The sequence below is a fragment of the [Clostridium] symbiosum genome, from assembly GCA_036419695.1.
GTDB classification, from domain to species: Bacteria; Bacillota; Clostridia; order Lachnospirales; family Lachnospiraceae; genus Otoolea; species Otoolea symbiosa_A.
This window is the reverse complement of record CP143946.1, coordinates 3,806,174-3,921,516: the sequence shown is the minus strand read 5'-3', so window position 1 is coordinate 3,921,516 and position 115,343 is coordinate 3,806,174. Positions and strand designations below refer to the sequence as shown.

Annotated in this window: 103 protein-coding genes, 2 pseudogenes and 2 riboswitches (2 of these 107 running past the window's edge); of the genes and pseudogenes, 88 read left to right on the top strand and 17 right to left on the bottom strand. The window is 47.6% G+C overall.

Annotated features, from left to right (window positions below):
* Positions 1-286, top strand: the 3' end of a protein-coding gene (locus tag V3C10_17705; GenBank protein WVP61127.1) for a virulence RhuM family protein. Its footprint begins 767 nt before the window's first position; only the last 286 of its 1,053 coding nucleotides appear in the window; its start codon lies beyond the left edge, outside the window; its stop codon occupies positions 284-286.
* A gap of 684 nt (positions 287-970) precedes the next feature.
* Here the strand turns inward: V3C10_17705 and V3C10_17700 are convergent.
* The 3 genes from V3C10_17700 to V3C10_17690 form a co-directional block, all read right to left on the bottom strand.
* Positions 971-1,312, bottom strand: a complete 342-nt coding sequence (locus V3C10_17700; GenBank protein ID WVP61126.1) for a thioredoxin family protein — start codon at positions 1,310-1,312, stop codon at positions 971-973.
* A 50-nt stretch (positions 1,313-1,362) separates the two neighbouring features.
* Positions 1,363-2,391 (bottom strand): permease, encoded by a 1,029-nt coding sequence (locus V3C10_17695; GenBank protein ID WVP61125.1) that lies wholly within the window; start codon positions 2,389-2,391, stop codon positions 1,363-1,365.
* Positions 2,392-2,460: 69 nt separating this feature from the next.
* Complete coding sequence (locus V3C10_17690) at positions 2,461-2,772, bottom strand: metalloregulator ArsR/SmtB family transcription factor (protein ID WVP61124.1); 312 nt, start codon at positions 2,770-2,772, stop codon at positions 2,461-2,463.
* 305 nt (positions 2,773-3,077) lie between these two features.
* Here V3C10_17690 and V3C10_17685 point away from each other — a divergent pair, with 305 nt between their 5' ends.
* From V3C10_17685 to V3C10_17660, 6 genes and pseudogenes are all read left to right on the top strand, one after another.
* On the top strand, positions 3,078-3,335 hold the full coding sequence (locus tag V3C10_17685; GenBank protein WVP61123.1) for a DNA-binding response regulator: 258 nt from the start codon (positions 3,078-3,080) through the stop codon (positions 3,333-3,335).
* 16 nt (positions 3,336-3,351) lie between these two features.
* Complete coding sequence (locus V3C10_17680) at positions 3,352-4,686, top strand: HAMP domain-containing sensor histidine kinase (GenBank protein WVP61122.1); 1,335 nt, start codon at positions 3,352-3,354, stop codon at positions 4,684-4,686.
* Positions 4,683-5,258: a VTT domain-containing protein gene (locus V3C10_17675; GenBank protein WVP61121.1), complete on the top strand. Its 576-nt coding sequence runs from the start codon at positions 4,683-4,685 to the stop codon at positions 5,256-5,258. The genes V3C10_17680 and V3C10_17675 overlap by 4 nt, the downstream gene beginning before the upstream one ends.
* A gap of 15 nt (positions 5,259-5,273) precedes the next feature.
* Positions 5,274-5,882: a CDP-alcohol phosphatidyltransferase family protein gene (locus tag V3C10_17670; GenBank protein WVP61120.1), complete on the top strand. Its 609-nt coding sequence runs from the start codon at positions 5,274-5,276 to the stop codon at positions 5,880-5,882.
* 6 nt (positions 5,883-5,888) lie between these two features.
* The gene (locus V3C10_17665) at positions 5,889-6,710 is read left to right on the top strand and encodes a phosphatidylserine decarboxylase (protein ID WVP61119.1); all 822 of its coding nucleotides are present in this window, start codon (positions 5,889-5,891) and stop codon (positions 6,708-6,710) included.
* 20 nt (positions 6,711-6,730) lie between these two features.
* Positions 6,731-8,065, top strand: a pseudogene (locus V3C10_17660) (FtsX-like permease family protein).
* On the opposite strand, the gene V3C10_17655 reads toward V3C10_17660, so the two are convergent.
* Together V3C10_17655 and V3C10_17650 are read right to left on the bottom strand one after the other, a co-directional pair.
* Positions 7,995-9,398 (bottom strand): HAMP domain-containing sensor histidine kinase, encoded by a 1,404-nt coding sequence (locus tag V3C10_17655; GenBank protein WVP61118.1) that lies wholly within the window; start codon positions 9,396-9,398, stop codon positions 7,995-7,997. The pseudogene V3C10_17660 and the gene V3C10_17655 sit on opposite strands and share 71 nt — an antisense overlap.
* Entirely contained in the window at positions 9,391-10,095 is a 705-nt protein-coding gene (locus V3C10_17650) for a response regulator transcription factor (protein WVP61117.1), read from the bottom strand. Before V3C10_17650 ends, V3C10_17655 begins: the two co-directional genes overlap by 8 nt.
* A 198-nt stretch (positions 10,096-10,293) precedes the next feature.
* Between V3C10_17650 and V3C10_17645 the strand changes: the two genes are divergently transcribed.
* The 11 genes from V3C10_17645 (at position 10,294) to V3C10_17595 (ending at position 19,796) form a co-directional block, all read left to right on the top strand.
* Positions 10,294-10,911 carry a cytidylate kinase-like family protein gene (locus V3C10_17645; protein ID WVP61116.1) on the top strand — a complete coding sequence of 206 codons (618 nt, stop codon included), beginning with the start codon at positions 10,294-10,296 and terminating at the stop codon, positions 10,909-10,911.
* A gap of 30 nt (positions 10,912-10,941) precedes the next feature.
* Positions 10,942-11,397: a MarR family transcriptional regulator gene (locus V3C10_17640; protein ID WVP61115.1), complete on the top strand. Its 456-nt coding sequence runs from the start codon at positions 10,942-10,944 to the stop codon at positions 11,395-11,397.
* Positions 11,398-11,632: 235 nt separating this feature from the next.
* Entirely contained in the window at positions 11,633-12,967 is a 1,335-nt protein-coding gene (locus V3C10_17635; GenBank protein ID WVP61114.1) for an MATE family efflux transporter, read from the top strand.
* A 34-nt stretch (positions 12,968-13,001) separates the two neighbouring features.
* Entirely contained in the window at positions 13,002-13,601 is a 600-nt protein-coding gene (locus tag V3C10_17630; protein WVP61113.1) for a TetR/AcrR family transcriptional regulator, read from the top strand.
* Entirely contained in the window at positions 13,598-14,077 is a 480-nt protein-coding gene (locus tag V3C10_17625) for an ABC transporter transmembrane domain-containing protein (GenBank protein ID WVP61112.1), read from the top strand. The genes V3C10_17630 and V3C10_17625 overlap by 4 nt, the downstream gene beginning before the upstream one ends.
* Positions 14,078-14,082: 5 nt before the next feature.
* Positions 14,083-15,324 (top strand): ABC transporter ATP-binding protein, encoded by a 1,242-nt coding sequence (locus V3C10_17620; GenBank protein ID WVP61111.1) that lies wholly within the window; start codon positions 14,083-14,085, stop codon positions 15,322-15,324.
* Positions 15,321-16,562 carry an ABC transporter ATP-binding protein gene (locus tag V3C10_17615; protein ID WVP61110.1) on the top strand — a complete coding sequence of 414 codons (1,242 nt, stop codon included), beginning with the start codon at positions 15,321-15,323 and terminating at the stop codon, positions 16,560-16,562. The genes V3C10_17620 and V3C10_17615 overlap by 4 nt, the downstream gene beginning before the upstream one ends.
* Positions 16,563-16,582: 20 nt before the next feature.
* Positions 16,583-17,122 (top strand): ATP-binding cassette domain-containing protein, encoded by a 540-nt coding sequence (locus V3C10_17610; protein ID WVP61109.1) that lies wholly within the window; start codon positions 16,583-16,585, stop codon positions 17,120-17,122.
* Positions 17,123-17,491: 369 nt separating this feature from the next.
* Positions 17,492-17,947 carry a helix-turn-helix domain-containing protein gene (locus V3C10_17605; protein ID WVP61108.1) on the top strand — a complete coding sequence of 152 codons (456 nt, stop codon included), beginning with the start codon at positions 17,492-17,494 and terminating at the stop codon, positions 17,945-17,947.
* Complete coding sequence (locus V3C10_17600) at positions 17,944-18,867, top strand: DUF1848 domain-containing protein (protein ID WVP61107.1); 924 nt, start codon at positions 17,944-17,946, stop codon at positions 18,865-18,867. The genes V3C10_17605 and V3C10_17600 overlap by 4 nt, the downstream gene beginning before the upstream one ends.
* Before the next feature lie 212 nt (positions 18,868-19,079).
* Complete coding sequence (locus tag V3C10_17595) at positions 19,080-19,796, top strand: radical SAM protein (GenBank protein WVP61106.1); 717 nt, start codon at positions 19,080-19,082, stop codon at positions 19,794-19,796.
* Between the two features lie 212 nt (positions 19,797-20,008).
* Here V3C10_17595 and V3C10_17590 read toward each other — a convergent pair whose 3' ends face one another.
* The gene (locus V3C10_17590) at positions 20,009-21,406 is read right to left on the bottom strand and encodes a GntR family transcriptional regulator (protein WVP61105.1); all 1,398 of its coding nucleotides are present in this window, start codon (positions 21,404-21,406) and stop codon (positions 20,009-20,011) included.
* A 180-nt stretch (positions 21,407-21,586) separates the two neighbouring features.
* Between V3C10_17590 and V3C10_17585 the strand changes: the two genes are divergently transcribed.
* The 29 genes from V3C10_17585 (at position 21,587) to V3C10_17445 (ending at position 61,375) form a co-directional block, all read left to right on the top strand.
* Positions 21,587-23,293, top strand: coding sequence for a methyl-accepting chemotaxis protein (locus V3C10_17585; GenBank protein ID WVP61104.1), 1,707 nt, complete (start codon positions 21,587-21,589; stop codon positions 23,291-23,293).
* A 52-nt stretch (positions 23,294-23,345) separates the two neighbouring features.
* A complete protein-coding gene (locus V3C10_17580; protein WVP61103.1) occupies positions 23,346-25,952 on the top strand; it encodes a response regulator in 2,607 nt (868 codons plus the stop codon).
* A 255-nt stretch (positions 25,953-26,207) separates the two neighbouring features.
* Positions 26,208-29,135, top strand: a complete 2,928-nt coding sequence (locus V3C10_17575; GenBank protein WVP61102.1) for a response regulator — start codon at positions 26,208-26,210, stop codon at positions 29,133-29,135.
* Entirely contained in the window at positions 29,108-30,406 is a 1,299-nt protein-coding gene (locus tag V3C10_17570; protein ID WVP61101.1) for an ABC transporter substrate-binding protein, read from the top strand. The genes V3C10_17575 and V3C10_17570 overlap by 28 nt, the downstream gene beginning before the upstream one ends.
* The gene (locus V3C10_17565) at positions 30,384-30,707 is read left to right on the top strand and encodes a hypothetical protein (GenBank protein ID WVP61100.1); all 324 of its coding nucleotides are present in this window, start codon (positions 30,384-30,386) and stop codon (positions 30,705-30,707) included. Before V3C10_17570 ends, V3C10_17565 begins: the two co-directional genes overlap by 23 nt.
* On the top strand, positions 30,697-35,649 hold the full coding sequence (locus tag V3C10_17560; protein WVP61099.1) for a diguanylate cyclase: 4,953 nt from the start codon (positions 30,697-30,699) through the stop codon (positions 35,647-35,649). The genes V3C10_17565 and V3C10_17560 overlap by 11 nt, the downstream gene beginning before the upstream one ends.
* Before the next feature lie 235 nt (positions 35,650-35,884).
* Positions 35,885-36,022, top strand: a complete 138-nt coding sequence (locus V3C10_17555) for a hypothetical protein (protein WVP61098.1) — start codon at positions 35,885-35,887, stop codon at positions 36,020-36,022.
* Between the two features lie 219 nt (positions 36,023-36,241).
* On the top strand, positions 36,242-36,538 hold the full coding sequence (locus tag V3C10_17550; GenBank protein ID WVP61097.1) for a DUF3781 domain-containing protein: 297 nt from the start codon (positions 36,242-36,244) through the stop codon (positions 36,536-36,538).
* Between the two features lie 540 nt (positions 36,539-37,078).
* A complete protein-coding gene (locus V3C10_17545) occupies positions 37,079-38,737 on the top strand; it encodes a GGDEF and EAL domain-containing protein (protein ID WVP61096.1) in 1,659 nt (552 codons plus the stop codon).
* 29 nt (positions 38,738-38,766) lie between these two features.
* Positions 38,767-40,356 (top strand): diguanylate cyclase, encoded by a 1,590-nt coding sequence (locus V3C10_17540; GenBank protein WVP61095.1) that lies wholly within the window; start codon positions 38,767-38,769, stop codon positions 40,354-40,356.
* 76 nt (positions 40,357-40,432) lie between these two features.
* Complete coding sequence (locus V3C10_17535; protein ID WVP61094.1) at positions 40,433-40,843, top strand: hypothetical protein; 411 nt, start codon at positions 40,433-40,435, stop codon at positions 40,841-40,843.
* Between the two features lie 431 nt (positions 40,844-41,274).
* Positions 41,275-42,030, top strand: coding sequence for a methyltransferase domain-containing protein (locus tag V3C10_17530; protein WVP61093.1), 756 nt, complete (start codon positions 41,275-41,277; stop codon positions 42,028-42,030).
* A gap of 97 nt (positions 42,031-42,127) precedes the next feature.
* Positions 42,128-43,609, top strand: coding sequence for a xylulokinase (gene xylB, locus V3C10_17525; protein ID WVP61092.1), 1,482 nt, complete (start codon positions 42,128-42,130; stop codon positions 43,607-43,609).
* A 547-nt stretch (positions 43,610-44,156) separates the two neighbouring features.
* Positions 44,157-44,365, top strand: a riboswitch (cobalamin riboswitch).
* A 268-nt stretch (positions 44,366-44,633) separates the two neighbouring features.
* The gene (locus tag V3C10_17520) at positions 44,634-45,659 is read left to right on the top strand and encodes a sirohydrochlorin cobaltochelatase (GenBank protein WVP61091.1); all 1,026 of its coding nucleotides are present in this window, start codon (positions 44,634-44,636) and stop codon (positions 45,657-45,659) included.
* An 89-nt stretch (positions 45,660-45,748) separates the two neighbouring features.
* Positions 45,749-46,603 (top strand): hypothetical protein, encoded by an 855-nt coding sequence (locus V3C10_17515; GenBank protein WVP61090.1) that lies wholly within the window; start codon positions 45,749-45,751, stop codon positions 46,601-46,603.
* Positions 46,600-47,793: an ABC transporter substrate-binding protein gene (locus V3C10_17510; GenBank protein ID WVP61089.1), complete on the top strand. Its 1,194-nt coding sequence runs from the start codon at positions 46,600-46,602 to the stop codon at positions 47,791-47,793. Before V3C10_17515 ends, V3C10_17510 begins: the two co-directional genes overlap by 4 nt.
* Before the next feature lie 39 nt (positions 47,794-47,832).
* Positions 47,833-48,846: an iron ABC transporter permease gene (locus V3C10_17505; protein WVP61088.1), complete on the top strand. Its 1,014-nt coding sequence runs from the start codon at positions 47,833-47,835 to the stop codon at positions 48,844-48,846.
* 12 nt (positions 48,847-48,858) lie between these two features.
* Positions 48,859-49,962, top strand: a complete 1,104-nt coding sequence (locus V3C10_17500) for an ABC transporter ATP-binding protein (protein WVP61087.1) — start codon at positions 48,859-48,861, stop codon at positions 49,960-49,962.
* A 517-nt stretch (positions 49,963-50,479) separates the two neighbouring features.
* Positions 50,480-51,013 (top strand): flavodoxin family protein, encoded by a 534-nt coding sequence (locus V3C10_17495; GenBank protein ID WVP61086.1) that lies wholly within the window; start codon positions 50,480-50,482, stop codon positions 51,011-51,013.
* Between the two features lie 432 nt (positions 51,014-51,445).
* Positions 51,446-53,059 carry a hypothetical protein gene (locus V3C10_17490; GenBank protein WVP61085.1) on the top strand — a complete coding sequence of 538 codons (1,614 nt, stop codon included), beginning with the start codon at positions 51,446-51,448 and terminating at the stop codon, positions 53,057-53,059.
* A 166-nt stretch (positions 53,060-53,225) separates the two neighbouring features.
* A complete protein-coding gene (gene hflK / locus V3C10_17485; protein ID WVP61084.1) occupies positions 53,226-54,368 on the top strand; it encodes an FtsH protease activity modulator HflK in 1,143 nt (380 codons plus the stop codon).
* Between the two features lie 12 nt (positions 54,369-54,380).
* Entirely contained in the window at positions 54,381-55,253 is an 873-nt protein-coding gene (locus V3C10_17480; GenBank protein WVP61083.1) for a protease modulator HflC, read from the top strand.
* A gap of 95 nt (positions 55,254-55,348) precedes the next feature.
* Positions 55,349-55,552 (top strand): tautomerase family protein, encoded by a 204-nt coding sequence (locus V3C10_17475; protein ID WVP61082.1) that lies wholly within the window; start codon positions 55,349-55,351, stop codon positions 55,550-55,552.
* Positions 55,553-55,984: 432 nt separating this feature from the next.
* Positions 55,985-57,289, top strand: coding sequence for an MATE family efflux transporter (locus V3C10_17470; GenBank protein ID WVP64651.1), 1,305 nt, complete (start codon positions 55,985-55,987; stop codon positions 57,287-57,289).
* Positions 57,290-57,376: 87 nt separating this feature from the next.
* Positions 57,377-58,165 (top strand): YoaK family protein, encoded by a 789-nt coding sequence (locus V3C10_17465; protein WVP61081.1) that lies wholly within the window; start codon positions 57,377-57,379, stop codon positions 58,163-58,165.
* A gap of 25 nt (positions 58,166-58,190) precedes the next feature.
* Complete coding sequence (locus V3C10_17460) at positions 58,191-59,129, top strand: PQQ-like beta-propeller repeat protein (protein ID WVP61080.1); 939 nt, start codon at positions 58,191-58,193, stop codon at positions 59,127-59,129.
* Positions 59,130-59,271: 142 nt separating this feature from the next.
* Complete coding sequence (locus V3C10_17455; GenBank protein ID WVP61079.1) at positions 59,272-60,105, top strand: prepilin-type N-terminal cleavage/methylation domain-containing protein; 834 nt, start codon at positions 59,272-59,274, stop codon at positions 60,103-60,105.
* Between the two features lie 29 nt (positions 60,106-60,134).
* Positions 60,135-60,887: a TraX family protein gene (locus V3C10_17450; protein ID WVP61078.1), complete on the top strand. Its 753-nt coding sequence runs from the start codon at positions 60,135-60,137 to the stop codon at positions 60,885-60,887.
* Between the two features lie 32 nt (positions 60,888-60,919).
* Complete coding sequence (locus tag V3C10_17445) at positions 60,920-61,375, top strand: GNAT family N-acetyltransferase (protein ID WVP61077.1); 456 nt, start codon at positions 60,920-60,922, stop codon at positions 61,373-61,375.
* 158 nt (positions 61,376-61,533) lie between these two features.
* Here the strand turns inward: V3C10_17445 and V3C10_17440 are convergent.
* Positions 61,534-61,671, bottom strand: a pseudogene (locus V3C10_17440) (DapH/DapD/GlmU-related protein).
* 57 nt (positions 61,672-61,728) lie between these two features.
* Positions 61,729-62,478 (bottom strand): hypothetical protein, encoded by a 750-nt coding sequence (locus V3C10_17435; protein ID WVP61076.1) that lies wholly within the window; start codon positions 62,476-62,478, stop codon positions 61,729-61,731.
* Positions 62,479-63,074: 596 nt separating this feature from the next.
* Here V3C10_17435 and V3C10_17430 point away from each other — a divergent pair.
* The 4 genes from V3C10_17430 to V3C10_17415 all read left to right on the top strand — a co-directional run bounded on the left by V3C10_17430 (position 63,075) and on the right by V3C10_17415 (position 69,268).
* Positions 63,075-64,109, top strand: a complete 1,035-nt coding sequence (locus tag V3C10_17430; GenBank protein ID WVP61075.1) for a polysaccharide deacetylase family protein — start codon at positions 63,075-63,077, stop codon at positions 64,107-64,109.
* Positions 64,110-64,288: 179 nt separating this feature from the next.
* Positions 64,289-65,626 carry a triacylglycerol lipase gene (locus V3C10_17425; GenBank protein WVP61074.1) on the top strand — a complete coding sequence of 446 codons (1,338 nt, stop codon included), beginning with the start codon at positions 64,289-64,291 and terminating at the stop codon, positions 65,624-65,626.
* 56 nt (positions 65,627-65,682) lie between these two features.
* Complete coding sequence (locus tag V3C10_17420; protein WVP61073.1) at positions 65,683-66,642, top strand: nucleoside hydrolase; 960 nt, start codon at positions 65,683-65,685, stop codon at positions 66,640-66,642.
* A 112-nt stretch (positions 66,643-66,754) separates the two neighbouring features.
* The gene (locus V3C10_17415; GenBank protein WVP61072.1) at positions 66,755-69,268 is read left to right on the top strand and encodes an FAD-dependent oxidoreductase; all 2,514 of its coding nucleotides are present in this window, start codon (positions 66,755-66,757) and stop codon (positions 69,266-69,268) included.
* A gap of 140 nt (positions 69,269-69,408) precedes the next feature.
* Here V3C10_17415 and V3C10_17410 read toward each other — a convergent pair whose 3' ends face one another.
* The 3 genes from V3C10_17410 to V3C10_17400 all read right to left on the bottom strand — a co-directional run bounded on the left by V3C10_17410 (position 69,409) and on the right by V3C10_17400 (position 72,230).
* A complete protein-coding gene (locus V3C10_17410; GenBank protein ID WVP61071.1) occupies positions 69,409-69,639 on the bottom strand; it encodes an HPr family phosphocarrier protein in 231 nt (76 codons plus the stop codon).
* Positions 69,640-70,801: 1,162 nt separating this feature from the next.
* Positions 70,802-71,182, bottom strand: a complete 381-nt coding sequence (locus tag V3C10_17405) for a NusG domain II-containing protein (protein ID WVP61070.1) — start codon at positions 71,180-71,182, stop codon at positions 70,802-70,804.
* Positions 71,183-71,201: 19 nt separating this feature from the next.
* The gene (locus tag V3C10_17400) at positions 71,202-72,230 is read right to left on the bottom strand and encodes an FAD:protein FMN transferase (protein ID WVP64650.1); all 1,029 of its coding nucleotides are present in this window, start codon (positions 72,228-72,230) and stop codon (positions 71,202-71,204) included.
* 324 nt (positions 72,231-72,554) lie between these two features.
* Here V3C10_17400 and V3C10_17395 point away from each other — a divergent pair, with 324 nt between their 5' ends.
* The 3 genes from V3C10_17395 (at position 72,555) to V3C10_17385 (ending at position 75,545) form a co-directional block, all read left to right on the top strand.
* Positions 72,555-73,082 (top strand): Gx transporter family protein, encoded by a 528-nt coding sequence (locus tag V3C10_17395; protein ID WVP61069.1) that lies wholly within the window; start codon positions 72,555-72,557, stop codon positions 73,080-73,082.
* Between the two features lie 116 nt (positions 73,083-73,198).
* Positions 73,199-74,710, top strand: coding sequence for a UDP-glucose--hexose-1-phosphate uridylyltransferase (gene galT, locus V3C10_17390; protein WVP61068.1), 1,512 nt, complete (start codon positions 73,199-73,201; stop codon positions 74,708-74,710).
* 7 nt (positions 74,711-74,717) lie between these two features.
* The gene (locus tag V3C10_17385; GenBank protein ID WVP61067.1) at positions 74,718-75,545 is read left to right on the top strand and encodes a GTP pyrophosphokinase; all 828 of its coding nucleotides are present in this window, start codon (positions 74,718-74,720) and stop codon (positions 75,543-75,545) included.
* A gap of 96 nt (positions 75,546-75,641) precedes the next feature.
* On the opposite strand, the gene V3C10_17380 is transcribed toward V3C10_17385, so the two are convergent.
* The gene (locus V3C10_17380) at positions 75,642-76,670 is read right to left on the bottom strand and encodes a PTS sugar transporter subunit IIC (GenBank protein ID WVP61066.1); all 1,029 of its coding nucleotides are present in this window, start codon (positions 76,668-76,670) and stop codon (positions 75,642-75,644) included.
* Positions 76,671-76,954: 284 nt separating this feature from the next.
* On the opposite strand from V3C10_17380, the gene V3C10_17375 reads away from it, so the two are divergent.
* From V3C10_17375 to V3C10_17335, 9 genes are all read left to right on the top strand, one after another.
* Positions 76,955-77,398 (top strand): hypothetical protein, encoded by a 444-nt coding sequence (locus V3C10_17375; GenBank protein WVP61065.1) that lies wholly within the window; start codon positions 76,955-76,957, stop codon positions 77,396-77,398.
* A gap of 68 nt (positions 77,399-77,466) precedes the next feature.
* Positions 77,467-78,147: a vitamin B12 dependent-methionine synthase activation domain-containing protein gene (locus V3C10_17370; GenBank protein ID WVP61064.1), complete on the top strand. Its 681-nt coding sequence runs from the start codon at positions 77,467-77,469 to the stop codon at positions 78,145-78,147.
* 3 nt (positions 78,148-78,150) lie between these two features.
* The gene (locus V3C10_17365) at positions 78,151-80,628 is read left to right on the top strand and encodes a homocysteine S-methyltransferase family protein (protein ID WVP61063.1); all 2,478 of its coding nucleotides are present in this window, start codon (positions 78,151-78,153) and stop codon (positions 80,626-80,628) included.
* 111 nt (positions 80,629-80,739) lie between these two features.
* The gene (locus V3C10_17360) at positions 80,740-81,594 is read left to right on the top strand and encodes a MurR/RpiR family transcriptional regulator (GenBank protein ID WVP61062.1); all 855 of its coding nucleotides are present in this window, start codon (positions 80,740-80,742) and stop codon (positions 81,592-81,594) included.
* 168 nt (positions 81,595-81,762) lie between these two features.
* Positions 81,763-82,026 (top strand): HPr family phosphocarrier protein, encoded by a 264-nt coding sequence (locus tag V3C10_17355; protein ID WVP61061.1) that lies wholly within the window; start codon positions 81,763-81,765, stop codon positions 82,024-82,026.
* Between the two features lie 93 nt (positions 82,027-82,119).
* The gene (locus tag V3C10_17350) at positions 82,120-82,554 is read left to right on the top strand and encodes an acyl-CoA thioesterase (protein ID WVP61060.1); all 435 of its coding nucleotides are present in this window, start codon (positions 82,120-82,122) and stop codon (positions 82,552-82,554) included.
* Between the two features lie 3 nt (positions 82,555-82,557).
* The gene (locus tag V3C10_17345; protein ID WVP61059.1) at positions 82,558-83,097 is read left to right on the top strand and encodes a phosphatase PAP2 family protein; all 540 of its coding nucleotides are present in this window, start codon (positions 82,558-82,560) and stop codon (positions 83,095-83,097) included.
* Positions 83,098-83,108: 11 nt separating this feature from the next.
* A riboswitch (THF riboswitch) is annotated at positions 83,109-83,207 on the top strand.
* A 60-nt stretch (positions 83,208-83,267) separates the two neighbouring features.
* Entirely contained in the window at positions 83,268-83,843 is a 576-nt protein-coding gene (locus V3C10_17340) for a folate family ECF transporter S component (GenBank protein ID WVP61058.1), read from the top strand.
* A gap of 327 nt (positions 83,844-84,170) precedes the next feature.
* On the top strand, positions 84,171-84,998 hold the full coding sequence (locus V3C10_17335; protein ID WVP61057.1) for an Mrp/NBP35 family ATP-binding protein: 828 nt from the start codon (positions 84,171-84,173) through the stop codon (positions 84,996-84,998).
* A 105-nt stretch (positions 84,999-85,103) separates the two neighbouring features.
* Here V3C10_17335 and V3C10_17330 read toward each other — a convergent pair whose 3' ends face one another.
* Entirely contained in the window at positions 85,104-85,949 is an 846-nt protein-coding gene (locus V3C10_17330; protein WVP61056.1) for a D-amino acid aminotransferase, read from the bottom strand.
* 211 nt (positions 85,950-86,160) lie between these two features.
* Between V3C10_17330 and V3C10_17325 the strand changes: the two genes are divergently transcribed.
* Positions 86,161-86,874, top strand: a complete 714-nt coding sequence (locus tag V3C10_17325) for a GTP pyrophosphokinase family protein (protein WVP61055.1) — start codon at positions 86,161-86,163, stop codon at positions 86,872-86,874.
* 40 nt (positions 86,875-86,914) lie between these two features.
* On the opposite strand, the gene V3C10_17320 is transcribed toward V3C10_17325, so the two are convergent.
* On the bottom strand, positions 86,915-87,697 hold the full coding sequence (locus tag V3C10_17320) for a GNAT family N-acetyltransferase (protein WVP61054.1): 783 nt from the start codon (positions 87,695-87,697) through the stop codon (positions 86,915-86,917).
* A 251-nt stretch (positions 87,698-87,948) separates the two neighbouring features.
* Here V3C10_17320 and V3C10_17315 point away from each other — a divergent pair, with 251 nt between their 5' ends.
* From V3C10_17315 to V3C10_17235, 17 genes are all read left to right on the top strand, one after another.
* Entirely contained in the window at positions 87,949-88,314 is a 366-nt protein-coding gene (locus V3C10_17315) for a CidA/LrgA family protein (GenBank protein ID WVP61053.1), read from the top strand.
* 5 nt (positions 88,315-88,319) lie between these two features.
* Positions 88,320-89,012, top strand: a complete 693-nt coding sequence (locus V3C10_17310) for an LrgB family protein (protein WVP61052.1) — start codon at positions 88,320-88,322, stop codon at positions 89,010-89,012.
* 94 nt (positions 89,013-89,106) lie between these two features.
* Positions 89,107-89,868 (top strand): nitroreductase family protein, encoded by a 762-nt coding sequence (locus tag V3C10_17305; protein ID WVP61051.1) that lies wholly within the window; start codon positions 89,107-89,109, stop codon positions 89,866-89,868.
* A gap of 704 nt (positions 89,869-90,572) precedes the next feature.
* On the top strand, positions 90,573-91,490 hold the full coding sequence (gene pyrF, locus V3C10_17300; GenBank protein ID WVP61050.1) for an orotidine-5'-phosphate decarboxylase: 918 nt from the start codon (positions 90,573-90,575) through the stop codon (positions 91,488-91,490).
* A gap of 9 nt (positions 91,491-91,499) precedes the next feature.
* Complete coding sequence (locus tag V3C10_17295; protein ID WVP61049.1) at positions 91,500-92,264, top strand: dihydroorotate dehydrogenase electron transfer subunit; 765 nt, start codon at positions 91,500-91,502, stop codon at positions 92,262-92,264.
* The gene (locus V3C10_17290; protein ID WVP61048.1) at positions 92,264-93,166 is read left to right on the top strand and encodes a dihydroorotate dehydrogenase; all 903 of its coding nucleotides are present in this window, start codon (positions 92,264-92,266) and stop codon (positions 93,164-93,166) included. The genes V3C10_17295 and V3C10_17290 overlap by 1 nt, the downstream gene beginning before the upstream one ends.
* Before the next feature lie 116 nt (positions 93,167-93,282).
* Complete coding sequence (locus V3C10_17285) at positions 93,283-94,404, top strand: IS110 family transposase (GenBank protein WVP61047.1); 1,122 nt, start codon at positions 93,283-93,285, stop codon at positions 94,402-94,404.
* Between the two features lie 1,503 nt (positions 94,405-95,907).
* On the top strand, positions 95,908-96,750 hold the full coding sequence (locus tag V3C10_17280; protein ID WVP61046.1) for an Rpn family recombination-promoting nuclease/putative transposase: 843 nt from the start codon (positions 95,908-95,910) through the stop codon (positions 96,748-96,750).
* A gap of 252 nt (positions 96,751-97,002) precedes the next feature.
* Complete coding sequence (pyrE, locus tag V3C10_17275) at positions 97,003-97,677, top strand: orotate phosphoribosyltransferase (protein WVP61045.1); 675 nt, start codon at positions 97,003-97,005, stop codon at positions 97,675-97,677.
* A gap of 55 nt (positions 97,678-97,732) precedes the next feature.
* Positions 97,733-97,882, top strand: a complete 150-nt coding sequence (locus V3C10_17270; GenBank protein WVP61044.1) for a hypothetical protein — start codon at positions 97,733-97,735, stop codon at positions 97,880-97,882.
* 377 nt (positions 97,883-98,259) lie between these two features.
* Positions 98,260-98,727: a VanZ family protein gene (locus V3C10_17265; GenBank protein WVP61043.1), complete on the top strand. Its 468-nt coding sequence runs from the start codon at positions 98,260-98,262 to the stop codon at positions 98,725-98,727.
* A complete protein-coding gene (locus V3C10_17260; protein ID WVP61042.1) occupies positions 98,708-99,034 on the top strand; it encodes a hypothetical protein in 327 nt (108 codons plus the stop codon). The genes V3C10_17265 and V3C10_17260 overlap by 20 nt, the downstream gene beginning before the upstream one ends.
* Positions 99,035-99,039: 5 nt before the next feature.
* Positions 99,040-101,109, top strand: a complete 2,070-nt coding sequence (locus V3C10_17255; GenBank protein ID WVP61041.1) for an aminopeptidase — start codon at positions 99,040-99,042, stop codon at positions 101,107-101,109.
* Between the two features lie 53 nt (positions 101,110-101,162).
* Complete coding sequence (locus tag V3C10_17250) at positions 101,163-102,452, top strand: D-alanyl-D-alanine carboxypeptidase family protein (protein ID WVP61040.1); 1,290 nt, start codon at positions 101,163-101,165, stop codon at positions 102,450-102,452.
* A gap of 283 nt (positions 102,453-102,735) precedes the next feature.
* Positions 102,736-103,323 carry a hydrolase gene (locus V3C10_17245; protein WVP61039.1) on the top strand — a complete coding sequence of 196 codons (588 nt, stop codon included), beginning with the start codon at positions 102,736-102,738 and terminating at the stop codon, positions 103,321-103,323.
* A complete protein-coding gene (locus V3C10_17240; protein WVP61038.1) occupies positions 103,320-104,243 on the top strand; it encodes a CorA family divalent cation transporter in 924 nt (307 codons plus the stop codon). Before V3C10_17245 ends, V3C10_17240 begins: the two co-directional genes overlap by 4 nt.
* 40 nt (positions 104,244-104,283) lie before the next feature.
* Complete coding sequence (locus V3C10_17235) at positions 104,284-105,303, top strand: glycosyltransferase family 2 protein (GenBank protein WVP61037.1); 1,020 nt, start codon at positions 104,284-104,286, stop codon at positions 105,301-105,303.
* Between the two features lie 144 nt (positions 105,304-105,447).
* On the opposite strand, the gene V3C10_17230 is transcribed toward V3C10_17235, so the two are convergent.
* The 3 genes from V3C10_17230 to V3C10_17220 all read right to left on the bottom strand — a co-directional run bounded on the left by V3C10_17230 (position 105,448) and on the right by V3C10_17220 (position 107,942).
* Positions 105,448-106,095 (bottom strand): phosphatase PAP2 family protein, encoded by a 648-nt coding sequence (locus V3C10_17230; GenBank protein ID WVP61036.1) that lies wholly within the window; start codon positions 106,093-106,095, stop codon positions 105,448-105,450.
* Between the two features lie 618 nt (positions 106,096-106,713).
* On the bottom strand, positions 106,714-106,923 hold the full coding sequence (locus V3C10_17225) for a hypothetical protein (GenBank protein ID WVP61035.1): 210 nt from the start codon (positions 106,921-106,923) through the stop codon (positions 106,714-106,716).
* The gene (locus V3C10_17220; GenBank protein ID WVP61034.1) at positions 106,920-107,942 is read right to left on the bottom strand and encodes a LysR family transcriptional regulator; all 1,023 of its coding nucleotides are present in this window, start codon (positions 107,940-107,942) and stop codon (positions 106,920-106,922) included. The genes V3C10_17225 and V3C10_17220 overlap by 4 nt, the downstream gene beginning before the upstream one ends.
* 256 nt (positions 107,943-108,198) lie before the next feature.
* Between V3C10_17220 and V3C10_17215 the strand changes: the two genes are divergently transcribed.
* The 7 genes from V3C10_17215 to V3C10_17185 form a co-directional block, all read left to right on the top strand.
* Positions 108,199-109,590: a Na+/H+ antiporter NhaC family protein gene (locus tag V3C10_17215; GenBank protein WVP61033.1), complete on the top strand. Its 1,392-nt coding sequence runs from the start codon at positions 108,199-108,201 to the stop codon at positions 109,588-109,590.
* Between the two features lie 61 nt (positions 109,591-109,651).
* On the top strand, positions 109,652-110,791 hold the full coding sequence (locus tag V3C10_17210) for an amidohydrolase family protein (GenBank protein WVP61032.1): 1,140 nt from the start codon (positions 109,652-109,654) through the stop codon (positions 110,789-110,791).
* Between the two features lie 261 nt (positions 110,792-111,052).
* Complete coding sequence (locus V3C10_17205) at positions 111,053-111,514, top strand: sodium/glutamate symporter (protein WVP61031.1); 462 nt, start codon at positions 111,053-111,055, stop codon at positions 111,512-111,514.
* 62 nt (positions 111,515-111,576) lie between these two features.
* The gene (locus V3C10_17200) at positions 111,577-111,840 is read left to right on the top strand and encodes a hypothetical protein (protein ID WVP61030.1); all 264 of its coding nucleotides are present in this window, start codon (positions 111,577-111,579) and stop codon (positions 111,838-111,840) included.
* Positions 111,841-111,974: 134 nt separating this feature from the next.
* Positions 111,975-112,988: a 4-hydroxy-2-oxovalerate aldolase gene (locus V3C10_17195; protein ID WVP61029.1), complete on the top strand. Its 1,014-nt coding sequence runs from the start codon at positions 111,975-111,977 to the stop codon at positions 112,986-112,988.
* Between the two features lie 22 nt (positions 112,989-113,010).
* Positions 113,011-113,997, top strand: a complete 987-nt coding sequence (locus V3C10_17190; GenBank protein ID WVP61028.1) for a 2-hydroxyacid dehydrogenase — start codon at positions 113,011-113,013, stop codon at positions 113,995-113,997.
* 365 nt (positions 113,998-114,362) lie between these two features.
* Positions 114,363-115,343: the beginning of a hypothetical protein gene (locus V3C10_17185; GenBank protein WVP61027.1), read on the top strand. Its footprint extends 1,911 nt past the window's final position; only the first 981 of its 2,892 coding nucleotides appear in the window; the start codon lies at positions 114,363-114,365; its stop codon lies beyond the right edge, outside the window.

The window sequence follows — 115,343 nt, the reverse complement described above, 5'->3', positions numbered from 1 at the left end:
CTATTTACAGAGAATCGTTTCACTGTATCTAGACTATGCGGAGTTACAGGCGGAACGAAGAATACCAATGAGTATGGAGGACTGGGCAAAGCGCCTTGATGGTTTTCTGGAGTTTAACGGGAATGAACTGCTGATGGGACCGGGAAAAGTCAGTGCAGAACAGGCAAAGCTTCATGCAGAGACTGAGTTTGAAAAATATCGTATTGTTCAGGATCGGTTATTTATGTCAGACTATGATAAGTATTTACTGGAATTAGAACATCAAGCGGAGCAAAGTGAGGCATAAAGATGATTATATTGTTTCCGCTTGGGGAGAATTGCGCCCTTCTGCCATTATTATTATCCACTCAACAAATGTCGAAACCATTGTGCTTTTGTCCAAACATATTGCCCTCTAACGCATTAAAGGAAATCTAAAACTGTATGAATTGGAGCCCCGTAAGCAATAGTAGAATCTTTGGGACAGAAGGAATTCCGTAAATTAGATAATTAAATATATGAATGAAAGAGGCAGAGCTATATGTTGTGTAAAGTCCTGGTGGACAGCGACATGGGCTTTGCTTCTCTTATAGAAAACCGGCACGAAGTGATTTAGCATAGGAACTCACGAAAGATCCCTACAATTTTGATTTTATAACACTGACCAGGAACTATAAAGAAAAAGAATTAAAAGATGCATAGATGGTCTAAAAGACTGTGGGCAGGCAGCTATGTTCATTTTAACATTTGAGCATAGCTGCTTTTTTATGCCCGAAACCAGAAAACTATAATTCAAGGAAGGACTGAGAAGCATGAGTGTAGGATTTTTAAGAGGTACACCAATCGCAGATTTGGAAATGGGGATGCAGTGTGTTCCGGAATTTGGATCACGCAGAGGCGGCATTATCCGGAGTCAGTATCCAGCCAATTATCAAACGGGCAAATGCAATTACCGGCCTCATCGCTGGCTGTTTTCTGTAAGTATTTTAAATTATTCCTGCGTTTTTTGGAGGAGTTCAATTACCTCATCCCGCTTTAAAACCTTGCCATAGGAAACAACCTTACCATTTACTACGAGTGCGGGGGTGGACATTACCCCGTAGGCAGCAATCTGAGCGAAGTCTGTGATATGCTCGATGTCGGCAGCCATACCAAGTTCGCCAAGGGCTTCTTTTACAGCGGCCTCTAATTGATTACACTTTGCACAGCCGGAGCCAAGAACTTTAATCGTTGCACCGCAGTTTTTGGCAATTTCCGTCTGCCTCATCGTTCCGGAATTGCAGTTTCCTCCGCCGCCACCAGTTTTTTCTTTCTTTTTTGTAAACAGTCCCATTCGTTAATTCCTCCATTCATTTTAGTTAGTTTATGATAAATTGTTTTTTCTTATATTAATAGGAATTGGAATGCATTAAACAGATAACCAACCAGGATGATTCCAATGGTGCAAATGGTGATAAAGGTAACCAGCAGTTTCGGTTTTACAGCTTTACGAAGCATAATCATCGATGGTAATGAGAGCGTGGTAACTGCCATCATAAAGCTGAGAATTGTACCGAGTTGTGCACCTTTAGAAAGCAGCGCCTCAGCAACCGGAATTGTGCCAAAGATATCTGCATACATGGGAACACCCACCAGTGTAGCTAAAATGACACCAAAGGGATTATTGCTGCCAAGAACTGCTTCAATCCAGTGTTCTGGTATCCAATTGTGGATTAGAGCACCAATACCAACACCGACTAAAATGTAAGGAAATACTTTTTTAAAGGTAGAAAGCACCTGCTCCTTCGCGTATGTCATGCGCTCTTTTACTGTAAGCGTAGGGGCATCAATATCTACACCGCCGGCGCTGCGGATAAATTCCTCTACATATTGTTCCATGTGCAGTTTTTCAATCAATGTACCGCCAATTACGGCAATTACTAAGCCGACTATCACATAAATAATGGCAACTTTTGCGCCAAAGATGCTCATGAGTAGTACCAGGCTGCCAAGGTCAACCATAGGAGAGGAAATCAAAAAGGAGAATGTCACTCCAAGGGGCAACCCTGCACTGGTAAAGCCAATGAACAGTGGAATAGAAGAGCAGGAACAAAATGGAGTTACAGTTCCGAGTAATGCAGAGACAATGTTTGCTCCTATTCCATGAAAACGTCCTAATATTTTTTTGCTGCGTTCTGGAGGAAAATAACTCTGTATATAAGATATCCCCCAAATTAAAAAGCACAGCAATACCGTGATTTTTATCACATCATAAAGAAAAAACTGTACACTTCCGCCCAGCCGGCCGGAAATATTTAAACCGATGGCAGAGAGAAAATCCCCGATCAGGTTGTTCAACCATTTCATGCCGAGTATCTGATCTTGGAAAAATAGCCATATTGCCTGAAAAGTCTGCAAGAGAAATACCTCCATTCATATTCATTCATATCAAAAAAAGTTGATGTATTGTCCGAAAGAAAAACCATCTCTCTGATGGCTTTTCTAAAATCCGTCTCTAACTGGTATTTTTGCAACATAGGGAGTCGTGAGCTGCACCAGGAGTTCCGCAGCATATTTGCTTCCTGATTCACTTAAACGATAATGTGTCCATTTGCCTTCCTGCCTACTTTCCACCACACCGGATTCGCATAGAATCTTCATGTGGTAGGATAAGGAAGATTGGCCAATATCCATTTGCTCAATTAATACGCAGGCACATTTTTCACCGCTGCGAAGCAACTCTAAAATGGCAAGCCGCTTTTCATCGCAGAACGCTTTAAATACTTTGGCGTTTTTCTCATGAGTAGTTTCCAACTTTTGCCACCTCAAATCAACTTTTTTTGATATGTTATAGTATATGCTTCAAATCAACTTTTGTCAATATGAAAGGAAATAATTTTGAATGAAACCGGAATCCGTTTTCACTATGGTTATCGTTTAAAAACAGCAAATACTGCAAGTATTCTTTTCTGTTTTGGGTGGAATTGTTGGTGTATATTCAGGTTTTAGAATTGTTCAGAGATAGCATAACAGCCGAATCTGCTTTCATAAATTTTCAGATTTGATTCAGAAACTATTCAGAATAATAGGATAAAGTGAGGCTGGGAGGAGGTAGAACGATGGAGTCGGTAAAAATATTACTGATAGAGGATGATCCCGATATAAGGGAGGGCGTCAGGGTATTACTGGAGAGTGAGGGATACCGGATCGTGGAGGCGGAAAACATCTATGAGAGTGTATGGCAGGAACCATTTTTTTACGGTTCCAGCAATACCGTAATGGTCCATATTCGGAAATTGAGAATGAAGATAGAAAAAAATCCACAGAGACCGGAACATATCAGTACGGTGTGGGGAAAGGGGTATCGTTTTGATTAAAAAGGCGTGGCAAAAAATGTGGAATGTAATCCAGGGATGTTTAGGGAGCCTGACAGGACAGCTCGTTGTATTGATATTACTTAGTACACTTATTTCAGTCTCCTTTTTTGGCATTGCAAAGGTGACGATTGAGGCTGGGTTAGATATCTACTTTGCCAAATCTTCTTATTCAGAAAGAAAAGAAAAAGACTGTGTCCGGCAATTCCAGGAGTTTGTCGCCAGAAATAATCTTACGCCTCTTGATGAAACAAATATATCGGAATGGGTGAAAGAACAGAGAGTGGTATACCTGGAAATTTATCGGAATAACCGTTGGTTATATGATTCTTTTTCTTCTGCAGATGCAAATGATTATGGAGAAAGGACAGCCTTTTCAGGTTATGAGGGAAGAGATTATAATATTACCTTTGCAGATGGAGACGCGGTTGTGCGGCTGTTTGGGATATTTGAGTACCAATATTATGTATATGCAATGATAGCGGAAATCCTGTCTGCTTTCCTGGTATTCCTCATAGTTTTTGTCTATGGGGTCAAAAAAGGGATCCACTATATACAGAAAATTCAATCAGAAATTTGCGTAATGGAAGGTGGATGCCTGGATCGGAGGGTAACCATATCCGGTGATAATGAATTAGCACAGTTGGCTCAGGGGTTGGAGAAAATGCGTCTGTCCCTGAAACAGGCAATGGAAGAAGAACGAAAATTACGCGAGGCGAACCAGTGGTTGGTGACAGGAATTGCACATGATCTGCGCACGCCGCTGACCTCATTAACCGTTTATGTGGAAATCCTGCAGACGGATATTTGCAGAGATGATAAGGCCAGACGATATTATCTGGATAAAGTTATGAAGAAGGCAGTCCTGATCAAAGAGTTATCCAACCGGCTGTTTGAGAGCTGCCAGATGGAAACAGAAAATAAAATGAAAGGAATGGATGCCCCGCAACGCCTGCAGAATATTTTTGAGGATTATTTGTCCGAAATGACGGCATTACTTGAGAGCCAGGGGTTCGGAGTTGAGGCGGAGCTGGAGTGGAAATTGGCCAGCATCTCTGTGAGAATGGACTATATTGCAAGAATTATAGATAATTTGAGTTCCAATCTGATAAAGTATGCGGATCCGAAGGAACTTATCTGGCTGCGCACCGTATATGAGGAAGAGTGGGCCGGAATTGAGATATGCAATCGGATAAAGGAGCAGGCAGGGCATGTGGAGAGTACGAAAGTGGGGTTGGAAAATTTAAAATGTATGATGAAGGGCATGGGAGGATCCTGTCTGATTAACGAGACAGGAGAACAATTTCATGTAAAACTGTTATTTTTAGTCCGGGATAGAGGTGAAGTTTTTTGACAAAGAATAAAGGATACAAATACAGCATGTGGCTGGGACTTACAGCGATTTTATTTTGCGCGGCCTTTATGGTGAAAGCGGGGATTGACGGGCAGTTTCATTCGGTGGAAACCCTGCAGAAATACATACAGGGCTTTGGAATAATCGCACCTTTGATTTTAATTGTAATCCAGGCATTCCAGGTGGTGGTTCCCATATTGCCCGGCTTTCTGGGTTGTGTTGTGGGCAGTGCCATGTTTGGGGCGGCGGGCGGATTCTGGTGCAATTATATCGGAATCAGCATTGGTTCCCTGATAGCATTTCTTTTAGCCAGACGATTTGGAGCACCATTGGTCGAATCAATCTTTCCAAAAGAAAAGTACAGGGGTTGGATTATGCGGGTTCAGGAGGCGAAAAGCTATACATTGATCCTCTTCCTTTGCATTCTTTTGCCCCTGGCTCCAGATGATTTTCTTTGTTACTTTTCGGGACTTATGAAACTGTCATTTAAGAAATTTCTATGGATTATCCTACTGGGAAAACCATGGTGTATTCTGTTCTACAGTATTTTATTTGGAACAACCAGAGGGTGAAAGGATGATGAAATTATGCTGGGATTTTATAATTATACGGTTATATTGACTTATGCCGGGATGCTGACGGCATTCTCCGGGATAGTGGCAACGTGCAACAGCAGAGAAAGGATGTCCCTAATCTGCCTTGTGATTGCAGGGCTCTGCGACATGTTCGATGGGGCGGTTGCCAGAACCAGGGAACGGACACCGGCAGAAAAGCGGTTTGGGATTCAAATCGACTCTCTAAGTGATTTAATCAGCTTCGGAGTGCTTCCTGGAATGATTCTCTATTGTGGCAATCAGGATATATGGAGTATCATTATTGCTTCCTTTTATGTATTATGTGCATTAATCCGTCTTGCTTTTTTTAATGTGATGGAAGAAGAACGCCAGGAACAGACCAACGAATCCAGAACATACTATTTGGGGCTGCCGGTCACATCATCGGCAATTATTTTGCCGGTGGCGTATGCGCTGCAAGCGTATAGCGGAGGAAGTGGAGGCATGACAGGAAGGCTCAGCCTTCTTGTTATGTCAATTCTGTTTCTGCTTCCTGTTAAGGTCAGAAAACCTCAGTCATTAGGAAAAACCTGTCTTGCTATCCTTGGGGTGGCTGGATTTTTATTGTTGGCAGGGGAGTGATATGAGATGAACAAGGAGAGCATTGCAATACGGTTTCTCTACCGCACACTGCCTGGACGCATAATTCTAAAGGGGTTAACATTGCCATGGGTTTCAAGGGCAGCTGGTAAATTTTTGGAAAGCCCGTATTCACGGTGGATGATTTCAGGATTTGTGAGAAGGAATAAAATTCCTATGGAGGAATATAAGAGAAAAAATTATTTGTCTTTTAATGATTTTTTTATTCGGAAACTACGATCCGGCAGACGTCAAATAGATGTGACGAACAGGCACCTGATCAGCCCATGTGATGGGTTATTAACAATATATAAGATAAATGAGTCCGGCAGTATCTGCCTTAAACACAGCAGTTATAAAGTGAAGGAGTTATTGGGTGATATACACCTGGCTAATCATTTTAAAGATGGATTTTGCATGGTGTTCCGGCTCCGCCCTTCTGATTACCACCATTATTGTTATGTTGATCATGGAACCATTACAGAGCGAAGAAAAATAAAGGGAATCCTCCACTGCATTCGTCCCATAGCCAGTGAACGATATCCTGTCTATATACAGAACAGTAGAGAATACACCGTAATGGATTCAGTGAACTTTGGAAGAATGGTTCAGATGGAAGTAGGGGCATTGCTGGTGGGACGAATTCAAAATAGAAATCCGGGATGTTATGTAAAACGAGGCCAGGAAAAAGGGTACTTTGAATTTGGTGGATCCACAATCGTACTTTTGGTAGAAGAAGGCCGCATTAATCCGGATTCTCTGAAATGGGCGATTTCCATGACAGGGGAAGCGGAGGTTCGGCTGGGAGAGAAAATTGCGATGGCGGATTAGTATGTAAGGAGCGACTCAGAATGAGGATTATTGACTTATTTACCATGAGTATTAACAATCTGAGACAAAGGCGGCTGCGTACCTTTTTAACGGTTTTAGGAGTTGTGATCGGGACAGCCGCCATTGTTGTTATGGTTTCCCTGGGAATCGGGCTGAAAGAACAGAACCGTGAGTTGATTGAGTCATCGGGGAGTTTGACCAGGATACAGGTTTCAGAGATGTATGGCCAGTCTGACAGAAAAAAACCGAAACATCTTACCATTGAGACGGTAAAGGAATTTTTGAAAATTAAAAACGTAGTAACTGTTTATCCGTTTCTACAGCTGCAGGTTATACTGCGGCAGGGACTGTACGAAGCTGTCGGTATACAGTTAGAAGGCGCGCCCAGAGAGTACCTGGATAAAATACCGGTCAGGGGAAAACCGGCAGGCAGGACGGATAAAAACGAACTGCGTTTAATTTATGGAAGTGATGTAATCAGAGATTTTTCCAACCGAAAGACAGGAAAAGATTTTTTTGATACCAATCAGCTTCCGGACGTGGATTTAGAGAAGGAGCCCATGTTCGTTACCTTTGATATGGATGCCTACTTTGACGCCCGGGCAGACAACACGAAAAAGCCGCCTAAAAAATATCTGCTCAAATCGAATGGAATTGTGGATGAGACGAGAAGTAGAAACATGAATTATGCATATTCCGTGTATGCAGATATAGAAAATCTGCAGGCACATCTAAAGCGGATATTTAGGAAAAAGGCAATTCCGGGGCAGCCCACAACGAAGAGAGGAAAACCGCTTCCCTATTTTGTCTATGATACCATAGAGGTCAATGTGGACGATGTGAAACACGTAAAAGAGGTACAGACTCTGCTTAAGAAATCGGGATATCAGGCTGTCAGCAATATCTAGTGGCTGGAACAGTCGGAAAAGCAGTCGGGGATGATACAGGCTGTTTTGGGTGGAATTGGGGCAGTCTCTTTATTTGTGGCCGCCATTGGAATTGCCAATACCATGATGATGTCCATTTATGAGCGCACGAAAGAAATCGGCGTTCTGAAGGTTCTGGGATGTGATATGGGCGCAATACGGAATATGTTTCTCATAGAATCTGCTTTTATAGGATTGCTCGGCGGTTTCACCGGAGTTATGCTAAGTTACGGGGCATCTTACTCGATAAACCATTTTCTGAAACTGGAGGCAGCTGGAATCGGGATGGGAGGAACTATCCCACGCATTCCGGGATGGCTGTCGCTGGCCGCCATTGCCTTTTCCGTGATGGTGGGGGTTACTGCCGGCTTTTTTCCTGCATTGAGGGCGATGAAGCTGAGTCCGCTGGCTGCGATTCGGAATGATTGAGAGAAGGGCAAGGGAATAGAATCCTTATCCTGTAGGATTCCTGATCCATACCCACCTGACAGATTCCATTCATTTGTTTCATCATGTGCCTGATATTATCCATTCCCACCCGGGTGCTTTCAACCTGAGCATTTTGCCGTTTAATTTGGTTCGTGATTTCCAGTCCTGCCATAGAATCGTCACATACGATTCGGAAGGTGACGGATTTCCCTGGATCTGCATATTTAATCAGGTTGGAGCAGATGTTATCCATAATCCTTGCAAGATAGTCCATGCGTACAATGACAGGAACTGATTGCCAGCTCAAATCCGAGCGGATTTGAAAACCGCGATTTTCCAGGAGCATTGCTATCTCTGAAAGGTGATCCATGAAAGCCTCCTGCAAGGTAAGGATTTCTTCCTGCTCCCTTCCTTCTTTCCTGTCTTTCATCTGGCTGTGCTCAAACAGTCTGTCGGAAAGAACTTTCATCTGCACAGCTTTTGACATGATTTTGTCCAGATAATACTGTTTTTTCTCCTCCTTCTTGCAGACGCCGGACTGGAGGATCTGCACATACATCGTCAGAGCAGTAAGCGGTGTCCGGAGATCATGGGCGATGCCTGTGGTCAGTTTTTGGTTGGCCTGTTTTAAGGCAGTTTCATTCTCTATATTTTCTTTCAGGGAGCAGCGAAGCTGCTCAAGCCCACCGGCAAGTTCCGCAAGTTCGTCTCTTCCTTTTACAGGAATCATGCGTTCAAGACAACCGCCTTCCATAATGGCAATTTCAGCCCTTAAATCCTGGATGTATTGGATTCCACGCCGGATGCCGTTTATAAAAACAAGGAGAGATACAAAAAAACCGGACAATAGTTCTGCTATCAGCGCATAGGTATAAAACTGGTATTCATACATGCCTAACAAAAAGATATCTGCGTCCCCGTCAGAAAAAGACAGGGAGTGGTATTTATTTTTATAAGAACCGGTGTCAGTTTCGTACAATATTGTGTCATCCCAGTTTTCAGAAGCATATAAAAGCCGGTTGTTCCGGTAAATTTCCAGATATACGACAGTTTCGTCCTTTACCCATTTAGACAATTCCTGACTGTCATAAGGGGTAAGTTCCTTTTGGGTAATATAATTTTGCAGTTCCTGAACAGCCCTGGCCTCCCTGCGCCTTAAATAAGAGGAATTATTAAAGTAATAAGCCAGCCCGGCATTCAGCGTCATATGAAGGGCACCGAAAAAGAAGAAACCGGCCATCATTCCTGCAAATAAAAGGAAAACCAGTTTGCCAACCAGACTCTCAGTATGTTTTTTTACCGCTTGTTCAATCGCGGTGAAAATTTTACCCAATTCGATACCCCTTTCCCCATACAGTGCAGATCCGTTCCGGATGCTGTGGGTTTTTCTCTATTTTCCGGCGAAGCTTACGGATGTGGACCATCACTGTGTTGTTAGAAGTGTAAAAGAACGGCTCGTTCCACACACTCTCGTAGAGATTCTGAGTTGTAAAGATTTTATCTGGATATTGTATCAATAAACGCAGTATCTGATATTCTATCTCGGATAATTCGACTTCAGCCCCATCAATCTGTACGTTATTGCCGGTAGTGGAGACACGAATCCCCTTTCTCTCCAGCCAAAGCCCGTTTTGAGGGGGATGAGACGTGTTTTTCCCCTGGTAGACCTGATACCGTCTCAGCAGTGCTTTCACCCGTCCCAAAAGTTCAGCATAGGAAAATGGTTTCGGGAGATAATCATCCCCGCCGGCCATGAGTCCCAGCAGCTTATCGGACTCCTGGGCCTTTGCAGTCAGAAAAAGAATGGGAACATTCGACACCTTTCGTATTTCTTTGCAGGTCCGGATTCCAGAGATGCCAGGCATCATGATATCCAGTATTACCAGATCGGTCTCACTATTTAACATACATAAACCCTGATTTCCGGATTCGGCTTCTGTGACGGAATACCCCTCACTTTCCAGCAGTACCCGTACACCTTCACGTATATCCGCATCATCCTCAATCATTAAAATACTTCCATCAACCATGACTGAATCCTCCTTTGCATTTTATTATACATGGTTCAGGATTTGGATGTCTGAAATTTTTCTTAACTTTTGGATTCCCTGCCAGGATGGGATGTTACAACAGAAAAAAATGGTATTGACAAAAATCCGAAATCGGATTATACTGTTGAAATCCGGTTTCGGATTATAAAGCATAGTTTCAATGAAAGGAAGAGATATATGAGGATTATTACGATTAGCCGGGAATTTGGAAGTGGTGGCCGGGAGTTGGGAAAGCGGATGGCAGATCTGCTTGGGTGTGCGTATTATGACAGGGAAATTATTGCCGCAATAGCAAAGGAGAACAGGCTGGATGAAGCGTATGTTGAAAAAATGATGGAGAGGCCTCTGTTTATGGCTTATCCGATTACGATTGGCTGTACACTTTCCTATCCATCTTATGCGCACCAGAACGAAATTAACATTCTGATTTCCCAACAGAGAGAGATAAAAAGGCTGGCGGAACAGGGGGACTGCGTGGTTATGGGACAGGGAGCAGACGGCATACTGAATGAGTATAATCCGATGAAGCTGTTTGTCTATGGGGATATGGAGTCTAAAATAAAACGCTGTCAGGAGAGAAGGCCAGAAGGAGAATATCTGACAGACAGGGAAATGAGGAGGGAAATTGCTAAAATAGACTTGAACAGGGCCAGGCGGTATGCATTGATCACTTCATCAGAATGGGGCAAGAGGGAGAATTTCCATCTATGTGTGAATACTGCAGGAATACAGATTAAAGCGCTGGCACCACAAATGGTGGAGTATGCCCGGTTTTGGTTTAAACTGAAACGATAAAATGTAAATTAAAAACAGGAGGGTTTAATCATGGACGGCAACAGAAAAAATATACGAAGAATTGCAAATGCAATTTGTGAAATTGATGGAGCCTATTATTTACTGTCAAAGACTGCCGGAGTAAAAGAGAATCTGTTCTGGCTTTTATATTCGTTGGATGACGGCGAGTTTCATTCCCAAAAACAGATCTGTGATGACTGGGGGCTCCCGAGGGCAACTGTAAATACTTTAATCAAAGAGTGTGAGGCAGCTGGTTACATTACATTACAAAGTATCCCGGGACGCAAGCGGGAATTGCAGATTTGCTTGACAGAGGCCGGAATTTTGTATACACGTGAGGCTTTGAAAGATGTATATGAAGCGGAGGAAAATGTGCTCAAAGAGACGATGAGCAAATGCAGTCCATCATTTATATCTGATCTTGAACTATTCACAGCTAATTTAAAGAATGCATTCGAAAAGATAATGGAAGGAAAGGCGGACTGACTTTCTTTGCAGATGAAGCGAGGAGAAGCGAATGAAAAGAAATAAGATGTTATTCGTGACAATGACAACAGCCATTGCGATGGCGGTGTTTCTAATAATCTGTAAGACTGATTTTCCCAGGCGATATATTATTCGGCGCAGACATTGGAAATAAAGGGCGAATAAAGAAACAAAAGGGGGCTAATGGCATTTTATTGTGAATAGAAATTAAGAATTTGAAAGGATATAAGAATTGATGCAGATACAATTATCAGAACATTTCACTTATAAAAAACTGCTGCAGTTTGTTCTCCCATCTATTATTATGATGGTGTTTACCTCAATTTACAGTATTGTGGACGGCCTGTTTGTTTCAAATTTTGTTGGGAAAACGCCCTTTGCAGCGATCAACATGGTTATGCCTGTCCTGACAATTTTAGGTTCCTTCGGGTTTATGATTGGGGCGGGCGGCACGGCTATTGTTGGTAAAACATTGGGGGAAGGTGACAGGGATAAAGCGAACCGCTATTTTTCCATGCTCATCTATGTTGTTATCGGTTTAGGCATTGTTTTTGCCGGGGTAGGGTTGGTTTTCATGCGTCCACTGGCATCCTTCTTGGGTGCGTCCGGGGATATGCTGGAGTACTGCGTCCTATATGGCCGGGGTATTCTTGCAGCTTTACCGTTTTTTATGCTTCAGAACTCATTCCAGAACTTTTTTGTTATGGCTGAAAAACCGAATTTGGGATTAGGTGTGACCGTTATATCAGGAGTTTTGAATATCGTACTGGATGCATTATTTATTATTGTCTTTAAATGGGGACTTTTCGGAGCGGCCTTTGCCACAGCATTTAGCCAGGCAGTTGGGGCTGGTATTGCCCTGGTTTATTTTACACGAAAGAACGGAAGCCTGCTGCGTCTTACACCGAAAACAGGAATTGATGGTAAAGTCTTATGGAAAGCCTGTACCAATGGCTCTTCTGAGATGGTGGGAAACCTTGCAGCCTCTGTAGTTACAATGCTGTATAACTTTCAGCTTATGCGTTTAATCGGGGAAGATGGCGTTGCGGCATTTGGCGTTATCGCATATTTTGGATTTATCTTTTCAGCTATTTTCTACGGTTATGCGGTAGGCTGCTCACCGATCGTCAGTTATCAGTTTGGCGCGGATAATCAGGCCGAGCTGAAAAACCTGCTCAGGAAGAGTTTGGGTATCATAGGAATAACAGGCATTGCCATGGTGCTCCTGTCCCGTCTTGGCGCGGTTCCATTGTCAAAAATGTTTGTCGGGTATGATGAGGAGTTGTTTAAACTGACAGTTCACGGATTCAAGATTTATTCCGTCTCCTTCCTCTTCAGTGGCTTTAGTGCATTTGGATCAGCATTTTTTACAGCTTTAAATGACGGCCTGGTGTCTGCTGTAATTTCGTTTCTGAGGACGTTTGTTTTTGAAATAGGAAGTATTCTGATCCTGCCTTTTGTGTTTGGCGTGGATGGCATATGGACAGCAATCGTAGTGGCAGAACTTGCGGCCTTGACGGTAACAATCATTTTCCTTGTGGTAAAACGGAAAAAATATCACTATGCATAAAAAATGATATAGAAGTTTGCAGAAAGGTGAAGGAATGCCGACAAAACATTATTTTCATCTGTCCGAAGAAAAAAGGCGCCAGATTAGCGGGGCAGTTGTAAGGGATTTTCAAAACAATGGTTATAGGGATTTAAAAGTAAGCCGGATAGCTGAGCAGATACAGCTTTCCAGGGGGAGTCTGTATACTTATTTCATGGGAAAGACGGATATGCTTCAGTTTGCGGTTGTTCAGATATGGCGCGACTTTTTCGAGTTTAACAAGAAAAGTTTGATCGGGCATAGTGGAGATTACTGGGCCATGCTGACGGATGGGCTGGAATACTTTTTACGGCACAATGGAAGAATGCCGATGGATTTAGTGATGTTTTCGTGCAGCCGCAATATGGCGCACGAATATGTGGAATGGCTGTTTTGGCATGTGGACAGACGGAATATGGGATTTCAGACTAAGGATGAGTTTGCGGCCCTTCAGGAGCTGTGCCACACTCTTGTAAACCTGGCCGTCCATGAGTATCAGATGGGAGCTTCGGATATCTGTAAGGTAAGAAAAGACTTTGCCTTGAGGCTGCGGCATATTAAAACAGGCTTTTTAAGGACAGAGGAAAGGGCTATCACAGGAGACAGTGTAGAATGAGAAAAATGCTTCAGTTTTTGACGCCGTACAGAACACGGATTGCAGCAATGCTTTTTCTTTTGCTGCTGCAGGTGGCGGGCACCTTTTTAATCCCGACCATGACGGCAGATATTATTAATAACGGAATTTTGACAGGAGACTTAAATTATGTCCTGATGACGGGCGGCAGAATGATTCTGGCAGCTGTTTTGGTGACGGTCATAGCAGTGGGCGCCGTTTATCTTTCCTCCTGTAACAGCGCTCTGATAGGCCGGGATATACGCAATGCCCTGTTTCGCAAGGTGCAGAGTCTGTCAGTGGATGAGTTCAACCGGTTTGGAACAGCTTCCATGATTACCAGAAATACGAATGATGTGATACGGGTTCAGCAGGCTTTCTCTGCTTTGACTGAAATGCTGCTTCCCGCTCCGGTTATGGCTGTGACGGGGTTGGTGCTGGCATTTTCAAAAGACCGGGTACTGGCGCTGCAATCATAGCGGTCATGGGAGTGATTACTCTGCTGTCGTTGGCAATCAGTAAAAAAGTAATGCCTCTGTTTGAAAAATTGCAGACGCTGATGGACGGCATAAACCGGAAACTGCGTGAAACGATCATTGGAGTCCGGGTAATCCGGGCCTTTGATCGCGCGGAGTATGAGAAACAGCAGGTTAATGACACGTTTCAGGAATACGGAACTATGGCAATCCGCATTAATAAAATGTTTTCGGTTCTTCTGCCTGCGGTCACGCTGATTATGAACCTTTGTACCCTGCTGCTTGTTGCACTGGGCGGATGGCGTATGGCGGGCGGATGGGTGCAGGTCGGAGATATTATGGCGGTTGTTGAATATGGTATGCTCATATTGTCTGGTCTTATTATGGGCATCATGGCTTTTGTCATGATACCCAGAGCAAAAATCAGTGTGGATCGGATTAATGCGGTTTTGGAGACAGAGCCGGAAGCGGCTGTCTGCACTGTAAAAGAGAACCCGTATGCCGATTCAGCGGGAATCGAGTTTCGAAATGTCAGCTTCGGCTACTGTGGGGCGGAGGAAAAGGTGCTCCGCAATGTCAGCTTTAAAGCGAATGCAGGAGAGACTACAGCCATCATCGGAGGCACTGGTTCCGGAAAATCAACGGTGCTAAATTTGATAATGGGTTTTTATGAAGTACAGGAAGGACAGGTTCTGGTGGACGGTCAGGATACCAGAACGATTTCCAAACGGGATCTGCGGAAGAAGGTTGGTTATGTGCCCCAGAAGGCTTTTTTGTTCAGCGGTACGATTGCGGATAACCTCCGGCAGGGAAAGGAAGATGCAACGGAGGAGGAGATGATGAGCGCTGCCGGGACAGCCCAGATAGACGGACTGATAGACAGTCTGGCGGAGGGGATTTACGCGCCTGTCTCGCAGGCGGGAAATAACTTTTCCGGAGGCCAGAGACAGCGGCTTGCCATAGCAAGAGCCCTTGTAAAAAAGCCGGAGGTTTATCTGTTTGATGACAGTTTTTCCGCCCTGGATTATAAGACAGATGCGAAACTGCGGACGGCGCTGAAGAAGGAGATAAAGGATGCAGCTGTGATTATCGTAGCCCAGAGGATCAGCACTATTTTGGACGCGGATCAGATTATTGTTCTGGATGAAGGCAGAATTGCAGGCATAGGAAACCATGGGGAACTGCTCCGCAGCTGCGATGTTTATCAGCAGATTGCCAGAACTCAGTTAAGCGAGGAGGAATTGGCATGAAGATGAAAAAAACGAAAAATCGAACGGCGTATCGTCTTGCAAAGGAGCTGATGGGACAGAAGTGGAGGATTCTCATTGTTCTGATCAGTGTTATCACAGGCGCAGTTTTAGGTCTTCTCTATCCACACCTTTTGGCGGAGGCCATTAATCAGATTGTTGCAGGGGTTCAGGACACGATGGGTACGGATGCTGCATTTCAGTTAAAAATAGAGACAACAGGACGGATTCTGCTGGCATTGTTTGCCATCTTCGTGTTCCGGGGAATGGTCGGCTATGTGGGAGAATATGTGATGGCGGGGGTAGCGCAGAATTTGTCGCTGTCCATGAGAAAGAAAATCAGTGATAAGCTGAATCGTCTTCCCCTGAGCTTTTATGACAGGAATAAAAAAGGAGAGATATTGAGCCGGGCTACCAGCGATATGGAAAAGGTGGCGGATACACTGCAGGAGGGTTTGTCACAGCTTTTGAATTCTGTTGTGGGGATTACCGGTTCGATTGCAATGATGCTGGTCATTAACAAAACCTTGACAGTGGTTGTCCTGATTACCGTCTTGTTCAGTATGGTGGCAGCAGCCGTTATTTCAAATAAAACGGAACAGTGTCACAGAGAAAATCAAAAGGCTTTGGGAGAATACAACGCGGGAATTGAGGAAGCCTTTACTGGGAATTTGGTGGTGAAGGGCTTTAATCTTCAGGACAGGATGGTAGAATCCGCTGTGCGGATGAGTGAACATCTGTGCAAAACAGGAAAGAGGGCGCAGTTTATTACTTATGTAATTAATCCGGTTATTCGCTTTCTGAACCATCTGGGTTATATCGCGGCAGCGGTAGGCGGGGCAATCCTTGTGATTCAGGGGAAAATGTCCATTGGATATATACAGGCGTTTTTCCAATATATCAGCAAGGTGGCGGAATCCGTGATGGCGCTGGCCTTTGTGGTGAATTCCATGCAGGGGGCTGTGGCCGCCGGCGAGCGGGTGTACCAGCTCCTGGACGAGGAGGAAGAGGTACCGGATGAAGCTTCGGATCAATCTTTTTCAAATCCGAAAGGAACTGTCTGCTTTGAGCATGTGCGGTTCGGATATGATGATGAGAATATTTTGATGGAGGACATTAACATAGAGGTAAAAGCGGGCAGTAAGGTTGCCATTGTTGGTCCGACCGGGGCCGGGAAGACAACATTTGTGAATCTATTGATGCGTTTCTATGAACTGAGGGGGGGGGAACAATCCGGATAGACGGCGAGGATATCACGGATATGAGCCGGAAGGAACTGCGTTCGATGATTGGTATGGTGCTTCAGGATACCTGGCTTTTTACCGGAACCGCGGCCGACAATCTATCTTATGGGAAACCGGGGGCATCGGAGGATGAAATACGGCAAGCGGCGGTGGCAGCCAAAATTGACCATTTTATCAGGACACTTCCCCACGGGTATGAAACGGTTCTGGACAACGAGGTAACCGTGATGTCGGAAGGACAGAAACAACTCTTTACAATCGCCAGGGCCATTCTTGCAGATCCGGTAATCATGGTATTGGATGAGGCGACATCCAGTGTGGATACCAGAACAGAAAGTGAAATACAGCAGGCTATGAACGGCCTGATGGAGGGGAAGACCAGTTTTATTATTGCACACCGGCTTTCCACAATCAGAGATGCGGATCAGATTCTCGTTATGGATAAAGGGACAATTGTTGAACAAGGGTCCCATGAGGAACTGATGGAGAGAAATGGATTTTATACGGACTTATATAACAGTCAGTTCCAAAGAAGTTTCAAACAGGCCCAAGTATAGAAAGAAGCGTGGTGCATGAAAGGAGTAACGCTGTGAGTATCACAACGAAATATAAAATAACGCCGGAAAAAATACAAATTTTGGTGGACCGGCATTTTCCGGAGTCGAAATTGACGGAAGTGCGGGAACTGAATAACGGTACTTTTAAAAATGGTTTCCTGCCTGCCAGCAGGCGTATATCCGGGCATTTGGGAAGATGCTGGATGTGATTCATGCTGATGGAGGGAAGACAAAGTGGATAATCCCAATTATAAAAACAAACGGCATATAAAGTCTATGCATGCGCCTATTGACAATAGTAAAAAATGTTCTATAATAGGATTAGTCAATTAATTGACTAATCCTATTATAGAGTTGGGAGGTGGAGAATTGAATAAGGAGGATAGAAGAAATGCCTTTTTATATTGTAAATTTCGAGATGAACAATTTGCACTCTATGATGAGTATGCAAAGAGTAATGGAATTCTAATGAAAACTTTTTTGGTTCTCAATGTTTTGTTTTATGCGAAAAACGGAATGACACAAAAAGAAATTTGCGAACGAACCTTCCAGTCAAAGCAAACAGTGAGTCTGATTGTCAAAAATCTTCAGGCAGATGGTTATGTCACACTTGAGGAGAACGCAGATGACAAGAGAAACAGGACAGTCAGAATGACAGATGAAGGGCGGGTATATTCTGAGAAGCCTGTCAGACATATAACCTGGGCAGAGGATACCGCAATGTCGATGTTTACACCAGAGGAACAAGAGCAGCTTATAGATCTCTCAAGACGGTTTACGAAGAATTTGACAGACCTTGTCAAAGGAAATGAGGACGAAAAATGATTATCAACACAGGTGGACGAACAGATACCGTCCAGTATTACACCCAATGGCTCTTAAAGCGATTTGAGGAAGGTTTTGTGTATTCCAGAAATCCGCTATTCCCCAATAAAGTTACTTGTTATGAATTAACACCGGATAAGGTGGACTGCGTGGTTTTTTGTTCTAAAAATTATGAACCGATACTGAATGACTTGCCTCAATTGATAGAAAGGTTTCCGACTTATTTTTACTACACAATCACAGCATATGGTAAGGATGTAGAACCCGGTGTGCCATCTATTGGAGAAAGCATGAAAACGCTCAGAAAGTTATCTGCGATTGTGGGGAAAGAACGCCTTGCATGGCGATATGACCCTGTTTTGTTAACAGAAAAGTATACGATACAAACCCATCTGGAAACATTTGATATGATGGCCCAAGAACTTACCCCTCTCGTTGAACGCTGTATTTTCAGCTTTGTGGAGATGTACAAAAAGTTGGAAACGAATATGCCAGAGTTGCTTCCTCTTACAGAGGAAGATCAAAATGCTCTCGCGAAGGGGATGGGTTTGGTTGCTGATAAATATGGACTGTATTTACAAACCTGCGGAACGAATGGAGACTACTCTGGGTATGGCATTCATCCATCTGGCTGTATGACTTTGGAAATGTTAGGAAAAGCAAATCATATTCAGTTTCGTAATCTGAAGCATAAGGGAATGCGCCAGGGATGCCATTGTATGGAAAGCCGGGATATTGGTGCGTATGATACCTGCCTAAATGGCTGCAAGTATTGTTATGCTAATAAGAAGCCGGACAAAGCCCAGGAGAACTATAGGTACCATGACCCGGACTCGCCATTGCTGTTGGGAAATGTCAGGGAGACAGATGTGGTGCAGCAAGGATCACAAAAAAGTTTCCTTACTAAAGTTTCACAGTAAATAAAGATTATATTTGATCCACAGGAGGATATTCAGATGGATTTCTACAAGCAATCCAAAGCGTAATTAAAGCACCAAAGGATTATGTGCTGCCAGCGGTGATTGCAGTTGGATACCCTGTGAAGAATGCGGAAGTACCTGCACAGGTAACCGCTGCGGTAAAGGAAAAAGTTCATTGGAATAAGTGGTAAATGTCGAAGGGAAAAGCAGTCATGATAATCAAAGAGATCGAAACAAAGAGTATTTTTACAAAATCAAATCTTCCGGTAAGCGATTATTCCGTTAATCCTTATGTGGGGTGTTCTCATGCCTGCAAATATTGCTATGCCAGCTTTATGAAGCGTTTCACGAACCATCCAGAACCTTGGGGTGAATTTTTGGATGTTAAGTATTGGCAGGACATTAAGAATCCTGGAAAGTATTGCGGAAAGGAATTGTTCTTTGGCTCTGTCACAGATCCATACAACCCGCAGGAAATTGAACACAGACTTGCAGCAATGAAGCAGTTGCATGATGCTGGTATTCGCACAACTTGTTTTATCTGGCCTATCTTTCCTGGAATTACGGATGTACCTGCTATCATTGACCGTGTCAAGAAGCAATGCAATCTGGTATGGCTGGAAAATCTGAATCTTCGAGGCAGTTATAAAATGGTCATTCTGGATTATATCAGAGAAAAGCATCCGGATCTTATTACTCTATATGATGAGATATATTCCAATGGAAGCAGACTTTATTGGGAGGCTCTTGACGGAGCAATCCGTTCCTACGCAAACAGTAATGGGCTTGAATATGTCCGGAATGATGACAGCAGGAATAAACCTTTTGATGCACAACCAACCATTGTGAATTTCTTCTACCATGAAAAAATCAAAAAATCTGCAAGGAAAGCAGGAAAAGCACTCCCTTCGGAAAAGCATAGTACATAAATGCCTGCTGCAATAAATGAATTTTAAAAGATGCATTGATGGATAATATTACTGTATTTTTGTTAGAATTCAGAAGTAGATTTGTTTTTGCTGGACGTGATATTCGGAAAACATATTCAGAAAGTTGTAGCTATTATATGATTGGGGAACGTAAAAACGACCGGAAACGCCAAGCAGTTTCCGGTCGTTTTGTTATCTGCAAAGAGAAACTATCAACGTCCTTCTTCAGCAAGAAAAACTCTATACCATTGCCTCTGTTCCTCAAAAAATTCACTCCATCCTGCAACTATCCCTTCTCTATCCATGCATTCGGTACATTGAATCGTCTGGAGAATCCGATTGGAGTATAATCGTTTATAATCGTCTCCCTTCATTTTTAAAAGTATGAGGGGATATCCAGTGGCGAGGCATTCCGTCAGTTTACAGTAACATTCGCAGACTATGGTACATGGACAATGCTTTGTTATAAATGTTAAAAAGACATCCACAATAAGGCAGTCCTTTTCTTCTCTATGAATTTGATTCAAAGCCTGGAGAAATTCGTGTAATGCTTCTTCAGAAACCTGCTCAAAGGTAAAACGGCTAACATTACGAACTGTCAATGATAGAAACTGAAGACTTTCTAAAAGACGTTTCAGGCCAAGTTGGACAGAAACTCCCCTTATATCCACATCTTTCTGTCCAAGGCATACTTGTGTCCCCTTCCCCTGATAGGATTTTACCACACCCAAGTCAGATAAAGAGGCCAGAGTACGGCGTATGGTGATGAGGGGGATCTGGTAACGTTTTACCATCTGGCTCAGGGAGGGAAGAAAGCTTCCAACAGGATAGGATCCATACAAAATTTCCAATATAATCTTCGCACCCAATGTGTAACGGATTTGAGAATGTCTTGGGTAAAAACTCCATTCAAATGGAATCTGGGGAAACTCGCCTTCCAGAAATTGTGGGGAGAGCGTTTGGATGATCTTAAAGATATGTGCATAAGCATCCTTGTAAACCGCTCCCAATTTATTGGTAAGATAGGCTCCAACTTCATCTTTTGTAAGCGTATCAACTGTTTCTATTATTCCTTTCATAATGTCATGCTCACTGCGCAGATATGGTATACGGGCATAGAAATTTATTTTGCGGTAGAATGTAAGAATTAAATCATTATGAAGGGAGGATAAGGCGGCCGTGTACAGCTGTATCGTAAGGGACATTCCGTCAAAGTTAATGTTTTTAATTTCACCCCATTGTGTCTCCCAGGTGGCTTCATCCCATTGCTTTATGCCGGCCTCCAGCAAAGGACCCAAAAGTAACGGATTCATCTGTCTCATATCCAGAATGCCGTCTTTATAGGTTGACAGATGAACAGCGATATTGCGCAGATAATCATCGGCTGTAGCCTTGTAGGTTACCATAGCTGCTTTCGGAGCCTCAATTTTAATGTAGTTTTTCTCTTCCAGGAGTGCGAACGCTTTCCTGACAGTCGGTATGGACAGATGAAAATAATCACTGATATTTGGCATTGAAGGAAGCGCGTTACCAAATTTATAGTGGCCAAAGAGAATTCGGGTAACGTAGTAATCATAAATAAGATAGTATAATTCTGTCTGGGACTTCATTTAGACACCTCCTCCATTAATTTTAACATAAGCGGACTATATGTTCTACTGTTCTTTATAATACCCATAAAACAATAAATGAATTGCGAATATACACATGTTATGGTAGACTACAAATAGTACATGAGCAAAGTTGAAGGAATGAGTCCGGAATGATAGGGAATACAATGGAGGGGCAGCATGAAACGCTTTACTATAGGGAGGAAACTGTTTGTTTCATTTGCAACGGTTTTGCTGTTGATGATTATTGGTTTTTGCATCAGCATTATAAGTTTGGTTAATCTGAATTCAAAAATAAAAGCCTTCTATGATGGACCATTTATGGTCAATGAAAGTGCCAACAAAATCCATTCAAATTTTGAAAGAATGCAGAAGGCAACCTACCGGGCCATTGTAAATACGGATGAGGAGATAATTGGGGAGGCGACTGCCAATGCCTTTGATTCGGCAAGTATAATCGGGGACGAGCTTCCGATCGTAAAAGAACATTTTCTGGGTGATTCACAAATTGCAGCACGGTTGGAAGACTGCCTGGCCAGGCTTGCTCCAATGCGGGAACACGTTCTCTCATTGGCGAAGGAAAATAAAAATGAAGAGGCAGCAGCCTTTATGGAAAGCAACAATATCCTGGTGCTCCAGGAGGCTCAGAAGGAATTGGATAGGCTGATTGAAAGCGGCAACAGAACAGGATTGCAGTTGATGACACAATTGCAGGAACGGCAGGCCCGCGCTGTTGCGATTCTGGTAGTTCTGGGATGTGTGAGCGTAATCATCAGCATTGGTTTCTGGGTGTATATTACCAGGGGAATTTCGGTAGGGATAGTGGAGCTGGAACAGGCAGCGCAGAACATAGCGGCCGGACAGTTTTCAACGACTCAAATTACCTTTCAGTCCGGAGATGAGATGGGAAAATTGGCCGATGATATGCGGAGTATGATTACCGTACTTACAGCGGTGATCCAGGATGAAACATTTCTGTTAAATGAAATGGCAGAAGGGAACTTTGATATCCATAGCCGGACAAAAGACAGCTATGTGGGCGAGTTGGATTCCGTGCGGTCTTCTCTGGGCAGGATTATAAATGATTTAAAAAATACCTTATCACAAATTAATCAATCTACATTGCAAGTGGCGGCGGGGGCGGAACAGGTATCATCCGGGGCACAGATTCAGGCCCAGGGAGCGACAGAGCAGGCTGCCTCTATAGAATTATTATCCAGTGCAATCGGCGACATATCGGAACAGGTAGAGCACAATGTGAAGAATGCCAAAGCAGTGAATGAACAAACAAAGACAGTGCAGACGGATGCGGAAGACAGCCGCAGACAGATGCAGGATATGTTGGCTGCAATGGCAGAAATACGCGCCAGTTCACAAGCAATCGGACGAATTATTAAGACTATTGAGGACATCGCTTTCCAGACCAATATCCTTGCTTTAAATGCGGGGATAGAGGCGGCACGGGCAGGGGATACGGGAAGAGGTTTTGCGGTTGTGGCGAATGAAGTGCGTGAGCTGGCAAACAAATCATCTGAGGCATCCAAAAGCACGGCTGATTTGATAAAAAAGTCCCTGGAAAAAGTAGAACAGGGAGATCGGATTGCTGACCGCACGGCAGAAGCGCTGATGGACGTAGTAAATGGAGTGGAGGACATTACGAAGTCGATTCATTCCATAACGGAAGCTTCTGTTAAGCAGGAACTGTCGGTACGCCAAATTACGCAGGAAATCAGCCGCATATCAGATGTTGTCCAGTCCAGTTCTGCAACGGCGGAGGAAATTGCGGCTGCCAGCGAGGAATTATCTTATCAGGCTCAGGTATTAAGCAGGATGGCCAGTCGTTTCCGGCTGGGAAAAAATGTGGAAGAAGGCAATTGGAATTCCTGATGTTCAAGAGATGTTTTAAGGCAGCCATTTTATGGCAAGAGGAGTCAGCGTCATGAATGTACAAAAAAAGAAAATGGATGTAAGAAATATTGGATTGGTCCTGGTCTGTGTGTGTGCAATCGGCTTATCGATTTTCAGCATTTTTTCCACCTGTCAATTACGTAAAACAGCTACAATGATTTATGAGCACCCTTATACGGTTTCCAATGAATCCAGGGCCATGAGGTCGCGGCTTTTGGACATGAAGGGATTTTTGCTGAATTTAGTTGCGGATCCGGAAACCGATATAGTCGAGGTGGAGCAGACGCTGAATAACCGGTACGACATGCAGTACAGTTCTATAAAAATTATTACCAGCCAATATCTCGGACCGGTTGAAGATACCGAACAGCTGCTATCGGCCATGCAGGATTTGGAAAATACGCAGAATGAGGCATTACCAATCATTGTCCCCATGAGCAGAGAAGAAACTGCGCAGTATGTGTCGGAATATTTATATCCTAAATATAATGCGGTAGGGGAGGCTCTGGACACTATTATTTCCTTTGCAGACAGTAAAATTCGAAATTTGGAGCAGAGTGCGGCGGATACATCTGCGACTGCTATTATTTCATCAACGGTGCTTACAATTTTTCTTCCTGCTTTCTTTCTGTTTGCATTTTGGCAGGAACGTAAAAATATCAGGGAGATCCAATACAGGGAACATTTATTTGATATTCTCGCCTCCAATGTGGATGAGGTATTTCTGATTTATAATCAGGAGAAAGACGCATTGGAGTATGTCAGCGCTAACTGTGAGCATGTCCTTGGAATAAAAGATTCCGCCGTCATGGAGAAGGCGGAGTTGCTGACGCACCTGGTTATCGAAGAAGACCAGAACGCTTTTGCAGAGTTTATCGTGCGTACAGATTCGGAGGTCAACAAGAGCATAGATTTACGGATGCACCTTACAACAGAACAAATACGATGGGTTAAGATTCGGTGCTATCCTGAAATTACAGGGGGAAAGGTAACACGCTATATTGTATCCCTTTCCGACCAGACAGAGGAAATACAGAAAGAGCAGGCCCTCAGGGATGCACTGGTCAATGCGCAGAATGCGAATGCGGCTAAGCAGAACTTTCTTTCCCGTATGAGCCATGAGATCCGTACGCCCATGAATGCGATCATTGGCATGACAACCATCGCAGGAGCCTATATAGAAGACCGCAAACGGGTAGAAGATTGCCTGAAAAAAATTGCTTACTCATCGAAGCATTTGATGACACTCATCAATGATGTTTTGGATATGTCAAAAATTGATGAGGGAAAGATGACTATTGCCTGCGAAAGTTTCAATTTGGAGAACGTGGCCGAATCTCTTACTTCCATTTTCTATCCTCAGGCGACTGCGAAGGATATTAATTTTTCCATGAATTTGCTCTATCTTACCGATACGGTGTTGATTGGTGATTCGTTGCGTTTGAACCAGGTTTTAATTAATCTCCTTTCCAACGCTGTCAAATTTACACCGGCCAACGGTACGATACGTCTGGAAATCTGTCAGATACAAAAGAAGGACCAACGGGTACGCCTGCGCTTTACGGTAACAGATACCGGAATTGGTATGAGTGAGGAATTTATGAACAGAATTTTTCAGCCATTTGAGCAGGAAAATGCTTCCACAAGCCAAAAATATGGCGGTACAGGTTTGGGGTTGTCCATTACTAAGAATCTGGTCACTTTGATGGGCGGCACAATTACAGTAAAAAGCGAATTAGAAAAGGGTACTACCTTCACGGTAGAGTTAGACTTTGATGTAGATGAGACAAGCGAAAATGCTTCTTCCTGCAATCACCAGGCATTAAAAGCACTCAAGGTTCTTGTGGCCGATGATGACCAGGACTGCTGTATCCATACCTCGCTGCTGCTGAAAAATCTGGGGATTCTGTCACACTGGGTGCAGACAGGGGCTGAATGTGTAGAAGAGGTTTTATCTGCCCATAGAACCGGAGAAGTATACGATGTGTGTCTTATCGACTGGAAGATGCCGGACATGGATGGGATAGAAGTAACCCGGAGGATTCGGGAGTTCGTGGGTCCGGATACCACGATTATTATTATGACAGCCTATGACTGGACCTCTATAGAACAAAACGCACGGGAAGCAGGCGCTAATGCATTTTTATCCAAGCCCATTTTTGCCTCAACCCTGTACAACACGCTTCTTACAGTGACTGGTATCGAACGTGTGGCTGATAATATCGGGAGCCAAAGGATGAATGATAATCTGAAAGGACATCATGTGTTACTGGTAGAAGATAATGAAATCAATCAGGAAATAGCAGTAGAGCTGCTCAAAATGGTTGGGTTAGAGATTGATTGCGTGTGTAATGGGCAGGAAGCGCTGGATTTATTCCTCAGTAAAGGGGAGACTTATGATTTAATACTGATGGATATGCAGATGCCTGTTATGGACGGTTATCAGGCCGCCAGGGCAATCCGCCAGTCCAGCCATCCGTTGGCCAAGACGATTCCGATTATCGCCATGACGGCTGATGCCTTCCATGAGGATATTGTGAAGGCGGGCGAGGCTGGAATGAACGGGCACCTGGCAAAACCGATAGATCCAGTCCGCCTGTACCAGATGATAGAATCATTTCTGTGTTTAAGATTATAATGCTTTTAATCACGCTTAAGCCGTCCATATCATCCATCTGCTGGACAGGAGTTGTTTTTTCGTCTATGCTTTTCGTGGCTGTGAGCGGTAAAAAGAATTGGGGTATTCCATAAATGAATCCTTGCATTTCATTGCGTCAATATGCAAAGAGTGATACAATCAAACCAGTGCCCAATTTGCTCAGGGTATATATGTAATCTGAGAAAACGGGCAGTATTTTCTGTATTGATGCCCGCCGTAAATCGAGGAGAAAATATGAAGGGGTATAAAAAACGCTCTATTATAATTTTATCAGGTGTTGTCGTTCTTTTACTGTTGAGCGCGGTTTTTATTTTTTCCATGCTTGGCCGCATTACAGAAAAAATGGATCATGGTTCAAATCAGAGAATGCTCGACTCTGCAAGGATTGTGCAAAGCAGTATACGGCGTCAGCTTCGCAATGATGAGGAACGGTTAAATTCCTTTGCCGGTCTGTATGCATTAAGCGGGGATTTTGCAGAAGCAGGCAGCATTCTTGCCAATTATGCCGATGCAACGGACTTTTACCGGTTCTTTTACATAAATTCGGACGGCGCGGGTATCGACAGCGCCGGAGAGAAGGTAGATGCAGGATCTCTGCCTTTTGAGGACATAGCTCTTTCGAGGGGGCTGAATGGCTACTCTGATGCATATATCGGCAACAGCGGACGTCTGCAAATTACGTTTCAGTCCCCCGTCTGGCTGGATGGGGAACAGATTGGCGCCCTCTATGCGGACAAGACGCTGTCCAGCTATAAGGATCCATCCCTTTTCACATTCAGCAACGGCGCCGGATATGCTTTTATTGTGGATGGCAGCGGTTCCTGGATTATTGAAAGCACGGGTTCAGAGACGGATGATGTTTATGCTTTTCTGGAAGAAAACGGGAATGGGCCCGTCATTCAGGAAACACTGAGGGGCTTGTTACGGAATAACCAGGCCGGAACGATAGATATCAAATTCCATGGCGAGGACAGCATTCTATGCTTTCTTCCAAAGGGAAATTCCTATAAATGGTACCTTCTTTCAATCATGCCTAAAAGTGCCCTCCAACAGGAATCATCAGAAATAATCAATATGGTAGCTATTTCATTTGCGGAGCTTGCAGGTGCGCTGCTGCTGATTACGGTATTGCTTCTTAGCCGTGAGTCCATGAAAGGACGGGAACAGAGCCGCATTTACCGGGAACGTCTTTTTCAGAATATTTCCTCCAATATAGATTTTGCTTTCCTTCTTTATACGCCTTCCGGCCGGAGAGTGGAGATGGTGTCAAATAATGTCGGTGCACTATATGATGTTGAACCGGAACAGGCTGCTGTCCAGCCGGACATTCTGTTCGAACGGTGCGGAGTGCCGGAGAATGATGAATATCGGAATGCATTTTTTACCGGACGCCTTAAAGAGAACATACGGAAAGAATACCAGACCGGTATGGACGATGAACTTCAGCGATGGACGGAGGTGCACTTTCTTCTGGCGGACGACGGGCAGTATTTGGCGGTACTGCGGGACACAACAAGGGAACATCATATGCGGGCAGATTTGGCAGACGCCCTTTTGCAGTCTCAGGAAAATAACCGGGCCAGGACTGCCTTCTTTTCGTCCATGTCCCACGATATCCGCACCCCGATGAACGGAATCATAGGCATGACTGCAATCGCCCGGGCGAATCTTGGCAACCGGGAGAAGGTGGAAGACTGCCTTAACAAGATTTCCGCCGCGTCGGATCATCTGCTTTCCCTCATTAATGAAGTGCTTGATATGTCACGGATCGAGAGCGGAAAATTCAGCTTAAAGTGTGAACCGGTCAACTTACCGGAACTGATTTCCAGCGTGCTGCTCCTGATTAAACCGGAATTAATGAAAAAAGGCCATACAATGCGGGTTAAATCTTCCGTGCTGGATTATGATCTTGTCATGGGAGACGCCCTGCATATACAGAAAATCCTTATGAATCTTTTATCCAATGCCGTCAAATATACCCCGGAGGGAGGGGTAATATCCATCAGGCTCAGGGAGAGAAAACGAAAAGACCGAATGATAGACATTATTTTTGAAGTGGAGGATAACGGAATCGGTATGGAGCCGGACTTTGTGCAACGTATCTTTAATCCGTTTGAAAGGGCGGAGGACAACCGTCTGAGCAAGGTTACCGGTACCGGGCTGGGGATGGCAATTACGAAAAATATCATTGATATTATGGGTGGTACAATCCGTGTTGAGAGTATGCCTGGCGCCGGCTCAAGATTTACAGTCATCCTGCCCCTGCCGCTGTCCGAATCCGGCAGTATGGAGGCAGAATCCCTGGCCGGATATACCGTCCTCGTTGTGGACGACAGCCCGGATACGTGTGAAGGGATACAAACCATGTTAGAGGAGGCAGGCGTCTACGTGGACTGCTCATTGAGCGGCCGTGAGGCGGTAGAGGCGGCAGAGAGGGCCCATCGAACGGGAAGCGATTATTTTGCAGTCATTGTGGACTGGAAGATGCCGGAGATGGATGGGATAGAGACCACGCGCCGTATCCGCAAAAAACTCGGAACCGACATACCAATCATCCTGCTGTCCGCCTACAACTGGGAAGAGGTGGAGTCGGAGGCCGTAGAGGCAGGCGTCAACGGATTCCTTACAAAACCGATATTCCGCTCGGAACTGGTGCAGAAACTGCGGTTGTATATCATGGGGCCTTCCGGGAAAACACAGGAAGTCTCCGGATCGATGCCGCAGTATCAGTTTAAGGATTTTCGTATCCTGCTGGCGGAAGATAATGAGCTCAACCGCGAAATTGCCGTGGAACTTCTTAATTCGGCCGGAATTGAAGTAGACAGCGCAGAGAACGGCCTGCAGGCGGTCGGGAAAATAGAACAGAGTGAAGCGGGCTATTACGATATAATTTTAATGGATATCCATATGCCGGAGATGGGCGGGTTAGAGGCGGCAAAGAAAATCAGGGAACTTCCCGACTGGGATAAGAGTGGTATTCCGATCATTGCCATGACTGCCGATGCATTTGAGGAGGATATACAGAGATGCAGAGATGCGGGGATGGACAGCCATATTGCTAAACCGATTAACATTGATAAGATGTTTGAGATAATCGGAATGTATTATGATAAAAAAATGGGGGGACAGAGGAAATGCAAACAAAGAGAGCAGGAGCGGTAACAGCCGTCCTGGTGCTCGGCCTGCTTTGCAGCGGCTGCGCGGGAAAGGAAAAGAAACCCAAAGTTTATCTGGATGAGAATGTACCGGAGGTTGCGATATCTCTGTTTGCCCAGGGGGCGGACATATCTGACGTAATGAATGACTGCTGTACCAATGTCATTAATCCCAAATATGATAGTAATCTCATTGTGTACAGCGATTATGCCGATTTTTATGCAGATGAAGGATATTCTTACCGGGAGCTGCTGTTAAAGAGGCTGGAGAGTGGGCTGCCGGACGATCTTTATGTTATAACGGCGGAAGATGTGCTGGAGATCGACAGAAGGGGATATATTTATGATTTGTCTGCTCTTCCATGTATTAATAACTTGTCCGAAGATGCCCTTCAACAGAGTACATGCAATGGAAAAGTGTTTTCGGTTCCGTTATCCTATACAAGTTTCGGCCTGATCTGGAATGTGGACATGCTCCACCGGTACGGCCTGAATGTACCGGAGAATTCGGAAGAATTCTGGAACGTTTGCGAAACGCTTAAACAAAATGGGATTCTTCCCTATGGAAGCAACAGAGATTTCGGTATCAGTGTCCCGGCAATGTGCGCAGGATTGGGGCCGCTGTATCAGCACCCGCAGAGCGGGGAACTGGTGGAAGCGCTTGCCGCCGGTGAAACTCCGGTCAGCACCTATATGAAAGACGGCTTCCTGTTTCTTCAGACTATGATAGAAAATGAGTACCTGGATGTGGAAAGGACCCTTGCCACGCTGCCAAATTCGGAGGAAGAAATCTCCTTCTTTGCAGAGGAAAAATGCGCTTTTATCAGTTCCATATGCCGTAAGAAGGCGTTTTCCCCCAATTACCCCTTTAAAGTGGAGATGACGGCGATGCCCGTTCTTCCGGACGGTGCCGTCTGCGTCGTGGGGGCGGATCAGAGGCTGTCGGTAAACCCGAAATCGGAGCATCTGGATGAAGCGCTGATGATTGTTGAAAATATGTGCACGATCGAAACATTAAACGGGATTGCAGAACGATTGGGCAAGGTTTCTTCGGCTCAGGGGAATAAAGCTGCTACCCTGCCGCAGGCTGACAGGCTTGTAGCGAATCTGTCTGCCGTCCGGCAGGTTCCCAACCAGGACTTTGCACTGCATTTTAATACCTGGAATACAATTAAAGAATTATGCGTCAAGCTCTGTGAAGGCGCAAGTGTGGACGAGGTATGCAGAGAATACGACGAACGTCAGATACAGGAAATTGCCCTGTACGGGAATAAATAAAACCTGTTATCCAGGCGTCAGGGTTAACAAAACAGCAAAAATTAAATCCTTCAAAGTTTACAGCAGCAATTCAGCGACTGCAAACTTTGAAGGATTTTTAAATTCGGAGATTGCACTGGATGCGAAAAAGTCTGCTGCTATGCAGGAAAGAGAGCCATACTATGAATCCGCCGTATTGCTTATCGGATACCTGAGTGGTAAAATAATACTAATACTATTGTGGACACAATTTGGGGACTGCCGTGAAACTGCGGCAATGCGGGGAAATAAGAGGAGGGGGATGATTTTTATTGAAAAATAATACAGATATGGCTGGGGCGGCTGATGGGGGAATATTTAACTGCCGTTATGATAAATTTTTTACTTTAATAAGTGCCGACGAAAGTCTCTTTAGGTTCCTGGGATACTCCAGGGAGGAATTTGCAAAGCAGTTTGACAACCATGTTTTAGACGCGATTTATGAAGGCGACCGTGAAATCCTTCTGCAGGAAGCAGACAGGCAGTTCGCTGCGAATAAGGTTTTCAGATATGAAAACCGCCTTGTGGTAAAAGGCGGCCGGATACGCTGGGTATGGGTCAGTGCGGAACTGGTTGAGGATGCCGGTGGGGGGCAATTGCTCCACTGCATCTTCCACGATATCAGCCGTGAACGAAGAGCACAGGAACAGCTTGAAATTAATGAGAAGCGTTATGACATTATATTGTCACATATTCAGGATATTATATTTGATCTGGACTGTACGACGTACTCCATCTATTATTCGCCTAATTTCAAGAAAAAATTTGGTTATGAAATACCGTCACAGGGTTTTCCGGATTCCATGTTTTCCACTGATATCATCTATGATGAGGATAAGCCGGTTCTCCGGGAGAATTTCCAGTCCCTGCTGAAGGGAGAGACCGATATGGAGTGCGAGTACCGGATTAAGTCGCGCGACGGTTCGTATATCTGGGTGGATGTCCATGCCGCGGCGCTCCGGGACGCCGAAGGCCGTCTTGCGAAAATACTGGGAATTATATCGGATATAGACCAGCGCAAAAGAGAGATTATAAAGGCGCAGAAAGAGGCGACTTCCGATCCTCTCACAGGCCTGCTAAACAGGAGAGAATGTATTGCACAGATCGAAGAGTATATGAACCGCTGCCACAATCCGGCCGCCTTCATGCTTATTGATGTTGATAATTTTAAGAGTATCAACGACACTTACGGCCATTTATATGGAGACAGTGTTCTGAATGAGTTTGCCAACAGCCTCCGTACCATTTTCCGGCGGGATGATTTGATAGCGCGGATAGGCGGCGATGAATTTGTTGTATTCATGACTAATGTGGAAACTGGCAGCATTATCGAAGATAAGGTAAAACGTATTGAGGCTGTGTCCAGAAACTTTACGGTCAAAGAAGGCGCCGCTAAAATAGGCTGCAGCATCGGTATCAGCTTTTATCCGGGGCACGGCAGCGATTTCCGTTCTCTTTTTGCAAAGGCAGATGCAGCGATGTACCATGTTAAAAAGCAGGGAAAAGGATGGTACTGCATTTATGGGGAAGATATGGCAAAGGCGGAAACCGGAGATTCCGACACGCCGTCCAGGGTCATGAAAAAAAGCTTCCATGATCATATTATAGAACATGTTTTCCGTATTTTTCTGGAAAATCCGGATACGGGTACGGCAATTGCAATATTAATGAATTTAATAGGACGCGTTTTTTATGCGGATCAGATATTTATCTATGAGAGGGGTGCCGGACGGAAGCTTGTAAACACGTACCGGTGGAACCGCGAACATATTCCCGGTGGAACAGAAAGGTGCGATAACGGCACGGGATTGGATATTGACGGCCTGCCTCTCAAGGAAGACATCACCGTTTACCTGAATACGGACCAGATTGAGGAGCCAACTCTTAGACAGTGGTTTACAGACCATGGGGCCATGGCTGCAATCACCTGCTGTATGAAAGAGAGTGAGGAAGTCTCCACCGTCATCATTTATGAGGATTGTCACGGTACGCGGGTTGGCAGTGGTGAGGAACAATATACACTGCTGATGGTCAGCCGGATTATCCACCTCTTTCTTTTGAAAGAGAATAACGCCATCCGGCTGCAGAAACAAGAAAATATAGCAGAAAGAACACTGTTGGAAAAAGAGATAGCCCATCAGGAAATGATTTACCGGACCGCATTAAAAGAAACCCACATTAATGTGTGGGAATATGATGTCAAAACCCACACACTCCGCCTGACGGAAAGCGCGGAAGAACATCATGGTTTCAGGATACTTGGAAATGTACCGGAATCCCTGATATCCGGAGGATATGTGCATCACCGCAGCCGCCGGGAGCTGTTTGATATGTACCAAAAATTAGAAAACGGCCATCATCATGTGCAGGCGGATATTCTTACCCGTTCTGCGGACAAAAGTTTCTGGTGGTGGGAGCGCATTCACTATACCATGCTGTTTACGCCGGAGGGAGAACCATCCTGCGCCGTTGCCATTGGTGAGGATATCACACAGCAGAAAAGGGCGGAAAAAACATACCAGCAGGAACTGCAGCTCAGGATGGCCTTTGACAGCAGAATGCTGGCCAGTTTCCGGTGCAATCTGGATAAAAACTGCGTGGAGTATGTGGAAGCGCATTCCCATAAAAACTATCCACCGGGGATGACCTACGAAAGGTTAATGGAAATACATAATAAAACCATGGTCAATGAGGAGGATATGGAACGCCTGAAAGTCCTCATGAACAGGGAGGCCCTGCAGCAGGCTTACCAAAACGGCACAACTTCCATCAATTTTGAATACCGGAGAAAGGATGAAAACGGGAGTCTTTCCTGGGTAAACGCCACCGGCCAGCTGCTGCGCGATGTGGAGAGTGGAGACCTGTATATTTACGGCACGCTGGAGGATATCAATGAGAAGAAGAATCTGGAACTTGCCTTAAAGCGCCGTGCAGATTACGATATGCTGACCGGTGTTTATAACAGGGACACAGCCATACAGATGATTGGCGATGCCCTGGCTAAGGCACATAAGAAAAATAACTCTTTTTCCCTGCTTATTTTCGATGTGGACGGATTTACCAACCTGGTCCGCAGCAGCGGTTATATCGCGGCCGACAGTATCCTGAAGGAGCTGGCGAGCCAGTTAAAGATACGTTTTACAAGCGAAAAGATTATCGGCAGATTTTATGGCGATGAGTTTGTGGTCTTTTTCTATAACAGCCCCAAACCGGATCTGATATGGAGGGGGACGGAGGAAGTGATAAAGGCCATGGCCCTTCCGTACATGTTCCCGGAGATCCGAAAACCCGTGAACGTTTTCTGCGGCATGGTATTTGATAATCATAACGGGACAGAGTTTGAGGCGATGTACCGGAAGGCGAGAGCGGCGCTGGATTCGGCAAAGACATCGGAGGCCGGAAACATATTTGTTTACAATGAGAACAGAAATGGCGAGGGAGGCAATAAATCCGCCCGGATTCTGCCGCCGGAATCCGTAAACGGCGCCGGCTATGACAGCGAAAGCGAGGGAATTCTCTTAAAATGCATGTTTTCGCTTGTCAGCACAGCCGATTTACGGCCGCCGCTGGAGCATACGCTGCAGGAACTGGCCGACTATTACGACGGGGACAGGGCATATATTATAGAATTGGAGGGCGGACGGGGCGGCATCCGCGAAGTCTATGAGTGGAAAAAAGATGAATTAATCTCAATCACCAATACTGCAGAACGGCTTTTCAAGGCGGAAAAAATGAAACGTTCGGAGGAGGATTTCAGACAGCTCCGGTATGTTGAAGATGTCGGCCGCCTGAAGGAGAATCATCCCGAGCTATTCCCGATACTTAAGAATCTGGGCATTTTCTCCTGTATTTTTGGAATTCTGAACGAGGGCGATAATCCGATAGGTTATATTGGAATTGACAATCCGCGCAGACACACGGACAATACGTCTATTCTTATGGCGATCCGGTACTTTTTGTCCAACGAGTTAATTAAAAGGCGTCTGCAGGAAAAACAGGAGTTTTTAAGTTACCACGATGAACTGACCGGAGTCTTAAACAGGAACAGTTACAAAGAGTACCGCATGAACCTGCGTGAGGAGGGGCTGATCTCTCTGGGTGTAGTTTCGGTTGATATTAACGGATTGAAGGAAATCAATCAGAAAAACGGCAATGCATATGGGGACGGCATGATCCGGATTATTGCCCATATTATGGAGACGGAATATCCGGCTGCCAGGGTTTACCGGTTTTCCGGAGATGAATTTCTGCTGATTTGTGAAAACATTTCCCAGGATTCCTTTAACATGCGCCTGAACCGGATGAAAGGCCGTCTGCAGGAGATATGCAGCGTTTCAGTGGGAAGTGCGTGGGCGGATATCGATATCAACCTGGATTTTCTCATATCCGGCGCGGATGAACGGAGATTAATCGCAAAGCGGGCTTACTACGATGAACAGCAGTACAGTACGGTACGCCGCAGTGCAGGTGCGCTTAAGACACTGCTTGAAGAAATCGCCCAGAATCATTTTATGGTGTACCTGCAGCCTAAAATCAATGCGAAGACCAATCAGCTTTGCGGAGCGGAGGCCCTGGTACGGTACCGGGATAAAAAGTATGGAGTAGTATCCCCGGGGAAATTTGTGCCCTATCTGGAGACGGTTGGACTCATTCATTACATTGATTTCTTTGTGTTCGAGGAGGTGTGCAGGCTCATTAAGAAATGGAAGGAATGTGATTTACCGCAGATACCCGTCTCACTGAATTTTTCCAGGGCGACTCTGCTGGAGGAAAATCTCATTGGGAAGATGGAACAGATTATCCTCCGCTACGGCGTGGACAGGAGTCTGGTTGAGATTGAAATAACGGAAAGTCTGGGCGAGGTGGCGCGCAATACGGTTGCCCAGATCGGCAACCAGATAGTCCAGGCCGGATTCCGCATTATCCTGGATGACTTCGGGACCAAGTACAGCAATCTTTCCTTCCTGTCCCTGCTGCATTTCCATAATCTGAAACTGGACAAGAGCCTCGTGAACCATTTGCTCATCAACCGGAATGCGAGAATCATTGTTAAAAATATTGTTGCCTTATGCAGGGAACTGAACGTGGAGGTATTGGCGGAGGGCGTCGAGAATCAGGAACAACTGGACGTGTTGAAGGAGCTGCAATGCTTTTTAATCCAGGGATATTTCTATAGTAAGCCCCTTCCATTTACGGAGTTTGAAGAGCAGTATCTGGATGGGTGAGAGCGAGAAAATATGAAAGAAATATCGGTGGTATGTGTCACCGAAGAAAAAGTGTTGAAAAAACATATATTTTGCCGTTTTATCTGTCACAAACGCAACACTTGAAACGTTTAATAAGTGGGAGTCCCCAACCCCGAGTATTTTTTTCATTTGTAAGAGCACCGGTTTCCTTCGGCCGGTGCTCCCTCTCCTTTAGGAATAAACGAACAGACAGGAGTTGGAACCAGGGGGGCCTATGACGCGTGCAAAGGCGCTCAGCGCGGGCGGCACGAAGGATATGTCAGGAATGGCGCAGCTCTGTCCCACATGGCAGAGGTGGCGTCGTGATATGAAGAATAATATTAAAGAAGGAATAATGCAGGCGGCAGGGTGAGACCTTGCTGCCTGTTTAAATGCCGGTTAAAATAAAGGTAAATCCCCTTGATTTATCCGCCGTCCGGCTGGCGTAACAGTGCTTGCGTCCAATCAATGTAACGGGAATCAGGGAATATGTATTTATATTTGTTCTCTTTCCTTGTTTTTAGACTGCTTAAAATGGTAAGATAATAGAATAGGCGGAACGGGAAACAGCGTAAAACAGGAGGATGGGAATGTGATTGAAAAATACGGATGTGAGCTGATTTTGAATCTTGATAAACTGCATACGACGGAACTCGGTGCAAAACGGATTATAAAAAATCTGTCTTTGGACACGGAGGATGCGGTTGCCTGGTGCAGGGAGAAGATACAGGCTCCTGAAACCGTTATTTTTAGAAAGGGCAAGAACTGGTACGCGGACACGGGGAACTGTGAGATAACGGTAAATGCCTATAGCTATACGATTATAACTGCCCATAAAAGGCCGGTGGCGGCGTCCATAAGCGTACCGGATTTTGCTGGTGATATTTAAAGACACGGGAAAAGTCAGGGCGGCAATTGAGATCATTGCTCCCGTGGCGGGGAGCTTTTTCTTCCTGGCCCTGCTTCTCTATAATGCGGGTTAGGGAAAAAGAGGAGAAACCGGAAAACAGATAGAATCAGAACACGGTGTATGCATGGAGATGCATAAATATTAAGTTGATATAGAAGAACATGAGGCAGATGAAACGCGGCGTAAACAGAATATTCATATCAATAAATAGTTTACATAATACTGAAATATCCTGTAAAAAGAGCGGCAGGCAGTCTCTCATGCATCAGATTTTGCTTTGTGTGGTCTGACGGGTGATAGAGCACGGCGGAAATTCAATGCCCCGGAGAGGAATTTCTTTTTCATAAGTGATTGAAACACGCCTGTCTTTTTGCTATAGTAGATTTATATATTACCAGAAATATACTTTTTTTACCGGTTCTGAAATGAAACGGATTTGGTAGGAAGAAAATTATGGGTATCTGTTCGGAAGATTGATGAAATAAGAGAAATTGACAGACAACCCGTATGGAGGATAACATGCCGGACATGATAAAGCAAGAGATGTTTACAGCAAATACGATTATGGATCTGCTTTCCGAGACCACGGATGATTATTTATTCCTGTGGGATATTAAAAACGGAACTTTTTATATATCGGAAAATGCATTCGAAGATTTAGACATTGACCGTCTGATAGAAACAGATGTCGTAGCTGAATGGTCCAGGATTATGGTTCCTGAAGATCTTCCCGTATGGCTTGAGGATATGGAGCGGATCCAAAAGGGCAGCCGGGACTACCATGACATGGAATACCGGGTCCGTAATAAAGCCGGCCGTATCATCTGGGTTTCATGCAGGGGCACAGTAAAAAAGGACAGGCAGAACCGGCCTCTTTTCATGATCGGAAGGATCTCCAATATAGGGAGACAGAATAAATTTGACAATGTCACCGGCCTGAGAAACAGGAGCCAGTTTGAGAAAGATCTGGAACTGCTTTTCAATCAGGGGATACCGGCTCAGGGAATCGTTGTTGTTCTGGATATTGACAATTTTAGAAATATCAATGAGAAACACGGCTATGCGTTTGGCGACCGTGTCCTTAATATTATTTCCACGTTGATATCCTCATTGCTGCCCGAAGGCTGTCCGCTGTACCGCCTGGACGGAGACGAGTTTGTCTTCTTTATGCAGGGCGGCACGGAGGAAAATATCAGAGGTATTTACGAAAATATACAGATTTTTATAGGCAACCATTTCACGGTGGATGGGCAGCAGCTTCCGGTATCCGTTTCGGCAGGAGCATGTTTATTCCCCAAAGACGGGGTAACCTATCAGAAGCTGTTCAGAAATGCGGAGAATGCGGTCGAGATAGCCAAGATGAACGGAAAAAACCAGCTGGCTTTCTTTTCCGAAGATATCTATAAACGGAAGATGCGGATCATGGAGCTTCAGGAGAGTCTGCATTCCTGCGTTAAGAACGGCTGCCGGGAGTTTGAAGTGTATTACCAGCCCCAGGTGGAGGCAAAGACGGGAAAGGTAGTGGGGGCGGAGGCGCTGCTCCGCTGGCATTCGCCGGAACACGGGGAGGTTTCTCCGGTGGAATTTATCCCTCTCCTGGAAGAGAGCCGTTCCATTACCCAGGTTGGGAAATGGGTGCTGGAGGAGAGCATCAGGCAGCGTAAAGCGTGGAAGAGTAAATTCCCCGGATTTCTGATGAGTGTAAATGTCTCCTACATCCAGTTGAAAGAAAATGACCTGCTGGCATATCTGAGGGAAAAGTCCAAAGAGGGATTGGAGGCGGAGCGTTTTATACTGGAACTGACGGAAAGCTGCTGGGTACCCAATTTACATATTATCAACCAGGAGTTCAGAGGCCTGCAGGCTATGGGCTTCGGAATTGCAATCGACGATTTCGGAACAGGATATTCATCACTGAGCCACTTAAAAGGACTGCCTGCCAATGTATTGAAAATTGACCGCAGCTTTATAAAGGGAATTGAGAAAGGCAGTTACGAATACATCTTTTTAGAGTATATCATCAAACTTGCACACAGCATTTCCGCACTCGTCTGTGTGGAAGGTGTGGAAACGGAAACGGAGCTGGGGGTTGTGAGACAGGCGTCGCCGGATTACATACAGGGGTTTTTGTTCGGCAGACCTGTCAGCGCTTCGGAATTTGAACGTCTCTATCTGTAGGCGCGCCGCAATAAGCGGGGAGGGGTCACATGTACCAATGCGAAAGTCAAATCACGATATTTGGCAGGAATCCGATGATTGAAAGTGTGCTTGGCCGGCTTGAGCCTCTGGAGCATTTTACCCATAAAATTGCTGTTGAGTCCGCGCCGGCACCTGAATTACTGAAACAAAGCGATGTGGTGATTTGGAATCTGGAAGGGGAAACGCCGCCTTCGGAGATACGGAAGATGTGCAAGGAGGGGGCGGCGCTGATTTACTGCGCTTGGCATGAGGAAATTGATCAATTTTCAGCCCCTGATTTAGAGGCCGCAGACGAATTCTGGGAGCTGCCTCTGAACGGGGAGCGGATCAGGATCCGTCTGGCGCGTATCATGGAACAGATCAAGCTCCGTTACGATTTCTATATGACACAGACCTATCTGGATACGGCCATCGACAGTATCCCGGACATGCTGTGGTTTAAATCCCTTAAAGGAACCCATGTAAAGGTCAATAAGGCGTTCTGCTCGGTTGTGGGAAAGACAAGGGAGGATGTGACGGGGCGGGATCACTGCTATATCTGGGGAGTCTCCCCGGATGATCTGGAGAATGGGGAAGCATCCTGCAGGGAGTCCGAGGATGCGGTAATCAAGGCGCTCCACACGCTGCAGTTTACCGAGGCGGTAAAGTGCTCCAGGGGCCTGCGCCAGCTGCGCACCTATAAAACCCCAATCCTGGACAGGGACGGGAAGACGGTTCTGGGAACCGTTGGAATTGGCCACGATGTCACGGATCTTGTCAACATGAGCGCGGAGATGGAAATTCTTCTCCAGAGCATGCCCTATGCAATTCTTTTATGGAATAACTGCGGTAAAATCATTAATGCCAATATGAAGTTTGAAGAATATTTCCATACGGACAAGCAGTCGGTCATTGGACATGACTATAATGAGTGGACGGCGCACGCGTTTGAAGAAAGACATTCGATCAACAGCGAAGGATATGTTGAGGCCAAGGTATGCATCGGGGACGGCTCCGGAAAGGTGCTGGAAATCCATGAAAGTTCCATCTATGATGTGTTTCATAATGTGGTGGGAAAGCTGTGTATTTTCCGTGATGTAACGGTGGAACGTGATTTGGAACGGCAGATACGCCACAGCTCCAATACGGATTTTCTGACCGGGCTTTACAACAGGCGGTGTTTTTATCAGTATATCCACAATAACCGGGATAATAAGACGGTCAGCCTGATGTACATTGATCTCGACCGTTTTAAAGAAGTCAATGATACCCGGGGCCATAAGGTGGGGGATGCGATACTGATCAGCACCGCAAAGATTCTGATGGAATTTTTTCCGGATGATTTTGTGGCCAGGCTGGGAGGAGATGAATTCCTGATGGTTCGGCTGGGGGAATGCAGTATCTCCCAATTGGAGCAGGAGGCGGAACGGCTCATTCAAAAGATCCGGGACAACTTTTGCGGGAAGCAGGAGGCCGGCGGTTTATCGGCCAGCATCGGAATTGCCCAGAGCGCCGATCCGGAGATGGAAATCGACCTGCTGCTGCAGCGCAGTGACCAGGCTCTTTATCAGGCGAAAAAAGAAGGAAAGTCATGCTACCGGGTCTATCAGGAGTATTAATGCGGCGCAGGAAGGTTTTCTTCTGTCGGATTTTGTGATAAGATAGGGGAAAATGGGAAGGGAGAACATACATGCCATGTATTTAGATTCAGAAGTTATCAGTGTGATAGCAGCCATCGCCGCCGTATTAATGGCGGTATATGTGCTTATAAAGACAAACGGTTCCAGAGAGAAAAATTGCCGCAGCCTGTATCTGTACGAGCAGTATGCCGGGAGCATCGGAAAATGCATATCGGACAATACGCCTGAAAACAAAAAAGAGTATAAGGTGAATTACTATCAGCTGTATGTTTACATCGAGCCGTCGCTCAGACCCCAGATGGAAACCATAGACGAACATATGGATGGCGGTGACATGGAGAATGTAAAGAGCGAGTTTGCCGAGCTGAGCAAAAAATATGGCGAAATATATGATATTACCCAATTCAGCCCCAAGCGGAGAACGCAGAAAGGCAAAGCTTTAATCCAGATCAATATCAATAAATGAACGCCTGTTGCAGCAAAACAACGGCGTAATCCGGAAGTAAAAGAGAAAGAAAAATAAATTTAAAAAAATTTGGAAAAAGTGGTAAAAACCTGTCACAAATTAAAATCTAAAACGTTTATATAAAGTAGACTTTTCCAGGTCTATCTTATATTCTTTCACGGAGCCAGGCTTAAACGCCTGGCTTCAACCCTATTCGGAGGAGATTTCTTATCCTGAATATAATCCATTTTCCAATTGAATTATCCCCTTCAGACATTCCCTGCATACCATAAACGGTAAATACTCTGCCAGTTCAGTTTACCTCACGGTTAGAATGTGCAAAAATTTCGATCAATATATTTAAAATAATAATTAGTTTTATAAAAATGAATCCTGTATAATGAAACTAAACGGCAAAATAAAGAAAATTCCGGCCGTCAGGAGGTAGAATTATGGCTCTCAAATGGAATGCAGACAAATATACTCAGGACTTTTCATTTGTGCACGAATATGGCAATGACGTCATTAAACTGATTAACTTGGAGAATGGGGCATCCGTGCTGGATTTAGGATGCGGAAACGGCGCTCTGACAAACAGACTGTCAGAATTGGGGGCAAATGCATCCGGCCTGGACGCCTCCCCCGAACTGCTTAAGATTGCCGGGGAAACGTATCCGGAGCTTACATTTTACCAGGGAGATGCGTCCGATTTTACACTTCCGGAAAAAGTGGATATCGTCTTTTCCAATGCGGTGCTTCACTGGATTGCCAAAGAAAAACAGGAGGATGTGCTGCGCTGTGTGTATCGGGCGCTGAAAGACAACGGGCAGTTTGTCTTTGAATTTGGGGGAAGCGGAAATAATGTCCTGATTCATGAGGCGCTCAGGCAGGCTTTTACGGACAGGGGACTTATATACAAAATGCCCTTTTATTTCCCGACCATCGGCGAATATGCCTCTTTGCTTGAAAAAAACGGTTTTAAAGTCGTTTACGCCGTATTATTCGACAGACCCACCGAACTGAAGGGGGACGATGGCCTGTATGACTGGATTGACATGTTTATAAAGACTCCCTTTGACGGAGTGGACAAGGCGTTGAGAAGTGAAATCATCGGTGATGCGGTGGAGCGGCTTAGAGAAAAGCTGTACCGTGATGGAAAATGGTATTCGGACTATGTAAGGATAAGGTGTAAAGCGATAAAGGCATAAGGTGATTGAAGCTTAAGGTGATTGAAGCATAAGGTGATAAAGGCATAGGTAATAAGATAATAAGCCTGACACACAGGGAGGAATGGAGGAATAAAAGATGGCATCCATACTGGGAATTGATATCGGGACGTCGGGGACAAAAGTCATGCTGCTGGATGAAAAGACGGGCGTCATAGGAGTGGAGAGTGAGATGTACGACGTTTCCATACCTCAGATCGGGTACTCGGAACAGGAGCCGGATTTGTGGTGGGAGGCTGTGCTGGCCTGTCTATCGCGTCTCAGGGAGAAGCACGGCAGGGATTTTGAAGCGGTCTCTGCCGTGGGGTTTTCAGGGCAGATGCATGGCCTTGTAATGACAGACAGAAACGGCCGTCCGATCCGGCCTGCCATCCTGTGGCAGGATCAACGTTCAGGGGAAGAGTGTCTGGAACTGGCAGAACGGATCCCGGAGCGGATCCGGACGGACTGCCTGCGCAACAGAATCTTTCCCGGATTTGCACTGCCGTCGCTTTGCTGGGTGAAAAAACATGAACCGGAATGCTTTGACAGAATTTACAAGGTCATGCAGCCGAAAGACTATATCCGTTATAAGATGACCGGTTTATTTGGTGCGGAGGCCACAGACGCATCGGCTTCCCTGATGTTTGATCTTGTAAAACGCGATTGGGCCTGGGAACTTCTCGGCCTGTGCGGCCTGCCGGAAGAAATCTTCCCGGAGTGCAGCGAGTCGGGTGCGGTCCAGGGACGGATAAGCCGCGAATGTGCCGCGCAGACGGGACTCAGTGAGTCGGTGCAGGTCATCTTCGGCCTGGGGGATCAACAGGCCCAAAGCATAGGAAACGGAGTATTTAAAGAGGGGACCTTTATCTGTAATATCGGAACCGGAGGACAGATATCTGCTTTTTGTAAAAATCCGGTTTACGATCCGTCGTTTAGGACCCAGACCTTCTGCCACGGCGTGAACGGGGGCTATACCATTTACGGCGCGGTCCTGAACGCCGGGATGTCCCTCAAATGGCTGAAGGACAACATTCTGAAAGTGGAAGGATTCGACATGCTGAACACGATGGCAGGGGAGGTTCCCGCGGGAAGCGAGGGCCTGATTTTCCTGCCTTATCTGACAGGAGAGCGGACTCCGCATATGGATCCCCATGCAAGGGGGATGTTTTTCGGCTTCCATCTGGCCCACACGGGAAAACATATGGCAAGGTCCGTTACGGAAGGCGTAACCTTCGCACTGCGTGACTGCATGGAAATTCTGGAACAGGCGGGAAACCGCTGCGACCGGCTCATATCCTCCGGAGGCGGGGCATCAAGCCCCCTATGGCTGCAGATTCAGGCAGATATATTGGGAAAAGAGATCTTCGTCAGCAGTGTAACGGAGCAGGCCTGCCTCGGCGCCTGTCTTCTGGCCGGCGTGTCCACGGGGCTGTTTACCACCCTGGAGGAAGCCGCCGCCCGGTTCGTGTCAATGAAGAAAGAGACATACAAACCGATTCCGGAAAACGTCCTGCTGTATGACCGGATTTATTCGTCATACCACAGCCTGTACGCCAGAACGGCGGACTTAATTGTTTAGCCGAACGCTAAGTCCACCTCTAAGATAGCGTCCGAGTCATATAAATGACTCATCCGCCCCGGCCGGATGGTCATGAAGAGGAGGAAGATTCTTACGGAACTCGCCAAAAACATGTAGAACCCCCTCATTTTTTCGAACAACATAGTGGCTGCGACAATCCCCCTCGCCACTTGAAGGAACAGAACAAATCAGCTGCCGCAGTCCGAGCGGAATGGAACGCGATCACCCCGGCGCCTTCAGTCCCGTCGACAACCTGCCCGGGGGAAGGAGGAGAAAAACTTTACGAAGGGGACCTTGAAGCCCGCCGGTGCTTGGCGAGGTATTTTCGAGCCTAGCATCCGCTGTGCGCTTCACAAGCGGGAGCGAGTCCCCGCAGTAAAGTCTTTCTCCGGATTCCCCCTCACCACAACCATCCGCCGGGACTGAAGACTCATCCCTTCACCCTCACCATTCCGCCCCCGGCCATCCCGGCAGCGTTCCCCTTTCTCAATCATCCCCCCTTAAGCATATTGCATTTTTAGAAATTCAGTGGTAGGATATAAAACATATCGAGTTAAGAACATCCGGTGCCGTTGTCCGTGTTTGGCGGATAATGGGTAATAGGGAAACAGGTGAAAAACCTGTGCGATCTCGTCACTGTGAGTAAGGAGCGCGCAATCTGCGTTATGTATGGCCACTGATCCGATCCGGATTGGGAAGGCGATTGCGCGTGCTGATGTACAAGTCAGGAAACCTGCCGGATGTTGGTACAGGAATAAACTTCCAAATCACGAGCAATTGGTTGTGCCGATTTACGGTTTTCAGACCGCGAATCTCTGACTCAGACGGGAAAAAATCTTTTGCACCGGGGAAAATGCATCCTGCGGTGTGGACAACCGTGCATGTTTTTATAATGCAGGGTGATTTAGCGCCGCGTATTTGCGCGTGAGTGCCGCCGGTTTGAGATTCCATCAGAGGATGATGGCATATTCCTATACCTTCTGTATACCGATACCGTGTTGTAGAATAAAGGAGGATAAGGAACATGATGATCAAAAAACTGGTGGCATTATTTGCATTTACAGCTTTGTCGGCTGCAGTGGCGTCAGGCTGTTCAGGCGGGCAGAAGGAAACGGCCGCAGACGTGACGGCGGAGACCGCGGAGGAGGCCGCCGCTGAGGAGGCCAAAGACGCAGCAGTGGAAGCGGAAGAAGAGGACGAAGAAAATTACGATACGGGGGATGCATCATTGGACAATGCCAGAAATCAGGATGGAATTGGTGAGAACGAACTTATGGTAGTCAGTTTTGGTACAAGCTACAATGACAGCAGACGTTTCACCGTAGGGGCAATCGAGAATGCAATGGAAAATGCATTTCCGGATTATTCGGTAAGAAGAGGTTTTACAAGCCAGATGATCATCGACCATATTAAATCACGCGATAACATTGCCATTGACAATGTGGGAGAAGCGCTCGGCCGCGCGGTGGATAACGGAGTTAAGAACCTTGTGGTTCAGCCTACCCATCTGATGGACGGCCTGGAATATAACGATCTTGTCAACGAGGTGGCAGAGTATTCCGATTCATTTGAGAAAGTCGCAATCGGAGAACCGTTACTCACTTCCAATGATGATTTCAAAGCGGTTATCAAAGCTATCACAGAGGCGACCGCTGAGTATGATGACGGAGAAACCGCAATCTGTTTCATGGGCCACGGCACGGAAGCAGATTCCAACCAGGTATATGCGAAGATGCAGGATATGCTGACGGAAGCAGGATATAAGAATTACTTTGTAGGCACCGTAGAGGCAGCGCCAAGCCTGGATGATGTACTTGCCGCAGTAAAGAAGGGTGAATACAAAAAGGCAGTTTTAGAGCCGCTTATGATTGTTGCAGGTGATCACGCCAACAACGATATGGCAGGCGATGAGGAAGGTTCCTGGAAAACGGCGTTTGAGGGCGCAGGTTATGAAGTGACCTGTCTTGTCCGCGGACTCGGTGAGATGGAACCGATCCAGCAGCTCTTTGTAGAGCATGCAAAGGCCGCAGTGGACAGCCTGAAAAAGTAATAACGGAAACTGGAATAAGAGAAATAAATCAGGAAGAAAAATGGGCGGTCGGTTTTTTTACTGATCGCCCTTTTAAAGGTGGAAGACAGATGAGAATTAAGAGAAAAGGATGGCCGGCTGTGCTCCTGGCCCTGTGCCTTCTGGCGGCCGGCTGCGGTTCCAAAACACCGGCTCCGGATCAGGAGACCGGCAGTCAGATAGACGTCGTGCAGGCGGGAATGAAGCCTGTTTACGGCAGTGAAATAAAGGATGGTATTTATTCTGTAAAAGTAGATTCCAGTTCCAGCATGTTCCGGATTGAGGAATGTGAGCTTACGGTAAAAGAGGGCGCAATGAGCGCGGTGATGTCCATGAGCGGCACCGGATACGCGGAGGTTTATTTGGGAACGGGAGAGGAGGCCGTAAAGGCGTCGGAGGAAGACTATATTCCGTACACGGAGCTTGCGGACGGAACCAACACATTTGAAGTTCCGGTTGAGGCCCTGGATATGGGGATTGAATTAAGCGCATTCAGTAAAAGGAAGGAAAAATGGTATGACCGTGTCCTGGTGTTCCGCGCCGATTCCCTTCCGGCCGCCGCGTTTGCAGACGGGAAGATTGCGACGGTGGAGAGTCTTAAGCTCACAGACGGAAATTATACGGTGGGTGTTACCCTGGACGGAGGCTCCGGCAGGGCTGCGGTGGAATCACCGGCTGCTGTCCGTGTGGAGAACGGCAAGGCCTTTGCAACGATTGTCTGGGGCAGTTCCAATTACGATTACATGAAGGTGGACGGCGTGAAATATGAGCTGAAAAACAAAGAAGGAAATTCAACTTTTGAAATTCCCGTCGGAGGTTTTGACTGGAAAATAGCGGTCATTGCAGACACGATTGCCATGAGCGAGCCTCACGAGATTGAATATACGCTGACCTTTGATTCCACCACACTGAAAAAGGCTGAATGATGAGAATGAAAAAATATTTATCCATGTTTTTAATGGGGGCGCTTTTATGCTTTGCCTGCGGCTGCTCTTCAACGGGCGGCGCAGTGTCCGGAACGGCGCGGGGGCAGTCCGCCGCGGAAGAGGCCGGTTTTCAGGCGGAACGCTTAAACAATCTGAAGTTCGATCACAGCAAGGAGCTTCTCTATGCGGATCAGTTTTCCGTGGACTATTATGAAGATGGATTCATTTTGATTTCTATCAGGAACAGCGGCCGTTTTCTCGTCGTACCGGAACGTGGTGAGCCTCCGGCCGTTCTTCCGGATGATGTGACGGTGATCAGACAGCCGCTTGAAAACATTTATCTGGCGGCCACTTCGGCAATGGATTTGTTCCGCAGCCTGGATGCCGTCGATCGGATAACACTTTCCGCTCTGGATGCCTCCGGCTGGTATATCGGGGAGGCGAGGGAGGCGCTGGAAGAGGGAAACATGTTTTATGCGGGCAAATACCGCACGCCTGATTATGAGCTGATTCTTTCCAAATCATGTGACCTGGCGGTAGAGTCCACGATGATTAACCATTCTCCCGAGGTGAAAGAACAGCTTGAAAAACTGGGAATCCCCGTTCTGGTGGAACGTTCCAGCTATGAGAGCCATCCGCTGGGAAGGATGGAGTGGATGAAGCTCTATGGGGCTCTCCTGGGAAAAGAGGAACTGGCAAAGGCACGTTTCGACGAACAGATGAAGCATCTGGACGGTGTGCTGGAACAGAAAAATATGGGGAAAACAGTGGCATTTTTCTATATCAGCTCCAACGGATATGTGAATGTGCGTAAACCGGGCGACTATGTGGCGCGCATGATAGATATGGCGGGAGGAACCTATGTCCCTCAGAACATCAAGACGGATCAAAATGCACTGTCCACAATGAACATGCAGATGGAGGCGTTTTATGCCGCGGCGAAAGAGGCGGACTATATTATCTACAACAGCACCATTGACGGTGAGCTGAAATCCGTCGATGAGCTTCTTGCAAAAAGCGGACTTCTGGCGGACTTCAAGGCCGTGAAGGAAGGGCATGTATGGTGTACGGAGAAAAACATGTTCCAGGAAACCATGGGGCTGGGGAATATGATAGTGGACATCCACACAATACTGACCGAAGACAGTCCGGATCCGGGTAAAATGACATACATATACAGGCTGGAATAGCAGGCAGCAGACATGTCTGCCGGCCGAATGGGGGAAGATATGACGAATAGAACAAAAATGAGATACGGTATTTCATTTGCCCTTCTGGCAGTCCTTTTGTGCATTCTCTTTCTGTGGAATATAGGCTCGGGGAGCGTCGGCCTGTCCGTGCGGGAAATATGCAAAATCCTGTTCTTTAAAACTGGGGAAGATACGGCGTATCATATCATATGGGATATTCGTCTGCCCCGCATCCTGGCGGCCGTCATCCTGGGGGGCGGGCTTTCGGTGTCCGGATTTCTGCTGCAGACATTTTTCTCAAACCCGATCGCAGGTCCGTTTGTGCTCGGCATCTCTTCCGGTGCAAAATTAGCGGTATCATTGATTATGATCGCGTTGCTTGGAAAGGGAATTGGTGTGGGCTCGGCAGTTATGATCCTGGCGGCATTTGCAGGAGCCATGATTTCCATGGGGCTTATCCTTCTGATTTCCGGCAGGGTGAAAAAGATGTCCATGCTTGTGATCTGTGGGGTTATGATCGGTTACATCTGTTCCGCCGTGACCGATTTTGCCGTGACATTTGCGGATGACGCCGATATCGTCAACCTTCACAACTGGTCGATGGGCAGTTTTTCCGGGATGTCCTGGGAGAATGTCAGAGTAATGACGGCGGTGATTTTTATATCGTTCATCCTCGTCTTTCTGATGGCAAAACCAATCGGCGCGTATCAGATGGGGGAGGTTTATGCACAGAATATGGGAGTAAATGTCCGTTTGTTCCGGGTGGCGCTCATCCTGCTGTCCAGTATTTTATCGGCCTGCGTCACCGCCTTTGCGGGTCCCGTCTCCTTCGTCGGGATTGCCGTTCCTCACCTGGTGAAGAGCCTGTTAAAAACGGCAAAACCAATTCTTATCATACCGGGGTGTTTCCTGGGAGGAGCGGTATTCTGCCTGTTCTGCGACCTGATTGCCAGGACGGTATTTGCCCCCACCGAACTCAGCATCAGTTCTGTTACGGCCGTTTTCGGCGCACCGGTTGTCATTTATATGATGGTAAGAAAAAATATACGGTAAGGAGGGTTTTTCTTGGCAGAGGATTATATTTACACCGATCACATGGCTGTGGGATATGGAAAAGTCCCCCTGATTGAAGAAATTGAAATCCATGTAAAACAGGGAGAGATTGTTACCCTGATTGGCCCGAACGGGGCGGGAAAATCCACGATTTTAAAAAGCATCATCCGGCAGCTGGGACTGATTGGCGGAACCGTTTTCTTGGACGGCGTATCCATGCACGGCATGCCGGAAAAGGAAATCGCGAAGCGGATGTCCGTCCTGATGACGGAGCGGATCCATCCCGAATTGATGACATGTGAAGATGTGGTTGCCACAGGCCGATACCCCTATACCGGCCGTTTGGGAATCCTTTCCAACGCGGACCGGGAAAAAGTCCGGGAGTCCATGGAACTTGTCCATGCCCGGGAGCTGGCCGGGCGGGATTTTACGGAGGTCAGCGACGGCCAGAGGCAGAGGATTCTCCTCGCCCGCGCGATCTGCCAGGAACCGAACGTCATTGTGCTGGATGAACCGACGTCGTTTCTGGATATCCGCCACAAGCTGGAACTTCTGACGATTCTTAAAAACCTGGTGCGTGATAAAAACGTGGCGGTCCTCATGTCTCTTCATGAACTGGATTTAGCACAGAAGCTCTCCGATTATATTGTCTGTGTCAATGAAAATTCCATTGAACGCTGTGGGACGCCGGAAGAAATTTTTACCTCCTCCTACATTACAAAACTTTACAAAATCACGAAGGGCAGCTATCATGCGGAGCTTGGCTGCCTCGAGATGGAGCCGGCGGAAGGCAGGCCCCAGGTATTTGTCATCGGAGGGAATGGGAGCGGAATTCCTGTTTACAGGAGGCTGCAGCGAAAGGGGATCCCCTTTGCGGCAGGAATCCTCGGAGAGAATGACATCGATTACCCGGTAGCAAAGGCATTGGCGGCGGAGGTGATTTCCGAGGCCCCGTTTGAAATGATCGGGGAGGAAACGTACCGCAGGGCGGCGTCCGTCCTTGATTCCTGCAGTCGGGTTATCTGCTGCCTGTCGGAATTTGGGCCGGTCAATGAAAAAAACCGCTGTCTGGCAGAACGCGGAAAAGACAGATTAATCAGCGTTGAGTGTATTTGAGGAAGGAGAACGCTGTTGGGGGCGGAATGGTATGGGAGGTTGTGGGTCTTCAGTCCCGGGATATAGGTTGCCGCGATGGGGAATCCGGGCAGAAAAAGTTCCTGCGGGAAACGCTTGCGCTCTTTGGAGTACATAGTGGTACTAACCTCGAAAGGACCTCGGTAAGTACCAATGGACTCCCAGGTTCCCTGCGGAATCTTTTTCTCCCGGATTCCCCACGGGAAGATTTTGGCCGGGACTGAAGACGCGTAGGTTGCTGCCATTTTGCCGGGCTGCGGTGGCTGAACGGTTCTATTGTGAACCATAACCCAAACACTTCTAAGAGGTATCGTAAACGAGTTGAATATTTAATCTGACGATGTTAAAATATTAGATATATGATGCCGGATTGCTGGAAAGCGCAGGATGGTTTTTTTGTATTATGTTTTGGGTACGTCAGGCCGGTATGGGGACGAAGCGTTCCGGGCGGTCTGGAATATCAGACAGGGAAACGGGAAGACGACAAGGAGGCATGACGATGAAAATTGTAGTTTTAAACGGCAGCCCGCGCAAGGGCGGAAATACGGAACTGATGGTGGATTCTTTTATAAAAGGAGCGACGGAGCAGGGGCATGAGGTACATAAAATAAATCTGGGTGAGAAAAAGGTGGCTCCCTGCCTGGCCTGTGAATATTGTTTCTCCCATGACGGGGTCTGTGTCCAGAAGGATGACATGAAAGAAGTGCTGGAGCTGACCGACGGTGCAGATATGATTGTATTTGCTTCTCCAATTTACTGGTTTACGGTGAGCGCACAGTTAAAGGCGGCCATCGACAGACTCTATGCAAGAGCCAGAAAAGGGTTCACAATCCGCTATGCGGCCCTGATGCTGGATTCCATGTCGGACGGAGTGTACAAGTCGGCTATTGATGCATATGAGGACACCTGCAATTATCTGGGCTGGAAGAGCAAAGGGATTTTGACCGTTCCGGGAATGAGCGCCAAAGGGGCGATGAAGGATTCCAGAGGGGCGGAGAAAGCCTATGAGCTGGGCAAGGGACTGATAGGATGAGAATGAGGACGCTGACGGAGTAAGGAGGGGACGGGATGTGCAGCGGATGCTAAGGCGCCATACGACGGCGTCCAGGCATGAAGTGCAGTATTTTTGAATGAATTTTAAAGTTAAAGATGAGGTTAGGGACAAGACGGTATCTGTTCCGGCCGGGAGTAGTGGCAGAGGCTCCTTGCCGGATGACGGATGCCGTTTTTTAATTCATAGGAGCAAATGTCGGGGGAAAAGAGTCTCCGCTATGAAAATGTAAGAATAGATTAATTAATATTCAATAAGTGAAAAGACAGAATATGGTAAAATTAATTCTAGAATTATCAGATATATGATCGGTGCATGGGAAATGCAGGTAACAGACAGTGGGATAAATGAATAACAGCGTCATCGTGCTCGTTTTTCCGGTCATTTTTTAAAGTGGAATTAAGGAGGTCTTTTATGAAAAAGAGGAAAATAGCAGCGCTTGCGGCAATTTTATGCCTGTCTTTTGCCGGCGTTTTGTCCGGCTGCAGCGGTTCGGGGAAGAGCAGTGGGGAGCAGGTTTCTGAAGCTTCGGCAGGGCAGAGTGAAAATACGGCAGAGAGTCAGGAGGCAGAACGCGGAAGCACGGAGGATGGCCGGGAGAAGGACGGGAACGGAGCAGACACGGAAGTGGCGAACGGGTTTCAGGTTGTGGAGGGCTACGGGATATGTGAACCTGGCAGTCCGGTTTTTTACCAGTTATCGGGCAGTGAGGGAGCCGGGGAGGACGTCCGCCTTGAGGTGGAAAACGGGATGGCAAAACTCAGGCTGCTGGGCGCGGTGCGCCAGGGGCAGAGTATGACGGTGAAATATGAGATTATCGACTATTCCGTGAAAGTACTGCCGGAGGAAGAGACGAAAAAGATCAGGGAGCAGGAAAAGGAGAACCGGGAGAAGGAAGAGAGGGGAGAATCCGTCGAATGGGACTGGAGTTACATCCGCCTGGACGAGGAGAAGGGAATTTACGGCAGAAGTGATTTTGAGACAAAGATTTTTGAAAATAAAAAACCGGGACTTTATACGGGGAACGCCAGAATTTACGGAAACGGGATGCCGACAGGCGGGACAACGTTCACAACAGGCGCTGCGGGAACCGAATATGAAAAATTTTTTGAGGACGGAGCACTGACAAAAATCTGTGTCAAGAGTGTGGAGGACGGCGGCTTCACAACAAAGAAGCCGGATGGGTTTTATAAACTCGAGGTAGAGGGGTTCGACGAACCGCTTGTATTTGCTTTTGAAAAGGCGCCGGAATACCAGACTCTGGAGGAGATAGACGGGATAACCGCACAGGATGGATTCCATGTTTTCGCTGTGGGAAAGGAAGAGGAAGGCAAACTTAAGGTGACGGTGAATACCTATTCGGAGGACGGATTCCGTCTTCAGCCGGGAAAGGCGCAAATCAGAATTGTGCCGGAGCTGGAAAAGAATGGGCGGGAAGAGGCTGTAACGGTAAATGCAGACAGGGTGCGTTATGCCTCCGTGAAAGAAAATTACCAGGGTTTAAAAGCAGGAAGTTATACTGAGTATACTTGCAAACTGCCGGAGGATGTAACACTCCGGTCAGCAGAATTTGTTCCGGAGACGATGATTGCTGCTTCCGATGAAGTTTCACCGGTAATCAAAGTGGAAATTCCTGAAAAGGATATAGAGATTGAACAGAAGGTAGAATTCAGGGACGCTGTAATTTCTCTCACGGCGGTGCATAAAACAGAGGAAAAACAGGAGATAGGAGTAGATGAAAAGGGAGAAAAGGTAACGAAACCCATAGTTCGAATTGATGCATCGGCAAGTTCCACAAATCCGGCCCTGGAATTTTATATGGTTGGCGGCTTTACGGGAGAAGAGACGGAACGCAACATGTATTTTAACGGCGGCCTTACCCCGCTTGCAAAGGATGAGGAAAGCGGCAGCGGACTGAAGGGCTTCAATATCGCATATGAGGAGGGCGACGGCGAGGTGACGTTCCAGCTGGCATCCCCCTACTATAAACTGGTAAAGAAACTGGAAATTCCGGTTCGGCTGCAATAAAAATGCAGTACAGTAAAAATATGTGTTAAGAAAACGCTAAAAATGTAATTGCAATAGACGGGTGAAAAGGATAGAATAGAAGAGTGCATCAAAAAGAAAAGACGACAGGAAATTCAACAGAGGAAATGTGCTGTTAAGCATCAGACAGAAGAACAGGAGAGTGAAAATGTATACAAACAGAAACCCTTTTGGTGGAAACCAATTTGGAAACCAAAATCCGTTTGAAGATTTACTGAAGAAGAAAAATAAGGAAAAGGAACCTGAAACTTTCGACAGCAACGGAAAGAAAATCAGGAAAAAACCTCCCTATAAGAAAATGCTGGGGGGAGTCCTTCTCTTTTTCGTAATGATTGCCGGTATTAATTCCTACTATATGCTGGATGAGGACAATTACGCGGTAGTTACGACCCTGGGAAATCCTCAGGCGGTATCTCAGGCGGGACTTCATTTTAAGATACCTTTCATCCAGAACGTCAAAATGGTTTCCAAGGTCATTACGGGGATGCCCATCGGCTACAGTCTTGAGACCGGGCAGTCCATTGACGAAGAATCGGTTATGATTACAAAGGATTTTAACTTTGTAAATACGGACTTCTATCTGGAATATATGGTAAGCGATCCTGTTAAATATCTGTATGCGTCACAGGATCCGGAGGCGACCCTTAAGATGCTGGCCCAGTCCTATATCCGTGACACGGTGGGAGTTTACAATGTGGATGATGTCATCACCACGGGAAAGGCTGCAATCCAGTCCGAAATCAAGGAAAAGCTGACCAACCGGATGATAGAGGAGGACATCGGCCTCTCGGTTGTAAATATTACGATTCAGGACGGATTTCCCCCAACGGAAGAAGTTCTGAGCGCTTTTAAAAATGTGGAGAATGCAAAGCAGGGCAAGGAAACGGCCATCAATAACGCCAACAAGGACAGAAACGAGAAAATTCCGCAGGCGGAAGCCGTGTGCGACCAGATTATCAAGGATGCCGAGGCGGAGAAACAGTCCAGAATTAACGAGGCCCAGGGCCAGGTATCACGTTTTGAGCAGATGTATGCGGAGTACAGCAAGTATCCTCTGATCACCAAGCAGAGAATGTTCTATGAGACGATGGAAGATGTTCTTCCGAGCCTGAAGGTTTACATTGTGGATGAAAGCGGGACACAGAAGATGCTTCCACTTGACAGTTTCATGAATGTGCCGCCGGTCCAGACGAGCCCGGCCAACCAGTCCGATCAGACGGCCGCATCTTCACCGAAGGCGGCTGAAGGAGAAACACAGCAGAAACCGCAGAACACAGAACAGGGCAATTAAGGAGGACTCAGAATGAAACGAACAGGTAATAAGGTAATCGGAGTTTTTATAGCGTTGGCGGCGGTCGTAGTTCTGGCATCTTCCATTGTTATAACCTATCCGAATGAATATAAATTGATCAAGCAGTTTGGCGAGATCGTCAACGTTGTGGAGACACCGGGAGTTTCTCTCAAGATACCGTTTATCCAGGAGAGCGCATCCGTGCCGAAGGAACTTCAGATTTACGATATCCCAAAATCAGACGTCATTACAAGAGACAAGAAGAGCATGATTGCCGATGCATTCGTACTCTGGAAAATTTCCGATCCGGTGCTGTTTACAAGGCATCTGAACGGGCAGGTTGCCCAGGCGCAGTCGAGAATTGCCGCTTCGGTTTTCTCATCGATGAAATCCGTTATTTCCAACATGGATCAGGCCGAGATTATTGAGAACAGAAACGGTAAACTGGCGTTGGATATCAACTCCAATATCAGCAACTCGCTGGACGGCTACGGCATCACCGTGCTGGCCGTGGAGACAAAATCCCTGGATATGCCGGATGATAATAAACAGGCGGTTTATGACCGTATGATTTCCGAACGTAACAATATAGCGGCCTCCTATTCGGCCCAGGGTAATTCCTCGGCCCAGATGATTAAAAATAATACGACGAAAGAAGTGTCCGTTATGAAGTCGGAGGCCAGGGCAGAGGCGGAAAAGATTAAGGCAGAGGGTGAGGCCCAGTACATGCAGATCCTCTCCAATGCGTATAACGATTCCAGCAAGGCGGATTTCTACAACTTTGTCCGCTCACTGGATGCGGCGAAAGCGGCTCTGAAGAACGGTAATAATACGCTGATTCTCGATAAGAGTTCGCCGATAACACAGATTTTTTACGGTTATTGATTTCAATGATTTAAACGCAGTCATATAAAGTATTTAAATGCAGTCGTATAAAATATTTAAATGCAATCATATAAAGAATTCAGGAGGTGCATAATATGCCGCACATTGCCATTACAATGTATCCGGGCAGGGATCACGACACTAAGGCTGCTCTGGCAGAAAAAATGAGGACGGCCATTGCCGGTGAACTGGGAATCAGTGAATCGGTGGTTTCCGTATCCATCCAGGATATTGAAAAAGAAAACTGGGATAAGGAAATGGAGAAGATACCGGATGAGGCCATGTTTATCAGAGCCTGATGATGGTGCCGGAAGAAAAAATGTGAAATTCTGTTCTTGAAAAAAAGAGTAACTTGTGGTATTCTGATAGCAATTTCAAAATATAAACACAGTTATTTGCCACCGGGTAAATAATTCAGTGTCTGAACACACTCCGTTAGGTCTAAGCAGGAGTGGGTTCAGACACTTTTTATATCATAGGAAAGTGTCCCTATGATATAAAAAGCCCTCCGGGCAGGATGCGCACTCGCGCGAAGATGTAGTATGCCGCTATGCGGCCGCGCTCGGCGCGAAAGTCCGGCGAACCGGACTCTTTTGTGAAATAGGAAAGTGCAGGGAAGGAGCAGAGTGATGTCACACACAGAAGCAGTAAAAAATAAGCGGAGCCGCAGCGGCGGTAATGGAGGAGAGAGCGTACCGGCTCTGTTTGCACGGTACGTGAGCCTGAACGTGATGGGAATGATAGGATTGTCCTGTTACATACTGGCTGACACCTTTTTTGTTTCCAAGGCGCTAGGGGCGGCAGGACTTGCATCCCTGAATCTGGCAATTTCCGTATACAGTATCATCAGCGCGGCCGGGCTGATGTTCGGCATTGGAGGGGCGACACGTTTTGCCATCTTAAAGACGCAGGGGGAGGAGGAAGAGGCCAGCCGCGTCTTTACCTGGACGGCGGCGATGGGACTTTTGGCAGGGCTGATATTTGCATTTCTGGGCGTCTTTTTTGCGGGCCGTATTGCCGTCAGGCTGGGGGCAAACAGTGAGACGCTTGAAATGACGTCCACCTACCTGAGAGTTATCCTGTGCTTTGCGCCCTGTTTTATCCTGAATAACGTCATTCTGGCATTTGTCCGCAACGACAGGAATCCGGCTCTGTCTATGGCGGCGATGCTGACCGGGAGCATGGGAAATGTAATTCTGGACTATCTGTTTATGTTTCCGCTTTCTATGGGGATATTCGGAGCCGCTTTTGCGACCGGGCTGGCGCCTGTCATGAGCCTGGGAGTGCTTTCTCTACACTTTATAAAAAAGAAAAATACATTTCATCCGGCGGCGGTGCGCCCGGAACTGAGAAGGAGCGGAGCCGTCCTGATGCCCGGTCTGTCCTCCTTTATTACCGAGGTATCTTCGGGGATTGTACTGATTGTCTTTAACCTCGTTATTTTAAATCTGGCGGGTAACACCGGAGTCGCGGCATATGGGATTGTAGCCAATCTGGCCCTGGTCGTGATTGCCGTGTTTACCGGAATTGCACAGGGAATCCAGCCTCTGGCGAGCACCGGATACGGCAGGGGAGACGGAAGGATGCTCTGGCAGGTGGTCCGGTATGCCGTCGGCCTGGCGGTCTTTCTTGCGGCGTCGGTCTATCTCATTGTCTGCCTGTTTACGGAGCCGATCGTCCATATTTTTAACAGTGAGGGGAACCGGGAGCTGGTAGCGATTGCCAAGACCGGAATCAGGCTGTATTTTACGGGATTTTTGTTTGCCGGGATTAACATCCTGGCCGCCGCGTTCCTGAGCGCCGTTATGAGGCCCAAGCTGGCCTTCATTATCTCGGTCACAAGGGGCGGCGCGGTGATTATTCCTCTCGTACTGCTGCTTTCCCTGGCGTTTGGCATGGAGGGGGTGTGGCTTTCATTTACCCTATCGGAATTTATCACCTGCCTGCTTTCGGTGGGCGGCGTGGTTAAATGCAGGGCGGAGCTGTTCGGTAAAAGTAAAATTTCCTATGGAAATGAGGCCAAAAATACGGTATAATTTGCCTGGATGTAGATGGCGGCGTTTTTTGGCCGTCATCCAGAAAACGCTTCTGGAAAAGAGGCGGAGGGCGAAAGGAAGAGCGAGATGGCGGGACGGACAGCAGGGTATGTAAGGAACAGCAAATGGCAGATGTCGGAGTCTCTGGCGCTGGGCGTGGTTCTGACCCTGGCGGGCGGATTCCAGGATGCATATTCCTATAACTGCAGAGGAAAGGTTTTTGCGAATGCCCAGACCGGCAATATTGTATTGCTGGGACAAAACCTGGCAACGGGAAACTGGGGGAGCGCGATCCGGTACCTTTTTCCTCTCCTTGCATTTATTGGAGGCGTCTATGTGACGGAGTGGATTCATGAACTGTATAAGGAGCACCGGCTGCTGCACTGGAGGCAGATCGTCCTTTTAATCGAGATTGTAATGCTGCTGATTGCGGGATTGCTCCCTCAAAGCATGGACACACCGGCCAACATTCTGCTTTCTTTTGCATGCGCAATGCAGGTCAACAGTTTCCGTAAATTCCGTGGAATTCCATGCGCTACGACTATGTGCATCGGCAATATGCGTAGTGCGACAGAGATGCTGGGACGATACCATATTACAAAGGATCCGGAGCTGAAACGGAAGGCGCAGCACTATTACTTTATTATTCTCATTTTTGCCATTGGAGCGGCGGTGGGAGCCGTCATTTCCATGAAATGGGGAAATCGGGCAATCTGGATTGCGGCGGCGCTGATGTTTTCGGGATTCCTCATGATGTTTATTAAAAGTGAGATAGAGGAAAATCCTGCCGTAAGGGAGGAAATTCAGAAAATTGAGAAGCAGGCGGTGGAGATGCTCCATGAAGAAAGGGAAAACAGCAATTCGGACACACAGTAGATAAAAGATAATAGAGGAGAAAAAGATGAGGCGGAGAACAGGAAGTGCGGCGCTTGTGATATTAGGACTTCTGATGGCGGGCTGCGGCAGCCATCAGGAGGCATCGGGCACCGGGACGGCAGTCGTAGCGGTAGAGAGCGGCACGGAAGCGCCGGAAAATGGCAGCATCGAAGAAAAGGCGAACCGTACCGGAGATAATAATGAGGTGAGTACGGAGACGCTGGAAACAGCAATGCAAAAGACTGCTGCTGAGAGCCAGGAAACAGCGCCGGTGCTGTCCGGTGAGATACATATGGAAAATCCGTCCTGGGATTACTACAGCTTAGAGGCGTCGGAACCGGCGGCATCGCCCCTGAGGCTTGTAAAACTGACGGAAGAGGCCAACCAGATCACGGATACCGAAGAGTGGTTTGAGAAGAACAATCTCACTACGGATGTGGAGGACACGGGAAATTACACCTGTGAGATTCTTACGGGAGAAGGGGGAGAGCCATACCTGATCCGGGTGACAAAAAAGGAGAGCGGCGAAAGCTATATCCTGAATTTTTCAGATTACCAGTTCGCGAATGATTTTAAGGAGAGCGATGCGTCCTTTGTAAGGCAGACGATCCGCTTTGCACAGGTAAAGGATGACATTCTGTATCTTTCGATTGGCCATCTCACCTATGCGGAAACATCCCCGCATAACGCCTATGTGGCTGCGGTGGATTTGAATCAGGGGAAACTTTTATGGAAGAGCAGGCCTCTGGTGAGCAATGCTCACAACTTTATGATAAAGGGAGATGTTCTTCTCTGCGGCTACGGGTTTACGGCGGAGCCGGACAACCTCTATCAGTTGGATTTGGCCACGGGACAGGTCATTGCCGAACTTCCGCTGAAGTCAATGGCGGACTATCTGATTTTGAAGGATGATACTCTGTATGTGAGGACTTATAATACCGATTATACGTTTCGGGTGGAATAACGATTAGATTTTTCAGGCGGGTAAGAGGACGCGGTGCGGACTCTTACCCGCCTGTTACGCATGAACGATAATATTCGATTTGAATATTGTGGCGGAACATGATAAGATAAGGTAGATAAGGGTATGGCCGGAGGTACAGAGGATGAAGAAGAAAACAGACAGGGGATTCAGCCTGATTGAACTGATTATTGCGATTGCAATTCTTATTATACTGACGGGGCTTTTGGCGCCTCAGTTTATGAAATATATTGAGAAGTCCAGGAAGGCGGCATGTCTGAATAATGTGGATGTAATGATTAAGGAGTATCAGGTGGCAATGATTGATAATCCGGATATTACACCCGAGGAAGTGCTGGAAATGATGGTGAAACGCGGCATGGAATGTCCATCAAAAGGGGAGTATAAAATACTTTACCCGAAGGGGAATAAAGACTCTTTTGTTGTCAACTGCAGAGTACATGGCAATGTGGAGGGAGCTAGCACGGATCCAAAGGTGGCTATTGGAGATAGTGTTTATGAAGAGATGCGAAAATTTATTGACAGAAACATATATTCAACGGATCAGATAGTCGAATTATTAAAGAAAGCAGGAGTGCTTGAAAAAAATCAGGGAATTAAGAGTGTTTCTAATGACAAAATAAGAGAGTATCTTTTAAATAATATATATAATGGACAATGGCCGAAGGCGGATGAAAAATTGTTTGGTATACCAAGTGGCCAGAGCTTTTATATTCAGCCATATATTGATCTTGTTGGTAAAGGTGGTATTGAGAATGTAGGTCAAGAGAGTATATTTACATACATAGGAAAACGTCCGGATAACACCGGTAACAGGTGGGTTGCTTATTATATTTATGATAATGAACATCAAAAATGGTACAAAGATCCAACTGGAAATGGCCTTAGGATTCAGGAGAAAACCTGGGATAAAGTAAAATCAGAAACGATTGATAAAGGCTGGATTCCTGTTAACTAAAAAATTAATAAGAAAGCAAGACATAACACATGACAGAAAAACGACCCCTTTTCCCCGCGTGCCTCACCGGCAACGCACTGAAATTCATAGCGATTTTTACAATGCTGATCGACCATATCGGAGCGGCTCTCATCGAATATGGGATTCTCTGCTCTTACGATATCGATCGTATGATGATAGTTATAGAGACGGAAGAGGGCATGCGCTGGTATCTGTTTGATCTGGCGCTCCGGATGATAGGCAGGATTGCATTCCCCATATTCTGTTTCCTTTTGGTGGAGGGATTTCTTCACACACGGGATGAGAAAAAATACGCAAGAAATCTGCTCCTGTTTGCATTTATCTCAGAAATTCCCTTCGACACCGCATTTTTCGGCAGTCCGTTTTACTTGGGATCACAGAACGTGTATTTTACACTGTTTATCGGTGTGGTCATGATGTGCTTTCTCAGAAAGTATGAAGGAAGACAGGGAATGCAAATCGCCGCGGTTGCTGCTGCCTGTGCGGCCGCGTTTCTGCTTAAGAGTGATTACAGCTATTTTGGAATATTAATCATTGCGTCGCTGTATCTTCTGAGAAACCGGCGTTCCAAGCGGTTTATTACAACCGGTGTCCTTGCCGCCCTGGAATCCCTGCCCCTGTTCGGAACGGCTGCGTTTTCCCTGATACCGATCGCCTGTTACAATGGGGAGAGGGGAAAACTGCGTATAAAGTATTTCTTTTACCTGTTTTATCCGGTCCACATTACTTTGCTGATCGGTCTGAGGTATCTTTTGTTTTAAAATAATAAATAATGAATTTAGGAGTTGTTATTTTGGATTTACATTTAGAACCCATTACCCGCCGCAACCGGAAAGAAGCTTTAAAACTCAGGGTTGCAGCAGGTCAGGAAACCTTTGTAGAGACTGTTTCCCAGTGCCTTTCAGAGGCCGGACGGAATCCGGTGTGGAAACCGGTCGGCATCTGCTCGGAGGAACAGATGGTGGGATTTGCCATGTACGGCTATTTCTGGTGGGAATACTTTCCCCACGGACGTCTGTGGCTGGACCGTCTGCTGATTGATGCAGAGTGCCAGGGAAATGGTTACGGAAGGGCGGCTATGGCCGATATTCTGAAGTTTTTCTCGATCCGATATCCCGGTAAGGACATCTATCTGAGCGTGACAGAGGGAAATGACGTTGCAGCCGGAATGTATAAAGAGTTTGGCTTCCGTTTCAACGGAGAAAAAGATATTCACGGTGAAGATGTTATGGTGAAACGTTACTCTTAGGCGTGCTGAAAAGCACGCCTTTTATGATGCAAAGGAAAGCTTCGCAATTTCCCGGGAGCCGGCTCCGGCCATTGCAGGGATGTCGGCCACAGAAATACCCATCGCAGGAATGCCCGCCACAGAAATGCCCGCCGGAGCAAAGGGGATCCCTTCGACGGCTAATTGTTATCACGGATGACACGGCAGGGATTTCCGCAGGCTATCTTATCGGAGGGGATGTCTCTTGTCACGACGCTCCCTGCACCGATTACGACATTATCTCCAATGGTAACTCCCGGCATGATAATCGCCCCGCCGTTTTTTATATCGTGATTCGCGATGCATGAAAACGGTAGAAGGCCGCTGGCGGAATACTAACTGTAAACAGTATCTTTTTTCTCATAGCAGTGGTAAGCATAGGCTCTTTGGAAGCCAAACTGCTCATATAGTTCCGGCAGGAGTTTCTGGCCGGGAAGATTGACCAGCACTTTCGTAATTCCTTTTTGCAAGGCAAATTGCAGAACATCCGATAGATTCGGGCGGCATAGGGGCATCCCGTTGAAAAGGAAAAGGAGTTCTGCCCGTTTTATTCCCATAATTCCACACTTCCTGCTTTTCTGTCCGTTTGTTTCACCGCCTGTTTCTTTGGCTGTATTACAAGCTGTATGGAGGCAGGTACCTTCCTTGATTTCCATCATGTTTTCCAGTAATACGGAATTCTCGGCAGACAATCCGTCGTCCTGATCCGCAGAAATAAAGTCCATGGAGAGGGAACGTCCGTCCCCGTTTTGCGCCTGCAGTTTTGCGGCGACCTCGTCCGTCAGCGTCAGCTCACCAATGATGGAACAGTTCTGCATCATATAGTGCCGGCTCTCAAGCCGTGAGTTCAGATAAAAATTTGTATTTTCGACAACGCGGAAGACACAGTCGGTTTCTCTTTTTCGGCCGATCTGCTCACAGGCCCGTATACGCTCCTCGACGCAGTCGGGAGAATTATTATAAAGTGGAAGAACCAGCAGGCGGTCTGCAAATTTTTTCAAAATCCATCCATCGTGAACCTCGGTTTGTGTATTCGAAAACAGGTTGATAATTTGTTCTTCCAGTTTGACGGCAGATTCATTCATTGACTTTTACGCTCCTTTTTCAATCGTATCATTTTCGTCCGGAAAATAATGGCTTTATGATATGCCTGTTATTGTATCATTTTGAAAATGAGATTTCTTGTGCAATATGGTACGGTTTGGATAACTTGCCGCTATCAGGAGCGAAGAGCTGAAATCAGTACCATCCAACACGGCTCTCTGAAAGTTGTGTGCAATGAGATTGGTTTTCCGGGGAGCGCTGTTTGAATGGTTCACTTTCATTTTAACAAATTTTATTGTGTTTTTAAACAGGGGGGTCATCTTTCATTTAAAGTTTTCGATATCAAACGTTACTGTTCACACCGCATTGCGCTGTGAACAATAACACGCTTCGCGATGCACAGAAACGGCAAAAAGTGCCGTTGCTTGTAATGAAAAGTCCGCATCGCGCACTTTTTGTTGCGTCGCGCCGTGTAACTCGGGATTTTCACGCAAGATACGCGCGAAAACGCCTCGCGGGACATTACCTGTGAACAGTAACTATCAAACTCCACAGAAATTTCAGTTTCAGGGAAATGGATGAAACTTTTTCCGACCTTTTTCCGTCTAATACTCAGTACAGAAGAAAAGGAGTTGTTATGATGAGGCGGAAGAGAAGAAAGATTAAAAAGATGGCGCTGGCAATGCTGGTCCTTGGATGCATGATTGCGGCGGCTACGGCTGCATATGCAGGAGCTCCCTCTGCCTCTGGAAATTCCGGGACAGAAAACAGAATTCCCAGTGAGAGACAGATGAGCCAGGAAGGGCAGACACCTCAGGAAGGGCAGACAGCGAACCAGGAGACACAGGCGGCCGTTCACACGATACAGGAAGAGGCCGCAGGTAAGCAGCCGGAAAGCCAGGCACAATCCTCTGCGCCCGCAGAAACGCAGGATCCTCAGGCACAGACGCAGCAGAGCCAGGCGGAACTGGAATCCCGGGCCGCGGAGTCCCTGATGGCGGAAACAGAGAAGGGGGCCGAAGAAGCGGGCCTTGTTTTAAGCGGAGGAAGATATCTTGATCCGTCCAAACCAATGATTGCGCTGACCTTCGACGACGGGCCGTATGCGCCGGTAGGAAACCGCATTATGGACAGTATGGAACAATATAACGGCCGCGCCACCTTCTTTGTTGTGGGAAACCGTGTGGCGGATAACAAGACGGAAATCAAGAGAATGCATGGCAACGGCCATGAAATTGCCAATCATACATATGATCATAAATATCTGAACAAGCTGAGTGCGGATGAAATTGTCAGCCAGGTGGAGCTTTGCAATCAGGCCATTGCGGCCATAACGGGGGAGAGCCCCAGGCTGGTGCGCCTGCCGGGAGGAAGCAAAAACAGCACGGTTTTAGGCAATGTCCATTACCCGATCATTCTGTGGAATATCGATACACTGGACTGGAAAACAAAGAATGCCGACAAGTCGGTGGAGGCGGTGCTCGGTAAAGTGAAGGACGGAGATATTATCCTGATGCACGAACTTTATAAGGCGTCGGGAGACGCGGCGGTACGGATTATCCCGGCCCTGTCCGAGCAGGGCTACCAGTTTGTGACCGTCAGCGAACTGATCCGTTTCCGGGGCGGGGTAAAGAACGGGGGAGTCTACTATAGCTTCCATCAGGGTAAATAAGGAAAATAAATCAATGATTACAGAAAAAGGGACTTTCCGGCGGACAGTTGGAAAATCCCTTTTTCCGTACATCGAAACCGCCGTCTTGTTTTGAAGAACGAGGTAAGCTATAATAATCAGAGGGCAGATGTTATGCCGGTGTATTCCGGCATCCCTGTTCACTGGAAAGAGGCGGGAAAATGAAATTAATCATAAAATACACCATCCGTATATTTTACGCTGTCATCCTGTTTGTGACGGCCAATCTACCGGCGCTAGGGCTGCTTTACAGGAGGCCCCGGTGGCTTTTTCTGGTGCTTCCGTGCTTTGTGCTGGTCAATATCCTTCCGCTGCCGGAAGGCAGGAAACTGCCGAAACGGCGGCTTGCCGTGTGTGCGGGCGGCTGTGAGCTTTTGATCCTGTTTCTCATCTCCGCGGCTGCGTCGGCTGTGTATCTCCTGTCACTGATACCGTCTTCATTTCCCGGTAATGCGGCGCCGTGGTTTGGAAATCTTCTCTGCGTCGTGCTTGTGGAGGCGGCTGTGTTCTGGAACGGAATTATCAGGGTCTACGCTGCATCGGCCCAGATTGGAATCAAATGGCGGGTGACAGGCATTATCTGCGGATGGATTCCGGTTGCCAACCTGATTGCCCTGTGGAAAATCATCAGAACGGCTTCGGAGGAAGTGAAATTTGAAAGCGGTAAGATACTGAGAAACCGAGAAAGAGAGCAGGAGCAGATTTGCAGGACCAGATATCCCATCCTGATGGTCCACGGTGTTTTTTTCCGGGATTCCAAATACTTTAACTATTGGGGCAGGATACCAAATGAGCTTAAGCAGAACGGAGCTGTGATTTATTACGGCAACCACCAGTCGGCGGCCTCGGTTGCGGACTGCGGGGAAGAACTTGCAAAACGCATCCTGCAGACCGTCAGGGAGACCGGCTGCGGGAAGGTCAATATCATAGCCCATTCGAAGGGCGGGCTGGACAGCCGGTATGCGATCAGCCTGCTGGGGATGGATCAGTATGTGGCATCGCTCACAACGGTAAATACGCCGCACAGGGGATGCATCTTTGCCGATTACCTTCTGGGAAAAATTCCGGTGCAGGTGAAGGAAAAAGTAGCGGCCAGTTACAACACAGCTCTGAAAAAGCTGGGAGATCAGAATCCCGATTTCCTGGCTGCGGTAGGCGATCTCACGGCCTCCGCCTGCAGCCGTTTTAACGGGATTGCCCTGGATAAACCGGGCGTATATTACCAGAGTACGGGATCCAAGTTAAACGTTGCTTCCGGCGGCCGTTTTCCTCTGAACTTCTCCCATGAGCTTGTGAAACATTTTGACGGCCCCAACGACGGGCTTGTGGCTGAGAGCTCATTCCAGTGGGGAGAACGGTATACGCTTCTCACAACAAAGGGACGCAGAGGCATCTCACACGGGGATATGATTGATCTGAACAGGGAAAATATCAGTGATTTTGATGTGAGAGAGTTCTTTGTCGGCCTGGTAAGCGATTTAAAGAACAGAGGATTTTAGAGACGGTAAAGAAAAAGACGGGACAGAAAGAGACTAGACAGAAGGAGACTAAATCTATGAAAATGATACTTGATGTGGATACCGGAATTGACGATGCGCTCGCAATTGCCTATGCCGTGGGCGCGGAGGAAGCAGAGCTTAAGGGAATTACCTGCTGTTTCGGCAACGTCAGGGTGGAGACGGCGGTCAGGAATACGCTTCAGATCCTGCACGTCCTCGGAGCCGGGGATATACCGGTCTATGCGGGAGAAAACACCACATTTGCCGGAAAAGATTTTATCCCGGCCGAGGTGTGCAAAAGAGTCCACGGTTTAAATGGGATCGGGGACGTCGAACTGCCGGAACCTACAAAAAATGCAGAAAAAGAAGATGCTGTTACTTTTATGGCAACCATGGCGGAGAAGTATGGCAAGGAACTTGTCATCGTGGCGACGGCGGCCATGACGAACCTGGCCCGTTTTATCGAGCGGTATCCGGAAAAAGCGGCTGGCGTCGGCTGTATCTGCGTCATGGGCGGCGCGGTTACCGTTCCAGGCAATGTGAACCGCTACGCCGAGGCCAACATCCTGGCCGATCCCGAAGCGGCGAAATATGTCCTGGAAAGCGGAGTCCATATCCTGATGATCGGCCTGGATGTGACACTTAAGACGATGATGAGCGCGGAGGCGATGGAAGAATGGATCCGCCCGTGGCGGGAGGCCGGGACAAAAGCGGGAGATAAGTTCGCAGAGATGGTCCATTATTACTGTTCCCACGAGGTAGGGAAAGAGGGAAAACGGGAAGGTGCGATCCACGATCCTCTGGCGGTTGCCGCGGCGATTCATCCGGAGCTGATTGAGTTCTTTGAGACAAACCTGACCGTGGAGACGGATGGAGAGTCAAGGGGCAGGACAACCGGGGATTTGAGCCGGCTGAAATGCCGGGAAAAGACGGTAAAGGTCTGTGTGGATGCCCGGGTAGAATCATTTTTAAATGATTTTGTTGGAACAGTTCAAAAAGCAATACATAGGATTTAACCGCTTTTGCCATACTATATCAGAGACATTATGTCGCGGAAAGCGATCCGCCGCAGGCGGAGGATTCTTTAAACGGAATTCTTTCATATAGTTTGGCAAAAGGAGGCATTGTATGCAGAGCATAAGACTGAAGGAAGATTTTTACTGGACGGGAATTATAGACGAAGGCCTGCGGGTATTTGATATCATTATGTATACGGAATTTGGCACCACCTACAATTCCTATGTACTTAAAACGGGGGACAAGACGGTTCTTTTTGAGACGGCAAAGGCTAAATTTTTCGACGAGTACCTGACGGAGCTTAAGAAAATTACGGATATCGATAAAATCGATTATCTGGTGGTTGACCACACGGAGCCGGATCATGCGGGCAGTGTGGAACTTCTTCTGGATATCAATCCCAATCTGAAGGTGATTGCAACCAGCTGTGCGCTGAATTTCCTTAAAAATATCGTAAACCGGGATTTTTACAGCATCCAGGTCAAGGACAATGAGACAATGAAAATCGGAGATAAGACGCTCCGGTTTATGACGGTTCCCAACCTCCACTGGCCGGATACGATGTATACCTGGATAGAGGAGGACAAGATTCTTGTCACCTGTGACTCATTTGGCGCCCATTACGGTGTGGAGGGTGTGCTGAGAAGTGAGGTAAAGGACGAGGAGAATTATAAAAAAGCGGCCAGATATTATTTTGACTGCATCATAGGCCCTTTTAAGGGATTTATGATGAAGGCGCTCCGGAGAGTGAAGGAGCTTGATCCGGTCATGATTTGTACGGGACATGGCCCGGTGCTTGACACAAAGATTGAGGAAGTGTTTGAAATGTACGAGGACTGGTGTACCGTCACCAATCCGAACAGCAGGAAAACCGTGATTATTCCCTATGTCAGCGCCTACGGCTATACGGAGGAGCTGGCCGAAAAAATCGCCGACGGAATCCGCGGCAGCGGCCCGGTGGAGGTGAGGCTCTACGATATGGTGACGGCCGACGCTGCCAGGGTGGTGGGAGAACTGGAATTTGCCGACGGAATTCTCTTCGGGACTCCAACGATTGTGGGAGAGGCGCTGAAACCCATATGGGACTTGACCACCTCCATTTTTCCGGCCACCCACGGGGGAAAATATGCTTCCGCGTTCGGCAGCTACGGTTGGAGCGGAGAGGGCGTTCCCCACATTATAGGACGCCTGAAACAGCTCAAGATGAAGGTGCCGGATGACGGTTTCAGGGTGAAGTTTAAACCGGACGAGGTGGCGTTAATGGACGCCTACGAATATGGTTATCAGTTTGGCTGCCTTGTGCAGGGAAAAGAAAAAACGGAAGGAAAACAGGCGGAAAATGCGGGAAAAGGACCGAGGAAACTCGTAAAATGCCTGGTCTGCGGTGAGATTTTCGATTCTTCGCTTGATACCTGTCCTGTCTGCGGAGTGGGACGTGAATACTTTGTGGAGGTTGATACGGAAGAAACCGATTATCATCACGACACGGAGGACTTCTACGTAATTATCGGAAACGGAACGGCGGGACTTTCGGCCGCCGAGGAGATACGAAAGAGGGATAAAACGGCTTCGGTTGTCATGGTATCCGATGAACCTTATGACACCTACAACCGCCCCATGCTGACAAAATCCATGCTGGCCGGGCTGCAGCCGGAACAGATTGCCGTCAAAGAAAACGAGTGGTATGAAAAAAACAATATTATCCGTGTCCTTGGCAGGCACGTGGCGTCCATCGATACGGAGATTAAGCAGATTGTGCTGGAGGACGGCACAAAAATGGTTTATACAAAGCTGATTTACGCGCTTGGGGCCGAGTGCTTTATTCCCCCGATTAAGGGCGCCGGACAGGAGCATGTGGTAGCTGTCCGCCGTCTGGACGACGTCAGGAAGATTATCAGCCTTCTGCCCGAAACCAGGAACGTATGTGTCATTGGCGGAGGCGTTCTGGGCCTGGAAGCGGCCTGGGAGTTCAGGAAATCCGGACGGGAAGTAGCCGTGGCGGAAGCGGCGCCGGGACTCATGATGCGGCAGCTGGATCAGGGGGCGTCCGACATGATAAAAGAGATTGCGGCCAGGGAAAAAATCCGGATTTTCACCGGGGTCCAGGCCGAGGAAATCCTGGCAAAGGGAAAGGGCGTGAGGCTCTCAAACGGGGAGAAGCTCCCTGCCGATCTTGTCATAATTTCGGCCGGAATCAGTCCTAACACGGAGCTGGCGAAGCAGTCCGGCATTGCCGCGCAGAGAGCCGTTGTCGTCAATGAGAAAATGGAAACTAATGTGAAGGATGTCTACGCATGCGGAGACTGTGCCCAGTATCAGGGCATGAATTATGCGCTGTGGGGCGAGGCGTCGGCTCAGGGCAAGGTGGCGGGAGCCAATGCGGCGGGAGAGGCGGTCGAATATGAGCCGCCGTCCATGGGACTTTCCTTCCACGGAATGAATACCGCCCTGTACGCGATTGGAGATACGGGAAAAAACGAAGCGCTGTCATACCGGACCGAGGAGAAAAAAGACGAGGCCAGGAAACAGTATGAAAAATATTACTACGCAAACGGTCAGCTAAAAGGCGCGATCCTCATCGGCGATCTTTCCAGAATGGCCGAAGTGACGGAGAGAATAAAATAGGAAACAGCAACAAAAAACAGGCGGCATGGGTGCGGAGTGAATCTGCAATCATACTGCCTGTTTTTCTTCCTTTTCCGAACGAGTAAATGCAATGGAACGTCTGTCATGGGCGTTTCTCACTGCTTTCCGGCCTCCTCTTCCTACTGACAACGGCAAAAACCGAGCTTCTCTATCAGTTCATCATGATTTCCGTAATACAGCTTCAGGTCTAACAGTTTTCCGATCCCGAGACTTAAAATTCCAAGCAGGGATTTTCCGTCCACAATCTGGCTTCCGAACTGCAGATCCAAATCACCGCTAAACCCGTCGACTGCCCGCAGATATTGCCTGATATCCTCTAACGTATTAAATTTCACCTTAACTTCACTCATGTGAGATCCCCTCCTATATATTTATATTTTTCTTTCTCAGAATGGTGAATGATGTTTACATTGTAAGGGGTAATGGGGAGAATAGCAAATAAAGATTTTGTTAATCTTTTACAGAGACAGAGGGGAGAAAAAGGGAATTGAACGAATAAAAGAAAATCGGGAGTATGGTTTCAGATTGGAAAGAAAATGTGGTTTTTACTTTGTTTTCAGGCGGTATCGGGAGATTGGGAAATTGGAAAAAAATTTCGGCAGATTGTAGAAAAAATAACTATTTAATTGAGATGTGAGGACGCCTCTGTAAGACGGCGGACGGGGGAGTGGGAGGGTGTATATGAGTCTTCAGTCCCGGTTTATAGGTTGTGGTAAGGGGGAATCCGGAGAAAGACTTTCCTGCGGGGACACGCTCCCGCTTGTGAAGCGCACAGCGGATGCTAGGCTCGAAAGGACCTCGCTAAGCACCGGCGGGCTTCAAGGTCTCCCTCCGGAAAGTTTTTCTCCTCCTTCCCCAGGCAGGTTGTTGACGGGACTGAAGACTCAGGGAAGGTGGTCGCCCCGTCCGCCGGCTTCAGGGGCTGATTGTCTCTTTCGTCAAGTGTGGGAAAGGTATTGTCGCGGCCACTATGTAGTCGTGAATCTTTTACCTTATGAAAGTATTTCGGGCTGGATTCAGAGAAAAATCCAAAGCTATATTAAATGATGAATCAAAAAATTCAATGGTTATTCAAGGATAAGTCAGGCGCTAAAGCTTTGATTCATCAATTGAATACCATACAGAGGGATTCTCCCGAAATTCGAGGAAATGTAGTGGCAGCGACAATACCTCCCCCTTTGAAGGAATAAGAACAATTCAGCGGCCGCAGACCGGGGTTCGGGATGGCGAAAACCTTCGCGTCTTCAGTCCCGGGCCATACCCTTCCCGTGGGGAATCCGGGAGAAAAAGATTCCGGAGGGAACCTGGGAGTTCATCGGCACTTACCGAGGTATTTTTGAGGTTAGTTCCGTTATGTACTCCGAAGAGCGCAAGCGTTTCCCGGAGGAACTTTTTCTGCCCGTATTCCCCACCCGCGACAACCTGCAAACCGGGACTGAAGACTCACAACCTCCCCCTCACCATCCCGCCCCCCGACCGTCCCGGCGGCGTTCTCCTTCCTCAACCAAATCCCTATTTTATTGTAACAATCACTTTATTCGGAAGACAGGTAATCGCCTCGCCTTTCTGCCTTTTCTCCCCTTCCTGCACACAGATTTTATCAGGGCAGGAGGCCTCGAAGATGGAAACGGCGCCATTTTTAATAATCATATGGTTTGTTCCGCCGTCAACGCCTTCAATCAGGAAATCGGCATCCTGGCCGAGTGGGAATTCACGGACCGTTTTCCCGTTTACGCTGACCACAACCACCGACGCATCCCCTCTGTTCAGGAAACGGTATCCTGCGAAGAAAATTACGGCGGCGGCGAGGAGGCCGCAGACGAGAAAGATTTCATTTTTCTTTTTTCTGCTGTCATTGTTTAAACGGCTGTCTTTTAAACCGTTATCTTTCATAATGAGCCTCCTTTTTCCGTCAACCGGCATCGGGGAGAGGAAGAACAAGCAGCTCCGCTCCGTCCGAATAGTGAATTTCATAATCATCCGTTATAAAATAAGCGTAAATGCCATCCATTGAATTGACAAGCTCAAGCCCTTTTTCAAGCCCCAGTGAAAAACAGGTGGTGCTTAAAGCGTCGCCGTCCACCGAGCGCGGTGAGACGATTGTGACGGCAATCAGGCCGTTGTCATAGGGATAGCCGGTGGAGGGATTTAACAGGTGGTGATAATTTTTTCCATCCACAATAAAATGGCGTTCATAGACCCCGGAGGAGACGACGGAGAGGCCGTTAATGCTCAGGTTTGCGATAATTTCATTGCGCCCTTCAAACGGCTTCTGCAGCCCGATTTTAAACGGCTCGCCGTCCGGTTTTTCACCGACGCAGAGCACATTGCCTCCGAGATTAATAATTGCGCTTTTCACATTCCGGCTTATCAGATATTCCTTCAAGCGGTCAGCGATAAACCCTTTCGCAATAGAACCGAGATCGATTGTAGTGTCTGCCGAGTGAAAAGTGAGCACATCGCCCTCCAGGCTTATATTCTTCCAGTCCACGCGTTCCGCCGCAGCCTGAATTTCCTCTGCCGGAGGAATAATATTTTTGCCATCCGTGAAATTCCACAGCGAACTCAGCGGTTCAATCGTGATATCAAAAGCGCCGTCCGAAATCCGGCTGTACTGGAGCCCTTCGCGGATCAGGGCCGCCGTATCCTTTGTGAGTGTAAATGTATCTTCTCCGGGAGCACGGTGATTCAGCCGGTAAACTTCACTGGTCGTTATCGTTTTGCTGAGCCGGTTTTCATACTCTCGGCACAGCGCCATACACTGTTCCAATATCTCCTCATCATCGCTGTCATACAGGGTAACCGTGACAAACGTATTGAGAAGAAAGTCCGAACGGGTAATCGGCTCCGTCTGCCTGGGCCGGAGTGTTAAAACAGCGCCAAAGACCAGAAAAAGCACACCCAGCGCGGATAAAAAGATCTGAAATTGTTTTTTTTCCATCATATAGGGATTCCTTTGTGAAAGTATTTGTGATTTGAAACATAACTGTTCAGTACCTTCATAGCAGTTACTTTGAAACATACCAATCTTAGCAAAGAGGAAAATCAAAGTCAAGGGATGAACCGGCAAAAAACACCTCGCAGAATACTGTCTGTGGACAGTAACCAACCTTCTCCCCGTCCAAAGCTCCCGTTTCCAATTAAATCCCACCCTCTTTACAAACCACCCATATTCCGATAAAATAATAACAAAACTTGCACTTCCCGGAAACCCGTCGACCCGACATCCCATTTTCAAGTATCAAACAGAAAGAGGACACCCTCTATGAAATATAGAAAAGAAACACGCAGAGGAGACCGTAAAGCGGTAAAAGTGGCGCTCTATGGAATCCTGCTCTCGCTTGCCATGCTGCTCGGCTATGTGGAAACCCTGATTCCGATCAGTCTCGGCGTTCCCGGCGTCAAGCTGGGGCTTGCCAATCTTGTCAGCATCGTATCCCTTTATATGATAGGAACAGGGGGAACGATTGCCATTGCACTCTGCCGGATCGTCCTGCTGACCGGTTTTGCATACGGTAATATGGCCATGATGATGTACAGTCTTGCAGGGGGGGCGCTCAGCCTCGCCATGATGATTTTCTGCAGGAAGAGGGATTTATTTGGTCAGGTGGGGGTCAGCATTATCGGTGGCGTGGGGCACAATGTGGGACAGATTCTGGTGGCCGCGGCCGTCGTGGAAAACACCGCTGTATTTTACTATCTTCCCTTCCTTTTGGCGGCCGGAACCGTGGCAGGGGCAGTGATAGGGCTGCTCGGCGGAATTGTGACAAAACGTCTGGAATCGTACCTGTGAATGTGCTATACTAATAAACCGGGCATAACGCAGGTTCTGACCGCAGGCGGCACCGCCCAAAAGACAATCAATGAAGCAGATTGCGCGAAGCGCATCAAAATATAAGGAGGCGTGGTATGGTATACGAAGCAATTAAAAAACTGGTTAAATATGGTCTTACGACAGGACTGATTGAGGAAGAAGACCGGATTTATGCGACGAATCAGATCCTGGATGTACTGAAGCTGGACGAGTATGAAGAGCCGGAGACGGAGTCCGGGGAAGTGAATCTGGAAGAAACGCTGAAAGAGCTGATGGATTTTGCCCATGAGTCCGGAGTACTGCCGGAAGACAGTGTGGTTTACAGGGATTTATTCGATACAAGGCTGATGAACTGCCTGATGCCGAGGCCGTCGGAGGTTGTGCGGAAATTCTTTGGCCTTTATAACCATCAGTCGCCTCAGGCCGCTACGGAATATTACTATAAGTTAAGCCAGGATTCCGATTACATCAGAAGATACCGCGTCTGTAAAGATATGAAATGGGTAACGGAGACAAAATATGGTGAACTGGACATTACGGTAAACCTCTCAAAACCGGAGAAGGATCCGAAGGCAATTGCCGCCGCCAAGCTTGCAAAACAGGGCGGTTATCCCAAATGCCTGCTCTGCCGAGAAAATGAGGGGTATGCGGGGCGCGTAAACCATCCGGCCAGGAATAACCACCGCACGATTCCGATCACGGTAAACGACAGCCGGTGGGGCTTCCAGTATTCGCCCTATGTTTATTATAATGAGCATTGCATCGTATTTAACGGACAGCATATACCGATGAAAATCGAGAAGGCGACCTTTATTAAGCTCTTTGATTTTGTCAAAATGTTTCCTCATTATTTTCTGGGTTCCAACGCGGATCTGCCGATTGTCGGCGGTTCCATTTTAAGCCATGATCATTTCCAGGGAGGCCATTATACTTTTGCCATGGCGAAAGCGCCGATTGAAAAGTATTTTACCTTCCAGGGGTTTGAGGATGTGGAGGCCGGTATTGTATACTGGCCGATGTCGGTGCTGCGCACACGCGCCAAAGATCCGGAGCGCCTGATTGAGCTGGGGGATAAAGTCCTCACGGCCTGGAGAAACTATACGGATGAGGCTGCATTTGTCTTTGCCGAGACGGATGGGGAACCGCACAACACGATCACTCCGATCGCCAGAAAGAACGGCGAAATGTTTGAGCTGGATCTGGTACTGAGGAATAATATAACAACGGAGGAGTTTCCTCTGGGACTTTATCATCCCCATCAGGAACTTCACCATATCAAGAAAGAAAATATCGGCTTAATTGAAGTGATGGGCCTGGCGGTGCTCCCGTCCAGACTGAAAGACGAGCTGGCAAAACTGGGAGAGTACATTACTGCAGGTAAAGATATAAGGGGCAGCGAGGAACTTGAAAAGCATGCCGACTGGGTGGAGGCGTTCCTTCCCAAATATGAAAAGATTACAAAGGATAATGTGGATGAAATCCTGAAAGACGAGGTGGGACTCGTATTCGAGAGAGTACTGGAAGATGCCGGAGTCTATAAATGCACGGAGGAGGGCAGGGCGGCTTTTGCCAGATTCCTGAATTCCGTTGGTGCCGGAGAGGTATAGAGATCGAATGCTGGACATAAAAGAATTTCTTAAGAAGTACAACATGGATTACGGCGACTATGAGTCGGCGGGCATTGACTGGGAAGAACTCCAGGCAATCCACGATCACTACGGGAACATCGAGCAGAAACTGCGGGGGATAGGAAAAGATTTTGTGGATGAGTATCTCTATGACATTGAGAAAGCCGGGATCCATTCTTACCGCTACAGGACGAAGGAACCGGGGCATCTGGTCGAGAAGATTATCAGGAAACGGAATGAGCTGCCGGAGAAATTTGCACGTATTGACCGCACCAATTACTGGAAATATGTAACGGATCTGATCGGCATCCGGGTGTTTTTCCTGTACCGGGAGGACTGGAGACATTTTCACGAATATATTACATCTGTGTTTGAGAACGACCCGGAGCAGTATGTCAGGGACCGGGAGGCGGATTTTGACGGGAATGTGAATCATTATTATATTGCCGAGCGTCCGAAGGTATACAGAAGAACCGGAGACAGCCGTATCTATGACGAGGATCTCATTGACATTAAATCGGACGGAATTTACCGCTCTCTCCATTACATCGTGAAATACAAGGGATATTATGTGGAGATCCAGGCCAGGACCCTGTTTGAGGAGGGATGGAGCGAGGTGGATCATGACATCGTCTATCCTTATTTCCAGGACGACGAGATGCTCAAAGACTTTTCCACCCTGTTAAACCGTCTGTCGGGAATGGCGGACGAGATGAGTTCTTATTTCCGGAGAATGAAGCAGAAAAAGGAAGGCGTTGGCAGAACGGAGGAGCATATGGAGCTGCGGGCGGCGGAAATAAAGGAAGAGCCATAAAAGCGGGCGGAGTAAAAGCATAAAAAAGCATCTGTCGGGGAAGCAATTTTCCTGCGGCAGATGCTTTTTTATATATAGGAAAGTGATCTTATATAATTATAGATCCAGTTTCAAATCCCCTTCTTTAATCCAGCCTGCTTTCCGGCACATGAGACCGAAGAGAGGAGTCAGGACAGCCGGGAGAATGAAGCAGACAAGCAGGATGCCGAGCCACATATTGGTTCCGCCCGTTTCCTGCATGGCGGTGTAGATTCCGATAGGGCCCACCAGTCCGCAGGTTCCCATACCGGAACCCGTCGGGATATTTTCCAGTTTGAACACCATGGTAGATATGGGACCCGTCACCATGGAGGCCAAAGTCGGCGGAATCCAGATTCTCGGGTTCCGGACAATATTGCCCATCTGGAGCATGGAAGTTCCAAGGCCCTGAGCAAGAAGGCCGCCCCATTTATTTTCACGGAAACTCAGGATGGCAAAACCGACCATCTGCGCGCAGCAGCCGGCTGTGGCGGCGCCTCCGGCCAGCCCGTCCAGGCTGAGCATAATACAGATTGCGGCGCTGCTGATGGGAAGCGTCAGGGCAATGCCGATGAGGGCGGAAACCAGAATGCCCATAAAGAGGGGCTGCATCACGGTAGCTGTTTTTACAAGGTTGCCGAACGCGGTCATGAAAGCCGAGACACCGGGACCGACAAACTGCGAGGCCAGAACACCGGAGATAATGGTGACTCCGGGAGTGACGAGGATGTCCACCGGAGTTTCTTTGGAAACGATCTTTCCAAGCTCTGTGGCGATAATCGTGGCAACCAGGGCTCCGACGGGGCCGCCCAGTTCATTGCCGGCAATACCGACGGTGGCAGCGGAAAAAAGTACGAGCGGCGGCGCTTTCAGGGCAAATGCGATAGAGACGCCGAGGGCGGCGCCGGTAGCGCTTTTGGCATAGGCGGATATGGTGGTAAAGATTTCGATATGGGTTTTATCGCCAAGTGTAGCGAAGATAGTGCCGATGAGCAGAGAAGCGAAAAGACCGAAGGCCATTGCGCCCAGTGCATCGATGAGGTAAGTCTGAACGGAGACATTGACCTGCTTCCGTTTCAGAAAATCCTTAAATGTGCTTTGACTCATAATAAATCCCCCTGTTGTAATACTGTATTTTTATAGTTACTGTATTCTAGCATATTTTCCAGTAAATTCAAGCTTTTAACAGAATTTAGCAGGAATTCGTTAAATTAATAACAAGAAGGTGGATAAGAAAAGAGGCGGGCGGCGGCCACCCACAACTGATTGCAGATGTACCGGGGAACATGGTATAATGACTACGGAGTAGTCATTATACCTGCGCATGACGGTTTCTGCATCCACTGCAGAAAACCGGGCGCTAAGTTCCGTTCAGAAAGGAGAGGAGCGGCATGGCAAAAAGAATATGTCCTGTCTGTGATCAGAGGATGAAAAGTGCACATTACTGTTCTGTCTGCAGGAGTTTTGTGAGACATCCGAGAATCGTGGAAGGGGATTTTTATCTGAATGAACGTCATCCTTCATCGGAGGGAAACTGTGAATACCATAATCCGTCGTTTATGAAGGAGAACCCTAAAAAGCAGGGATCCCCGGCTTTCGGCTGGAAGGGAGGGGCAGGAACTTCCGCTCCGGGGTATGGGACCGGCCGTCAGGCTGGAGGCCGGGGCGGTTCCATAAAATATGGAGGGCAGACCTACGGGGCCGGCCAAAAAGGATATTACGCCGGTAAAAACAGCAGCAGCCCGGTATCCTCGGCCATTCTCATTATCTTCGTAATTATGTTTCTGATTGTACTTTTATCAACCATTATTCCCGTTCTGATGTTTGCCATATAAAGAACAGTGACCGGAATGAAAAACCATATTTCCGGGAATATTGGGAAATAATTGACAGAGGGAGACAGATGGAGCGCAGTGATAAGATAGAAGTAAAACGCTCCGAGGTATACAGATACCTTGGATTTGGGCATAATCTGCCCGATGAGACGACGGTAAGCCTGGTGGAAGACAGTATCAGGGAGCTGGAACGAGTTGTTTCGCCCCGGTTTTTTTCGAGATCCTTTCCGCTCAAACATCTTAAGGACGGCCGGCTGGATTTTACCTGCTTTCAGGTGGAGAGCCTCGACCTTTCAAAGAATTTAAAAGATTGTGAAAGGGTAATCCTGTTTGCAGCGACCCTGGGAGCGGGGCCCGATTTACTTGCGCGCCGTTACGGCCGCCTTGAAATGAGCCGCGCCGTTGTGCTGCAGGCAGCCTCCGCCGCCATGATTGAGGCGTGGTGCGACAGGAAGAATGAGGAACTGAAAGAGGAAGCGCTCAGGCAGGGAGAGTTCCTGCGGCCAAGGTTCAGCCCGGGGTACGGTGATTTTTCTCTTGAATATCAGAAGATTCTGACGAAGGTGCTGGAGACGGGAAAGACGGTGGGGGTTACCCTGACGGACAGTCTTCTGATGGTGCCCTCCAAGTCGGTGACGGCGGTGATTGGCGCCGGCAGAAAAGACGACCAGGACGAAAAGGAAGACCAGAACGAAAAGGAAGACTGCGGGGGGTGCGGCAAGGCGGACTGCCCTTACCGGAAAGGTTAAGAGATGAAGATACTGGAAGAATTAAAAACAAAAATTCTGCTGTTTGACGGAGGCACCGGCAGTCTTTTGCAGGAGGCTGGCCTGAAACCGGGAGAACTTCCGGAAACATGGAATATCATCCGCCCTGATTTCATGGTGAAGCTTCACAGGGACTATCTGGAAGCGGGATGTGACATTATCAAAACGAATACATTCGGAGCCAACCGTTTTAAATACAACAGCAGTTCCAAATACGGCCTGAAGGAAATCGTCACCGCGGCCATGGAAAATGCAAAGCGGGCGGTAAGGGAGGCCGGAAGGGGATATATTGCCCTGGATCTGGGGCCCACGGGCAAGCTTTTAAAACCCATGGGCCAGCTCGAGTTTGAGGAGGCCGTCTCCATTTACCGTGAGGTGGTGGAGATTGGGGCGGCACAGGGGGCCGATCTGATTCTGATCGAGACGATGAGCGACACCTATGAATTAAAGGCGGCTGTGCTTGCTGCCAGGGAAAACAGCGCGCTTCCGGTCTTTGCAACGGTAATTTTCGATGAAAAAGGGAAAATGCTGACGGGCGGCACCCCGAAGGCAGTCATAGGAATGCTGGAAGGCCTGAGAGTGGATGCAATCGGAATGAACTGCGGCCTCGGTCCCGTCCAGATGAAACCTCTGGCAGCCGAATTTTTAAAATATGCCTCAGTTCCCGTGATAGTCAATCCCAATGCAGGCCTTCCGAGAAGCGAAGGCGGGAGAACCGTTTACGACATAGGACCCGATGAATTTGAGACGGCAATGAAGGAGATACTGGATCTGGGGATTAATGTGGCAGGCGGCTGCTGCGGGACCACGCCGGAGCATATAAAACGGCTGGACCGCCTGCGGACGGGAAGAGAACAGAGACTTCCCGGAGAAAAACAGTTTACCGTTGCCACCTCCTATGCCTCGGCGGTGGAGTTTGGCTCCGATCCCGTGATTATCGGCGAGCGTATCAACCCAACGGGCAAGGCAAAGTATAAACAGGCCCTGATGGAAAAAAACATGGAGTTTATCCTGGAGGAAGGAATCTCGCAGCAGGAAAGCGGAGCCCATGTCCTGGATATCAATGTGGGGCTGCCGGAGATAGATGAACCGGAGATCATGGCTCTGGCGGTGCGGGAGCTTCAGGGAATCACCGAGCTGCCGCTTCAGATAGACACTGCGAATACGGAGGCAATGGCCCGCGCCATGCGGATTTACAACGGAAAGATCATGGTCAATTCCGTCAATGGAAAACAGGAGATGATGGATGCCGTCTTTCCGCTTGTGAAGCGCTATGGCGGTGTCGTAGTCGCACTGACACTGGACGAGCAGGGAATTCCGGGGACATCCGATGGACGGATTGAGATAGCCAGAAAAATCTACCGGGAAGCGGAGAAATATGGGATCGGGAAAAAAGATATTTTGATAGACGCCCTCTGCATGACCGTCAGCTCCGATCCGCTTGGCGCCCTGACCACGCTTGAGACCGTGAGGCGGATTCGGGACGAACTGGGAGGAAAGACGATACTGGGCGTCTCCAATATTTCCTTCGGACTTCCGGTGAGGGAGAACATTAATGCCAATTTCTTTACAATGGCCCTTTACAGCGGCCTGAATGCGGCGATTATCAATCCCGGTTCCGAGCCGATGATGTGTTCCTATCACAGCTTCCGTGCGCTGGCAGCCCTGGATGAGAACTGTGCCGGCTATATTGACGCCTATAAGGACGCCGGGCAGCCATCGGCGGCAGGGGCAGGACTGAGTTCAGGAGACATGTATGCCAGGTCTCCGAAGGCGTCTGAGATTGCCTGGATTCCCGGGACTTCAGAGACTCCGGGCGGCGTACCTTCCGGGGAAGGCAGTGAGGCCCAACTGTTCCTCAGTGTCTTAAAGGGGCTTAAGGACCAGGCTGCCAGGGCGGCGGGAGAGCTGCTTAGAGAGAAGGAACCCTTAGACGTCATCGATACCTGCATGATTCCGGCCCTCGACCGCGTGGGGAAGGGATATGAGGCGGGGACGGTGTTCCTCCCCCAGCTTCTGATGAGCGCGGAGGCGGCCAAAGCGGCTTTTGATGTGATTCGGGAGAAGCTTGACGAATCGGGCCGGACCGGCGGGAAAAAAGGGAAAATCATTCTGGCCACGGTGAAGGGCGATATTCACGACATTGGAAAGAATATTGTCAAAGTGCTCCTGGAAAACTACGGCTACGAAGTGATCGATTTGGGAAAGGACGTGCCGCCGGAAAGGATTGTCCGGGAGGCGGAGGAGAGGCAGGTGCCTCTTGTGGGACTCAGCGCCCTTATGACAACGACGGTTCCCGCGATGCAGAGGACAATTGCAGAACTGAAGGAAAAGGCTCCCTGGGTGAAAGTGATGGTGGGAGGCGCCGTCCTGACGCCGGAATACGCGGAAATGATCGGCGCGGATGCGTACTGCAGCGATGCGATGGCATCCGTCTCTTATGCCAGGAAAATTATCGGTTAAGAAATTGATAAATCTATGCCATTTACACGAAAATACCATTGTAAAACTTGAAGGGCTGTGATATAATCACGTCATGAAATAAAATTACATGTATAAGAGGAATGGTGAAATATGGACGAGGCGAAGAGTGTAATCGGCGTAATTTGTTCCTCCTATGATTCATTTTTTGATTCTGAAAAGAAAATTGCAAACTGTATCATGGAACGCAGGCGTGAAGTCGTGGATATGACCGTTGCCGAGCTGGCCCAGGCCAGCGGGGCCAGCGATGCATCCGTGTCACGTTTTTGCAGGAGATGCGGTTTCAAGGGGTTTCATCAGCTTAAAATGACACTGGCCGGGGAACTGGCGGAAGAATCCCAGGGGGCGGTCGGTAACGACATCAGCCGCAGGGATATCGGACAGTCGCTTCAGAATATTCTGGCGAATAAGACGGAGGAGCTGAAACAGACGGTGGCCATGATGGAGCCAGAGAATTTGGATCGGATTCTGGAGATAATACAGAAAGCGGGAACGGTTCAGTTTGTGGCCGTGGGCAATACCATACCGGTGGCAATGGATGCGGCTTTTAAGTTCAACCAGCTGGGCATTCGGGCCGTGACGGGCACGGTGCTGGAGACTCAGACAGCCTACGCCTTTAACCTCGGAAAGAAGGATGTCATTATTGCGATTTCCAATTCGGGGGTATCCAGGAGACTTATCAGGTTACTTGAAGGAGCTGCGGGGAACGGGGTTACGATTATTTCCATTACAAACAGTCCCGATTCACCGGTGGCAAAGCTTTCAGACTATCACATCACGACGGCAACAAGGGAGAAACTGCTGAGAGAGGATTTCCTCTTTTCCAGAGTTCCGGCAACAATGGTAATAGAGATACTTTATCTTCTTTTATCTGTCAGCATCAGGGGTGCGACGGAGAGTGTGAGGAGGCATGAGACCGCCATCATGGAGGACAAGCAGATCCGTTGAAATGATTGGCCGTGCCGTTATGGAGGGACTGTCGGTCACCGTTTATCTCATAAAAAGCAGTGATGGCACTTGACAGTCAATACAACTTATACTAGAATTTATATAAACTCAGATAAAAGAACGTAAAGCACTATAAATAAAGACAATAATAGTGAAGGAGAAGAAAATATGTTATCTAAAAAATTAACAATCACGAATCCATCAGGTCTCCACTTAAGACCGGCAGGTATTTTATCCCAGACGGCAATGAAGTTCAAGAGTGACACAACAATCGAATGCGGAGAGAAGAAAATTACTGCAAAGAGTGTTTTAAATGTTATGGCGGCAGGAATTAAGTGTGGTACAGAGATTACTCTCATCTGTGACGGTCCGGATGAGGAAGAAGCTTTAAAGACGATTTCCGAGGCAATTGAGACCGGACTCGGCGAATAGTGACTGAGAACAGTAAGAAATCCGCAGAGAGTATTGCACATTGGGCGATACTCTCTTTTGCGCTATCATCAAAGGAGAAAGGGGAATTATATTATGAAATTCGATGTTTACGAACATAAAACACAGTATTACGAAACGGATCAGATGGGAATTATCCACCACGCCAATTACCTTCACTGGTTTGAAGAGGCGAGAATCGATATCATGGAACAGATGGGTATGGGCTACGATATGATGGAGAAACAGGGAATTATATGCCCGGTTCTGGCTGTGCGCTGTGACTACAAGAGCATGTCGCGCTTCGGGGAAACCGTCCAGGTACTGACCAGCCTGAAGGAATACAACGGGATCCGCATGGCATTGGAGTATACGGTTATCGATAAAGAAACTGCGCAGGTGCGCTGTGTGGGGGAAAGCCGTCACTGTTTCCTGACGAGGGACGGAAAACCCGTTTCACTGAAACGCAACTACATTGAGATGGACAAGGCATTCCGGGAGTATACGGACGCCCAGTCAGAGGAAACGTAATTTATGGCCTTTCTGGAACTGGAGTTTTCAATTCTTTACTTTTTACAGGAGCTTCATACGCCGTTTCTGGACCGTTTTATGACAGCCGTTACATCACTCGGTGATAAGGGATGGTTTTTTATCGTCCTGGGAGTAGTGCTTTTCTGCATCAGAAAGACGAGGAAGGTGGGGGTCGCGGTTCTTCTGTCATTGGCAGCGGGAGCCTTAATCGGCAATGTGTTCATAAAAAACATAGTGATGCGGGATCGGCCGTGCTGGATTGATGAGAGCGTTCAACTTCTGATACACAATCCGAAGGATTTTTCCTTTCCCTCCGGACACACCCTGGCCTCTTTTGAAGCGGCGGCCAGCGTCTTTTTTTACAACCGGAAATGGGGGATTCCACTGCTCATTCTGGCGTCGCTTATTGCACTTTCCAGATTGTATCTCTTCGTGCATTTTCCGACGGATGTGTTAAGCGGAATGGCCCTTGGAATTTTTATTGCATGGTATGTTCACAGAACTATTGAAAAGTATGATTTAAATGATATACTAAGGCTATAAAAAAATAAGAACGCAGAGTAGGTATGCAGGCGTCAAGTGTCGGATGAACAGGGAGTTGACATCCGGACGAAGGGGATTTCCCCGCGGCCTGTATCCCGCATCCCGCTGCATCGCTGATATTATATATCTCCTGATGTGGATCGAGAGTTCTGCAGAAGGAGGTATTTTTTATGAAGAAATTTGTAACTGTTTACCGTGATTCCTACCGTGAGCTTAAAAAGGTCAGGACAATCACGACTGCCGCCATGTTCATGGCTGTCGCCGTAGTGCTCGGATATTTTACAATCGAAGCCGGCCCGTATCTGAAAATTGGATTCGGTGCCGTAGTCAACCAGTTTGTATACTTCATGTTCGGACCGGTAGTGGGCGGATTTTACGGCGGTGTCCTGGATTTGATTAAATATATCATCAAACCGACCGGAGCGTTCTTTCCCGGCTTTACGTTCAATGCAATCCTTGCCGGAATTATCTATGGAACGTTTCTGTACCAGAGGCCGCTTACATTTAAGAGAACCCTGGCTGTCCATTTTATCGTAATTATGGTCTGCAACGTGTTTCTTAACACGCTATGGCTCAGCATGATGTCGGGCAAGGGGATTCTGGCGCTGATTCCGATGCGTTTTGTAAAGAATATTATTATGTGGCCTATCGACACGGCCATCTTCTACCTGATTGCAAAAAAGATGGAAGAAGCGGGAATCGTGAAGGCAATCAGGCAGTTCAAGCTGCCGGGCGCAAGAGCCTGAGAGCAGGAAATGTCAGAAACAGATGAAACGGCGCTGCCGGCAGACTTCTTACGTTGGAAGTCTGCCGGCAGTATTCGATCCATGGTTGTTCCGGGCGGCATTGAACGAAGCAGGATAACGTTAACGCTATTCTGCCTTCGTGAAGGGGATGCTGCCCGGAGAACCGATGAAATTTCTGCTCACTGAATAGAACAAGACAAAAATAAAAGAATGTGCTAATATAATAGTCAGGCATTGGGAAAACTCAAAACTGGGCGTGCTTTTATCTGCCCGGCAGAGGATTCCCGAAGAATTATTATAAAAATTATCAGGTAAGGAGATAAGGCAATGAGCGAGAATTGTAACCATAACTGCAGCAGCTGCAGCGAAAATTGTGAAAGCCGGACGGCGGAGAGCTTTTTAGAGCCGTTAAATCCACAAAGCACCGTTAAAAAAGTCATAGGTGTAGTCAGTGGTAAAGGCGGAGTAGGCAAGTCACTTGTGACATCCCTGATGGCATGCAAGATGAGAGCCAGAAATTATCGTACGGCCATTCTGGATGCTGATATAACAGGTCCCTCCATCCCCAAGGCATTCGGCCTCCATGAAATGGTAAAGGTGACGGAAGACAGCCTGATGCTGCCGGGTGTGAGCGCAACGGGCGTTGAGATCCTGTCTGCAAATATGATCCTGGAACATGAGACGGATCCGGTTATCTGGAGAGGCCCAATTGTGGGAGGCGTGATTAAACAGTTCTGGGGCGAGGCGCTCTGGAAGGATATTGATTATATGTTTGTCGATATGCCTCCGGGAACGGGAGATGTTCCGCTGACCGTATTCCAGTCACTTCCTCTTGCAGGAATCATCATTGTGACGTCACCGCAGGAACTGGTTTCCATGATTGTAGCGAAAGCGGTTAACATGGCGAAAAAGATGGATATTCCGATTCTGGGACTGGTGGAAAACATGAGCTATCTGGAGTGTCCCGATTGCGGAAAGAGAATCTCTGTGTTCGGTGAGAGCCATATTGAGGAGACGGCCAAAGAGTATGGTATCCCGGTTCTGGCCCAAATCCCGATCGACCCGCAGATTGCAAACAGCGTTGACCAGGGAGTGGTTGAGTATATCAAGACGCCGTGGCTTGAAAAGGCGGCGGATGTAATAGAGAATGTGTAGAATAAACAATTGAAAGACGACGGCAGCCGGACCGGAATTCCATGTCACTTTCCTATGGAATCCAGGCCGGCTACCGCCTTTCGGTTACGGGCACACTTTCTGCTGTTACTGAGCGGTTGCCTCGTCGAAACGCTCAAAATAGGAGGACTGCACTTTTTTCCAAAGCCCGGTCGCTTTACCTCCGACGGGCTGTCCGTCGATCTCGCTGGCAATGAGGCCGAGCCTGGAAGAACTGGAAACGATGACCTCGTCGGCCTCCATCAGCTCTTTTACGGTGAACGGCCGCTCATCTACCGGGATTCCCAGCTTTTTACACTGCTGGATCAGATGCATCCGGGAGATGCCGGGAAGGATGTAATGGTCGGTGGGATGGGTGATGAATACGCCGTCCTTCAGGATGGAGATGTTGCAGGAACTGCATTCAGTGACAATATCGCCGCGGTGGAAGACGCATTCGTCGCAGCCGGCCTCATGCGCTTTCTGGTATGCCATGACATTGGGGATCAGGTTCAGGGTCTTGATATTGCAGTGAAGGAACCTTGTGTCCTCCTCGGTGATGAGTTTCATGGTCTTCGAAGGAGAGGCAGGCGCACCGGGTTTCATCGTGATCCAGAGGTTCGGCTTAATGGGAGCTTCGGGGAAGGAATGAATCCGGATGGCTGTCCCTCTCGTAAGCTGCCAGTATACGAAAATTTCCGAATCATCCATCTCTTTCAGAAGAGAGGTGAGGATTTCCGTCAGTTCCTCCCTTGTATAGGGAACCTTCATGCGGAGCAGTCCTGCGCTGTTGTAAAAACGGTCCAGATGCTCCTCCAGGGCAAAGATTTTACCGTTCCTGGCCAGAGTGGCTTCGTATACTCCGTCACCGAAGTAACAGGCGCGGTCGTTCATTGGGACTTTCATTTCTTCCAGCGGTCCGTAAGTTCCGTTATAATATCCGAGATATTTCATAAGTAACCTCCTGTATTAATGTATTTTTGAACACTTGCGAGGTATTGCGCGGGCAAAACTTCTATTTTGAGCATACCACAGAGACCTCATATTTGTAAATGAACAGGGACGGTTTTTAGGAAAATTTAAGGATTCTTTCATTGTTTATGCGTCTGCTTTCGGGTATAATGAAATAAGATTACGACCATGAAAAACTATTGGGGTGTTGACAATGAATATTAACTTGAATCCAAACAGCGAACTGACCCAGTTTGCAGTGAATGCACCGAAGGAAGTGGAGGTTCCGGATACTTTAATCGGAGTGGCGAAACAGTTCCAGGAATGCATGATGCAGTATACCTGTGCGATCAGAGAGGTGAAGACGAAGCTGGAAGTTCTCAATGACGAGCTTTCCGTCAGGAATTCCAGAAATCCGATAGAGATGATTAAGTCACGCGTGAAGAAACCACGCAGTATCATTGAGAAGCTGCAGAGAAGGGGGCTCCCGGTATCGGTGGAATCGATGATGCAGAACCTGGACGACATTGCGGGAATCCGTGTGATCTGTTCCTTTATTGATGATATCTACGAGATTAGCAAGATGCTGGCGCGCCAGGATGATGTGAAGGTGATTGCCATCAAGGATTATATCAGGTGCCCGAAGGAGAATGGATACAGAAGCTATCATATGATTATCGAAGTTCCTGTTTTCTTTTCGGACAGCAAGAAGCAGATTCGGGTGGAGGTTCAGATCAGGACGATCGCCATGGACTTCTGGGCCAGCCTGGATCACCAGCTTAAGTACAAGAAGGATCTGGAGGAAGAGGACGCGGCGGAGATTGGACAGGAGCTTAGAAACTGTGCCGAGATCATTGCGGAAACGGACTGGAAGATGCTGGAAGTCAGACAGCGGATCGAGGAGAAGGGAATCATCATCCAGAGATGATGTGCGATGACCTGCGTGTCCTGAGTACAGGCCACCGCCATCAATACAGATAATAGGACAGGGTTTCGGTAATCCGGAATCCTGTTTTTTTATAAAGACTCACGGCAGCATCATTATCGCCCGATACGTGCAGGAAGAGAACGGCGTTCCCCCGGCTGCGCAGAATTTCGATAACCGATAAAAGCGCTTCCTCCCCCAGACCGCGTCCGCGGCAGTTCTCCTCCACCAGGAAGGAATAGAGACAGACGCCGGTGCCGAAAGAAGCCGTCCGGCAGACGGCAATGGGACGGGATTCATCAGCCGCCAGAGAGAACGAGTAGGAGACAGAGGAATCGGGGCCGTTTACGGAGCGGCAGACGAGCCGCCTGCCGGACGGCGCAGGAGCTTCATTTGGGCATGGTAAGGAGAGATCAAGTTCCATTCTGTATTCACAGGAGTCGTACTCCGCACCGAGCGATTCCAGAACGGGAACGACGGCGGGATCCTGCCCGTCGACCGGAATCAGAAGGCTGATTTCTTCAAATTCAGCCCCGGCCTCGTCAAAGACAGCGGAAAAGTATCCTTTTTTTCTGAAAGACGGATGGGTGAAAGCCAGACATTCGGCCGTCTCATCAAAATCGTCTGTTTCGGGCATAATAAGCGCAAGTGCGCAGACCAGAACCGGAATGGAAGAAGCGCATTCTTCATAAGCCAGAAAGAATACGGAACCATCCTCATAAGGAAAGCTGGTTCTTATTGGGTAAAGGGAGCGGCATTCATCAATGAGATGCCCGATTTCTTTTTTCTGCTGCCCGGTAAGCCGGTCTGTTTTAATAATCTGCATATGATATCTCCTGTCATGCCTGCCGCGGGAGAGAATCCTGGCGTGCGGTGGTGGTATGGTTCCGTCTGTTTCGTGGTGAAAAAAGTTTTCAAATAAAAAATGGCGGCTTTCTGACAACGTTTTATTAAGTATAGTACATAAAAGGCAAAATTTTCAACAAATTTTCTCTGAATTTATTGTACTTTTCATATTGTCCTATAAAAAATGGAGTGATAGAATTAAAACGTTCAGACGAGAGGAGATATGACAGAATGAAGTACCTGAAAGAAGCTACAATTATTTTTGGCATAACGATGGTGGGAGAAATTTTGAATCACCTGCTTCCGCTTCCGGTGCCGGCCGGCGTGTACGGCCTTTTTATCCTTCTGGTCCTGCTGTGTGCAGGGACGCTGAAGGTGGAGGATGTGTCGGGCGTCGGTGATTTTTTCCTGGATACGATGCCGCTTATGTTTATACCGGCAGGAGCCGGCCTTTTGAACAGTGTGCAGGAAGTGAAAGACATCCTGGTACCGCTCACCGTGATATCGGTGGTTTCCACGATATTTGTCATGGTGGTGACGGGCAGAATGGCCCAGCGCATCATACGGGGAACCGGAAAAAGAAAAGGAAAGGAATAACGCTCATGAATCAGTTGGTTGAATCGTCACTTTATTTCGGAATGCTGATCAGCGTGGGAGCCTACCTTTTCGGAGTGTGGCTGAGGAAGAGGACGGGATTTGCCATCCTGAACCCTCTGCTGGTTGCGATTATACTTGTAATTGCATTTTTATCGGTATTTCATATAAACTATGAAGAATATAATAAAGGAGCGGGCTTTTTGAGCTATCTGCTCACCCCGGCCACGGTCTGTCTTGCCATTCCGCTTTACAGGCAGCTTGAGCTTCTTAAGAAGAACCTGGTGGCCGTGGCAGCGGCAATCGTGACGGGAGTGCTCGGCAGCGCCGGGAGTATCTTTGTCATGGCGAGGGCATTTGGCCTGGAGCACACTCATTACGTATCCCTTCTTCCGAAGTCCATCACAACGGCAATCGGCATGGGCGTCAGCGAGGAAGCAGGAGGTATTGTGACACTTACAATCGTCAGCATAATAATCACGGGAATACTGGGGAATATTATTGCGGACTGGCTGTTTGGAATATTTAAAATTGAAGAGCCTATGGCGAAAGGCCTGGCGCTTGGGACAGCAGCCCACGCCATTGGAACCGCCAGGGCTTTGGAACTGGGAGAAATAGAGGGCGCCATGGGCAGCCTGGCCATTGCGGTGGCCGGACTTCTTACCGTGCTTGTGGTGCCTCTTGTGTCGGGGCTTATCTAGTTTCTGTCCCGTTTCTGTGAAGCAGACCTGGCTGAACAGCAACGGGAGCGGATGCCGGCTCTGACTTCGGCGATAGAAAGAGGGGGAAACCAGGATGAACCTGTACGAGGCAATTGGAAGCAGACATTCCGTTAGAAAATACACGGACCGGGAAGTTCCGGAGAGGCTGCAGGCGCAGATTCTTGCATACTTTGAAAAAACCTCCAGACTGAATGACAGGATTCGGACGGAGCTGGAGATTCTTGACAATACGAAAAAGAAAGCAGAGGTCAGGGGTCTGTGGAAAACAGACGCGCCCTATTACCTGGCTTTTTACTCCGAACCGGAAGACGGCTATGAGAGAAACGGCGGTTATATAATGGAACAGTTAATTCTTTATATGACGGTCAAGGGCCTGGGAACATGTTATCTGGGCGGAAGCCGGCTGAAGCAGCCGGTCAGGAACGGAAAACGCCTCGTTATGCTCGTAGCCTTCGGCTGGCCCGAGGGAAAACTTTACAGGGAAAGCCCCCTTGCCAAGAGACTGCCGCTAAACGAACTCTGCGTCTTCAAGGAGGAGGCCGGAGAACAGATCAAGACGGTACTGAAGGCGGCCCGCCTGGCGCCATCCGCCTTCAATGCCCAGCCCTGGCGGTTCATTGTATATGCAGACCGGATTTACGTCTTTGCAAAAAAGAGCAGGTTTGCCCTGAATGCTTCTGAGAGTATGAAGGAGTTCAGCATCGGAATTATGCTCTCGCACATCATGCTGGCCGCCGAAGAACTGTGGATGGAGCTGGAAACAGTGACGGAAGAGCAGTTTGCGGCGAAGGTTTACAAAAATGGAGATTATGTGGCGACCCTGTCATTACATTAAGGGGTTGAAAAATGAGGCCGCCGCCGGTACGGCCGGGGATCGGTATGGTAAGCGAGGATTTTGAGGCATCAGTTCCGGGCGATGGTTAGTGGTGGGGGGGAATCCGGAAGAAAGAAATCTCCTTACCCACCGGAATTTTCGGCCGGAACTGATGCCGCGCAGGTTATTGCCCTCCATCCGGCCCCTGTAGAAGCTGTTGTAAACGAAATTTTCTGGACAAGATATGAGAATCGGGAATAACCGAAAAGCTATATCTTAGAGAAAAATTTCATTTGCGACAGCTTTTTTTCGCTTTTTTACATATAGCCCTATGAATATAAAAAATTTGGGGCAATTCATAAAGCATTAGTTCTTTACAGACTAAGTAGTGGCTGCGATAAACCCCTTATCCAACTTGACGAAAGGGACAATGAGCCGATGTTGGGATGGCGGCGGGGGCGATCCGTTCCCTGTCTTCAGTCCCGTCGATCCCTGCCCGGGGAAGAATGTTTCCGGCCCGGATTCCCCCTTCACGACAATCTCCGGCCGGGACTGAAGACCCACCATTAAAGTCCTCACCCCGCTCCCCCCACTACAGGCGTCCCGCATCTCAATTTGCCTTGAAACCATTTTGGACTTATGATAAAATAAGGAAGATTATAACACCAAAAGCACCACCAAACACAAGATAAGCGCAAAGCAGCAGTAACCTGAAGGAGGAAATAATGGTCAGCAAATTAATCGAAAAGATACAGAAGACAAAGGCACCAATCTGTGTGGGACTTGATCCGATGTTAAGCTATATACCGGAGCATGTAACAAAGAAAGCGTATGAGCAGTATGGAGAGACTCTGGAGGGAGCGGCGGAGGCCATATGGCAGTTTAATAAGGCGATTGTGGATGCGACTGCCGATCTGATTCCTTCCGTGAAACCCCAGATTGCCATGTATGAGCAGTTCGGGATCGAGGGACTGAAGGCTTACGATAAGACTGTAAAATACTGTCAGCAGAAGGGCCTTGTAGTAATTGGAGATGTAAAGCGCGGTGATATTGGTTCCACCTCCACAGCATATGCGACGGGGCATATCGGCAAGGTGAAGGTGGGAAATACGGTTTGTAGCGGTTTTGATACGGAATATATTACGGTGAACCCTTATCTGGGTACGGACGGGGTGAAGCCTTTTGTAGATGTCTGCAATGAATATGACAGAGGTATCTTTGTACTGGTAAAGACATCGAATCCTTCCAGCGGTGAATTCCAGGATCGTCTGATTGACGGAAGGCCGCTCTATGAGCTGGTGGCCGGGAAGGTGGTAGAGTGGGGAGAAGCATCCATGGACGGAGCATACAGCAATGTCGGCGCAGTGGTCGGAGCAACCTATCCCGAGATGAGCAGAGTGCTGAGAAAACTGATGCCGAAGACGTATTTCCTGGTACCGGGATACGGTGCCCAGGGCGGAACGGCTGAAGATTTGAAATACTGCTTCAATGAGGACGGTCTTGGAGCGGTTGTCAACTCCTCCAGGGGAATCATTGCGGCTTATAAGAAAGAACCATATGCGAAATTTGGCGCTGAGCATTTTGCAGAGGCGTCCAGACAGGCTGTCATCGATATGATTGCCGATATCAACAGCGTATTATAGGAGGAACCAATGGCACAGGTGAAAGAAACAGCAGTTGTCTACAGCCAGGAAGAACTGGCTCCTGAGATTTATAGTATGTGGATTACAACGGAGGCTGCCAGGGAAGCCAGACCCGGACAGTTTATCTCCGTATACAGCAAAGATGGTTCCAGATTACTTCCGCGTCCAATCAGCATCTGTGAAGCAGATGCCGATGAGGGAAGACTGCGTATTGTATACAGGATTGCAGGGGCTGGTACAAAGGAATTTTCATCCTTTGAATCGGGCGATTCTATCGATATTATGGGACCACTTGGAAACGGTTTTCCGCAGGAGGGAGAGAACGTATTCCTGATTGGCGGAGGAATCGGAATTCCGCCGATGCTGGAACTGGCAAAGAACTTAAACTGTGAAAAACAGATGGTGCTCGGCTACCGCGATGAAAACCTCTTTCTTAAGGATGAATTCGAGGCGTATGGAGAAGTATTTGTGGCTACCGAGGACGGCAGTGTGGGAACGAAAGGCAATGTGCTGGACGCCATCCGGGAAAACGGGCTGACTGCCGATGTTATGTACGCCTGCGGCCCGACTCCGATGCTGCGCGCGCTGAAACAGTACGCAGAGGAGCATAACATCCGCTGCTATATCTCCCTGGAGGAGAAGATGGCCTGCGGAATCGGGGCCTGCCTTGCCTGTGTCTGCCAGAGTAAAGAGGTAGATCACCACAGTAATGTACACAATAAACGGATCTGTAAGGACGGTCCCGTTTTTCTGGCACAGGAGGTGGATTTATAATGAATACAAAAGTAAATCTGGCCGGTGTGGAGCTTAAGAATCCGGTCATGACGGCTTCGGGCACCTTTGGTTCCGGCGCGGAATACGGCGAGATGCTGGACCTCAACAGGTTGGGAGCCGTTGTCACCAAAGGGGTGGCGAACATCCCCTGGCCGGGCAATCCGACACCGAGGATTGCCGAGACTTACGGCGGCATGATCAACGCCATCGGTCTCCAGAATCCGGGATTCGATGTATTTGCAAAGAGGGACATTCCTTATTTAACCCAGTTTGACACTAAGATTATTGTAAATGTCTGCGGTAAGACGATGGAGGATTACATCGACGTGGTGGAGAAACTCTCCGATCAGCCGGTAGACATGCTGGAGATCAATATCTCCTGCCCCAATGTGAAAGAAGGCGGTATCGCATTCGGACAGGATCCGGGGGCGGTGGAAGCCATCACGCGGGAAGTGAAAAAATACGCAAAACAGCCTGTTATTATGAAACTCAGCCCCAACGTGACAGATATCACCGTCATGGCAAAGGCGGCCGAAGCCGGTGGAGCCGACGTCATTTCACTGATTAACACATTGACGGGAATGAAGATCGACATACACAAACGTACCTTTGCCGTAGCCAATAAGACAGGAGGACTTTCCGGACCTGCCATCAAACCGGTGGCTGTCAGAATGGTTTATCAGGTGGCGAATGCTGTAAAACTCCCCATTATCGGCATGGGAGGAATCATGACGGCCGACGATGCGATAGAGTTTATTCTGGCCGGAGCGACGGCGGTATCCGTAGGCACGGCGAACTTCCATAATCCTTATGCAACCGTAGAGATTGTAGAGGGAATCGAGGCTTATATGAAGAAATATCATGTGGACGATATTAATGAGCTGGTTGGGGCTGTAAAATAAGGAGTTAGACAATAAGTAATGACCCCCAGTTTGTAAATTCGTGGATTTACCTGTATACTAAAGTTTGTTAAGAACAAAGGTAACAGGGATTACCGCATACAAATGGAGGTCATCAAATGAATTATAACACAGTTTACGTAGGAATGGATGTTCATAAGGAAAGTTTTTCACTTTGCAGCTTCACAATCGAAGAAGACAAAGCGTCCCATGTCCAGAAAGTCGAATCGGATTACAAACAAGTCCTAAAATATCTCGAGTTTCTGCGTACCATTTACGGAAAGGATGCGTATTTCATATGCGGTTATGAGGCTGGCTGTCTCGGCTTCACTTTATATCATCAGTTAACGGAACATCATGTTAACTGCGTAATCCTCGCTCCGACTACCATGTTACAGAAGCGTGGGAAGAAAAAAATAAAAACAGACAAACGCGACGCTGCCCTGATTGGCCGCTGCTTGGCCCAGCATAATTATAGCCCGGTCCATGTCCCTACGGAGCAGGATGAAGAAATCAAGGAATATCTCCGGATGCGAACCGACCACAAGCTGGCGCTTAAAAAGATAAAGCAGCAGATCCTGGCATTCTGCTTGCGCCATAATTATCGCTATGAGAGAGGCGGCAGCCACTGGACTCAAACCCATATCAAATGGCTCAGGGCATTGACCCCGGATGGCCTGTACAAGGAGATTCTCGACGAATATCTGTTGACCTTCGATCAGCTCAGCAATAAACTGGAGCGTCTTGAGCAGCGTATTGAGGAGCTTGGGTCCAGGGAGGAATATCGGGAAGATGTCAAAAAGCTCACCTGTTTACTTGGCGTCAAAACCCAGACCGCCTTGTCTGTCATAGTGGAGGTTGGCGATTTCAAGCGGTTTGCGACAGCAGACCGGTTTGCATCGTACCTGGGGCTGGTACCAGGCGAAGATTCCAGCGGGGACGGACGACAGAGGCTTGGCATCACCAAGGCAGGGAACACCCACGTGCGCCGGTTGCTGGTTGAAGCGGCGCAGAGTTATAGCCGTGGGCAAATCGGATACAAGTCTAGGGAATTAAAAGCCCGCCAGAGTGGAAATACACCACAGGTGATTGCTTACGCAGACAAGGCCAATGAGCGCCTAAGGCGGCGCTATTACAAAATGGTGCTTGGACAGAACAAGCGCAGCAATGTAGCAAAAACAGCAATCGCAAGGGAACTGGCCTGTTTCATGTGGGGAATGATGACGGATCACATAGCCTGATACGGTTACAGCACCGTGCGGCTCCGGTCAAGGCTGCTGCGCACCGCCTGCGGCGTCAGGGCCCTGACAGTAACCGCCCGCTACAGTAGCGGGTAAACAAGCCGATGTAAGCTGGCTAGCGCCACATACATCTAGCCACAATCCAAAGTAACAACTGAAGACATCTTGAAAGGGTTTCGGCCATTTCAAGGTTCGGGCTATCTACGCCTCAACTATGTAGGCACAAATATTTGTGATCCACGCAATTAGACGGTAGAGCCCACGGCGGACCATTGACCTGTAGGTAACCAATCCACGAATATCAGAGTGGCCAATGCCGGGAACTGACACTCCGAAGCTCTTTCCAGATGTCTTCAGAAACAAAAAATAAAAGTATGTGGTGAAGTTCCGCAATTTACACTTGACAAAAGTCATTACATATCAGTTGAGGAAGTAGAACGCCGCCGGGACGGTCGGGGTTCGGGATGGTGAGGGGAGGTTGTGAGTCTTCAGTCCCGGCTTGCAGGTTGTCGCGGGTGGGGAATCCGGGCAGAAAAAGTTCCTTCGGGAAACGCTTGCGCTCTTTGGAGTACATAACGGACACTAACCTCGAAAATACCTCGGTAAGTGCCGATGAACTCCCAGGTTCCCTGCGGAATCTTTTTCTCCCGGATTCCCCATGGGAAGGTTATGGACCGGGACTGAAGACGCGAAGGTTTTCGCCATCCCGAACCCCGGCCTACGGCCGCTGATTTGTTCTTATTCCTTCAAAGGGGGGAGGGATTGTCGCTACCACTACATTTTCTCGAATTCCAGGAGAATGCCCCCTGTATGGTATTAAATTAATGAATCTGAGCTTTGAAGCTTTATCTGTCCTTGAATAACCATTGAATTTTTTGATTCATCATTAAATATAGCTTTGGATTTTTCTATGAATCCAGCCCAGAATACCTTCATAGGATAAAAAATTCACGACTACATAGTGGACGCAACAATACCTTCCCCTTACTTGACGAAAGAGACAATCAGCCCTGAAGCCGGCGGACGGGGCAATCACCTTCCCTGAGTCTTCAGTCCCGTCGACAACCTGCCCGGGGGAAGGAGGAGAAAAACTTTCCGAAGGGTGACCTTGAAGCCCGCCGGTGCTTAGCGAGGTCCTTTCGAGCTTAGCATCCGCTGTGCGCTTCACAAGCGGGAGCGTGTCCCCGCAGGAAAGTCTTTCTCCGGATTCCCCCTCACCACAACCTACAAACCGGGACTGAAGACTCATATCCAACCTCCCACTACCCCGTCCGCCGTCTTACAGAGGCGTCCTCGCATCTCAATTAAATCCTCATCTACACGAAAAATCTTGATATTCACCGCACAAAAGATTATAATGAAACATACAAGTCGATGCCGGTATCACGGCATCAGGTTTTAAATTCTGCAATACATTGCAAACGGCAAATTCTGCCATATTTCAACAGACAAAAACATATGGCAGGACAAAGAAACTCCTGTCACGAAAGAGAGGAGTTACAAATGAATAAAGAGAGGCCGGAGAGCAGCCTGGACAGCCGGACGCAATCCTATGAGGAACGCCGGAAAAAGGTCGGCCGGTTTAACATGACGAGTGACGTGTTTTTCTGCAAGGTACTGGAGGATAGGGAAGCATGTGAAGAGGCAATCCGTATTCTACTGTGCGATCCGGGATTTACGGTGAAGGAGGTAAAGGCACAGTATTCAATCCGGAATATTGAGAACCGTTCCGTAGTTTTAGATATTCTGGCCGAGGATATGGAAGGGCGCCTGATTAATATTGAAATGCAGGTGTCGGATGACGGCGATCACCAGAAAAGAGTAAGATATTACCAGGCAAGTATTGATATGAGCTATCTGGAAAAGGGGGTGCCCTATCATGCTCTGCCAGATATCTACACAATTTTTATAACGGAGAAGGATTTTCTTGCACATAACAGAGGACTTTACCGTGTGAGAAGAGTTTTAGAGAGCAGCGGAAGTACCTTATACAACGGCGTTCATGAGATTTATGCAAATCTGGAGCGCCGCTGCGGTGATGAAAAGATTGATGAGCTTCTATACTATATGAAGAATTCGGACAGCGGCTACAAAACAGATACCTTTCCTAATATAGTGAGAAAAGTCAGATATCTGAAGGAGAAAAAGGAGGGATTGGAAAGTATGTGCAGCATACTGGATGAAGAGAGAAGAGAAGGAATAAAAGAGGGGATTGAGCAGGGAATCAAAGCCCTTATCCTGGACAATCTGGAAGAAGGGAAGAGTCGGGAACAGATTATAGAGAAGCTGTCCAAACGCTTTTTGATAAACAGAGAGGAGGCGGCACAATATTACGACAGCCTGTAGGCCGCTTAACCGGGGTACACAGATTGCGCGTGGAAACACCCCATGGAATATTACCGGTGAACCGTAACCCAGGCAATCCGGGGACTCCAAATTTTATATATGCGCAGATTGAAAAACCGGCTTAGCTGTGGTAAAATAGGGAAAATAATGTCTTGGCGCCAATAATCTGTATATAATTGAAAAAGGGCATCCGGACAAGATTTAAGAATAAAAGTGCGGAGAAATCTGCAATATATAGAAGGAGAAGATGAGATGGAACAGTACAAGCAGGAATTTATCGAATTCATGGTGGAGAGCGAGGTGCTCAAGTTTGGAGAGTTCACATTAAAGAGCGGCAGGAAATCACCGTTTTTCATGAATGCGGGAGCCTATGTGACGGGAACGCAGCTTCGCAGACTGGGTGAATATTATGCAAAGGCTATCCATGATAACTACGGACTCGATTTCGATGTACTTTTCGGGCCGGCCTATAAGGGGATTCCTCTCAGCGTAGCCACGACCATGGCCATCAGCGAGCTTTACGGAAAAGATATCCGTTACTGTTCCAACAGGAAAGAAGCAAAGGATCATGGGGACACCGGAATTCTTCTGGGAAGTAAACTGAAGGATGGAGACCGCGTCGTTATCATCGAAGATGTAACTACATCCGGAAAATCAATCGAGGAGACCTTCCCGATTATCAAAGCACAGGCCGATGTGGAAGTAAAGGGACTGATGGTTTCCTTAAACCGTATGGAGAGAGGGAAAGGGGACAAGAGTGCGCTCGAAGAAGTGAAGGAACTTTACGGTTTTCCTACCGCCGCCATCGTTTCCATGGCGGATGTGGTTGAGCACTTATATAACAGGGAATGCCAGGGCAAGGTAGTGATCGACGATGGGCTGAAAGCAGCAATTGACGCATATTACGAGCAGTACGGCGCGAACTAAAGGCACGGAATCAATAAAGCTGGAATTAGAAAACAACATGTAAGGAGTGGCCGATATGGAGAAAGTATATAAGACGATGCGTAATACGGGCATTATCAATATTGTAATTGGCAGTGTGATTATTACGGCCGGAGTGGCGGCCGGAGTGATGGCTATCATCAGCGGAGCCGTGCTGTTGAAACGCAAATCAGAGATAACATTCTAAGCGTGGAACCGGAGAGTCCGTGCAGGCTGCTCACCCGCGCGAAGATGTGATACGCCGCGATGCGGCTGCGATCGGCGTGAGCCCGGCTTGCCGGACTCTTTATTGTGACTTATACCGTATCGAATGAGAAACGGCAGCCCCCATTTTAAGGCTGTCTGGAATACAACGAGTGCTGCAGAGGTCTGGTTTCTGCTGGAGAGACGGATTAACCTGTCGAAGAACAGCAGAGCCCTTTGCAGTATTCTTTTTTGCCTGCCGGGGACACACCCGGATAATATGAAATGGAAAGATCAGACGCTGCCCGGCGGGGCAGTTGTTTATTAATAGCGGAGGCAGGCCATAAGACCGGACTGCTATGGCCGATAGATGGGGAATATATGATTAAAAATACAAAAATGCACCAGAAGATATGCTGGATACTGTTTATCTGCTATCTGGTGGTGTTGACATATTTTATGTTTTTTTCGGATGGTTTTGGCCGATCGGGGCATGAGGAATATGCCTATAATCTCGTTTTATTTAAGGAAATCAAACGATTTTACAGATACAGGGAACTTCTTGGAATGCGATCCTTTTTGCTGAACACGGTGGGCAATGTCGTTTGTTTCATGCCTTTTGGCTTTATCCTGCCGATCATCAGCCGCAGGGGAAAGAAATGGTACAATACATTTCTGCTGAGTTTTCTTATGAGCTTTGGCATTGAGACGATTCAGCTCGTGTTTAAGGTGGGAAGTTTTGATGTGGATGATATGTTTTTGAATACATTAGGAGGAATTGCAGGCTATATCTGTGTCTGTATTGTAAGAGGAATCAGGAGGATGGCAAGTGGCGCGTCAGACAGATAACAGAATTTCATATATCAAGAAGCCGATGGCGGAGCACAGTTTCATATGCTTAATATCTGCGGCTGTAGGTGTGGCGCTCTGTGTGGCAGGGATGGTTTTCAGTGTCAGAAGCCAGGGGGATACGCCGCTGGGAGCCGTGGCAGCCTGTTTTTCAGGCGTGTTGTTTTCCGTTGTGTCGCTGCGCTATGGATACTGTTCCTTTAAGGAACCAGAGAAGAATTATATCCTGGCAAAGATAGGGACAGTGGCTGCGGCCGCTATGGTAATTCTGTGTTTTGTAATATTACTGATAGGATTTAAGAGGTGATAAATATGAAGTATTGGGAAATGTTCAAAGAGGAGAACGAGGCAGTCGAAGAACGCCATGAACTGGCGCTTCAGAGAATCGGACAGTTTGCCGGTGAGGAGACGGTGGAGGAACCATACAGGGATTATTTCAGAAGAACAGCGGAATTTATTCTGATGGCCGAGGATATTTTCGGTATGCAGAACAGCGGGGAGCTTGAAGAGCTTGATCTGGATGAGGCAAAGGCGCTGAACCGCAGGCTTTATGAGGATGTGCTGCCGGGACGGTATGATGAGAGTTATGCAAACCCCACCTATGCGGTGAAACGCCTGGGAACGGATTTCGGCCGATATCTGTCATTTTTGTACACGGAGATCCGGGGAATGATCGTATACGCCTTTGAGAGCCGGCTGGCAGATATGACAATCCTGGAAGAGCTTTTCATCGAGGCATACAACCTGTTTGAAGGTGAGACACCGGAGCTTAAGGAACTGAAAGAGATTCTTTACTATTTTGTCAGTGATTACTGCGATGTAATGCTGACCTACAGGGTGCGCGAGACACTGGATCCTTCTCTGGATTTTGCAAAATCAATTATCATGGACAGTGATCTCTCCGACCTCAGATATCTTTACCGGTTTGGGGAGTATATCTCGGAATCAGAGCTTAAGGTGGCCTCATTTTTAAATTCTCTTCCGGAGGAAACCGTCAGAAAGATGGCGGACACTTACACCGAGGGACTGAGAAAGGGCTTTGTGGCAAGCGGCCGCGAGTACAAAGGAAAGAAGACGGTCCAGATCCGGTATCACATCGGATTTGAGCGGATAATCCGCATGGCCGTGGTGAATTTCAGAAATATGGGATTGGAGCCGGTCATCAGCAGGGCTGCCGTGGGAACGGTTAACCGTGCCGCCACAAGGACGAACGGTTACTATGCAACGCCTGCCAACAGGCAGTATGATTACGACCACCGTTATGACAGCGCCATTTATCTGGACAAAGCGTTTAAGGAAAGAAAACTGTCGGTTCTCAAGGTGGCATATGAAGAGTACAAGACGCTGGCGAGGGGATATGCAGGACCGGCTGTTGTGGAGACTTTCGGTGAGGAAGGCTTTGCACCGGAAAATAAAAAAGAAGCTTTTGCTCTGAATGAGAAACAGGAAAAGCTGCTTCTCGCCTACGCAAATGAATCAATGCAGATTACAGACGCTTATGTGCCTGGAATGGAGACCAGCTTTACCATTATTGCATTCCCGCTGCCGGAGATCGGCAGAGACTTTGAGGCGATTTTTGAGGAAACCATCAGAATCAACACACTGGACTACGAACTTTACCGGGATATCCAGCAGTTGATTATAGATGCCCTCGATCAGGCGGAATATGTCCGTGTTTACGGCATGGGGGAGAACAGGACCGATTTAAGGATCAATCTCCGTCAGCTTTCGGATCCGGATAAAGAGACAAAATTTGAGAACTGTGTGGCCGACGTGAACATTCCAGTGGGAGAGGTCTTCACATCTCCTGTACTGTCAGGGACGGACGGCACACTTTTCGTAGGCTGCGTCTATATTGGTGATTACCAGTTCAAAAACCTCTATATGGAATTTAAAGATGGAAAGGTTACAGATTACGGCTGTGCTAACTTTGCGGATGAGAAAGAAGGAAAAGCGCTGGTGAAACAGGCTATTATGAAGAATCATGACAGCCTTCCGATGGGTGAATTTGCCATCGGCACCAATACGACGGCTTATGCGGTCGCACAAAAATACCAGATTCTCGATAAATTCCCGATTCTGATCGCTGAGAAGATGGGACCGCATTTTGCAGTAGGAGACACTTGCTACAGCTGGATGGAGGACTGCCCGATGCACAACCCGGACGGGAAGGAGATTGTGGCGAAGGAGAATGAGATTTCCGTCCGCAGGAGCGAAGATCCGGCCCAGGCCTATTTTAACTGCCATACGGATATAACAATTCCTTATTCCGAGCTGGACCGTATTGAAGCGGTTCATGCAGACGGAACCGTCACACCTGTTATCGCGGGCGGACGCTTTGTGCTGCCGGGAACGGAAAAGCTTAATGAGCCGCTGGAATAAATGATTTTTTACCCGCATATAGTTTTCCTGAGGAGATTTTCGGGAGAGCGGGGATGAGAGATAGAATAAAGAAAATTGCTGCCGCCGTATTTCTGGGGCTGTTTCTCGTAATTTTGGGGACAGACCGGAAAGCGGCGGTATTTTGCCAGGCAGCCGGGACGGGAGTGGAAACACTGCAGGAAACTGTGCAGGGAACGGAGCAGGAAAGTACCGGGAAGGCAGAACCCGATCCGATATCCCAGCCCAAATTGTGCGCCCAGTCGGCAGTGCTCATGGACGCCGCTACAGGGCGCATTTTATATGGAAAAGAGGAGGCCGAGAAGAGGCCGATGGCCAGCACGACAAAGATCATGACGTGTATTCTGGCTCTGGAACAGGGAAATCTGGATGATATGGTCGAGGTGAGCTCTTACGCTGCCTCCATGCCGGATGTCCAGCTCAATATAAGGGCGGGTGAGAAATACCGTCTGGGGGATTTACTTTATTCCCTGATGCTTGAATCCCATAATGACACGGCGGTAGCGATAGCGGAACACATTGGCGGAACGGTGGACGGTTTTGCGAAGATGATGAACCAGAAGGCCCGTGATATCGGATGTACGGATACCTGTTTTGTTACGCCCAATGGCCTGGACGGAACCAGGAAAGAGGACGGGGAGCCCCACTCCACGACCGCCGCCGATTTGGCGAGGATTATGCGCTACTGCGTGGAACAGTCCCCAAAGAGTGATGAATTCCTGGAAATCACGAGGACCGCGTCGAGGACAATTACCGATGAGAGCGGAAAACGTTCCTTCTATCTTGGAAACCACAATGCATTGCTTTCGATGATGCCGGAGGCGCTGTCTGGAAAGACGGGATTTACCGGGAACGCAGGATATTGCTATGTCGGCGCGCTTAAGAAGGATGGAAGAGAGTTTACGGTGGCCCTGCTCGGCTGCGGCTGGCCTCCCCACAAGACGTATAAATGGGATGATATGAGAAAACTGGCCGGCTATGCCTTTGAAAATTACGACTATTATGAAATTTTTGAAAAAAATAAGGCCTTTCCCTCGTTAAAGATAATAGACGGCAAGAAAGACGAGGTTCCCATGTCCATGTGCCTGGGAGAAGAGGAACAGACACTGAAAGTCCTGATGAGAAAAGATGAGACGCCGGACATCCGCTATGAATATCCGAAAGAACGGCCGGCTCCGGTGGAAGCCGGGACTCCGGTCGGCAGCGCATCCTACTATGTGGGAGGCGAGCTGGTGGCGAGTTATCCAATCTATGCGTCGGACACCGCGGAAAAGATAGACTTAAAGTGGTGCATTGAAAAATGCATCGGAAAGATTACTCTTTAACCGGCAGCGGCGGCCTGTACATAAAATGTTTTTTTCATCATGAACAAGGCGCCGGTGAATCCAATAGTTTGCAGAATTTTACGGCCTCCATAAAAAGGTAAAGGATTTTATTTTAAATTGTAAGAAAAGATGCTTTATTTTGCAAAAGGATTTTGATATAACTATAGGTAAGACAAATTACTCCTGCAGGTTCCGGCAGGAATGCAGGGGAAAAAGATGTTACTGTTCACTCCGTTACATCCGTGTGAACAGTAACAAAAAGATTCAAGAGAGGAAAAAAGAAATGAAAACTTCACTTAGCAGGGAACAGGCACTGGAATTATTGAAGAAATATAATAAGGAACCATTTCATATCCTTCACGCATTGACGGTAGAGGGGGTTATGCGCTGGTACGCAGAAGAACTGGGATACGGCGAGGATGCTGATTTCTGGGGCATTGTCGGACTCCTTCATGATATTGACTTTGAATTATATCCGGAAGAGCACTGTGAGAAAGCTCCGGAGCTTTTGAGGGAGGGAGGGGCCGAGGAGGAGCTGATTCATGCTGTTGTCAGCCATGGCTACGGTCTCCGCGTCGATACGGCGCCGGAACACGAGATGGAGAAGGTTCTCTTTGCCTCCGATGAATTAACCGGCTTAATCGGCGCGGCAGCCAGGATGCGCCCCTCCAAAAGCTCAAAAGATATGGAGCTTTCCAGCTTAAAGAAGAAGTTTAAAGATAAAAAATTCGCTGCGGGCTGTTCCAGGGACGTAATTTCCAGAGGTGCGGATCAGCTTGGATGGGAACTTGACCGTCTGCTGGAACAGACAATTCTGGCGATGCGCTCCTGTGAAGACCAGGTAAACGCGGAGATGGAGCAGTTGGCATGATTCGTTACCGCCTGAATGGCCGCCTGGCTGTTTTGAAAGAGGGAGAAGAATACGGCAGGGAAGATATCCGCATCGAACTGATGACATCGGAAGAACTCACTCTGGATAAGGAGCCGATTCCTTATAAGAAACTGTTTTTAAAGCAGATAGAACATATCCAGTATTCTAAGGCGGAGATCTTTGGCGGATGTATTTTAGGGACTTTTTCGACACCCAATGTCAGAAATCTTCCGGGAAAGAAAGAGAATTTCGGATTCCACATGGTAAAGGACAGGCTCATTTTTGTTGAGGACGGCGCGGAGCATGTGAAATCGCTTCTGGAAAGGCTGAAAGAGGTGGAGTACGGCGAACAGGGCGGCATGTCCGTATTTTTTACCGGATTTTTAAACAGCCTGATCGAGGGGGACGCCATCTTTCTTCAGGAATATGAGGAAAAGCTGATTGTCATGGAAGATAAGATGACAAAAAGCCTCCAGAAGAATTTTTATGAGAAGATCATCCGCTGCCGGAAAGACATGCTTCATCTGCAGTCGTTTCTGACCCAGCTGGCCGATATGGCGGATGTCTTCCGCTCGAATACAAACCTGCTTTTTGGGATGGAGGAAAAGGAATCCTTTGCTGTTTTTGCCCACCGTGTGGAACGTCTGGGGGATCATGTCTCAATGCTCCGGGAATACATCCTGCAAATCCGTGAGATGTACCAGTCACAGATTGACATTGCCCTGAACCGTTCGATGAACCTTCTGACGGTGGTTACTACGATATTCCTGCCTTTGACCCTGATTGTGGGCTGGTATGGAATGAACTTTTCCAACATGCCGGAACTGGCGTGGAAATATGGTTATCCGGCAGTGGCAGCGCTCAGCGCAGCTGTCATTATCCTGGAAATCCTTTTTTTCAGAAAGAAAAAACTGCTGTAACCAATTAAACATACAGAAAAAATAATGGAGGTAAAGACCATTGAAACTTTTATCAGTTGCAATCCCCTGCTATAATTCCACTGCCTATATGAGGCACTGCATCGAGTCGCTCCTTCCGGGCGGAGACGAGGTGGAGATCCTGATTGTGGACGACGGTTCCACAAAGGACGATACTGCGGAGATTGCCGACGAATATGAGAGGCGTTACCCGGGTATCTGCCGTGCCATCCATCAGGAGAACGGCGGACACGGTGAAGCGGTCAACGCCGGCCTGAGAAATGCCTCCGGTGTTTTTTTCAAGGTGGTGGACAGTGACGACTGGGTCAATGATGAGGCTTACCGCGAGGTTTTAAAGACCCTGCGCAAGTTCTGTCAAGATAATGTTACCCTGGATATGCTGATTACTAACTTTGTATATGAGAAGCAGGGAGTGAAGCGGAAGAAAGTCATGAACTACAGGACCGCCATCCCAAAGGAAGAGCTGATAGACTGGAGCGGAGTGAAGATGTTCATGCTGGGCCAGTATATCCTGATGCATTCCGTTATCTACCGCACGGAGATGCTGCGTGATTGCGGTCTGGAGCTTCCGAAGCATACATTCTATGTGGACAACATTTTTGTGTATCAGCCGCTGCCGCATGTGAAATCCATGTATTATCTGGATGTCAATTTCTACCGGTATTTCATCGGAAGGGAAGATCAGTCGGTGAATGAGGCGGTTATGATCGGCCGCCTGGATCAGCAGATCCGCGTGACAAAGCTGATGCTTGGGTATTATGATGTGATGAAGATGAGCAACAGGAAACTCCGCAGATATATGATCCGATATCTGGAGATTATGATGACGGTTTCTTCCATTCTGGCCATCCGTTCCGAAACAGAGGAGAACCTGGCAAAGAAAAAAGAGCTGTGGCAGTATCTGAAACAGAAGAACCTGGGGCTTTATATCAGGCTCCGCTGGGGGTTCCTCGGCCAGGGCACAAATCTGCCCGGCAAGAGCGGCAGAAAGGTGTCGATTGCCTGCTATAAGATTACACAGAAGTTCTATGGATTTAATTAAGAGAAGTACGTTACCGCCCGGAGTCTGCTGAAATGCATGGTTCCGGGCGGTAACGTACTCCGTGAATTATAATATTGTGAAACAATTATAAAACCCCCGGCGGAATCATTCCTGCCAGGGGTTTCGTTTTACGGTTGTTCAATATTAACGTATGAATTCCGGTCTTGTCTCTTCCGCACTGCTGCCTGCATAGGCCAGAGGATAAATCGCTCCGCACAGGAGAACCGCGCCGACCACATCAATGATGGAGTGCTGTTTTAAGAACACGGTGGCCATACAGATGGAAACCATCAGGATGAAGGACAGTACCCGTACCGCTTTGTATTTCTTCAGGCTTTCACTCTTCATAATGGCAATATGTGTTCCGATAGAGTTGTAAACGTGTACGCTCGGAAATACATTAGTACATGTATCGGCCTGGTAGAGCATCGCGACCATCCTGGAGAACACGTTTTTATTCGGGTCTATCACAGGCCTGAAATCGGTTCCGTTCGGGAAGAGGGTGCAGACTAACAGGCTGAGCGTCATGCCTGTAAACAAAAAGATACAGAGCCGGTAATAATCTTCTTTGTTTACAAAAAAGAAATAGGCGATGGTAATGGCCACATACGCAAACCACAGGAAATAGGGGATGATAAAATATTCATTGAACGGGATATAATCATCCACCACGGAATGCATGATATGGTAATGCTTTGTTATGGTCTTCTCAAGGTATACGAACCATGGCAGATAAATAAAACCATATCCAAGTATCCAAAGGTGCCCATACTTCTTTAGGAAATTCTTCATAAAATCACCTTCCATAGTATTGGAATTTTTTTAGGAATATTAACACTTTCTTAACAAGTCTTTCAACTTTGACTGATTATAGCACACTCTCTGGACGACTTCAAGGGGATTTAGAAAAGGTTAATAAAATTTAAGGAAGCTAATGGTTTCCTTACTTTATTCTTCCAATTTAAAGATATGCCGGTTACAGTGGTTTATGATGTTTATAGAATTTTAATAATTGGAAGGCGGGGAGGACAGGCTGGAGACGGTTGGCACGGGGAAATTGCGGGAATCGTACAAACAGTTTCACAGTCCGGAATACAACGGATGTAAAAGCAAATCCGTAAAAGAACCCGGTGATAACCCTTTTCAAATTATTCGACCGGTAAGAGGTAAAATACTGCAGGGTCCCATCAACGGCCATAGGAAGTATGAAAAGTGAGACAGCATATTTAAAAGTGTAAAATGGCGCTGCTGCGATTGCGGCAATATGGCCCAGGGCAATGCCCGTGCACCTGGCGCACAGGGGAAACTGGTAATTACCCAGGAAAAAACTGCGCTCGGGCCTCTGGTGGCAGCCGCAGTATTTTTTACACCACTGCATTGAATTGACCCAAAGCCGATCCTGATTCAAATTCATGCCCGGAACTTCTTTCCGCAATGTGGGCAGACCCAGAACGTGGTGGAATTAATCTGTTTGCCTTTTCCGCAGGCGCCGCAGAGGATTCCAATCGGCCCGAGCAGCAGAGCGCCACAGCATCCTTTTCCTGCCGAAAAATCCTTTCCCGATGAAGTTACTTCTGTTGTGATCTGACAATTCTCATTTCCGCATTTCGGACATCTCATTTATGCACCTCCTGAATGTACTGTATGTTATGCTGTGTCATGTTATTGAACGGTTCTCCGCAGGCAGGGGCAATGGAGCTTGCATAATCCGCAAATATCTTCTGTGTGATGGCAATAAAATCTTCTGCATATCGGGGAAGCGGGTAGTCGTTTCTGTGTGCCAGGCAGATCAGATTCTCCGGCATCTCATTCAGAATGGGGCAGGTAATCAGGGACTCTCTATCGGGATTCCCAAGCCGCTCCGTCTGATAGATTAGAAAGGGGGAGATGATACCGACCCCGTAGCCGTCTCTTGACATCCGGTATATCAAATCCTGGTGGTTGCTCTCCATGATGATGTGGGGATGTATCTGGTTGGAGAGAAAAAATGCATCAATATTCCTGCGCAGCCGGTTCCCTGAGGCCAGCATGATAAAAGGCAGCTGGGCAATCTGGAGCAGATCGACGCCCTGCCGCAGCGAGTCTGCCACCGCTTCCGGATGTCCGGGATAGTGCTTTTGTATCAGCGAATAAGGGATGCAGCAAAACAGGCGGTCTTTGGCCAGTGGCAGCAGGGTGACATTGGGCCTTGCCGCAATATTAAGTCCCACATACAGATCAATATCCCCTTTTTGCAAAAGCTCTGCATAGGTTTGTGAGGCGCCGTCCGCAATTGAAATATCGATATTGGGATGCAGGCGGTGAAATTCCTCCCAGATTTTCGGGAAGAAGACCTGGCAGCGGAGTCTCGACAGGCCGATGGAAAAATGGCCTTTATAATTGGAGGAGAGATCGGCAAAGTCGGCCTCCATCCGGGCATGCGTATTCAGAAACTGACGGGCATAGAATACCATGCTGTCCCCGGCCGGTGTCAGATGGAGCGATGGGCGGCGGCAGAAAAGTTCCACATTGTATTCCTCCTCCAGCCGTTTAATATGACCGCTCAGGGCCTGCTGTGAGATAAAAAGCCGTTCGGCGGCTTTGGTAAAATTCATCTCTTCCGCCGCGATCAGAAAATATTCCAGACTCTTTAAATTCATCGACGTCCTCCTGTTTAACACAATAATCTTCTTGTCAAAATAACAATTTTATACTGTTTGTAATTGGTATATTTACTATGATACCATATGGTTATCGGGGAAATCAATCTAAATGCATGGAAATTGAGGACGACAAGACAACCGTCATCTATCGGATGAAATGAGATGGAACGGGAGTTTTTAGAAATGAACATCAAAAGAAATGATACAAGGAGAAGCAAGTATCAACAGAAGCAAATACCAGGAGGGGGCTGCGATGAAGCAGAAAAAACAGAAAAAGTTATTTAAGATGCCTAATATTTTTATTATAATACTGGCGCTGTGTGTGATAGCGGTAGTGATGACATGGATAATCCCGGCGGGAGAGTATTCAAGAATTCAGAATGCGGCGGGAAACACGGTCGTGATACCGAAGGAGTTTTCTTTTATTGCGCAGCATCCGGTCAATCTTTTTATGATACCGTCCTATCTGGTCAAGGGAATGAACAGCATGGCGGCAACCATTTTTTTCGTAATGATTATCTCGGGCGTGTTCCAGGTTGTAATTGCAACCGAGACGTTTGACGGCCTTACGATGACGGTGGCCAGGAAACTTCAGGGGAAGGAGAAGCTGATTATTCCGATCCTGACAATTCTCTTTTCCCTGCTTTGCACGACCCAGGGCATCAATACGCTGATTGGGTTTACGCCGATTGCGGTTTTACTGATGAGGGGTGTTGGATTTGACGCTATGACCGGTGTGGCGACGGTTATCCTGGGAGGCGGCATCGGCTTTAGCTGCGGCGCGTTGAATCCCCAGACGACGGGAATTGCCGATGTGATAGCGGAACTTCCGTTATACTCCGGAGTGGGCTACCGGCTTTTCTGTATGGCGGTGCTGCTGGTTCCGACCTGCATCTACATTATGCGCTATGCGGAGCAGGTAAAACGTGATCGGACGGTCAGCTATACATATGAACTGGAACTGCGGGAGAATGCGGAAACAATTGATTTGAGCGGCAGGGCATCGCTGAATTTCAGGCATGTTCTGATACTTCTTACCGTCATCGGCGGTTATATCGCGGTGATGTACGGCTCGATCCGCCTCGGCTGGGGCGTCAACAATCAGTCGGCGGTATTTATCTGGGTGTTATTTATCGTGGCGGCCTGCTCGGGAATGAAGGCCGATACAGTCATCAAAGAATTTATTAACGGTGCCAAGGGAGTTGTGTTCCCTCTGATTCTGATTGGAATGGCTTCGGCAATTTCCAAAATACTGACAGACGGCAAAATTATGGATTCCTGTGTGTACTATATTGCCGGAACACTTCAATTTCTGCCGGCGTCTCTGCAGAGCCTCGGCATGTATCTGGCCCAGATTCTGGTAAATTTTGTAATCGTATCGGGCAGCGGGCAGGTTGTGGTGACGATGCCCATTATGACTCCGGTTGCCGATATTATCGGCCTGTCCAGGCAGACAGCTATTCTGGCATTCAATTTTGGAGACGGATTTCTGACTCATATCCTTCCGTGGTCGGGAGCGGTAATGAGCGTGATCGGCGTAGTCAACGTGGACTTTACCCAGTGGTTTAAATTCTCCTTTAAGATTGTCATGCTGTGGGCGGCTATCGGGGCGGTTTTGGTGATGCTTTCCCAGTTCATCTGGTAGCGAGTGAAACTTTCGAAACAGGAGTGTGACGGGAAAATATCGGGTAAGGAGGAGACGTAAGATGTATGATTTGATTTTGAGAAACGGCCGGCTGACCGATCCGGAAAATGGTCTTGACGGGGCTGCGGAAGATATTGGCGTGAAGGACGGCAGGATTGAAAAGATCGCTCCCTCCATCGGGGAGGGGGGCCTGCATGAGATAGATGTATCGGGAAGGGCGGTGCTGCCGGGACTGATTGACTTCCATGCCCATTTTTACGCGGGAGGAACCCTGACCTCGCTTCACGCCTCGTCCTATCTGGCCACCGGAGTAACCGGAGCCGTGGACGCGGGAAGCGCCGGAGTATCCAATTTTGAAGCGTTTCTGGAAAGCCTCACGGAGCGGGAGCGGAGAAACTGCAGAATGTACTTAAACGTGGCGTCCGAAGGTTTAAGCTGTCTGGGAAGCCATAATGAGAACATTAACCCGGCTTACTTTGACAAAAGCAGGATTTTAAAAATGTGCGATACGCATCGGGAACAAATCATTGGCCTGAAGATACGGATCAGCAGCGAGATTGCAAAACAGAGCAATACAACCAGCTTCGATGCCCTGCGCGGCGCTGTGGAGACGGCAAATGCATGCGGGCTTCCACTTTCAGCCCATATGCCCGATTTCCAGGGCTCACTGTCTGAACTGATCGATATTCTGCGGCCAGGGGACATTTTCTGTCACGTGTTCACACCGCAAAAGGGAATCCTGGAAAATGGCAGTGTGTCCGGTGAAATGATCAGGGCCAGGAAAAAGGGGATCATACTGGAATCGGCATGCGGAAAGGGTCATTTTGGCCATGAAACCGCCAGAAAGGCATTGGAACTGGGACTCCTCCCGGATTTGATTTCAGGGGATTTTACCAGAAATACGTTTCTCTATGAACCGGCCTTTTCCCTCCCTTATCTGATGTCGCGTTTTATGGCGCTTGGGATGACCCTGCCTCAGGTGACGGCCTGCTGCGCATCATTTCCGGCAGAACGGATGGGAATGAAGGGGGAAACCGGCTGCCTTAAGGAAGGCGCAAGGGCGAACCTGTCTGTATTTGAGAGAAGAAAAGGTGAATTCATGTTTACCGATGTCCAGGGAGACACGGTAACCGGTTCGGAAATGCTCTGTCCGTTCCTGACGGTTCTGGAAGGGGAAACGGTATACAGAGCTCCGGCGTAAATTTATAGAGTAGAGAGACAGATATCTAAAGCGATATAGGAAAGAGAAATCTTGTTTTACGTATCGGACAGGGACAGTATTTGTATCAGCCCCGCTGTCATCAGGCAGCGGGGCTTTAGACGTTTGGAATCAAAGAGTATAGACAAAACAGGATATTAACCACAACATAATTATTGGGAAAAACTTAAAATTATGCTGTTAGACATTGTTTATAGAACGTGATACGATCCAGTTAAGCAAAGAGAAAAGGAGAGAAATACAATGACTGTTCGGACATTTTGTAACGACATGCTTCTGCTGGCGGTGTTCATGTTACTGGGATTTTTCATCAGGGAGTATGTCAAACCGCTGCAAAAATTATTTTTGCCGTCATCGCTGATTGGAGGGCTGGTGATCCTGATACTGGGGCCGCAGATTCTGAATGTGGTTCCGGTGCCGGAAACTTATGCAAAGGTTCCAAACGTTTTAATCGATATTGTGATGGCGTCTCTGGTGTTTGGTGTAAACTTCAACCGGGATCGTATCGGCTCCTATCTGGATTATATTTGTGTGCCTATGACGGCCTATGGAATGCAGATGTGCGTGGGAACGGGGCTGGGATACCTGCTGTCTAAAATATGGCCCGGATTGCCGAAGGGCTGGGGAATTATGGGAGTGTTTTCCTTTCATGGCGGCCATGGGACGGCAAGCGCTGCCGCCGCAACCTTACTCTTTGCCTCCTGACCGTTCCGATTATTCTCATCACGGCAAACAGGTTCTGCAAGCATGAGTGGTTTGAAAAAGCAATGATGGCATTCGGAGCCGCGACCGGCAACACTTCCACCGGTCTGGCGCTGGTGCGGGCCGTGGATCCGGATTCCTGTTCCTCGGCGGGAGACACCCATGGCGTTTATGCGACCCTGACCTGCTGGAAGGATTCCTTTGTAGGTTTTGCCCCGGTCTGGTTAATGACCGGAATCTCCCTGACCATGGGCGTGGGAGCAGCGCTTATGATTGGATTTGCCGTTGTAGGAATTATCCTGTTTGACAAAAAGAGGAGACGGATTTAAGGAGACGGGAAAAAAGGAATTTGGATTAATTCAGAAATTATATTCAGAAAATGTATTCAGAAATTGTTTATAAAATGTATTCAGAAATTGTATTCAGTAGTCATATTCAGTGATCATATTCAGGGAGGTTTAAAATGAAGATTAAATTAATGGACTGTACGCTCAGAGATGGGGCAAATGTGGTGGGAAAAGGGTTTTCAGCAGAAATAACAGACATGGTTCTGGACGGCCTGACGGCCTGTCATGTTCCGATTATCGAATTTGGGAACACCGGAGGAATCGGAGCCTATGAGGTAGCCGGGTTTACGGATGCATTGACGGATCAGGAATATCTGGACATTGCGGAAAAATATAAAGGGCGCTCTTCGGAACTGGGCATGTTTTTAAATGCCAACCGCTACCGTGAAAAGAACGTGGTACTGGCAGCGGAAAAAGGACTTTCTTTTCTGCGGGTCGGAGCGGATGCAGGAGATGCCGATATTTCCCTCCAGGCAATAAAAGATATTAAGAAAAATAATTTAAAAGCGTTCTATTCTTCCATGAAAGCATACCTTTTAAACCCCACAGAGCTAGCGGAAGAGGGCAAAAAGCTGGAGGCGGCAGGTCTGGACGAGATTACGATTATGGATTCCGCCGGTACGATGCTGCCGGATGAGGTGGCCGTTTATACGGAAAAGCTGGCAGACGCCGTATCAATTCCTGTGGCGTTTCACGGCCACAACAATCTGGGACTTTCGGCGGCGAATGCAATGGCGGCTTACCAGAACGGAGCGGCAATATTGGACTGCGGTCTGATGGGAATGGCGAGAAGCGCCGGAAATCTCGCTACGGAGATTTGCACGGCGATGATGCAGCGGTGTGGACAAATGGAAGAAATTGATCTCTATGGAATGCTGGATTTTATTGAAAAGCGCCTGCAGCCTGCCATGGAGCCGTATAATTACCACAATCCTGTAACGCCTCTGGATCTCACCCTCGGATTTTCGGGCTGCCATTCCAGCTTTATAAAGCTGTTCAGGAAAGTGGCGGAGGAAAAACAGGTGAATCTGTACCAGTTGATTGTAAAGGTGTCCGCAATTGATAAAAAGAAACCGTCGGAAGCTCTCATAGCAGAGATTGCCGATACGCTGAAACAGGATATGAGATAACTGGAAAATAGGATGGAAGTATATGGAACAGGAGAATGATATGATAAAGGTAGTTCTTGCGGGAAACTATCCCACAAATACATATGAGGCGGTCCGTAAGGCCCTCCCGGAGGAACGGTTTGAGGTAGTCCGGGTAGATACGGAGGAAGCCTACAAAACAATGACAGACGCGGAAATTATGATACTGCGCGTTTTTAAAGCTCCGAGAGAGGTCATTGAAAGAAATAAAAATTTAAAAATGATTATGCGCTGGGGAGCCGGCTACGATTCGGTGGACACCGGGGCGGCGACAGAGCATGGAGTGCTCGTCACAAACACGCCGGGAGCAAATGCGGCGGCCGTAGCGGAGCTGAGCGTCCTGATGATGCTGGCCGTGGGCAGAAAATTACTGTGCCATACGGAAAGTCTGGGCAGAGGAAGCTGGAGCAAGAATACATTTATCAATGATTCCGTTTCCCTGAATCATAAGCTGGTGGGGATTGTGGGCGGCGGCAATATCGGCCGCCAGGTGGCGAAAAGGGTACAGAGTTTTGGAGCAGAGGTGCAGTATTTTGATACCTTCCGTCTCTCCCCAGAGATGGAAGAAGAGTACCGGATGAAATGTGTTTCCTTTGATACTCTGCTTAAGACGTCCGATATTATAAGCCTCCATATTCCTCTGACGGACAGTAACCACCACATGATAGGCGGAGAGGAGATTGCCCGGATGAAGGACGGGGCGATCCTGATCAATGCCGCCAGGGGCGGCCTGGTGGACGACCACGCTCTTGCCGCGGCCGTCGCATGCGGGAAACTTAAGGGAGCCGGACTGGACTGCGTAGAGCAGGAACCCCTGCCCCAGGGACATGAACTGCTTGAAAACCCCAATATTGTGGTTACTCCCCATGTGGGCGGAGGCACGGCCGATATAGGGGAAACGATTATTCCGATGCTGGTGAAGGATATTGTTGATTTTGCGGATGGGAAAGAGCCGGAACATGTGGTTCATACCGTACCATGCGGAAGATAGACATAAAGATACATGAGCCGTTAGGTTGATGAACAAATAATATTTAACCAACCACTTCTCTTTGAGGGGTGGTCAGAGTGTCGACAAAGTCGCCACTCCGTAGAATTTATGGCATAACGCCATAAATTCTAGTCACCAAAGGAAGAACTGCCGATTTCCTCGCGCAAGGGCTAAAGCCCCTAGAAATCGGCAGTTCAGCACTACGGCGGAACTGAATTCCACCTACGTGATTTGAAATGAGGGTTACACCCTCAAACTCCTGATATAAGGAAAATATAGTTTGTCGACAAGCTGGCCACTTCTCTTTGAGGGGTGGTTTTTTTGTATTGTAATTGACTCCTTGCTTATTTTACAAGAAATCCTTTTTGAATGGAGAAATAAGTAATATAGATAAAAACAGGAGGACAATTATCAAAGTGCAAAGAAAAGAGAATGGTGCAATCCGTATAAAAAGTGTTCAGGCGGCAAGTTTATACCGATATAACAATGGATATAAATTTCCTGCAAAAAGGAAAAAAGAAAATGATAACTATATATTAGAGTATAAAGAACCTTATATTGATTTTGGAAATGCGGTGATAAACAGCAGTTTATTTTCCCGGTTTGTTTTCAAACATGGTGTAACTGTAAATAAGAAAGGATTTAGCCGGGATTTTGTTGTAATGAAATTTGATTGGGGAGTCGACATGGATGCTTCAGATCCGGATAAAATAAAATCCGCGAAAACGGCACAGGAGTTAAGAGCACATTATTACCAAAATGGAGCAATGATTCCCTGGATTACTTATCATTCTGAGACGGGCAGAAATGCGGAGGAATTATTCGTGTTATATCGTATGCTTATGAGAAATCCGGGCAAAGCGAAAGAGGGACAGTGCATTTTTATCAGAGATGAATTGTATACAAAGACGTTAAACTATATTACCATGGGGTTATGGAATAAAATGCCGGATAAAAAAGGCGCAAAGATTGTTGAAATGTCAGCCTATGCGCCGTTAATTACCGCCACAGCAATTGATTTTATACACATTCCTTTAGAAAACATTTTTGTAGTTGAAGATCAGGAGGTCTCGGTACAAAAGAAGGCAGTATCAGTTAAAATAAGAGAAACAGAGCGTATAAAATATAAAAAAGATTATACCGCCTTTGAAAATGATATTAATCTCCTGGGTTATACATTTTATAGCAAAAAGGCTAAAAAGAATCCAAATTTGACTATGATAAAACAGACGGACCGCGCTCTTGCAGAGCATGGAATCCCCATCGGACAATGTCCCGTACAAGCCATACCGCATTACAAAAATGAGTGTTATGTTGAAAGGGATAACGAACAAACAGAAATGACG

What these genes read in the sequence shown, in the direction of transcription:
- V3C10_17700 (WVP61126.1), bottom strand. Translation starts at nt 1,312, where the DNA reads ATGGGACTGTTTACAAAAAAGAAAGAAAAAACTGGTGGCGGCGGAGGA.
- V3C10_17695 (WVP61125.1), bottom strand. Translation starts at nt 2,391, where the DNA reads ATGGAGGTATTTCTCTTGCAGACTTTTCAGGCAATATGGCTATTTTTC.
- V3C10_17685 (WVP61123.1), top strand. Translation starts at nt 3,078, where the DNA reads ATGGAGTCGGTAAAAATATTACTGATAGAGGATGATCCCGATATAAGG.
- V3C10_17680 (WVP61122.1), top strand. Translation starts at nt 3,352, where the DNA reads ATGTGGAATGTAATCCAGGGATGTTTAGGGAGCCTGACAGGACAGCTC.
- V3C10_17670 (WVP61120.1), top strand. Translation starts at nt 5,274, where the DNA reads ATGCTGGGATTTTATAATTATACGGTTATATTGACTTATGCCGGGATG.
- V3C10_17665 (WVP61119.1), top strand. Translation starts at nt 5,889, where the DNA reads ATGAACAAGGAGAGCATTGCAATACGGTTTCTCTACCGCACACTGCCT.
- V3C10_17650 (WVP61117.1), bottom strand. Translation starts at nt 10,095, where the DNA reads ATGGTTGATGGAAGTATTTTAATGATTGAGGATGATGCGGATATACGT.
- V3C10_17645 (WVP61116.1), top strand. Translation starts at nt 10,294, where the DNA reads ATGAGGATTATTACGATTAGCCGGGAATTTGGAAGTGGTGGCCGGGAG.
- V3C10_17640 (WVP61115.1), top strand. Translation starts at nt 10,942, where the DNA reads ATGGACGGCAACAGAAAAAATATACGAAGAATTGCAAATGCAATTTGT.
- V3C10_17635 (WVP61114.1), top strand. Translation starts at nt 11,633, where the DNA reads ATGCAGATACAATTATCAGAACATTTCACTTATAAAAAACTGCTGCAG.
- V3C10_17630 (WVP61113.1), top strand. Translation starts at nt 13,002, where the DNA reads ATGCCGACAAAACATTATTTTCATCTGTCCGAAGAAAAAAGGCGCCAG.
- V3C10_17625 (WVP61112.1), top strand. Translation starts at nt 13,598, where the DNA reads ATGAGAAAAATGCTTCAGTTTTTGACGCCGTACAGAACACGGATTGCA.
- V3C10_17620 (WVP61111.1), top strand. Translation starts at nt 14,083, where the DNA reads ATGGGAGTGATTACTCTGCTGTCGTTGGCAATCAGTAAAAAAGTAATG.
- V3C10_17615 (WVP61110.1), top strand. Translation starts at nt 15,321, where the DNA reads ATGAAGATGAAAAAAACGAAAAATCGAACGGCGTATCGTCTTGCAAAG.
- V3C10_17610 (WVP61109.1), top strand. Translation starts at nt 16,583, where the DNA reads ATGAGCCGGAAGGAACTGCGTTCGATGATTGGTATGGTGCTTCAGGAT.
- V3C10_17600 (WVP61107.1), top strand. Translation starts at nt 17,944, where the DNA reads ATGATTATCAACACAGGTGGACGAACAGATACCGTCCAGTATTACACC.
- V3C10_17595 (WVP61106.1), top strand. Translation starts at nt 19,080, where the DNA reads ATGATAATCAAAGAGATCGAAACAAAGAGTATTTTTACAAAATCAAAT.
- V3C10_17590 (WVP61105.1), bottom strand. Translation starts at nt 21,406, where the DNA reads ATGAAGTCCCAGACAGAATTATACTATCTTATTTATGATTACTACGTT.
- V3C10_17585 (WVP61104.1), top strand. Translation starts at nt 21,587, where the DNA reads ATGAAACGCTTTACTATAGGGAGGAAACTGTTTGTTTCATTTGCAACG.
- V3C10_17580 (WVP61103.1), top strand. Translation starts at nt 23,346, where the DNA reads ATGAATGTACAAAAAAAGAAAATGGATGTAAGAAATATTGGATTGGTC.
- V3C10_17575 (WVP61102.1), top strand. Translation starts at nt 26,208, where the DNA reads ATGAAGGGGTATAAAAAACGCTCTATTATAATTTTATCAGGTGTTGTC.
- V3C10_17570 (WVP61101.1), top strand. Translation starts at nt 29,108, where the DNA reads ATGCAAACAAAGAGAGCAGGAGCGGTAACAGCCGTCCTGGTGCTCGGC.
- V3C10_17555 (WVP61098.1), top strand. Translation starts at nt 35,885, where the DNA reads ATGACGCGTGCAAAGGCGCTCAGCGCGGGCGGCACGAAGGATATGTCA.
- V3C10_17545 (WVP61096.1), top strand. Translation starts at nt 37,079, where the DNA reads ATGCCGGACATGATAAAGCAAGAGATGTTTACAGCAAATACGATTATG.
- V3C10_17540 (WVP61095.1), top strand. Translation starts at nt 38,767, where the DNA reads ATGTACCAATGCGAAAGTCAAATCACGATATTTGGCAGGAATCCGATG.
- V3C10_17535 (WVP61094.1), top strand. Translation starts at nt 40,433, where the DNA reads ATGTATTTAGATTCAGAAGTTATCAGTGTGATAGCAGCCATCGCCGCC.
- V3C10_17530 (WVP61093.1), top strand. Translation starts at nt 41,275, where the DNA reads ATGGCTCTCAAATGGAATGCAGACAAATATACTCAGGACTTTTCATTT.
- xylB (WVP61092.1), top strand. Translation starts at nt 42,128, where the DNA reads ATGGCATCCATACTGGGAATTGATATCGGGACGTCGGGGACAAAAGTC.
- V3C10_17520 (WVP61091.1), top strand. Translation starts at nt 44,634, where the DNA reads ATGATGATCAAAAAACTGGTGGCATTATTTGCATTTACAGCTTTGTCG.
- V3C10_17515 (WVP61090.1), top strand. Translation starts at nt 45,749, where the DNA reads ATGAGAATTAAGAGAAAAGGATGGCCGGCTGTGCTCCTGGCCCTGTGC.
- V3C10_17510 (WVP61089.1), top strand. Translation starts at nt 46,600, where the DNA reads ATGATGAGAATGAAAAAATATTTATCCATGTTTTTAATGGGGGCGCTT.
- V3C10_17505 (WVP61088.1), top strand. Translation starts at nt 47,833, where the DNA reads ATGACGAATAGAACAAAAATGAGATACGGTATTTCATTTGCCCTTCTG.
- V3C10_17495 (WVP61086.1), top strand. Translation starts at nt 50,480, where the DNA reads ATGAAAATTGTAGTTTTAAACGGCAGCCCGCGCAAGGGCGGAAATACG.
- V3C10_17490 (WVP61085.1), top strand. Translation starts at nt 51,446, where the DNA reads ATGAAAAAGAGGAAAATAGCAGCGCTTGCGGCAATTTTATGCCTGTCT.
- hflK (WVP61084.1), top strand. Translation starts at nt 53,226, where the DNA reads ATGTATACAAACAGAAACCCTTTTGGTGGAAACCAATTTGGAAACCAA.
- V3C10_17480 (WVP61083.1), top strand. Translation starts at nt 54,381, where the DNA reads ATGAAACGAACAGGTAATAAGGTAATCGGAGTTTTTATAGCGTTGGCG.
- V3C10_17475 (WVP61082.1), top strand. Translation starts at nt 55,349, where the DNA reads ATGCCGCACATTGCCATTACAATGTATCCGGGCAGGGATCACGACACT.
- V3C10_17470 (WVP64651.1), top strand. Translation starts at nt 55,985, where the DNA reads ATGGGAATGATAGGATTGTCCTGTTACATACTGGCTGACACCTTTTTT.
- V3C10_17465 (WVP61081.1), top strand. Translation starts at nt 57,377, where the DNA reads ATGGCGGGACGGACAGCAGGGTATGTAAGGAACAGCAAATGGCAGATG.
- V3C10_17460 (WVP61080.1), top strand. Translation starts at nt 58,191, where the DNA reads ATGAGGCGGAGAACAGGAAGTGCGGCGCTTGTGATATTAGGACTTCTG.
- V3C10_17455 (WVP61079.1), top strand. Translation starts at nt 59,272, where the DNA reads ATGAAGAAGAAAACAGACAGGGGATTCAGCCTGATTGAACTGATTATT.
- V3C10_17450 (WVP61078.1), top strand. Translation starts at nt 60,135, where the DNA reads ATGACAGAAAAACGACCCCTTTTCCCCGCGTGCCTCACCGGCAACGCA.
- V3C10_17435 (WVP61076.1), bottom strand. Translation starts at nt 62,478, where the DNA reads ATGAATGAATCTGCCGTCAAACTGGAAGAACAAATTATCAACCTGTTT.
- V3C10_17430 (WVP61075.1), top strand. Translation starts at nt 63,075, where the DNA reads ATGATGAGGCGGAAGAGAAGAAAGATTAAAAAGATGGCGCTGGCAATG.
- V3C10_17425 (WVP61074.1), top strand. Translation starts at nt 64,289, where the DNA reads ATGAAATTAATCATAAAATACACCATCCGTATATTTTACGCTGTCATC.
- V3C10_17420 (WVP61073.1), top strand. Translation starts at nt 65,683, where the DNA reads ATGAAAATGATACTTGATGTGGATACCGGAATTGACGATGCGCTCGCA.
- V3C10_17415 (WVP61072.1), top strand. Translation starts at nt 66,755, where the DNA reads ATGCAGAGCATAAGACTGAAGGAAGATTTTTACTGGACGGGAATTATA.
- V3C10_17410 (WVP61071.1), bottom strand. Translation starts at nt 69,639, where the DNA reads ATGAGTGAAGTTAAGGTGAAATTTAATACGTTAGAGGATATCAGGCAA.
- V3C10_17405 (WVP61070.1), bottom strand. Translation starts at nt 71,182, where the DNA reads ATGAAAGATAACGGTTTAAAAGACAGCCGTTTAAACAATGACAGCAGA.
- V3C10_17400 (WVP64650.1), bottom strand. Translation starts at nt 72,230, where the DNA reads ATGGAAAAAAAACAATTTCAGATCTTTTTATCCGCGCTGGGTGTGCTT.
- V3C10_17395 (WVP61069.1), top strand. Translation starts at nt 72,555, where the DNA reads ATGAAATATAGAAAAGAAACACGCAGAGGAGACCGTAAAGCGGTAAAA.
- galT (WVP61068.1), top strand. Translation starts at nt 73,199, where the DNA reads ATGGTATACGAAGCAATTAAAAAACTGGTTAAATATGGTCTTACGACA.
- V3C10_17385 (WVP61067.1), top strand. Translation starts at nt 74,718, where the DNA reads ATGCTGGACATAAAAGAATTTCTTAAGAAGTACAACATGGATTACGGC.
- V3C10_17380 (WVP61066.1), bottom strand. Translation starts at nt 76,670, where the DNA reads ATGAGTCAAAGCACATTTAAGGATTTTCTGAAACGGAAGCAGGTCAAT.
- V3C10_17375 (WVP61065.1), top strand. Translation starts at nt 76,955, where the DNA reads ATGGCAAAAAGAATATGTCCTGTCTGTGATCAGAGGATGAAAAGTGCA.
- V3C10_17370 (WVP61064.1), top strand. Translation starts at nt 77,467, where the DNA reads ATGGAGCGCAGTGATAAGATAGAAGTAAAACGCTCCGAGGTATACAGA.
- V3C10_17365 (WVP61063.1), top strand. Translation starts at nt 78,151, where the DNA reads ATGAAGATACTGGAAGAATTAAAAACAAAAATTCTGCTGTTTGACGGA.
- V3C10_17360 (WVP61062.1), top strand. Translation starts at nt 80,740, where the DNA reads ATGGACGAGGCGAAGAGTGTAATCGGCGTAATTTGTTCCTCCTATGAT.
- V3C10_17355 (WVP61061.1), top strand. Translation starts at nt 81,763, where the DNA reads ATGTTATCTAAAAAATTAACAATCACGAATCCATCAGGTCTCCACTTA.
- V3C10_17350 (WVP61060.1), top strand. Translation starts at nt 82,120, where the DNA reads ATGAAATTCGATGTTTACGAACATAAAACACAGTATTACGAAACGGAT.
- V3C10_17345 (WVP61059.1), top strand. Translation starts at nt 82,558, where the DNA reads ATGGCCTTTCTGGAACTGGAGTTTTCAATTCTTTACTTTTTACAGGAG.
- V3C10_17340 (WVP61058.1), top strand. Translation starts at nt 83,268, where the DNA reads ATGAAGAAATTTGTAACTGTTTACCGTGATTCCTACCGTGAGCTTAAA.
- V3C10_17335 (WVP61057.1), top strand. Translation starts at nt 84,171, where the DNA reads ATGAGCGAGAATTGTAACCATAACTGCAGCAGCTGCAGCGAAAATTGT.
- V3C10_17330 (WVP61056.1), bottom strand. Translation starts at nt 85,949, where the DNA reads ATGAAATATCTCGGATATTATAACGGAACTTACGGACCGCTGGAAGAA.
- V3C10_17325 (WVP61055.1), top strand. Translation starts at nt 86,161, where the DNA reads ATGAATATTAACTTGAATCCAAACAGCGAACTGACCCAGTTTGCAGTG.
- V3C10_17320 (WVP61054.1), bottom strand. Translation starts at nt 87,697, where the DNA reads ATGCAGATTATTAAAACAGACCGGCTTACCGGGCAGCAGAAAAAAGAA.
- V3C10_17315 (WVP61053.1), top strand. Translation starts at nt 87,949, where the DNA reads ATGAAGTACCTGAAAGAAGCTACAATTATTTTTGGCATAACGATGGTG.
- V3C10_17310 (WVP61052.1), top strand. Translation starts at nt 88,320, where the DNA reads ATGAATCAGTTGGTTGAATCGTCACTTTATTTCGGAATGCTGATCAGC.
- V3C10_17305 (WVP61051.1), top strand. Translation starts at nt 89,107, where the DNA reads ATGAACCTGTACGAGGCAATTGGAAGCAGACATTCCGTTAGAAAATAC.
- pyrF (WVP61050.1), top strand. Translation starts at nt 90,573, where the DNA reads ATGGTCAGCAAATTAATCGAAAAGATACAGAAGACAAAGGCACCAATC.
- V3C10_17295 (WVP61049.1), top strand. Translation starts at nt 91,500, where the DNA reads ATGGCACAGGTGAAAGAAACAGCAGTTGTCTACAGCCAGGAAGAACTG.
- V3C10_17290 (WVP61048.1), top strand. Translation starts at nt 92,264, where the DNA reads ATGAATACAAAAGTAAATCTGGCCGGTGTGGAGCTTAAGAATCCGGTC.
- V3C10_17285 (WVP61047.1), top strand. Translation starts at nt 93,283, where the DNA reads ATGAATTATAACACAGTTTACGTAGGAATGGATGTTCATAAGGAAAGT.
- V3C10_17280 (WVP61046.1), top strand. Translation starts at nt 95,908, where the DNA reads ATGAATAAAGAGAGGCCGGAGAGCAGCCTGGACAGCCGGACGCAATCC.
- pyrE (WVP61045.1), top strand. Translation starts at nt 97,003, where the DNA reads ATGGAACAGTACAAGCAGGAATTTATCGAATTCATGGTGGAGAGCGAG.
- V3C10_17270 (WVP61044.1), top strand. Translation starts at nt 97,733, where the DNA reads ATGGAGAAAGTATATAAGACGATGCGTAATACGGGCATTATCAATATT.
- V3C10_17265 (WVP61043.1), top strand. Translation starts at nt 98,260, where the DNA reads ATGATTAAAAATACAAAAATGCACCAGAAGATATGCTGGATACTGTTT.
- V3C10_17255 (WVP61041.1), top strand. Translation starts at nt 99,040, where the DNA reads ATGAAGTATTGGGAAATGTTCAAAGAGGAGAACGAGGCAGTCGAAGAA.
- V3C10_17250 (WVP61040.1), top strand. Translation starts at nt 101,163, where the DNA reads ATGAGAGATAGAATAAAGAAAATTGCTGCCGCCGTATTTCTGGGGCTG.
- V3C10_17245 (WVP61039.1), top strand. Translation starts at nt 102,736, where the DNA reads ATGAAAACTTCACTTAGCAGGGAACAGGCACTGGAATTATTGAAGAAA.
- V3C10_17240 (WVP61038.1), top strand. Translation starts at nt 103,320, where the DNA reads ATGATTCGTTACCGCCTGAATGGCCGCCTGGCTGTTTTGAAAGAGGGA.
- V3C10_17230 (WVP61036.1), bottom strand. Translation starts at nt 106,095, where the DNA reads ATGAAGAATTTCCTAAAGAAGTATGGGCACCTTTGGATACTTGGATAT.
- V3C10_17225 (WVP61035.1), bottom strand. Translation starts at nt 106,923, where the DNA reads ATGAGATGTCCGAAATGCGGAAATGAGAATTGTCAGATCACAACAGAA.
- V3C10_17220 (WVP61034.1), bottom strand. Translation starts at nt 107,942, where the DNA reads ATGAATTTAAAGAGTCTGGAATATTTTCTGATCGCGGCGGAAGAGATG.
- V3C10_17215 (WVP61033.1), top strand. Translation starts at nt 108,199, where the DNA reads ATGAAGCAGAAAAAACAGAAAAAGTTATTTAAGATGCCTAATATTTTT.
- V3C10_17210 (WVP61032.1), top strand. Translation starts at nt 109,652, where the DNA reads ATGTATGATTTGATTTTGAGAAACGGCCGGCTGACCGATCCGGAAAAT.
- V3C10_17205 (WVP61031.1), top strand. Translation starts at nt 111,053, where the DNA reads ATGACTGTTCGGACATTTTGTAACGACATGCTTCTGCTGGCGGTGTTC.
- V3C10_17200 (WVP61030.1), top strand. Translation starts at nt 111,577, where the DNA reads ATGATGGCATTCGGAGCCGCGACCGGCAACACTTCCACCGGTCTGGCG.
- V3C10_17195 (WVP61029.1), top strand. Translation starts at nt 111,975, where the DNA reads ATGAAGATTAAATTAATGGACTGTACGCTCAGAGATGGGGCAAATGTG.
- V3C10_17190 (WVP61028.1), top strand. Translation starts at nt 113,011, where the DNA reads ATGGAACAGGAGAATGATATGATAAAGGTAGTTCTTGCGGGAAACTAT.